Below are 114,998 nucleotides of genomic sequence, written 5' to 3'. Positions count from 1 at the left end.
AAGATCGCCATCATCGGTCGTCCGAACGTCGGCAAGTCGACCCTGGTCAACCGCATGCTCGGTGAAGACCGGGTGATCGTGTATGACCAGCCCGGTACTACCCGCGACAGTATCTACATCCCGTTTGAGCGTAACGATGAGAAGTACACGCTGATCGACACCGCTGGTGTGCGCAAGCGCGGCAAGATTCACGAAGAAGTCGAAAAGTTCTCCGTGGTCAAAACCCTGCAGGCGATCAAAGACGCCAACGTGGTGATCTTCGTGATGGACGCCCGCGAAGGCGTGGTGGATCACGACCTCAACCTGCTGGGCTTTGCCCTTGAAGCCGGTCGTGCGCTGGTGATCGCGATCAACAAGTGGGACGGCATGACGCCGAGCGAGCGCGACTTCGTGAAGGTCGAACTGCAACGTCGACTGTTCTTCGTCGACTTCGCCGACATCCACTTCATCTCGGCCCTGCACGGCACTGGCGTAGGTAATCTCTACGCGTCGGTACAGAACTCGTTCAAGTCCGCGGTCACCCGCTGGCCGACCAACCGCCTGACCCAGATTCTGGAAGATGCGGTCGGCGAGCACGCGCCTCCGATGGTCAACAACCGCCGGATCAAGCTGCGTTATGCCCACTTGGGTGGTGCGAACCCGCCGATCATCGTGATCCACGGTAACCAGATCGAGAAGGTGCCGAAGTCTTACGTCCGTTACCTGGAAAACACTTACCGTCGTGTGCTCAAGCTGGTCGGTACGCCGATCCGCATCGAGTTCAAGGGCGGCGAGAACCCGTACGAAGGCAACAAGAACTCGCTCACCGACCGTCAGGTCAACAAGAAGCGTCGTTTGATGTCGCACCACAAAAAGGCCGACAAGAAGCGCCGCGACAAGCGCTGATTCAAGGCCTCACTCTTTTTGTGAGGGCTTGTTGTGGCGAGGGAGCTTGCTCCCGCTGGACCGCGAAGCGGCCCCAGTATCTGCAACCGAGATCGTTAGTTGGAACGCATCGGTTGATTTGCGACTGCTGCGCAGCCGAGCGGGACGGTGCGGCGTTCCGACAAGCTCCCTCGCCACAAGTTATGCGGTGTACATTAGAAGAAGGGTGCCGGTTGGCGCCCTTTTTTTGTGGGCGTCGTTTGGGCTATCCTCGGGCTCTCCCGTGCCGCCGTTAGAGCCGGGTGTAGCCCAGGGAATCACCGATGATCACCAGTAAGCTGCCGAATGTCGGCATCACTATCTTCACGCAGATGTCTCAGCTCGCGACGCAGACCGGGGCGATCAACCTGTCCCAGGGTTTTCCCGATTTCGACGGCCCGCAGGCCCTGCGCGATGCGGTCGGTCGGCATATCGCCAGTGGCCACAACCAGTATTCGCCGATGACCGGCTTACCGGCGTTGCGTCAGCAGATCGCGGCGAAGATCGCTCGCAGCTACGGCGCGCATGTTGATGCCGACAGCGAAGTGACGGTCACCCCCGGCGCGACCCAGGCGATCTTCTGCGCGATTCAGGCGGTGATCCACAGCGGGGATGAAGTGATCGTGTTCGATCCGTGCTACGACAGCTACGAGCCCTCGGTCGAGCTGGCCGGTGGTCGCTGTGTGCATGTGCAACTCGGCCTGAAGGACTTCGCCATCGACTTCCAGAAGCTCGCCGAAGCCCTGAGCCCGCGCACGCGGATGATCATCCTCAATACCCCGCACAACCCAAGCGGTGCGCTGATCAGCCGTGCCGAGCTGGATCAGCTGGCGGCGTTGATCCGCGACCGCGACATCTATGTGATCAGCGACGAAGTCTATGAACACCTGGTGTTCGACGGTGTGTCTCACGCCAGCGTATTGGCCCATGAAGAGCTGTATCAGCGCGCTTTCGTGGTCAGTTCGTTCGGCAAGACGTACCACGTCACCGGTTGGAAAACCGGTTATGTCGTGGCGCCGCCGGCCCTTAGCGCGGAGCTGCGCAAGGTGCACCAGTACGTCAGTTTCTGTGGCGTGACGCCGTTGCAGTACGCGTTGGCCGATTACATGGCCGAGCACCCGGAACACGTCGAAGAGTTGCCGGGCTTCTATCAGGCCAAGCGCGATCTGTTCTGCGATCTGCTGACGCCGTCGCGCTTCAGTTTTACCCGCGTGGCCGGTACTTATTTCCAGTTGGTCGATTACTCGCAGATTCGCCCGGACCTCAATGACGTCGAGATGGCGCTGTGGATGACCCGAGAGCATGGCGTCGCGAGCATTCCGATCTCGGTGTTCTACCAGACTCCACCTGAAGGCCAGCGCCTGGTGCGTCTGTGCTTTGCCAAGCGCGAGGAGACCCTGCGTGAAGCAGCGGCAAAACTATGCCTGATCTGAGTACTCTGCCCAATCTGAATCTTGCGCTGATCCAGACCACCTTGGCCTGGCACGATCGTCAGGCCAATCTGGAGCATTTCGAGCCGTTGCTGGAACAGGCTCGCGGTGCGGACCTGATCATCCTGCCGGAGATGTTCACCACCGGTTTCTCCATGGAATCGGAAACCCTCGCCGAGCCGGAAAATGGCGCCACCAGTAAATGGATGCGGGCTCAGGCGGCGAAGCTGGGCGCGGTGGTGACCGGCAGCATCATCGTCCAGGCGGCTGACGGTAGCCATCGCAATCGTCTGTTGTGGGCACGGCCGGACGGGGAGGTGTGGCACTACGACAAGCGTCACCTGTTCCGCATGGCCGGGGAGAACAATCACTACACCCCGGGCGAGCGTCAGGTGCAGTTCGAATTGAAGGGTTGGCGAGTGCGGCCGCTGATTTGCTACGACCTGCGCTTCCCGGTCTGGAGTCGCGATCCGCAAGACACTGACTTGCTGCTGTACACCGCCAACTGGCCGGGCGCACGGCGTCAGCACTGGAACCGATTGCTGCCGGCACGGGCGATCGAAAACCTCTGCTATGTGGCGGCGGTGAACCGTATCGGTACCGATGGCAAAGGCTTTGCGTATACCGGTGACAGTCAGGTCCTGGATTTTCAGGGCGAGACGTTGCTCGGTGCAGGCGATGCCGATGGCGTATTCAAGGTCGTGCTCGACGCGGCGGAACTGGCGGCATATCGCAAACGGTTCCCGGCGAATCTGGATGCGGATACCTTCGAGTTCACCTGACCGATCGTTGAGCAACAAAAAAGGCCCCGAGGTTTTCACCCCGGGGCCTTTTGCATTTGCAGCGAAGCTTACGCCGCTTTCGCTTCCGGCTGGCTCAGGGAGCGGTTCAGTGCGCTGAACAGGGCCTTGAAGCTGGCAGTGGTGATGTTTTCATCGATGCCGACGCCATGTACCGCACGCTCACCATTCACCCGCAATTCAATGTAGGCCGCGGCCTTGGCATTGGTGCCCGCGCCGATGGCGTGTTCGTTGTAGTCCATGATTTCCACCGGGATCGGCAGGCCGGCCACCAGTGCTTCCAGGGCACCGTTGCCCTTGCCGCGCCAGTGCAGGTTGGTTTCGCCCTGACCTTTGCTGGAAACTTCGACTTCCACGGCGCTGTGTCCGTTTTCTTCCTGCAGGCGATGGCTGACCAGCGCATACGGGGTGTTGGCCTGCAAGTACTCGCTGTGCAGCAGCGCGTGGATCTGCTGGGCGGTCATCTCCAGGCCCAGGCGATCGGTTTCACGCTGCACGACCTGGCTGAACTCGATTTGCATGCGACGCGGCAAGCTGATGCCGTATTCCTGTTCCAGCAGGTAAGCGATACCGCCCTTGCCCGACTGGCTGTTGACGCGAATCACCGCCTCGTAGCTGCGGCCAATGTCGGCCGGGTCGATCGGCAGGTACGGCACTTCCCACAGGGCGTCCGGTTGCTGCTGGGCGAAGCCCTTGCGGATTGCATCCTGGTGCGAGCCGGAGAACGCGGTGTGAACCAGGTCGCCGACGTACGGGTGACGTGGGTGCACCGCAATCTGGTTGCACTCTTCGACGACTTTGCGCACGCCATCGATATCGGAGAAATCCAGCTCAGGGTTGACGCCCTGGGTGTAGAGGTTCAATGCCACGGTGACGAGATCGACGTTACCGGTACGTTCGCCGTTGCCGAATAGGCAGCCTTCGACACGGTCGGCGCCGGCCATCAGGCCCAGCTCGGTGGCGGCCACGCCGGTGCCACGGTCGTTGTGGGTGTGCAGGCTGATGATCACGCTGTCACGACGGTTGATGTGACGACCGAACCATTCGATCTGGTCGGCATAGATGTTCGGGGTGGCACATTCGACGGTGGCGGGCAGGTTGAGGATCACCTTGTGCTCAGGCGTCGGGTTCCACACCTCGATCACCGCGTCGCAGACTTCCTTGGCGAATTCCAGTTCGGTGGCGCTGAAGGTTTCTGGCGAGTATTCGAAGGTCCACTCGGTGTCCGGCTGCTGGGCGGCATATTTGACGAACAGCTTGGCGGCGTTCACGGCGATGGCCTTGATCCCGTCCTTGTCCTGGTTGAAGACAATGCGGCGGAAGGAAGGGGAGGTCGCGTTGTACAGGTGAACGATGGCCTTCTTGGCACCGCGCAGGGATTCAAACGTGCGCGCGATCAAGTCTTCACGGCCCTGGGTCAGCACCTGAATGGTGGTGTCGTCCGGGATGTGGCCGCCTTCGATCAGGGTACGCACGAAGTCGAAGTCGGTTTGCGAAGCAGCCGGGAACGAGGCTTCGATTTCTTTCACACCGACTTGCACCAGGGTCTTCCAGAAACGCAGCTTCTTGACCGCGTCCATTGGCTCGATCAACGACTGGTTGCCGTCACGAAGGTCCGAGCTGCACCAGATCGGCGCTGCAGTGATGGTCTTCGATGGCCAGGTGCGATCCGGCAGGTTGATGGTCGGGAACGCGCGGTATTTCGAAGACGGGTCTTTGAGCATGCTCATTGGAAAATCCTTATTGTGTGGGCCGAAAAAAGGCGGCCTGCCGGTGGATCAAATGTTCTGGTAAAGCATCAGACGAGGCACCGCGATTCAGCCTGGCAGTCGTGCACTGACGAGGCACAGGCTGCGGTGCTGGCGGAGCTGAATGAGGGTGTGAGAGGTTTTCATGCCTTCAACCCTAACCGCGGGGGGAAAGGATGGCAAGCAGTCGAAAAACTTTGAGAGGAATACTCGAAAATCGGGTTTTTGCGAGATTTTATTGCTCGTAAGAAGCAGGATCGTTTTGTCGCTTGCGCAGTGTCTCAGCCATGCGCAATCGATAGAAGAGGGGTTGAGTGGGTTGAGAGTGTTCGGTTTACCTGAGGGTTTCGGTGATGCTCAGGCCGTCTTCGCGGGCTCGCCCGCGAAGAGGCCATCTGCCTCAACCACTGCTTATGGCTGAAACGCACCAATGAAAATCGCCGGGTCCACCCGCGCATCGTTCAAGCTGACGTTCCAGTGCATATGCGGTCCGGTCGCGCGGCCAGTTGAGCCGACTTTCCCGACCACCTCACCACGCGCCAGTTGCTGGCCGACTTTCACGTCGATCTTCGACATGTGGCAGAACATGCTGATAAAGCCCTGGCCGTGGTCGACGAACACTGTATTGCCGTTGAAGAAGTAATTCCCGATCAGGATTACCTTGCCGGCGGCCGGGGTTTTGATCGGCGTGCCGGCGGGTACGGCAAAGTCGAGGCCCGCATGGGGATTACGCTCTTCGCCATTGAAAAAGCGGCGCACGCCGAACTTGCTCGACAGCGGCCCATCGACTGGTTTGTCCAGCAACAGGTTGCTCGGGGTATTCGGGCTGAAACTGCGGTAAGCCTGGATCTGCTCGGCCAACTCGCCCTCGATGCGCTTGAGATTCGCCGGGTTCGGATTGACCTGCTGCGTATTCTTCAGGGTGATGTGCTGTTCCGGGTATTTCTTGTTGCCGACGGTGAAGCTCAGGTTGCGACCACCGCTGCTCAGCGACTGGCTGCCCGGTTTGACCGTCAGCGGCACGCCGACGATGGCCAGCCAGTTGTTCTGCTCTTTGACCACCAATACGGGTTTGCCTTGATAACTGGCTTTCGGCGCCTGGGCGGAGCTGCCCAGATCAACCACTGCCACGCCGCCCGGCACCGGTTTGTTCAACAGGCGGGTGATGTAACTGTCGGCGTGGGCGTTGAAGGTCAGGCACAGCAACAGCAATGGAGCAAAAAAGCGCGGCATGGATCAATCCAGTAAAGAAAGGGTGACAGGCGTCAGGTGATTGTCTTCGACCCGCACTTGCAGTTCGCCGTCGCCGAGTTTGGCTTTCAGGCGCTGGCCGGTGTGGGTTTGCGCGGCGCTGCGGATCGCGTTGCCGCGCTCGTCCAGCAGAATGCTGTAGCCACGAGCGAGGGTCGCCAACGGGCTGACCACATGCAGCGTCTGCATCTGACTTTGCAGTTGCAGGCGACGGGATTTAAGCCCTTCGCGCATGGCCCGGGGCAGGCGCTCGGCGAGGCTGTCGAGGCGCTGGCGAAGCATCGCCAGTTGTCGCCCGGGATGTTGCCCGGCGAGGCGGGTTTCCAGGCGGATCAAGCGCTCGCGACGGGTGTTGAGGCTACGTTCGAAAGCGCGGCGCAGGCGCATGTCCAGATCATCCAGGCGTTGCGCTTGCTGACGCAGGCGTTCGCCGGGATGGCGCAAGCGCCGAGAGATGCCTTCCAGACGCAGCCGATCGCGCATCAAGCGGTCACGCATGCGCATCACCAGTCGTCGATGCAGGCTTTCGACTCGACGCACCAGATCGCTGGAGTCAGGCGCCAGCAGTTCGGCGGCGGCGGACGGCGTCGGCGCGCGAACGTCGGCGACAAAGTCACTGATCGATACGTCGGTTTCATGGCCGACGGCGCTGACGATCGGCGTCACGCAGGCATCCACGGCGCGGGCCACGGCTTCTTCGTTGAAACACCAGAGGTCTTCCAGCGAGCCGCCGCCACGGGCCAGGATCAACGCATCGAAACCACGGGCGTCCGCCAGTTTCAGCGCGCGGACAATTTGCGCAGTGGCTTCGCGACCTTGTACGGCGGTAGGGATCAGCGTCAGTTGCACCTGCGGCGCACGGCGGCGGAACACACTGATGATGTCGCGGATCACCGCGCCGGTGGGTGAACTGATGATGCCGATGCGTTGCGGGTGCGCCGGCAGCGGCACTTTGCGTTCGGCACTGAACAGGCCTTCGGCGCTGAGTTTTTCCTTCAAAGCATCGAAGGCCAGACGCAGGGCGCCGTCACCAGCCGGCTCCACGGTGTCGAGAATCAGTTGGTAGTCACCACGGCCTTCAAACAGCGAAACCTTGCCACGAACCTTGACCGCCAGGCCATCCTTCAGCGCCTGGCGAACCCGCGCGGCGTTCTGCCGGAACAGTGCGCAACGCACCTGGGCGCCGCTGTCCTTGAGGGTGAAGTACACATGGCCGGACGCCGGGCGGGCGAGGTTGGAGATTTCGCCTTCGACCCAGATGTTGCTGAACACGTCTTCGAGCAACACCCGCGCGCGGCCGTTGAGCTGGCTGACAGTCAGGACTTCCCGGTCCAGGCCGAGTCTTGCAAAGGGATCTTTAATCATGGGGCGCAGTTTAAAGGCATTCGGCGATCAATCTCCATGATCCGGCGAAAATCCCCTGTGGGAGCCCCCTCGCCACAGGTCGCTCCCCACAGGTTTGCTTACGGCAGCCGGGTGAAGTGTTCAACGAATTGCTGAACCAGCGCGGTGGGATCTTGCCGGCAGGCGAGGGCGACGGTGCTGTGGCAATCCGGATCGGCCAAGGGGAGAAAATGGATGTCCGGCGGCGCAATGTCCTGCATCGATTCCGGTAACAGCGCGATGCCGAACCCGGCCTGGATCAATTGCAGTTGCGTGGTTTTGCGTGACACCACCCGAGCCGCCCGGGGAAAGAACCCTTGGCGCATGCACAGCTCGGCAGATAGATAGCTCAGACCGCCGCGCTGTGGATGAGGGATGGAAATAAACGCTTCATCCTTCAACTGTGCCAGATCGATGCCGTGTGCGGACTTTTCCACAGCCAGCCGATGATTCGGCGGCACTGCCAACAACAGACGCTCGCTGTACAGCGGAACAATCTGCACCCCTTCACGCTGGCGCAGCACCGGCAGGCGCAACAGACCCACATCCAGGCGACCTTCGGCCAATTCTTCCAGTTGTGCTTCCGAGGACAGCTTGACGATGTCCATCGACACCCCGGCATGCAGATCCAGATAAACGCTGATGCCGCGCAGCAGTCGACCACTCATGGGCACGGTGCTGGAATGGCTCAGGCGCAAGACGCCCAGTTGACCGGTGCCCACTTGAGTGGCCATTTCGCTGGCCTTGGTCAGTTCGTTCAGCAGGTTTCTGGCCCGAGGCAAAAAGGCTTCACCCGCTGACGTCAGGCGGGGCTGGCGGGCGGTTCGTTCGAACAGTGGCGTTTGCAGGCGGGTTTCCATGTCCTTGATCTGCCGGCTCAAGGCTGACTGAGCAATAAACAGTCGTTCGGCCGCTGCGCTGAAGCTGCCGCTCTCGGCGATTTCCACGAAGTAACGCAATTGGCGGGTTGAAAGCACCAGGTATGCCTTTTTGAGATGGGTGATCGATTTTGAAGATATTAGTCGCAACGCCCGGCGCTGGCTAAAGTCATCACAGGAATAAAAGGAAGCCGTGTCGATGAATGTGCTGGAGTTATTGAGCCAATGGCCGTGGGGTGTGGTGGATTGGTTGGTGATCGGATTGGGTGTTGCCCTGGCCTACATCGTGTTCGGCATTGCCGGTTTTGGCACCGCGCTGGTGGCGGGGCCGATTCTGATTCTGTTCATGCCACTGTCGAAAATCGTGCCGCTGTTGGTGCTGCTGGATTTCGTCGCCGCGTTCGGCAATCTGCTGCCCTCGCGTCGAGATGTAGAGCGGTCCGAATTGCTGCGACTGCTGCCGTGCATGGCGGTGGGTTGCACGTTGGGGGTGATTTTTCTGCTGAACCTGAAATCCGATGTGTTGCTGCTGTTGATGGGGCTGTTTATCAGCGCCTATGCGATTTACAGCCTGTGGATCAAAACCCGTCCGACACGATTATCCGCCGGGTGGGCGGTGCCGATGGGCACGGTGGGCGGGATGTTCGGGGCGCTGTTTGGCAGTGGCGGCTTTCTATATGCGATCTATTTGAACAGTCGGTTACCCAAGGACGAGGCTCGGGCCACCCAGAGTGCGTTGATCAGTTGCAGCACCGTGGTGTGTTTGAGCCTGTTTGCCGTCGCCGGTGTGTATGCCGAGCTACCCTTGTTGGTATTGGCGCTGTGTTTGTTGCCGGCGATGGCGCTGGGGCTGTGGATCGGTCGGCGATTGATCATGAAGTTGTCCCGCGAGGCTTTCGTGCGGTTGGTGACCTGGCTGGTGCTGGCCAGCGGGATTGCCTTGATCGGGCGTTATTTGAGCACTTGACCAGATTTCGTCAGGGATTAAGCTGCCGGCCGCCCTGACAATCGGCGCACCGCAGCAACATCCCTTTGACGCAGTAGGCTTGCACCATGAATTCGCAAAGCATCATCGTCCCGAAAATCTCCACACTGCCGGTACACGAACCCCGGGCCCGGGCGGTCGTGCGGTGGCTGGTGCGCAAGAACATTATTAAAGAAGAGCTGACCACCTGTGGCCGCACCGGCAATCACATGGCCCACGCCATCGCCGACGGCGCTCGCGCCGTGGTCCTGCACCCTGAAGCGCTGCCATTCGGCGAGCCGATCAATGGGCTGGAGGTCATCACCAAGCGTTGCATCTATACACCGGCCAAGGGTTTTCTCGAAGAAGCCGGCTGCGCCGAGTGCCGCAAGGAGATCGGCGAAGCGCTGTTCGAAAGCCTGGAAGACTGGATGCCGGGGCGCACCGATAACTTCACCTGCCCTGAGTGCGGGCATGAGGACGACATCAACGGCTTTCTGTTTTTGCAGGAATGCGGCTTTTCCAACCTGGGGTTCATCTTCAACAATTGGCTCGAGGCCGGGTTCAAGCAGGACTTTATCGATGAGTTTGCCGATTGGCTGGATCAGCCCGTGAGTTGGGTCAAAGTCGAACTCTAAATGCCGGCGTTGGTCCCCTATGGGGGACAATGTTTCTCCGTATGTCAGTAATGCCAATAATAGACAGAGTTTTACATTGAACCCGAGGGGGTGTCTGACTATAATGGCGCGCTTCCATTTTCCCGCTCGGGAGCCCCCGCGATGCTGCGTATCAGCCAAGAAGCTCTGACATTCGACGACATTCTCCTAGTGCCCGGTTATTCCGAGGTGCTTCCTAACGAAGTCAGTCTCAAGACCCGCCTTACCCGTGGCATCGAGCTGAATATTCCACTGGTTTCCGCCGCTATGGACACCGTTACTGAAGCCCGTCTGGCAATCGCCATGGCTCAGGAAGGTGGCATCGGCATCATCCACAAGAACATGACCATCGAGCAGCAAGCTGCCGAAGTGCGCAAGGTCAAGCGTTACGAAGCCGGTGTGGTCAAGGACCCGATCACCATCGAGGCCGATGCCACGGTGCGTGAACTGTTCGAACTGACCCGCCTGCACAATATCTCCGGCGTTCCGGTACTACACGATGGCGACCTGGTCGGCATCGTCACTTCCCGTGACGTGCGTTTCGAAAACCGCATGGACGTCAGCGTCCGTGAAGTGATGACGCCTAAAGAGCGTCTGGTCACGGTCAAGGAAGGCGCCAACAAGAACGATGTGCGTGAATTGCTGCACAAGCACCGCATCGAGCGCGTGCTGATCGTCGACGACAAATTTGCCCTCAAAGGCATGATGACCGTCAACGACATCGAAAAAGCCAAGGCTTATCCGCTGGCCAGCAAGGACGATCAAGGTCGTCTGCGCGTTGGCGCCGCGGTCGGCACCGGTAAAGACACCGGTGACCGTGTAGCTGCCCTGGTCCATGCTGGTGTTGACGTGGTGGTGGTCGACACTGCCCACGGTCACTCCAAAGGTGTGATCGACCGCGTTCGCTGGGTCAAGCAGAACTTCCCTGAAGTGCAGGTCATCGGCGGCAACATCGCCACCGGCGCTGCCGCCAAGGCCCTGGCCGAAGCCGGCGCTGACGCAGTCAAGGTCGGTATCGGCCCAGGCTCGATCTGCACCACCCGTATCGTCGCCGGTGTCGGCGTCCCGCAAATCAGTGCCATCGCCAACGTCGCCGCTGCCCTTGAAGGCACCGGTGTTCCGTTGATCGCCGACGGCGGCATCCGTTTCTCCGGTGACCTGTCCAAGGCCATCGTGGCGGGCGCCTCCTGCGTGATGATGGGCTCGATGTTCGCCGGTACTGAAGAAGCGCCAGGCGAGATCGAACTGTTCCAGGGCCGTTCGTACAAGGCTTATCGCGGCATGGGTTCGCTGGGCGCCATGTCCCAGGCTCAAGGTTCCTCCGACCGTTACTTCCAGGACTCCTCCGCGGGTGCCGAGAAGCTGGTTCCGGAAGGTATCGAAGGGCGTGTTCCTTACAAGGGCACCCTGAGCGCCATCATCCATCAACTGATGGGCGGCCTGCGTTCCTCGATGGGTTACACCGGCAGCGCCGACATCGAAGAAATGCGCACCAAGCCTGAGTTCGTGCGGATCACCGGCGCTGGCATGGCCGAGTCCCACGTCCACGACGTACAGATCACCAAAGAAGCGCCAAACTACCGCGTAGGTTGAGGCTTCAAGCAAATCGTTAAGCAACCGGGGCTGTTCTATTCAGCCCCGAGTTGTTTCTGAATTACTTAGACGAGACTGAATCATGGCCCTCGACATTCACGCTCACCGCATCCTGATCCTCGACTTCGGTTCCCAGTACACCCAACTGATCGCCCGCCGCGTGCGTGAAATCGGTGTTTACTGCGAACTGCATCCGTTCGACATGGACGAGGAAGCCATTCGCGAATTCGCTCCAAAAGGTGTGATCCTCGCCGGCGGCCCCGAGTCCGTGCACGAAGCTGACAGCCCTCGCTGCCCGCAAGCGGTGTTTGACCTGGGCGTGCCAGTCTTCGGTATCTGCTATGGCATGCAGACCATGGCCGAGCAACTGGGCGGCAAGGTTGAAGGTTCCGACCTGCGTGAGTTCGGTTACGCCCGTGTCGACGTGGTCGGCAAGAGCCGCCTGCTCGACGGCATCGAAGACCATATCGACGCTGATGGCCTGTTCGGCCTCGACGTATGGATGAGCCACGGTGACAAGGTCACCAAGATGCCGGAAGACTTCCACATCCTGGCCAGCACCCCGAGCTGCCCGATTGCCGGCATGTTCAACGATGACCGTGCCTACTACGGCGTGCAGTTCCACCCGGAAGTGACCCACACCAAGCAGGGCGGTCGCATCCTGTCGCGCTTCATCCTCGACATCTGTGGCTGTGAAGCCCTGTGGACGCCGTCGAAGATTGCCGAAGACGCCATCGCCCAGGTCCGTGCCCAGGTTGGCACCGACAACGTACTGCTCGGTCTGTCCGGCGGCGTGGACTCCTCGGTGGTTGCCGCGCTGCTGCACAAGGCCATTGGCGATCAGCTGACCTGCGTATTCGTCGACAACGGCCTGCTGCGTCTGCACGAAGGCGAGCAAGTGATGGCCATGTTCGCCGAGAACATGGGCGTCAAAGTGATCCGCGCCAACGCCGAGGACCAGTTCCTCAACAACTTGGCTGGCGAGTCCGATCCAGAGAAGAAGCGCAAGATCATCGGCCGTACCTTCATCGACGTGTTCGATGCCGAATCCTGCAAGCTGGACAACATCAAGTACCTGGCCCAGGGCACCATCTACCCGGACGTGATCGAGTCGGCTGGCGCGAAAAGCGGCAAGGCGCACGTGATCAAGTCGCACCACAATGTGGGTGGCCTGCCGGAAGAAATGAACCTCAAGCTGGTTGAACCGCTGCGCGAGCTGTTCAAGGACGAAGTCCGTCGTTTGGGCCTGGAACTCGGCCTGCCGTACGACATGGTCTACCGTCACCCGTTCCCGGGTCCGGGCCTGGGCGTGCGGATCCTCGGTGAAGTGAAGAAGGAATACGCCGACCTGCTGCGTCGTGCCGACCACATCTTCATCGAAGAACTGCGCAAGGCCGACTGGTACCACAAGGTCAGCCAGGCGTTCGTAGTGTTCCAGCCGGTGAAATCGGTTGGCGTTGTCGGCGATGGCCGTCGTTACGCCTGGGTCGTTGCCCTGCGTGCCGTGGAAACCATCGACTTCATGACCGCGCGTTGGGCACACCTGCCTTACGAACTGCTGGAAACCGTCAGCGGTCGTATCATCAATGAAATCGAAGGCATCTCCCGCGTCACCTATGACGTGTCGAGCAAGCCGCCAGCGACGATTGAGTGGGAGTGATCCCGCTCTGACTGATCGTCGGTAACAACCGAAAGGCCCCGTGAATGTGAGTTCACGGGGCCTTTCGCGTTTCACGGTGCGGTGTTTCCCTACACTGGCAAGCGTCCTTCGAGTTTCATGCCCATGCCGGTGAGCGCATGGGAAAGGCTGATCAGGTTGGGGTAAGGTTTTTGATGGATGTCAGTCCAGGCGGGGCGATTGACCAGGTATTGCCCATCGGCCGTTCGTTCAACCAGAGTCTCTGTGATCAGGCCGGTTCTGCTGCGATGGACCAATGTCCAGGTTCCGTCAGATTCCTTGAAAGTGAACATTCCCTGGCGGAACAGCAGTTGAGCGATTTCGTCCGGGGTTCGTTGCAGCATGGGCATCGGTACTTGCAGGTTGATATCGGCATACAAGGTGTCGAAATCTCCATGAAAGTTAACGGGGGGCGGGCTGGCATTGCGGCCCACCTCTATGCCGTGGTCTATCTCTATATGCAGGCTGCGCTCGGGAAGTACTTCCTCGATACGCAAGCCGATACCGCCATTCATTTCACTGAGGCCGGCAATGCCTCTAAAGGTATTGGTGTTTTCCTGGCCCGTCAGCACGACCCATTTACCTGATCTGCCAAGCGCTTCATTGGCACGCATGATCGTGGTGGTGAGGTAGTTTTTAATGGATTGTTCCTGAACATCAATGAGGGACGATTCTGGATATCGGTAACTTGCCAGGCAATCGGTCGACTGGATCCGGATACCGTTCTCGCGAGCCACCTTGACGACCTCAAGAGGGGTGAACTGCCCGGCAGGATCGCTTTGTAACTGTTTCAAATACTTTTCGAGCATGCCGTCCATCTTTGCGCCTCTGCCGAAAATATTCAGGTCCATTTGATTGAAGTCATTGAGCAAGCGATGCATATAGATCGTCTTGACGCCTTGCCTGGCCAACGTCTGCATGTTCTCGATGAGGAACCGCATGCTGGCAATACGATCCTGGCTTTCTCCAATCACTAATCCCGGCGAAGCATCGAATATTTCCTGAATGAGTTCCGGGACAGTCATCGACGGCGTGATGACGGGTTGTACCGGGCGTGTCGGCAATGAGGCAAAAAAGTTTTCTTTGGAGAAGAAAGCACGAGCATCTCTCAATAGAGCTGTGCGATGTCCCGCGACGAACTCTTCATAGGGTGTCACCCCTTGTATGCGTCCGTTGGGAAGGTTGATTATTTTTATGTGCGTTTCTTTCTTACCTAGCCCCAGGAAGTTGAGCGACCGCCCATTGGAGGTGTCGTACTTCGTCGAGGGCACGCTAAATGATTCCGGTGGTCGGACATGGTCGGGAAACCGGGAAGGACCCGGAACAGCGGCGAGGTCGTCGTTGCCACCACCCTTCAAACCGGATTTGGGCGTCAACTCCCACTCGCCATCGGCGTTCAAACGCACGGGGATCGATCCTGAGGACGCGTGAGGGTTTGCCGGGTCGATGATGGCCCAGGTGCCGCCGCCGTTGATGTCGGTTTCGTAACGCACGTAATAGGCTGCGTCGTTCATCATGATGGCAGTCGAGGGGTTGGAGTTGAGCGAGTAGATGCCCTGGAACTTGCCGCTGGTGGCAAGTGGCGCCTCACTTTCCAGAATCTCGTTACTTTGCCAGTGCTCCGGTACTTCAAGGTTCTGTGCCGGCGCCGGTTTCAGGGGGATGAACTCTGGAAGTTGAGTGGTTGCGCGCCCTGAACCGTCGGACAACTCCTGTTCTTGCGTACCGATCGGTTCGGCAGGATTGTTGGCCTCCCGCAGCCTGGCCATTTCGGCGGCTTCGGCGGCCTCGGCCGAAGCGCCGACCTCTTCCAGAACATCGACCTCCTTGAGCAGCGGAAGGTTGAACAGAAGGTTGATGCCAGCCAGCACGGCGCCTTTTACGCCGGCCTTGCGCTCCGCTACCGTTTTGCCGTTCACGGCCTTGTCGATGTTCAAGCCCATTGAGGCGATGCTGGCGCCAATCACCGGCAGTGCAATCGGCCAGCCGAGCAGCGCCAGCGGCCCGAAGACGTGCAGGCCGGCGCTCAGGTAACCCAGCCACATGCCTTTACGCAGTTGTCCGTTGGTTACCAGAGACAGATCGGCCTCTTGCGACATTGCGCTCTGCACATTACGGCTCAACCAGGAGAACGCGTCACCACTGATGGTGATGTTTTTTTGATTGATCAGATGGTGATCGTATTTGCCCCACGTGCCCACCAACTGGTTCATCAGGGGCGTAATGTTGTCGTGGATCTCCTGACGCACCGACAGCGGGAAGTGAGTCATGAACTCGGTATAACGCGCGTCATCGTTCATTTGCAGCAGGATCCACCAGTGCATGTCCGTCAACGTCGGGTGCACGTGAAACGCTTCTGTGGCCCCCGGGACATAGGTGATTTGCCGTCCGCTACCGTCATCGATACGCAGAATATCCGTGGCGACATGCCCTGCGACGTCCAGGGCGCACACCCGCAGATCTGCTGGTGCAGAGGTTTGCGCACGCAAGGTCTCCAGGGAGATCGGCCAGCATTTGTCAGCGGCGACGGCTCGGATGACGATTTGGAACTCTTCCTCCTGCAGCGCACCGTTTTCCCGTGCCTGGACGGCTTTACTCAGATAGTTGCATTTCGCCAAGGTCCGGTAGTCATCGAAATGCGCGCTCCAGTAGGCGTTCAGCTTGTCCCGGTAACGGTCACTGAAGGTCTCGTGCCAGAAATCCTTGAGCACTGCGCTGGGGTACATCCGGACTTCGTTGGTTTCGTTGTAAATGCTGGCGGTTGCGTCGGCGGTGTAAAACCCGCCGTAACAGTCCAGCTGATCGAAATAGTCCTGATCAGTGACGTAGTACCGATGAATCACCAGCTGCGTCAGGGTCATTGACTGACTGGGTTTAGGGTAGTGCTCCCAACCCAGGAAGGTCTGGGTGCTGCTGGCCGTGACATTGCCAAAGCGATGCCACCAGACCTGATCCGGGTCCAGGCCGGTAATGCCGTGTTTTTTCAGGATTTCAGTGGCCATCACATGGGCTTCTTCGTGCAAATCGGGACAGGCAGTCACGATGACGGGTGCGATGGTCCGCAGGTGCTGTTTGTCTGCGGTATCGGGCAGCGTTTCACTTGTTTGATCGGTAGGCATGTTCTCGCTCCTTGAGAAATGGGCTGAGAGGATTGCCCATTTGCTCAAGGGAAGTGCACTACATAGTTATGTACAAACACGATTCTGGAACGTGTAGGGTCAGCGCCGTGCCACATCCGAAAAGTAGAACTTGTCGAGGGTATGCCGCGATTCGGTGTACTCGAACTGGCGGCCGTCCTGCAGGAACGTCTGGTTACTGACCACGATCACATGGCTCTGGCCGTCGAGGTCCAGGTGTTGCTGGTCATCCTTGCTCCGGGGCACCGCTTCGATGGTGCGTTGGGCGTAAGCGATTTGCAGTTGCAGGGTCTGTTCGATGAAGGCGTAGATCGACTGCTCGGCAATGTCGCGGGTCAGGCCGGGAATCACGTCGCTGACGAAATGGTTGATGTCGAGGATCACCCGTTTGCCGTCGATCCGCCGTACACGCTTGATCCGCGTGATCAAGCTGCCTTCAGCCGCCTTGATGTGTTCGAGCAGCGGGCCTTCGAGGGGAATCTGGGTGAATTCGACCACTTCGGTGCTGACGTCGTTGCCCAGTCGCGGGTAGGTTTCCTGGAAGCTGACGATGCCGCCGAGCTGAAACTCGATCGGGTTGGTGGACAGCACGAAGGTGCCTTTGCCGTGGACTTTCTGGGCGAAACCGCGCTCCTGCAATTGCTCGATGGCCTTGCGCACGGTGCCGCGACTGGCCTGGTAGCTGTCCATCAATTCGGTTTCGGAAGGCAATCGGGCGCCGCGTTCCAGACGTTCGGTGGTAATGCTGGCAAGCAGATCGCTGTAGATCTGGTTGTATTTACTCATGGGGATGGCTCTGTGCCGCGTTGTGCTCAAGGTTTTGAACCTTAAGGGCAGGGTAGGGGTTTGTCCATGCGGCTTTGGGTTTCTTTGACTTAGGGGGTAGGAAATATCGCCGCCTGTCGGGTTCAGGATAAACAAAATCAAACTCGTCTGTACGAGTTGTTGCTTTAACTCGTACAGACGAGTATTTTTCGCTTCGGCGTGCTGCCAATAACAAAAAACTACAGCGGAAGAACAAGCATGAGCCATGACTATCCGAACATCGTCACCGAGCTGCTGCACAGCCTCGGTGGCAGCGACAACCTCGAGCAGGCCGCGCACTGTGTCACACGGCTGCGCCTGGCCCTCAAGGACCCGAGCCTGGTCGACAGCGCCACGCTGAACCGGATCGATCTGGTCAAGGGTTCGTTCTATACCGGCGGCCTGTTCCAGGTGGTGATCGGCCCTGGCGAAGTGGAAAAGGTCTACGCCGAGCTGCGCCGACAGACCGGTCTCGCCGTCTCGACCATCGCCGACGTCAAACAGAAAAGCGCCGACAAGATCAACGCCATGCAGCGACTGGTGCGGGTGTTTTCCGACGTATTCATGCCGATTCTCCCGGCGCTGATCATTGCCGGCCTGCTGATGGGCATCAACAACCTGATCGGCGCCAAGGGCATGTTCATCGAGGGCAAGACCCTGCTGGACGCCTATCCGACGCTGGACGGGCTCTGGAGCCTGATCAACCTGATGGCCAACACGTCCTTCGTGTTCCTCCCGGCGCTGGTGGGCTGGTCGGCGGCCAAGCGCTTTGGCGGCAGCGAAATCCTCGGCATTGTGCTCGGCCTGATGCTGGTGCACCCGGATCTGCTCAACGCCTGGAACTACGGCAAGGCAGTCGCAGGTCTCGACGGCCAGAGCCTGCCGTACTTCGACATCCTCGGTTTGTTCCAGATCGAAAAGGTCGGCTATCAGGGGCAGATCCTGCCGATCCTGCTGGCGGCCTACGTGATGAGCGTCATCGAAAAATGGCTGCGGGCGCGGGTGCCGAACGCGGTGCAATTGCTGGTGGTGCCGATCACCACCATCGTGGTCACCGGCGTGCTGGCACTGGCCGTGATCGGCCCGGTGACCCGGCATCTGGGGATTCTCATCACCGAAGGCGTCGTCACTCTGTTCGACCTGGCGCCCATGGTCGGTGGCGCGATTTTCGGTCTGCTCTACGCACCGCTGGTGATCACCGGCATGCACCACATGTTTCTCGCGGTCGACTTGCAACTGATCTCCACCCAGGGCGGTACCTTCATCTGGCCGATGATCGTCATGTCCAACCTCGCCCAAGGCAGCGCGGCACTGGCGGTGTTCTACATGACCCGCAGTGTGCGGGACAAAAGCATGGCCTCGACCTCGGCGATTTCTGCCTACTTCGGCATCACCGAACCGGCCATGTTCGGGGTCAACCTGCGCTACAAGTTTCCGTTCTATGCCGCCCTGATCGGTTCGGCCCTGGGCTGCATCTTCCTGTCGCTGAACAAGGTCCAGGCTTCGGCAATCGGCGTCGGTGGCTTGCCTGGCTTCATCTCGATCATTCCGCAGTTCATTCCGATGTTCGTGGTCGGGATGGTGATTGCCATGGTCGTGCCGTTTGTTTTGACCTGCGGGTTGAGCATGAAGATTGTCCGGCCCGGGTATCGGGTCGCCTGATAGATCGCATTCGCCAGTACCTATTCAAAAAGGAATCCGCCATGCAAGACTGGCAACGTTCGGTGATCTACCAGATCTACCCGAAGAGTTTTCACAGCCACGCCGGCAACCCCACGGGGGATTTGCTCGGCGTCGTGGCCAAGCTCGATTACCTGCACTGGCTGGGTGTCGATTGCCTGTGGATTACGCCGTTCCTGCGTTCGCCCCAGCGTGACAACGGTTACGACATCAGCGATTACTACGCCATCGACCCGAGTTACGGGACCATGGCTGACTGCGAGTTGCTGATTGCCGAAGCCGCCAAGCGCGGGATCAAGCTGATGCTCGACATCGTGGTCAACCACACCTCGATCGAACACACCTGGTTCCAGCAGGCCCGCAGCAGCCTCGATAGCCCTTACCGCGACTTCTATATCTGGCGCGACCAGCCGAACAACTGGGAATCCAAGTTCGGCGGTTCGGCCTGGGAGTACGAAGCCCAGACCGGCCAGTATTACCTGCACTTGTTCGACCACACGCAGGCCGACCTGAACTGGGACAACCCCAGGGTGCGCGCTGAAGTCTTCAAGATGATGCGATTCTGGCGCGACAAAGGCGTGGGCGGTTTCCGTCTGGATGTGATCAACCTGATTTCCAAACCGGCGGATTTCCCTGAGGACAACACTGACGGTCGACGCTTTTACACCGATGGCCCGAACGTCCACGAGTACTTGCAGCAGATGCACCGCGAAGTGTTCGAAGGTCATGACCTGATCAACGTCGGCGAGATGTCGTCCACCAGTCTGGAACACTGCATTCGCTACTCGCGGCCGGAGTCGAAAGAGCTGTCGATGACCTTCAACTTTCATCACTTGAAGGTTGATTACCCGAACCTGCAAAAGTGGATTCGCGCCGATTTCGATTTCCTCGAACTCAAGCGCATCCTCTCCGACTGGCAGACCGGCATGCAGGCCGGCGGTGGCTGGAACGCGCTGTTCTGGTGTAACCACGACCAGCCACGGGTGGTTTCGCGGTTTGGTGATGACGGCGAGCATCGGGTGGTGTCGGCGAAGATGCTCGGCACCGCGCTGCATTTCCTCCAGGGCACGCCGTTTGTGTATCAAGGCGAAGAGCTGGGCATGACCAATCCGGGGTTCGATCACATCGATCAGTACCGCGATGTCGAGACTCTGAACATCTTCCGGCTCAAGCGCGAGGCCGGTGCCAGCGACGCCGACAACATGGCGGCGATCATGCAGAAGTCCCGGGACAACAGTCGCACGCCGATGCACTGGAGCGCCGAGCCGAACGCTGGTTTCAGCGCTGTCGAACCGTGGATCGGGGTGCCGGCCAATGCCGCGCAAATCAACGTCGCCCACCAACTCGACGACCCGGACTCGGTGCTGCATCACTACCGTCTGCTGATTGCCCTGCGCCGCAGTGAAGCGCTGATGTCCGATGGTGTGTACCGACAGTTGTTGCCTGAACACACGCAAATCTGGGCGTACGTGCGTGAAGGCAATGGTGAGCGTTTGCTGGTGCTGAATAACTTTTATGGCACACCGTGCGAAGTTGAACTGCCGCCGGAGGTGATCAGCGAAGCGATGGCACAACGTCTGGTGATCAGCAATTACCCGGACTGTCCGCCACAACATCGGCAGGTCTTTTTACGGCCCTATGAGTCGTTCGTTCTGCACCTGACCAACATTTAAAAACACTGTTTCGAACAACACGCAGAACACTGCGCGGGGGAGTTTTGCGCGCCGGTTTTGCTGCATCACACAATAAAAATAATGAGGTGGTTCTTGAAAACAACAATAAATCGCAGTCTTGTAGCGGCGGGCATGTGCCTGGCATTACCACTGTCAGCCCAGGCGCTGGAATTCGCCGGTTACTTGCGCAGCGGCGTCGGGACCTCGGTTAACAGCGGTAAACAGCAGTGTTTCCAGCTACCGGGAGCGCAGACCAAATACCGCTTGGGTAACGAGTGTGAGCAGTACGCTGAACTTGAATTGCGCCAGGATCTGTACACCCTGGACGATGGTTCGGTGCTCAGCGTCGACGGCATGGCATCGCTGTATAACCAGTACGACAAGGACCTGACGTTCAACGGTGACAACGGCTCGGTGCGCATGCCGCAGATGTACGCGCAATGGTCGAACATGCCCAGCCTCAATGGTGGTTCGCTGTGGGCCGGTCGGCGTTACTACAAACGGAATGACATCCATATTTCCGACTTTTACTACTGGAACCAGAGCGCCACCGGCGGCGGTATCGAGGACGTGCTGATCGGCGATCTGAAGTACAGCTACGCCTTCTCGCGCAAGGACAACCTGTACCAGAAGGACTACATCAACCGTCACGATTTCAACGTCGCCGGCTTCAACACCAACCCCGGCGGTGAGTTGGAGTTCGGCTTGAGCTACATCGACAAGCCCGACAGCCGCGACGCTCACCGTGGCTGGGCGATCACCACCCAGCATGTGCAGAAGGGCTTTCTGGGCGGCAAGAACAAACTGGCCTTTCAGTACGGCGAAGGCCCCGGCACGGGGTTGGGCTATACCGGTAACGTGAAGCTGGACGACAGCAGTAAAAGTTATCGCGTGGTGGAGTTCTTCGACTGGCAAGTGACGCCGCGCTTCGGCGGGCAGGTCGAGGCGGTTTATCAGAAGGACATTCGCCCCGACGGCGCTGACCAGAACTGGATTTCCCTCGGGATTCGCCCGGCCTATGCGATCACCGAGCAAATCAAACTGGTGACCGAACTGGGCCACGATCAGGTCGAGGCCACAGGCGGCACGCGCAAACTGAGCAAGTTCACCATCGCTCCGACCTGGTCACCCAAGGGCCCGGAATTCTGGGCGCGCCCCGAGGTGCGTCTGTATTACACCTATGCCAGCTGGAACGAGGCGGCCAAACGGGCGGCCAATGAACTGGCGGCAGGTTCGGCGTTATCCGACACCGGTGCCTTCGGCACGGCGCGGCATGGTTCGAACGTCGGATTGCAGGTCGAGTATTGGTGGAAATAAGCGATGCTGTCGGGGCCTCGCGCTCCATCGGCACTTCAAAGAACAAAACAGCAGGTGACGTCATGGCCACACCCCAACAATTGCAACTGCTGGCACCCTTGTCCGGCGTGCTGATGCCGCTGGACCAGGTGCCCGATCAGGTGTTTTCCAGTCGCGTGATCGGTGACGGTCTGTGCATCGACCCGACCTCGTCCACCTTGTGCGCACCGCTGGCTGGAGTGATCAGCAATGTGCAGGCCAGCGGGCATGCCGTCAGCATCACCGACGACAACGGCGTGCAGGTGTTGATGCACATTGGCCTCGACACTGTGAACCTGGCTGGCAAGGGCTTCACCCGGTTGGTGGAGGAAGGTCAGCGGGTTGAGGTGGGGCAGGCGCTGATCGAGTTCGATGCCGATTACATTGCCTTGAACGCCCGCAGTTTGTTGACCTTGATGCTGGTGGTCAGCGGCGAGCCGTTTACCTGGCTGGCCCCTGAAACGGGGGTGGTGCAAAACGGTCAGCCGTTGCTGAGCTTGAATCCGTCTGAAGTAGTGGCCGATGAGCCGGCGGAGGGCGAGGCACTGTTCTCAAAACCGCTGACGCTGCCCAATCTCAATGGCTTGCACGCCCGCCCTGCGGCGGTGTTTGCCCAGGCGGCGAAAGGTTTTTCGGCGAGTATTTGTTTGCATAAACAGCAGGACAGCGCGAACGCCAAATCCCTGGTGGCGATCATGGCGTTGCAGACCGCTCACGGCGACATCGTGCAAGTCAGCGCGGCGGGCGCGGATGCCGAAGTGGCGATCAAGACCCTGGTCGAGTTGTTGGCCGCCGGGTGCGGAGAAGCCGTGACGGTGATGGCAGAGGTTGAAACGGTTGCGGCTGATGCTTCATCGCTGAAGGTGCTGCGCGGCGTCTGTGCATCGGCGGGGTCGGCGTTTGGTCAGGTGGTGCAGATCGCGCAGCAGACCCTTGAAGTCATTGAATCCGGTCGGGGCGCGCAAGTTGAGCGCGAGCACCTGTCCCAGGCGTTGGCGACGGCGGTCCTGGACCTGCAGCAGTTGCGTGACCAGGCCACGGGGGACGCCCAGGCAGATATCTTCAAGGCGCATCAGGAACTGCTCGAAGACCCAAGCCTGCTGGATCAGGCCCTGGCACTGATCGACGCCGGCAAAAGCGCCGGTTTCGCCTGGCGGGCGGCCACAGAGTCGACGGCTACCTTGTTCAAAAAACTGGGCAATGCCTTGCTGGCCGAACGGGCAGCGGATTTGGCCGACGTTGGTCAACGGGTGCTCAAGTTGATTCTCGGCGTAGAGGATCAAGCGATGGAGTTGCCGGAAGGGGCGATTCTGATTGCCGAGCAACTGACGCCCTCCCAGACCGCTGGCCTGGACACGCGCAAGGTGCTGGGGTTCGCGACGGTCGGCGGTGGCGCCACCAGCCACGTGGCGATTCTCGCCCGGGCCTTCGGCTTGCCGGCGATCTGCGGTTTGCCGGTTCAGGTGCTGGCACTGGCCAATGGCACCCGGGTTTTGCTCGATGCCGACCAGGGCGAGTTGCAGCTGGATCCCGAGCTGGCCGCCATCGAGCAGTTGCAAGCCAATCGTCAGCGACAAAAGAAACGCCGGCAATATGAATTGGAAAATGCCGCGCTGGCTGCCTGTACCCGCGATGGTCATCACGTTGAAATCACCGCCAACATCGCTTCGCTGGCCGAAGCCGAACAGGCCATGACACTGGGCGGCGAAGGCGTCGGTCTGTTGCGTTCGGAGTTTCTTTATCTGGATCGCAACCATGCACCGAGCCATGACGAGCAAGCGTCCACCTACAGCGCTATCGCTCGAGCATTGGGGCCAGCGCGCAGTCTGGTGGTGCGGACCTTGGATGTCGGCGGCGATAAACCATTGGCCTACGTGCCGATGGACCGCGAAACCAACCCGTTCCTGGGCATGCGCGGCATTCGTTTGTGTCTGGAGCGTCCGCAGCTGTTGCGCGATCAGTTCAAGGCGATCCTGAGCAGTGCCGGGTTGGCTCGGCTGCACATCATGTTGCCGATGGTCACGCAATTGTCGGAGTTGCGGCTGGCCCGTCAGCTGCTTGAAGAGGAAGCGCTGGCAGCAGGGCTCACGGAACTGCCGAAACTGGGGATCATGATCGAAGTGCCGGCAGCGGCGCTGATGGCGGATCTGTTTGCGCCCGAGGTGGATTTCTTCTCCATTGGCACCAACGACCTGACCCAATACACCCTGGCCATGGACCGCGATCACCCGCGACTGGCCAGTCAGGCGGATAGCTTTCATCCATCGGTGCTGCGCTTGATCGCCGGTACAGTGAAAGCTGCCCATGCCCATGGCAAATGGGTCGGTGTGTGCGGTGCCTTGGCTTCGGAACATCTGGCGGTGCCGTTGTTGCTGGGGCTTGGCGTGGATGAGTTGTCGGTGAGCGTGCCGCTGATTCCGGCGATCAAGGCGGCGGTTCGCGAAGTGGACCTGCTGGACTGTCAGGCCATCGCCCAGCAAGTGCTGGGGCTGGAAAGTGCCGAGCAGGTACGCGAGGCATTGCGGCTGCACCACGAGGCGACGGTCGATACTTCACTGGTTCTGGAGAACTGAGCATGTTCGAGAAAATGCAGCGGGCGTTCTGGAAAGCGTTGACCCCGGATCTGGTGGTAGATGAGCCAAAACCGGTGGCTCAAGCCGTTTCCGGTCTGGCACCGAATGTCGTGGCCGCACTGGGCGGTGCGGATAACCTCAAGTCACATCAGCCCATGGCGCTGACCCGGATGCGGGTGGAGTTACGGGATGTGGCGCGGATGGATCGGCAGGCGTTGACGGCGGCTGGAGTGCCAGGCGTGATGATGCTGGACGGTGGAGTGGTGCATCTGCTCACCGGTTTGCAGTGATCGTTCCCACGCGTTGCCCTTACTGTTTCTCATCCGCAGGTGTATCGTATTCGCCTTTTGCAGGCACCGCGCCTGTGGCTGATACGTGAGGTAGTTGAGTTCATGTCCTTTACCCGTCGACAAATACTCGGTGGTCTGGCCGGTCTTGTGGTGGTTGGCGTGGGGGCCGGTGGCGCGTCGCGTTACTGGCTGGGCAAGATGGCCGACGCTGAGGCCGGCCACGACTATGAGCTGATCGCCGCCCCGCTGGACGTCGAACTGGTGGCCGGGCACAAGACCGAGGCCTGGGCGTTCGGCCCCTCGGCGCCGGGCACTGAGTTGCGCGTGCGTCAGGGCGAATGGCTGCGGGTGCGCTTCATCAACCACTTGCCAGTGGCGACCACCATTCACTGGCACGGCATCCGTCTGCCGCTGGAAATGGACGGCGTGCCCTACGTGTCGCAATTGCCGGTACTGCCGGGCGAATACTTCGACTACAAGTTCCGTGTGCCCGACGCCGGCAGCTATTGGTATCACCCGCACGTGAACAGCAGCGAAGAACTCGGTCGCGGGCTGGTCGGTCCGCTGATCATCGAAGAGCGCGAGCCCACCGGTTTCAAGTACGAAAAGACCTTGAGCCTCAAGAGCTGGCATGTCGATGAAGAAGGCGCTTTCGTGCCGTTCAGCATTCCTCGTGAAGCGGCCCGTGGCGGTACGGCTGGGCGCCTGTCGACCATCAATGGCATCTCGCAAGCAGTGATCGACTTGCCTGCCGGGCAGATCACCCGCGTACGCCTGCTCAACCTCGACAACACCCTGACTTATCGCCTCAACATCCCCGGCGTCGAGGCGCAGATCTATGCGCTGGATGGTAATCCCATCGAACCGCGCCCACTGGGCAAGGAATACTGGCTCGGCCCGGGCATGCGCATTTGCCTGGCAATCAAGGCTCCGCCGGCCGGCGAAGAACTGTCCCTGCGCAACGGTCCGGTACGCCTGGGCACCTTGCGCTCAGTGGCCAATACCGACGCGCCGACCGAGTGGCCGCCGGCACTGCCCGCCAACCCGGTGGCCGAGCCAGACCTGGCCAATGCCGAGAAACTCAACTTCAATTTTGAATGGGTGGGCTCGGTGTCGGTCAACGTCGACAATGGCAAGCCGCCCAGCCTGTGGCAGATCAACGGCAAGGCCTGGGATATCACCGACAAGACCTGCGCCGACCGACCGATTGCCAAGCTCGAAAAGGGCAAAAGCTATATTTTCGAATTGAAAAACATGACTCAGTATCAGCACCCGGTCCATTTGCACGGCATGAGCTTCAAGGTTATTTCTTCGAACCGGCACAAGGTTATCCCGTACTTCACCGACACTTACCTGTTGGGCAAGAACGAGCGCGCGCAAGTGGCGCTGGTGGCGGATAACCCGGGCGTCTGGATGTTCCACTGCCATGTGATCGACCACATGGAAACCGGCCTGATGGCCGCCATCGAGGTGGCGTGATGCGTCAGATACGCCCCGCGGCAATTATCGACCGCAGCCGTGATCGTGATTTCATGCGCGAAGCCCTGGCCCTCGCCGCCGAAGGCGCGGCGCTGGGTGAAGTGCCGGTGGGTGCTGTGCTGGTGCAGGACGGTGAAATCATCGGGCGCGGTTTCAATTGCCCGATCAGCGGCAATGACCCCAGCGCCCACGCCGAGATGGTCGCGATCCGCGCCGCCGCCCAGGCCGCCAGCAACTATCGCCTGCCGGGCAGTACGCTATACGTGACGCTGGAGCCGTGCAGCATGTGCGCCGGGCTGATCGTGCATTCGCGGATTGCGCGGGTGGTGTATGGCGCGCTGGAGCCCAAGGCCGGAATTGTGCAGAGCCAGGGGCAGTTTTTTACCCAGGGCTTTTTGAATCACCGGGTGCTGTACGAAGGCGGGGTGTTGGCCGAGGAGTGCGGGGCAGTGTTGAGCGAGTTCTTCAAGGCCCGAAGAGCAAAACCTTCAGACTAAACACTGATCCTGTGGGAGCGGGCTTGCCCGCTCCCACAGGTTTTTCTGATGCCTGGGCTATAGGGTTTTATTTGCGGGCAACAATCACCGCACGCATCGGCGCCGGCAGCCCTTCGATCGTTTTGCTATGGTCATCCGGATCAAGGAAATCGCTCAACGACTGATACTTCATCCACTCCGTCCCGCGTTGTTCCTCGACCGTGGTCATGCTCACGTCCACGCAACGCACATCGCTGAACCCGGCGCGACGCAGCCACAGCTCCAGCGCCGGCACCGACGGCAGGAACCAGACATTGCGCATCTGTGCGTAACGATCTTCCGGCACCAATACCTGTTGTTGATCGCCTTCGATCACCAGCGTCTCCAGCACCAGTTCACCGCCCTTGACCAGGCAATCCTTCAGCGCCAGCAAATGCTCAATCGGCGAGCGGCGGTGGTAAAACACGCCCATGGAAAACACGGTGTCGAACCCTTCCAGATTCGGCGGCAGGTCTTCGAAAGGGAAGGGCAGGTGCCAGGCATTGGGCTCGGACAGGTAACGCTGTACGGCCTGGAACTGGCAGAAGAACAGCCAGTTCGGATCGACACCAATTACGCTGTCGGCCCCGGCGCCGAGCATACGCCACATGTAATAGCCGTTGCCGCAGCCGACATCGAGGATGCGTTTGCCCTTCAGGTCCAGATGTGGAGACACCCGGGACCACTTCCAGTCCGAGCGCCATTCGGTGTCGACATGCACGCCGAACAGGTCAAACGGCCCTTTACGCCAAGGTGACAAGCCCATCAGCGCGGTGCGCATTTGCGCGCGGGTTTCATCGTCGCAATCGGTGTCCAGCTTAAGGCCGTTCAACAAGTCGACTTCGCTCGGCTGGATCTTCGGCAACGCATCCAGAGCGCTCTGCCAGCGCTCCAGATCGCCGTGACCTTTTTCCATTTTCTTGTCGAGTTGCACTTGCAGGGTGTTGGCCCATTCGGCCAGCGGAGTACCGGCCAGACGGCGGGCGAGGGGAGACAAATCAATCATGGCAAGGCAATCAACGAGGCAAAGTTAAGACACTGGAACCACGGCACGACTTTCGAGAAACCGGCGGCCAACAGGCGTTCGCGGTGTTCTTCGAGGCTGTCGGGCTTCATGACATTTTCGATGGCGCTGCGCTTCTGGGCGATTTCCAGTTCGCTGTAGCCGTTGGCGCGTTTGAAGGCCACGTGCAGGTCGGTGAGCAGCGCGTGTTCTTCGGGGTCATTGAAGCGCAGCTTTTCCGAAAGAATCAGCGCGCCACCGGGCAGCAACGATTGGCGGATACGCGCGAGCAGCGCGGTGCGCTGGTCCGGGGCGATGAATTGCAGGGTGAAGTTCAGCGCCACCACCGAGGCCGGCTGAAATTCCAAGGCAAGGATGTCGCCTTCGATCACTTCCACCGGCAGCAACTCCTGGAACATCGAGTCCTGGCCGTTGAGGTATTCGCGGCAACGCTCGACCATGGCCGCGGAGTTATCCACAGCGATGACGCGGCAGCCGTCGGTGCGCACGTGGCGGCGCAAGGCCTGGGTCACGGCACCCAGCGACGAGCCCAAATCGTAGAGCACGCTGTTTGGCTGAGCGAATTGCGCGGCGAGCACGCCGAGGTTTTCAACGATGGTCGGATAACCCGGCACCGAGCGCTTGATCATGTCCGGGAACACCCGCACCACGTCCTCGTTAAAGGCGAAGTCAGGCACCTGGGCCAAAGGCTGGGCGAAAAGGCGATCGGATTCTTTGCTCACGGCGGTTCCAGCGGTGTAGGTGGAAAAGGCCGGCATTTTAGCCAACTTGGCGCGGGGATGCGCGGGTTTGCTGATAAACCGCCGGACTAACCTCGGTTAACGCAGAGACATGCTGTTGTGGCGAGGGAGCTTGCTCGCGCTCGGCTGCGCAGCAGTCGTCATCCGGTAAGTGGGTTTTGTCTGGGAAGTTGGTGTCGCCTGGGTTGGGGCTGCTTCGCAGCCCAGCGGGAGCAAGCTCCCTCGCCACAGGATTCAGCGCGGTTCCTGGGTGAACGCCGACGCCGCAATCCCCCATTGCCCCAGCCAGTAACTCAGGATGATCACGTAAGGCGCGGCATGAAATGGCATCACAAACCGGTTAATGCCAATCACGCTGTCAGAACACACAAACGCCACCGCGCCCGCCGCAGCCAGCAGCGCCGAGCGTTTGGGCACATCGGTGCCGAGTCGGGCCAGGGCGCGCCAGAGCATGGCGCTGATGGCCAGGCCGTAGACGATCACCGGGACCAGCAGCGGCCCCAAGCCATTGGAAATCAGAACCCCCAGCAGCACGGCACCCACGCCGAAGGCGAGGATCAGCGGCAACACAGCCAGACGCCGGCAATCGCTCAAGTAAGCCTTCAGATACGCCAGATGCGCGAGCAAAAATGCTCCAAGTCCAAACACAAACAAGTCTTGCGGCCATGCCAGCAACACATCGCCGACCAAGGAGAAAATCAAACCCAGGCTGATCCAGCGCCGATACTCGCTGGGCGGTGCATCGTGCAACCAGCCGAGCAGGGCCAGCACAGGCATCGGTTTGACCAGCAGGCAGAGCAGCGCGGCATGCACGCTCAGGCCATACACAAAGGTCACCGCGCCCATCAGCGCCAGAATAAGCCAGCCCACGATCAGTTAACCGCGATGGCGCAGTCGAAGGTTTGCACCGCCGGTACTTCCGGTGCCCACGGTTGTGAGTAAGTCAGCCGCAGGCGGCCAGTGCCGGTGGCGAAGGCCTGGAAACGCCAGGTCGAGACGCCGGCACTGCCGACGATCCCGGCGTCTTCCGGGTTGCTGTAAACCTCGGGGCTGAGCGCGCGCAACACACCACCGGCTGAATCCTGGATCGCCCAGCGGTAACCCGTGGTCGGGTTGCTCGGCAGCGTCAGGATCAGGGTTTGCCCGTTGTGCAGTTTCGCCGGGCATTCGCTTTGTTTTTCCACGGTCAGGTTCTGTTTCGGTTGCGAGGCGCAAGCACTCAGCAGAGCAAGGGCGAGGGGGACAAACAGGCGAGTTGGGGACATAAGATCAGCGGCTCCGGCGTTCACGACGAACGGCGAGCATAACTGAAGATGAGACAAATTGTGACGGTGCCGGCGGTCTGGCTCTTTGTGTGCGAGCCTGCCCGCGATGCACGCAACGCGGTCGTTCAGATAGACCGCGTTGACCCCTTCGCAAGCAAGCCCGCTGCCAGTGGGTTTAGAGTGTGCCGAAAACTTTCTTCGCCAAACTGGTCGCCGCTGCCGCAGGGTTCTTGCGAATGGTTTCTTCCTGTTTGCCAATCATCTCGAACAACCCGTTCAACGCCTGCTCGGTGACGTAGCTTTCGATGTTGGCATTTTTCGCATCCAGCACACCCAGCGTCGCGGCTTGCCCGGCGAACGCGTTGTATTGTTGAGCCAAACCCACCTGGTCGGTGGCTTGCTTGACGATCGGCAAGAACTTGGTGCGGATCTGTTCGCGGCTGGTTTTGCTCAGGTACTGAGTGGCCGAATCCTGGCCGCCGCTGAGAATCCCCTTGGCATCTTCCACGGTCATCTTCTTCACCGCATCCACCAGAATCGGCTGAGCCTGCGTTACCGCCGCTTCAGCTGCCTTGTTCATGCTGGTTTCCAGTTGATCGACCTGATCGCCCATGCCGAACTGTTTCATTTTCTTGGCGACCTTGCCCAGTTTTCCCGGCAGTTCGATTTTCACGTCCGGGTTGTCGCTGAAGCCGCCGGGTGTGCCCAGTTGTTTGACAGCCAGCTGCGCGCCTTGGGTCAGGGCGTCCTTGAGCCCGCCGGTGGCGTCTTGTTGCGACAGGTCACTGAGTGACAGTGCCAGGGCGTTGGCGCAAATCATCAAGCCTGCGCACAGGCCGGCGAAGCGAAGGGTAGGGCGGAGCATGGTGGCTTCCTTGTTCGTAAATAAGGTTGGGAACGATGTTGAAATTTAGTCGGTTTGCGCCGCCGTCGCGACTTGGTCCGCCGCATCTTCACTGCGATGCAGTGCCACCTGACGGATCGACAAGCGAATCTCCGCTGGCAGCACCCGTTTGGCGGCGCCTTCGGCCAGTTCCCCCAGCAGTTCGTGGTAGCTCAGCTTGCCGGCTTCGTCGCGGCGCAGCACGTCGAGGTCCAGCATTGTCTGGATGAAATGACGGAACAGGCTCTTGTCGAAGAACTCCGGGGCGTTCAGGCCGTGGAGGATCGACAGGCGCTGGGCCATGACGGTGCACAGGTCTTCCAGTTCTTCGGCGCTGATGCTGTTCTGGCCGCTGTTGAGCAGCAGGGAAACGGTCATGTAGAAGCGCTGCAAGGTCTGGGCAATGCTTTTCGACAGCAGCGTCAGCAATACGAAATGCCGCGAACTTGGCGCCGGGCGCAGGTACACATCCTTCTCGAAACGCAGCAGGCCTTGCTCGACGAAGGCTTCAAGCCACTGATCGATCACGCCATCGAGTTCGTCCAGTGTCCAGCGAATGAACAGCTCCGATTGCAAGTACGGATACAGCGCACGGGTGTAGCGCAGGATCTGCTCGCGGCTCATGCGCGACGCGCTCTGGAAGAAACTCGCCAGCAGCGACGGCAACGCGAATATGTGCAACACGTTGTTGCGGTAGTAGGTCATCAGGACGGCGTTTTGTTCGTCCAGGTACAGAATCTTGCCCAGCGCATCGTTCTGCTCAGACAGCAGGTCCATGTCCTTCACATGTTCGATCAGCGCGCGGCCGTCACCGTCCGGCAGGGTGGTGTGCGGCGAGTAGGGAACCTTGCGCAACAGCGCCAGATACAAATCGAGCACCCGCGCCATGGCGCGATCGTCCAGGGCCAGGCGGCTGGTGGACAGCAGCGCCAGGGCTACCAGATTCACCGGGTTGATCGCCGCCGCTTCGTTCAGATGCTGCGCGACTTTCTCGCCGAGGCGGTTGGTGGTTTCGTTGAGCCAGGCCGGTTTGAATTGCGGGCCGTGCGCCTGTTGGCGCCAGTCTGGCTGTTCGCTGTCGAGGAACTCCGCCAGTTTGATCGGCTCACCGAAGTTCACCGCGACCTGACCGAAGCGCTGTTTGAGCGCGCCGATGACTTTGAAGATGTCGAAGATCGACTCTTTCTTCTTGCTCGCGCCACGCAATTCGCCGAGGTAGGTGCGGCCTTCCAGCACGCGCTCGTAACCGATGTACACCGGCACGAACACGATCGGCATGCGCGACGAACGCAGGAAGCTGCGCAGCGTGATCGCGAGCATCCCGGTTTTCGGTTGCAGCATGCGCCCGGTGCGGGAACGGCCGCCTTCGACGAAGTATTCGACCGGGAAGCCTTTGGTGAACAGAGTGTGCAGGTATTCGTTGAACACCGAGGTATAGAGCGGATTGCCCTTGAAGGTGCGGCGCATGAAGAACGCACCGCCGCGACGCAACAGACCGCCGATCCCCGGCATGTTGAGGTTGATCCCGGCGGCGATGTGCGGCGGGGTCAGGCCGTTGCGGAACAGCAGATAGGACAGCAGCAGGTAGTCGATGTGGCTACGGTGGCAGGGGACGTAGATCACTTCGTAACCCGGGGCGACCTTTTGCACGCCTTCGATGTTGTTGACCTTGATCCCGTCGTAGATCTTGTTCCAGAACCAGCTCAGCACCACTTCCATGAAGCGGATCGCGGTGTAGGTGTAGTCGGAGGCGATTTCGTTTCCGTAGCGCAAGGCCTGGGCCTTGGCTTTTTCCGGGGAGATGTTTTCGCGCTCGGCTTCGTCGAGGATCGCTTGCTTGACCAGCGGCTGGTTGAGCAGGCCTTTTACCAGGTTACGCCGGTGGGAAATGTCCGGGCCGATCACCGCGGCTTTCAGATTGCGGAAGTGTACCCGCAGAATCCGCTGGGCCATGCGTACCGTGCGCTCGTGGCCCTTGTTGTGTTCGATCAGTTCGCGCAGATGGATCGGCGCCGAGAACTGCACCCGGGTCTTGCGCCCCAGCACGATGATGCTCAGCAACCGGCGCAACCGCCCGGTGACCGCCCAGCTGTCGGCGAACAGCAGCTTCCATGGGCTCGACTCGCTGTCTGGCGACTGGCCCCAGAACACGCTGACCGGAATGATCTGCGCGTCTTCGGCGGCGTTTTGGCTCAGGGCGCTGACCAGACGGGTCAGGGTCGGCGGCGCACCGCGTTTGTCCTGACGGCCGAGCCAGTCGGGATCCGGTGTCAGGTAAAAGAACGCGGCGGGCTCCACCAGCGCACCCACCGCTACCGGCAATACCGGACGGGGCAGGCCGGCCTTGCTGCATTCGGTATCGACCACGGCAAGGTCGGTCAGCGAAGGATTTTGCAGGACGTAGAACACCGGCCGGCTGCGGTCGAGGTTAAGGGTGAACGACGACTGGTTGATCGTCTCTGAGCGAACCCAGAGGTACAGCAGTCGGCGCAGGGTGCCAAACACAAGACGGCGGAACGGGGAACGGGTCATACGGCTTCTGCGTGAGTGAATAAAACCGAGCGTTTGCTCGGGCGGTCGATAGTGTGCCGGATTCATCGAAAATCGGCAAAAAAGCGGCGAAGTAAACTCCTGTTGAGAGTTTTCGCACCTGTCATATACTCGGCGGTCTGTCGCCGAGGCCCTTCAATGGACGTCGGATGCAGGCTGACGTTCCTCAAGGCTTTCCTGCGAAAAGCCCATTCAATAATAAAAAGGGAGTATGAACAGATGGCAACACGCGAAACCGGCAACGTGAAGTGGTTCAACGACGCCAAGGGTTATGGCTTCATTCAGCGCCAGGACGGGGTGGACGTGTTCGTGCACTACCGCGCGATCCGTGGCGAAGGGCATCGCTCGCTGACTGAAGGTCAGCAGGTTGAATATGCGGTGGTGGAAGGGCAGAAGGGATTGCAGGCTGAGGATGTTGTAGGTCTGTAAAGCTTAAGATCAAAAGATCGCAGCCTTCGGCAGCTCCTGCAGAGGGACACAAAACTCTGTAGGGGCTGCCGAAGGCTGCGATCTTTTTCGTTTTACGCGGTTTTCCAGGTGATCTCTTCTTCACCATCGACGCTGATGCGAATCCAGCGATCTGCCGTTTCCTCACCTTCTTCCTCGACCCAGCTACCCGGCGCACAACGCACTTCGACGTTCAATGCGGCAAATGCAGCGCGGGCGCAAGCGATGTCGTCTTCCCATGGGGTCTGGTCGCTTTCCAGGTACAGGCTGTTCCATTTGCCTACGGCTTTGGGCAGCCAGGTCACTGGCACGCTACCAGCCTTGCACTTGTAGGTCTGGCCTTTCTGAACCCAGTCGGTGCACGGGCCTAGAGCCGCGCCGAGCCAGGCCGCGATGGCTTTGTGATCGACGTCGGCGTCTTTCAGGTAAATCTCGATGTCCGGTTGGCGCATGGATGTCCTCACTGCGGGTCTGAAAAATCCATTCGCGGATTTAGCCGGCCTTGAGCCTTTACTCAAGACCAAAAATTAAAGTTGTTCTCTAACTGCTACTGCAGAACGAAATAATCGTAGCGCATCGAAACGGTGACCTCGAACGGTTCCACTTGTTCAATGACTGCTGTCCGGCGTTCGGCACTGGCGCGCCAGCCGTGGGGTGTCATCGCCAAGAGGTTCGCGCGATCCTGACCATTGACCAGCGTCAGTTTGAATTCCAGGGTTTCGCTGTGTTGCAACGCCATGCCTTCCGGCACCAGCGCCAGGTGCTTGTCGTCGGTGTACTCGCGCACCTCGTCGTACAGCCGCTCACGCAATTCCATCAGATGGTCGCTGGTCGGCCCGACTTTCATCAAGCCGCCACCGGGGCTGAGCAGACGTTTGGCTTCTTCCCAGTCCAGCGGGCTGAACACGCTGGCCAGAAACTGGCAGCTGCCCGAGGCCAATGGCACCCGCGCCATGCTGGCGATCAACCAGGTCAGCGCAGGGTTGCGTTTGCAGGCGCGTTTGACCGCTTCCCGGGAAATGTCCAGGGCATAGCCATCGGCGTTGGGCAAGGCTTCGGCGATTTGCGCGGTGTAATACCCCTCGCCACAACCGATGTCCAGCCAGCGCTGCGGCGCATAACCGGCCGCCAGTTCCGCCAGACGCTTGGCCACCGGCGCGTAATGGCCGGCGTTCAGAAAGTCGCGACGGGCTTCGACCATCGCCTGGTTATCCCCAGGGTCTCGGCTGTTCTTGTGCTGCACCGGCAGCAGGTTCAGGTAACCCTGCCGTGCGCGGTCGAAACGATGCCCGGCGGGGCAGGCCACGCCGTTGTCCACCGCGTTCAGCGGTTCGCTGCAGATCGGACAGGCGAGCATCAGGCGAGCAACTTGATCAGGGTCTGGTAGTAGATTTCGGTCAGCACGTCGAGGTCGGCCGCCAGTACACGCTCGTTGACCTGGTGGATCGTCGCGTTGACCGGGCCCAGTTCAACCACTTGGGTGCCCATGGTCGCGATGAAGCGCCCATCTGAAGTGCCGCCGCTGGTGGAGGCTTTGGTGTCACGACCGGTGATGTCCTTGATGCTCGCCGACACCGCGTCGAGCAGCGCGCCCGGCTCAGTGAGGAACGGCAGGCCGGACAGCGCCCAGTCGATGTGCCAGTCCAGGCCATGCTTGTCGAGAATGTCGGCGACGCGCTTTTGCAGGCCTTCGACGGTGGACTCGGTGGAGAAGCGGAAGTTGAATACCGCCACCAGATCACCCGGAATCACGTTGGTCGCACCGGTGCCGGAATTGACGTTGGAGATCTGGAAACTGGTCGGCGGGAAGAAATCGTTGCCGTGGTCCCAGTGCTCGGCGGCAAGTTCGGCGAGCGCCGGGGCGGCGAGGTGGATCGGGTTCTTCGCCAGGTGCGGATACGCCACGTGGCCCTGCACACCGCGCACGGTCAATTTGGCGCCGAGGGAGCCGCGACGGCCGTTCTTGACCACGTCACCCACCAGGGTCGTGCTCGACGGCTCGCCGACGATGCACCAGTCCAGACGTTCCTTGCGGGCGGCAAGGCGCTCGACCACAGCCTTGGTGCCGTGATGGGCCGGGCCTTCTTCGTCGCTGGTGATCAGGAACGCGACCTTGCCCTTGTGATCCGGATAGTCGGCGACGAAACGCTCGGCCGCCACGGTCATGGACGCAAGGCTGCCTTTCATGTCTGCCGCGCCACGGCCACAGAGCATGCCGTGTTCGTCGATCACCGCGTTGAACGGATCGATCTGCCAGGCCGCCACCGGACCGGTCGGCACCACGTCGGTGTGACCGGCGAAGCACAGCACCGGACCGTCATGTTTGCCGTGGGTCGCCCAGAAGTTATCCACATCTTCGATGCGCATCGGCTCCAGCATAAAACCGGCATCGCCCAGGCGCTGCATCATCTGCTTCTGGCAATCGGCGTCGACCGGCGTCACGGATGGACGGCGGATCAGGTCGATGGCGAGTTGAAGTGTCGGCGAAAGGTCGGCGTGGGCCGTCATGTAAGAACTCCGAGGTGCGCACGGTAAACATGTAGGAGCTGCCGAAGCAGCTCCTACCGAGTTTGTTGGCATTGAAAAAGGCGATCATTCTAAAGCAAAACGGCGGCCCGAAGGCCGCCGTTTGACGTTATCTAATAACGGATTACGCCGGTACCGGCGCAGCTTCTACCGAAGGTTTGGGCAGCGACGACAGGAACGCCATGATCAGCGCCGCCAGGTACGGCAGCGACTGCACCAGCAACATGGTCACCCAGAAGCGCATGTCGTTGCTTGGTATACCCTGCACCAGGAAGATCCCCAGTGCCGCGCCCCACAGCAGCAGCATGATGAACAGCTCTTCGCGAGCCTCCGAAATCGCCACCCAGAAGCCGTGGTTATCGGCATTCTTCGGTGTGCGGAAGAACGGAATGCTGCTGGTGAAGAATCCGTACAGCACCGCTTTGGCGATGGTGTGCGACAACGCCAGCCCGGCCAGCGCGGCGCAGAAGGCGTCTTTCAGGTTGACCCCGACCGCGCGGCGGTACAGGAAGATGATCTTGCCCACCTTGAACACGAACAGCGCCAATGGCGGGATCGCGAAAATCAGCAGCGGTGGATCGACCCGTTGCGGCACGATGATCATCGCCGCCGACCACAACAGCGCGCCGACGGTGAAGAAGATGTTCATGCCGTCCGCCACCCACGGCAGCCAGCCTGCGAGGAAGTGGTAACGCTGGCCACGGGTCAGCTCGGTGTCCTTGCCGCGCAGCAGGCTGGCGGTGTGACGCTTGATGATCTGAATCGCGCCATAGGCCCAGCGGAAACGCTGTTTCTTGAAGTCGATAAAGGTATCGGGCATCAGGCCTTTGCCGTAGCTGGTGTGGTAGTACGCCGCCGACAGACCTTTTTCGAACACACGCAGGCCCAGTTCGGCGTCTTCACAGATACACCAGTCGGCCCAGCCCAGTTCCTCGAGCACCGAGCGCCGGGTCATGGTCATGGTGCCGTGCTGGATGATCGCGTCACGGTCGTTGCGGGTGACCATGCCGATGTGGAAGAAGCCTTTGTATTCCGCGTAGCAGAGCTTCTTGAAGGTGCTTTCGTTCTGGTCGCGGTAATCCTGTGGCGATTGCACCACGGCGATTTTCGGGTCGGCGAAGTGCGGCACCATGTGCTTGAGCCAGTTCGGGTCGACGCAGTAGTCCGAGTCGATCACCGCAATCACTTCGGCATCTTTGGCGGTATGTGGAATCAGGTAATTCAGTGCGCCACCCTTGAAGCCGGCCAACGGTGCGACGTGGAAGAACTTGAAGCGTGGGCCAAGAGTTTCGCAATAATCACGCACCGGTTCCCAGACCGCCGGGTCCTTGGTGTTGTTGTCGATGATCAGGACTTCGAAGTCCGGATAGTCGAGGTTGGCCAGCGCGTTGAGGGTCTGTTTGACCATCTCCGGCGGCTCGTTGTAGCAGGGCACGTGAATCGACACCTTCGGTCGGTAGTCTGATTCGCCCACCACGGGCAGGAATTCACGCCGGCGTTTGTGGGTCCAGACCGCTTCGGCCAGTTCATGGGCTTCCGTCAGCAGAACGATAAACACCCCGAGTGCACCGAGGGCGAGGAGGAAGCCTACCGTCAGGCTGAACCAGGTGCTGTATTGCTGGCTGTAGTCGTAACCGATCCATACCAGCACCGAACCGCAGAGGAACGCGATAAAGGTCAGGAAGGTACGACCACGTTGGCGCAGGGCCGAGCCGTCGATCATCAGCAAGGTCAGGGACAGCAGGGCCAACACGGCAGAGCCGATCGCCAGCACACGCCATTGCGGGATCGCGACCACCGGGCCTTCGAAGTTGAATTTCTGCTGGCGCGCGGCGTTGAACACGCCCCAGTACGCGCCTACCGAGCCTTCGTCAGTGGCCTTCCACGGTTGGTCAAACGCTTCGATCACGAAGTAGTTGAAACCCTGACGGTTGAGCTTGTTGACCAGTGTGCGCAAGTAAATGGCCTGGTCCGCCGGCGACGCATCGGCGCCACCGCGCATACGGCCGTTGCTCGGCCAGCCGACTTCGGAGAGCAGCAACGGTTTTTTCGGGAACATCTTTTTCAGGTCACGGGCGCGGTCGAGAACGAACTGGCCGGCCTTGTCCACAGGGATGAACTCCCAGTAGGGCAGAACGTGAGCTGCGATCAGGTCGACGTGCTTGGCCAGTTCCGGGTGTTCTTCCCAGACGTGCCACTGTTCGGAGGTGGTGACTGGAACCTTAACGGCTGCGCGCACGCGATCCAGGATCACGCTCAGCTCGGCAGCAGTGATTTCCTTGCGGAAGATCGCCTCGTTACCGACCACGACGCGAACCACGCTGCGGGAGGTGTTGGCCAGTTGGATGGCGCGCTGAATCTCGCGCTCGTTGCGCTCCTGATCCGGGCTGATCCAGATCCCCAGGGTCACCCGCAGGCCGAACTCTTCCGCCAGTTTGGGAATGTCCTCCAGCGTGCCGTCGACCGAGTAGGTCCGGATGTTGTCCGTCAGCTTGCTCATGATCTCCAGGTCGCGACGCATTTCATCGTCGGTCGGATACTGGTCTTTCTGCGGGTACTGGCCTTGTTGAAACGGCGAGTACGAGAAGCCGGAGATCTGTTCAGGCCAGTTGGGGGCGGAGACCGGGCGATTGACCAACGCCCAGAAACCGGTGAACAAGGCGGCGATTGCTAGAACCACTACCAGGTTGAGTCCAAATTTACGCGATGACATAGCTTTTTCGGGTTCCAAAGGCTGTGGAACGAAGGAACGGTTGGCGGCCGGCTGCCAGGTGGCAGGGGCGCGCATCCTACACTGGAGGTTCTCTGACCGTACAGCGAACAGGGAAACGCACGACATTGGGCAGTCCAGGTCGACTTAAGTTCTTTGACCAGAGCGTTGTAGTCCAATTCCGATCAATTTTTTGTCAATTAAAGCAGTCGACACCGCCGTTCAAAGTGCAAAGATGCTCTTGGCCGCCGACAGCCCTATAATGCGCGCCGGTTTTTGGGGTAATGGTCATGAGTACAGAAGATCCGCGGTTTGCTGGTATCGCCCGCTTGTATGGCATTGAAGGCATGGAGCGCTTGCGCGCGGCCCATGTGGCGATCGTCGGCGTCGGTGGTGTCGGTTCCTGGGCGGCGGAAGCGGTTGCCCGGTGTGGCGTGGGCGAGATATCGCTGTTCGACCTGGACGACGTCTGCGTCAGCAACGTCAACCGTCAGCTGCATGCGCTGGACAGCACCGTCGGCAAGCCCAAGGTCGAGGTGATGGCCGAGCGCCTGCGCGGGATCAACCCGGACTGCACGGTGCATGCGGTGGCGGACTTCGTCACCCGCGAAACCATGGCCGAATACATCACGCCGAACATCGACTGCGTGATCGACTGCATCGACAGTGTCAACGCCAAGGCGGCGCTGATTGCCTGGTGCAAGCGGCGCAAGATCCAGATCATCACCACCGGCGGCGCGGGAGGGCAGATCGACCCGACGCTGATCCAGGTCTGCGATCTGAATCGCACGTTCAACGATCCGCTGGCGTCGAAAGTGCGCTCTACATTGCGCCGCGACTATGGCTTCTCCCGTACCGTGACCCGCCACTACAGCGTGCCGTGCGTGTTTTCCACCGAGCAACTGCGCTACCCGAAACCCGATGGCAGCATTTGCCTGCAGAAGAGTTTTGTCGGGGACGGCGTGAAGCTCGACTGCGCCGGGGGCTTTGGCGCGGTGATGATGGTGACGGCGACGTTTGGCATGGTCGCGGCGACCAAGGCTGTGGATAAGATTGTGGCGGGCGTGCGGCGTCCGGCGGATCGGATCAAACCTCAGGTTTAATGGTTGTGGTTCGATCGTTCCCACGCAGAGCGTGGGAACGATCAGTGCGCTAGCTCACGCATCCGCTGCAACACCGCATTCAAGCCATTGCTACGGGACTGGGACAACTGGCGACCCAGCCCCAGCTGACTGAACCAATCCGCCAAATCCACCTGTTGCAACTCAACTGCGGACAACCCGTTGACCCGCGCCAGCAGCAACGCCACCAACCCGCGAATCAATCGCGCATCGCTGCTGGCGCTGAATTGCCAGTGCCCGTCCTGCAACGTGCCGACCAGCCAGACCTGGCTTTCACAACCATGCACGCGGTTGGCGTCGACTTTATCCACATCGCTCAACGCTGGCAGACGGTCGCCCCACTGCATCAACAGTCGCGCCCGCTGTTCCCAGCTCGCCGCCTGCTGAAACGTGTCCAGCGCTGTAACGGCATCGACGGGCAAGGTCATCGCAACAACTCCAGGGCCTGATCCAGTGCTTCGAAAAAGCGCTCAAGGTCTTCGGAATTGTTGTACAGCGCCAACGACACCCGAATCGCCCCGGCCAGTTCAAAGCTTTTGAGCAACGGCATGGCGCAATGATGGCCGGCGCGCACGGCGATGCCCTGTTCAGTCAGCAAATGCGCCAGATCAGAGTTATGCACACCCTCGACGATGAAACTGGCCAGCGCCAGTTGCGGTTTGCCCAGCAGGCGAATGCCGTTGCGCGCTTCCAGGCCTTTGAGCAGATAGTCATGCAGCGCCGCTTCGTGGGCGGACACGGCGTCCTGATCCAGCCCGGTCAGGTAGTCCAGCGTTGCGCCCAGACCGATCACACTGGCGATCGGCGGCGTACCGGCCTCGAACCCCAGCGGTGCGGACCGAAAGCGAGCATCTTGGTAGTTGGCGTCCAGCACCATTTCGCCGCCGAACTGCCAGGGGCGTAGCTGTTGCAGCGCTTCGTTGCACCCGAACAGCACGCCCAGGCCATCGGGGCCGTAGAGTTTGTGGCTGGAAAATACGTAGAAGTCGCAGCCCAGTGACTGCACATCGTGCCGACCATGAACCACGCCTTGAGCGCCATCGACCACGGTCAGCGCGTTGTGTGCCTTGGCCATCGCCAACAGCGCGGGCAACGGTTGCCAGGCGCCCAGCACGTTGGACAGCTGGCTGACCGCCAGCAAACGGGTTCGCGGACCGATCAACTGCGCGGCGACATCCAGGTCGATCAAACCATCGACATTCAGCGGCAGGATCACCAGCTTCAGGTCGCGACGGTGGGCCAGTTGCTGCCACGGCAACAGGTTGGCGTGATGCTCCAGAGCGCTGATGACAATTTCATCGCCTGGATTGAAAAGGTGTTCCAGGCCATAGGCCAGGAGGTTCAGCGCGGAAGTCGCACCGTGGGTAAAGATAATCTGTCCGCAATCGCCGGCATTGAGCCATTGTGCAACTTTGCGGCGGCTGTCCTCGAACGCCTGGGTGGCATGGGCGCCGGGCAAGTGTTGCGCCCGATGCACGTTGGCCGCGCCGTTGGCGTAGTAATGCGCCAGGGCATCCAGCAGGGCTTGAGGTTTTTGCGTGGTGGCGGCGTTGTCCAGATAGGTCTGGTCTTGCCGTTGCAGTGCGGCGATGGCCGGAAAATCGGCGCGCCAGGGAGAAGGAATCATCATGTTGTTCGGCCCTGGTGACATGGGCGGGTGTACGCCTGACCTTGCAGGAGCGAGCGATGCGGCGCTCCTACAAGGTGATCGTTTGACGCTCTGCTTAGTTGTGAGCGTGCAGCGCTTCGTTCAGTTCGATGGCCGACTTGTGGGTTTTGCACTCCACGGCACCGGTTTCCGAATTGCGACGGAACAACAGGTCAGGTTGACCGGCCAATTCACGGGCCTTGACCACTTTGACCAGCTGATTCTTTTCGTCCAGCAGCGCCACCTTGGTGCCGGCCGTCACGTACAGGCCCGACTCAACGGTGTTGCGATCGCCCAACGGGATGCCGATACCGGCATTGGCGCCGATCAGGCAGCCTTCGCCCACCTTGATCACGATGTTGCCGCCACCCGACAGGGTGCCCATGGTCGAGCAGCCGCCGCCCAGGTCCGAACCCTTGCCGACGAACACGCCAGCCGACACGCGGCCTTCGATCATGCCCGGGCCTTCGGTGCCAGCGTTGAAGTTAACGAAACCTTCGTGCATCACGGTGGTGCCTTCGCCCACGTAGGCGCCCAGACGAATACGTGCCGCGTCAGCGATACGCACGCCGGCCGGTACCACGTAGTCGGTCATTTTCGGGAACTTGTCCACCGAGAACACTTCCAGCAGCTCGCCGCGCAGGCGGGCTTCCAGTTGATGCTCGGCCAGTTCGGACAGGTCGATCGCACCCTGGCTGGTCCAGGCCACGTTCGGCAGCAGCGGGAAGATCCCGGCCAGGTTCAGGCCGTGCGGCTTGACCAGGCGGTGGGACAGCAGGTGCAGCTTGAGGTAAGCCTCAGGCGTGGAGCTCAGCTGTGCGTCTTCGGCCAGCAGCGTGGCGACCAGCGGCTTGTGGCTCTCGGCCAGACGGGTCAGCAGCGCAGCTTGTGCAGCGTCGACGCTTTTCAGCGCTTCAGCCAGTTGCGATGCCTGAGCAGTGCTGAAGGCGATGGCCTGATTGCCTTCGGTGTAGCCCAGAACCGGTGCAATGGCAGCGACCAGTTCGGCCGACGGATTGAGCAGTGGCTGCGCGTAAAACACTTCCAGCCATGCGCCTTGACGGTTTTGAGTGCCGACACCAAAGGCCAGGCTGAACAGGGTAGTGGACATGTTGATACCTCTAACAAAATGGAACGGGCTGCCTTACTTGAGTGCGGCCGCGTAGATATCTGGCTTGAAGCCAATCAGGGTTCTGTCACCGAGATCGAGCACCGGGCGCTTGATCATCGAGGGTTGTGCGAGCATCAGTTCGATGGCTTTCGGCTGGTCGAGATCGGCTTTGCGTTCGTCGTCGAGCTTGCGAAAGGTCGTGCCTGCACGGTTCAACACCACTTGCCAGCCGTGCTCCTCGCACCATTGGGTCAGGTGTTCACGGTCGATTCCGACCGCTTTGTAATCATGGAAGTCATAGCCGACAGCGTGTTCATCGAGCCAGGTGCGCGCCTTTTTCATGGTGTCGCAGGCTTTGATGCCGAAAAGGTGCAACGTTTTGCTTGAAACGGTCAAGGAATTGCCCCCTTTGCAGGTGCTGAAAATAAAAGGTGACGGATTATGCCATGACCGGACAGTTTCGCGTCGACTGTGGTCGGGTTTGTCTTTTTGTCTTGGCAATCGACTGTTCTATACGACATAGGTGCAACGATCGGCCTGCAGTCTAAGCCGCTAATATGGCACTTCAATGCTGTCGATTGCTCGTGAACCGCGCTTTATGCGCGATGTTGAGTGTACGGCCGTTTGCCCACAGCTTTGAGTAGCTGACGAGCGAGCGCTTGCGTCGAGACCTGATGGTTGAAGCAGCGTTGGCTGGGTTTTTATTGACGGTGTGGATGAAGTATAAGGCTCTATAATGTGTAGCTTTATATTGACTGTCAGAGGCAGCTTATCCACCCCTGACAGTGTTTGGGTTTATCTCCCGCTGTAAATTTCTGTCATCAGCTTTACGTCGTTTGCAGATAAGCGATTGTTACGCGCTATCGCTACACCGTCGAGAGTAAGTTCAGCCTGGATAGGGTAGTGCATGATTGAGGTGCGGTCATAAGGCGATGTTCGGGTTTTTGGTTTTTCCAATTTTTTTAACAGGTTGGAATAGATCTCCTCTCTTGACCATTTTTGTGTTCGGCTCATGAATTCGTAAACGGCAGTTTCGTTCCAGTTAATATTGGCATCTGGATGTTGATGTTCGTGTTTAAGCCCAAGAGCGTGACCAAACTCATGCAGCACGTTACCGAAGAAAACTTGATTTAGTCCTTGCCATTGCAAATTCATGGTCGGTTCATCTTTCGGTACAAGCAGTGCGTCAGTGCCAACAACGGACCAATTCCCTGAATGGAACTCGTCAGATATCCGGATATCACCCTCTGAACCTTCGACGAAAAGGATGCGAACGTCAAAGACGGCAGGTATCCATTGGTGGATTGCTCCTTGTGTGGCCTCGATGAACCAACGGTTTGTGCTCAGAAAAGCCACTTTTAGTGTCCGACCTTTTTTCCAGAATTTGGTGTGGTCGCCTACAGCGCGTTTTTGTCGGCCTCCTGGTATTGTCTGGGGCGCGTTCGCTAGGTCTTCATTGATTGCCGCATCATAAGAAGCCTGAATATCATCGGGCTCAATGCACTTGCATAAGTTCATACTCGTCATCCTTGTGAGTGTGTTGTTTGAGGTCTCCGTTATTGGAGATGCATTGGTTTGTTTGTCTATGTGATTTTGTTTTGGTCTAATGTTCAGGCGGGTTTTATAGTGTGTGTTGCTTGGTGTCGTCAATTGGCGAGCGAAAGGGATATGTAAGTTTGTTTTTGTGGGGGGGAGGGTGTTGTTGTGTGTGCTGGGTGTGGAGGTGTTATTAAATAAATGGCTTGGTTGATGATGCTCCGCACTACATTGCATAGTGCGGAGCTTATATGAGTTATTTATTGCGTGTAATAAACGCGCGAATTCGCTCTGCGGCTTCAATGCATTCTGCCAACGGTGCAACCAGCGCCATACGTACTCGGCCTGCTCCGGGGTTTGAGCCGTTCACTTCGCGAGACAGGTAAGACCCTGGTACGACCGTCACGTGTTCCTCGGCAAACAGATCCCGGCAGAACGCCGCGTCGTCGCCATTTACGTTTGGCCACAGATAGAAACCGCCATCCGGGCGCTGCACATCCATCACCGGGCTGAGGATTTCCAATACCGCATCGTATTTCTCACGGTACAGCGCACGGTTGGCCCGCACATGCACTTCGTCGTTCCACGCGGCAACGCTGGCCAGTTGCGTTTGAACCGGCATCGCACAGCCGTGGTAAGTGCGATACAGCAGGAACCCCTTGAGGATGTCTGCATCGCCGGCCACAAAGCCCGAACGCAGGCCTGGCAGGTTGGAACGCTTGGACAGGCTATGAAACACCACGCAACGCTTGAAATCTTTGCGGCCTAGTTCAACGCAGGCGCTGAGCAGGCCGGGTGGTGGGGTCTGTTCATCGAAGTACAGTTCGCTGTAGCACTCGTCAGCGGCGATCACGAAATCGTATTCGTCGGCCAGGGCGATCAGTTTTTTCAGGGTTTCAACCGGGATCAACGCGCCGGTCGGGTTGCCCGGCGAGCACAGGAACAGGATCTGGCAACGCTTCCAGATGTCTGGCGAAACAGAGTCGAAATCCGGGTTGAAGCCGTTTTCGTCAAGGCATGGCAGGTAATGCGGCTTGGCTCCGGCCAGGAACGCCGCGCCTTCGTAGATCTGATAGAACGGGTTCGGGCTGACCACCAGCGCGTCTTCACCACGGTTGACCACGGTCTGGGTGAATGCGAACAACGCTTCGCGGGTGCCGTTGACCGGCAGCACGTTGCGCGCGGGGTCGAGCCAGCCATTTGGAACGCTGAAACGGCGTTCGCACCATGCGGCGATCGCTTCACGCAGGGCCGGGATGCCGAGGGTGGTCGGGTATACGGCCATCTGATCCAGATTGCTTGCCAAGGCTTCGGCGACAAAGCTTGGCGAGCGATGCTTCGGTTCGCCGATGGACAACGCGATGGCGCGTTTGTCCGGGTTTGGCGTGACGCTGCCGAGCAGGGCGCGGAGCTTTTCGAACGGGTAGGGCTGCAACTGGTTCAGAGCGTTGTTCATGGGGGCCTCGTTCAATATGGGAGCGGGCCTGTGTGGCGAGGGAGCTTGCTCCCGTTGGACTGCGCAGCAGTCGCAAGCTTTTGGGGTCGCTTCGCGACCCAGCGGGAGCAAGCTCCCTCGCCACACAAGCCCGCTCCCACAGGGGGATTGGGTTGATTCAGATGCTGATGCGCGAATGTTTGATATCGGGTTCCTGGTTGACGCTCAGCTGTTTGACGATTGCATCCTGCAAGCGGCTGCACAGCAAGGGGTCGGACAGCGGCTGATTGTTGGCGTCGGTGATAAAGAACACGTCTTCCACGCGCTCGCCCAAGGTGGCGATCTTGGCGTTCTGCAGCGACAGGTCGAACTCGAGGAAGATCGTGCCGATCCGCGCCAGTAACCCAGGACGGTCGGGTGCGCTGAGTTCCAGCACGGTCACCGGACGCTGGGCATCGTTGTGGATTGTCACCTGTGGCGCAAAGGTAAAATGTTTGAGCTGACGCGGCACCCGACGCTGGATAATCGTTGGGTAGTTGTCCGGATTGCGCAGGGCTTCGGTCAGGCCTTCGCGGATCTGCTTGACCCGCGCCGGGTTGTCGCCGATCGAGTCGCCATCGGTGTCGAGCACGATATAGGTGTCGAGGGTGAACTGGCTGCTGGAGGTGATGACCCGGGCGTCGTGAATGTTCAGGTTGAGCTGGTCCATCGCCGCTACGGTCACGGCGAAGAAGTCGTGCTGGTCCGGCGCATAAATGAAGATCTGCGTACCGCCCTCGAACTCGCGCTGGGTGGTTTCCTTGATCAGCACCAGCGGGCCGCCGTCGGCCGGCTGCTGCAAGATTGCATCAGTGTGCCAGGCCACGTCGCCGGCGGTGTGACGCAGGAAGTAGTCATCGCCCAGTTGTGCCCACAACTGCTCGACGTCGTCCGGGTCGGTGCCGCCGCGTACCAGAATGTCCAGCGCTGCGCTTTGGGTCTGGCGGATCTGTTCTTCGCGATCCACCGGGTTTTCCAGGCCGCGACGCAAGGCGCGCTTGGTCTCGGTGTAGAGCTGGCGCAACAGGCTCGCGCGCCAGGAGTTCCATAGCGTCGGGTTGGTCGCGTTGATGTCGGCAACGGTCAGCACATACAGATAATCGAGGCGGGTTTCATCGCCGACAATCTGCGCGAAATCGTGGATCACATGCGGGTCGGACAAGTCCTTGCGCTGGGCGGTGGTCGACATTACGAGATGGTTTTGCACCAGCCAGACGATCAGGCGGCTGTCCCAGATCGGCAACTGATGGCGCTGGCAAAAGGCTTCGGCGTCCACTGCGCCGATTTCCGAGTGGTCGCCATGCCGGCCCTTGCCGATGTCGTGGTACAGGCCGGCCAGGTAAATCAACTCCGGCTTGGGCAGTTTGGCCATGAGCTTGCTGGCCAGCGGGAATTTTTCCGACACCTGGGTGTACTGCAACTTACGCAGGTGCTTGATCAGGTTCAGGGTGTGCGCGTCGACCGTATAGATGTGAAACAGGTCGTGCTGCATCTGCCCGACAATAAAGCCGAACTCCGGCAGATAACGCCCAAGGATCCCGTAACGGTTCATCCGCCGCAGGTTGCGGTGGACGCCGATCTTGCACTTGAACAATTCGATGAACAGGCTGGTATTGCGAATATCGTTGCGGAAGTCGTCGTCGATCAAATGACGGTTCTCGCGCAGCAGGCGGATGGTGTCGGCGCGTACGCCTTTGATCTCCGGCTGCTGGGCCATCAGCACGAAGATTTCGAGCATGGCGAACGGCGTGCGGCGGAACACATTGTTGTTGCGCGCCTCGATGTAGCCGTCGTGCAGCTGGAATCGCGAGTTGATCGGCTGGGGCGGTGCCTCGTCTTCGGGGGCCAGGATCACTTCTTCGAAGTGCTGGATGATCAAGTCGCTGAGCTGGGCAATGCTCATGACCACCCGGTAGTACTGCTGCATGAAGTTTTCGATGGCGTGCTTGGCGTCATTGCCGACGAAACCCAGCAGCCCGGCAATTGTGCGCTGGTGATCGAACAGCAGGCGGTCTTCGGCGCGGCCGGCGAGCATGTGCAGCGCATAACGCACTTTCCACAGGAATTCCTGGGACGAAGCCAGCAGGGCGTTCTCGCTCTCCACCAGGAAACCTTCGCCGGCCAGGGCCCGCAGATTGAGGGTGCCGTACTCACGACGGGCAACCCACAGAATCGTCTGGATATCCCGCAGGCCACCGGGCGAGCCCTTGACGTTGGGTTCCAGGTTGTACTCGGTGTCGTTGTACTTGTGGTGACGGGCTTTCTGTTCGGCGCGCTTGGCCAGGAAGAACTCCTTGCTGGGCCACATGTGTTCTGTGCTAGTCACGTCCAGCATGCGCTGGCGCAGGCGCTCGGGACCGGCAATGGTGCGGCTTTCCATCAGGTTGGTGATCACCGTCAGGTCGGCGCGGGCTTCCTCGGCGCATTCGTCAACCGAGCGAACGCTCTGGCCGACTTCCAGGCCGATGTCCCACAGCAACGTCAGAAAACGCTCGATTGAATCACGGAAAATTTCGTGGTCGGCGCCGCCCAGCAGGATCAGCAGGTCGATGTCAGAGTAGGGGTGCAACTCGCCACGACCGTAGCCGCCGACCGCGACCAGCGCGATGTCGGCTTCGAAGTTCCAGTTGAATTGCTCCCAGGCCTTTTGCAGGATGTTATCGACGAACCAGGCACGATCCTCGATCAGCCGGCGAATCTCCCGGCCGCTGCGAAACCGCTCGTCGAGCACTTCGCGGGCCTGACGGATCGCCTTCTTGAAAGCAGCGATAGGGCTTGCCTTCAGGGCCAGTTCAGCCTGGAACTGGCCGCGGTCGAAGAGTTCGGGATCCACCTGCGGCATCGATTGGCTTTCCTTTCTATAAGGCTGGGAACGGCGCGGGCGGGATCAGGCCGAAACGCGCGGGATGGTATCGTCGCTGCGCAGGGTGAAGATCTCGTAGCCGGTATCGGTCACCAGCAGAGTGTGTTCCCATTGCGCCGACAGCTTGCGGTCCTTGGTGATCGCGGTCCAGCCATCGCCCAGCACCTTGGTGTCGGCCTTGCCCTGGTTGATCATCGGCTCGATGGTGAAGGTCATGCCGGCTTTCAGTTCCATGCCGGTGCCGGCGCGGCCGTAGTGCAGGATCTGCGGTTCTTCGTGGAACACCTTGCCAATGCCGTGGCCGCAGAACTCGCGAACCACCGAGAAACCGTTCTTTTCCGCGTGCTTCTGGATCACTTCACCGATATCGCCCAGGCGGCAGCCGGGTTTCACCAGTTCGATGGCCTTGTACATGCATTCCTGTGTCACCTGGGACAGACGCTCGGCCCAGACTGGCACGGTGCCGACGTGGAACATGCGGCTGGTATCGCCGTGGTAGCCGTCCTTGATCACTGTGACGTCGATGTTCAGCGTGTCGCCATCCTTCAACGGCTTCTCGTTCGGGATGCCGTGGCAGACCACGTGGTTGATCGAGGTGCAGATCGACTTCGGAAAGCCCTTGTAGTTGAGCGGGGCAGGAATGGCTTTCTGCTCGTTGACGATGTAGTCGTGGCAGATGCGGTCCAGCTCTTCGGTGGTAACGCCCGGCTTGACATAATCGGCAATCATTTCCAGCACATCGGCGGCCAATTTGCCGGCGATCCGCATTTTTGCGATGTCCTCTGGGGTTTTGAGGGTGACGGTCATACAGGCTCTCTCTGCGCTCAATGGCGCCTTCTAAAACGAAATGGGCATTGCGCGAACGATCGTCGCGGCCCTGAAAAACGCAATTCTACCAGACGATCAGGGCAAATCTGAGCTTCTGTGCATCGCTTCTCTCTATAGGATGGCGCATTCTTGGGGGATTCCAAGGGCGGGATCAAAAGCATTCGCCAGGTTTTCAGAATGCGGGTTCCGTTTTTTCCGGCCTTGTGATATAAAATGCGCCGCTTTCCGGGGTACCCTGAAAAGCTTAAATCCACACACGTGTCGACACGATGACCTGGGTGCCTTCAGCTGATGCTGCTGGTTGGTCATTGGGATACGTGGAGGCCAAACCCGACTTATTAAGGAACTATCATGTCCCAAGTCAACATGCGCGATATGCTGAAGGCCGGTGTGCACTTCGGTCACCAAACCCGTTACTGGAATCCGAAAATGGGTAAGTACATTTTCGGCGCGCGTAACAAGATTCACATCATCAACCTTGAAAAAACCCTGCCAATGTTCAACGAAGCTCTGACTTTCGTAGAGCGTCTGGCCCAGGGCAAAAACAAGATTCTGTTCGTCGGCACCAAGCGTTCCGCTGGCAAGATCGTTGCTGAAGAAGCAGCACGTTGCGGTTCGCCGTACGTCGATCACCGCTGGTTGGGCGGCATGCTGACCAACTTCAAAACCATCCGTGCTTCCATCAAGCGTCTGCGTGACCTTGAAGTGCAAGCTGAAGACGGTACTTTCGCCAAGCTGACCAAGAAAGAAGCGCTGATGCGCACTCGCGATCTTGAGAAGCTGGATCGTTCCCTGGGTGGTATCAAGGACATGGGCGGTCTGCCAGACGCTCTGTTCGTTATCGACGTTGATCACGAGCGCATCGCGATCACCGAAGCCAACAAGCTGGGCATCCCGGTTATCGGCGTAGTCGATACCAACAGCAGCCCGGAAGGCGTTGACTACATCATCCCAGGCAACGATGACGCAATCCGCGCTATCCAGCTGTACATGGGTTCGATGGCTGACGCTGTTATCCGTGGTCGCAACAATGTTGCTGGCGGCACTGTAGAATTCGTAGCTGAAGAAACTCAGGCTGCAGCTGAGTAATTGACGCCCTGGCGTTGACTCAGTAAGCAAAAAGGGGGCTTGGCCCCCTTTTTGCCACCTCGAAAACCATTTGTCGGCGCCCACTGCTTTATCTGTAACGTGCGGCAGCTAACAAGGGTGGTTCGGGAAGAATTGATCGCCCGTTCGATCGGGTGGAATGGTTGAAAACCTATCCAAGAGGAATTTGAAAATGGCAGAGATTACTGCAGCGTTGGTCAAAGAACTGCGCGAGCGTACCGGCGAAGGCATGATGGACTGCAAAAAGGCCTTGACCAAGGCTGGCGGCGACATCGAAAAAGCCATTGATGACATGCGCGCTTCGGGCGCCATCAAGGCTGCCAAGAAAGCCGGCAACGTTGCCGCTGAAGGCGCAATCGCTCTCAAGGAAGACGGTAAATCCGCCGTTCTGCTGGAAGTGAACTCGCAGACCGACTTCCTGGCTCTGCAGGACGACTTCAAGGCATTTGTTGCTGCCAGCATTGAAAAAGCGTTCGCTGACAAACTGACCGATGCTGCTCCGCTGATCGAAGCGCGTGAAGCTGATCGTCTGGTTCTGGTTGGCAAGGTTGGCGAAAACGTCAACATTCGTCGCCTGGCTCGCGTTGAAGGCGATGTTGTTGGTGGCTACCTGCACGGCAACAAGATTGGTGTTGCGGTTGTTCTCAAGGGCGGCGACGTTGAGCTGGCCAAAGACATCGCTATGCACGTAGCGGCTACCAACCCTGAATTCCTGCTGCCGTCGGAAGTTTCCGCTGAAGCGATCGAGCGCGAGAAAGGCGTGTTCCTGACCCTCAACGCTGACAAGATTGCCGGCAAGCCAGAAAACATCGTTGAAAACATGGTCAAAGGCCGTATCAGCAAGTTCCTGGCTGAAGCGAGCCTGGTTGAGCAGGCGTTCGTCAAGAACCCTGAAATCAAGGTCGGCGACCTGGCCAAGAAAGCCGGTGCTGAAATCGTTTCTTTCACCTACTTCAAAGTAGGCGAAGGCATCGAGAAGCCAGTAGACAACTTCGCAGAAGAAGTTGCTGCCCAGCTGGCTGCCAGCAAGCAATAAGACGGTTTTTTAACTGTCGCCCTGAAGAGGCTGCCCGCTTACGCGCGCAGCCTCTTTTCAGATGGGGTTGCCAATTTTATTTGGTTTCCTTTTGGAACTGGCTTACAAAGCCATGTTCCGATGGCGCTGAAGCAGCGCCAAGCTAGAGTGAACGCCAGCTGTAAACAGCTCGCAAAGAATTTTTAAAATACGCCGCAGGAGAGATTCGCAATGGCTCAGCAGGGCAGTGGTTATCAGGCTCGCTATAAACGCATTCTACTCAAGCTTAGCGGCGAGGCCCTGATGGGCTCGGAAGAGTTCGGGATCGATCCGAAAGTTCTGGATCGCATGGCACTGGAAGTTGGCCAACTGGTTGGCATCGGTGTTCAGGTCGGTCTGGTGATCGGCGGGGGTAACCTGTTCCGTGGCGCAGCGCTCAGCGCCGCCGGCATGGATCGGGTCACTGGCGACCACATGGGCATGCTGGCCACTGTGATGAACGCCCTGGCGATGCGCGATGCGCTGGAACGTGCCAATATCTCGGCCATCGTGATGTCGGCCATTTCCATGGTTGGCGTGACCGATCACTATGATCGCCGCAAAGCCATGCGCCACCTGAACTCCAAGGAAGTCGTGATTTTCGCGGCCGGTACTGGCAATCCGTTCTTTACAACGGACTCGGCTGCCTGCCTGCGCGCAATCGAAATCGATGCCGATGTGGTGCTCAAGGCAACGAAGGTTGATGGCGTCTACACCGCTGACCCGTTCAAAGACCCGCATGCCGAGAAGTTCGATCATCTGACCTACGATGAAGTGCTGGATCGCAAGCTGGGTGTGATGGATCTGACGGCCATTTGCCTGTGCCGCGACCACAAGATGCCGCTGCGCGTGTTTAATATGAACAAACCCGGTGCCCTGTTGAATATCGTACATGGCGGCGCTGAAGGAACCCTGATCGAGGAAGTTCAACAATGATCAACGAAATCAAGAAAGACGCTAAAGAGCGCATGCAGAAATCCGTAGAATCGCTGGCGCACAACTTCGGGCGTATCCGTACCGGCCAGGCGCACCCAAGCATTCTGGAAGGCGTGATGGTTCCGTACTACGGCGCCGACACTCCGATCAAGCAAGTGGCGAACATCACCGTTAAAGACGCCCGTACCCTGCAAGTCGTTGCCTTCGAGCGCAACATGCTGGGCGCGGTCGACAAGGCTATCGGTAGCGCTGGCCTGAATCTCAACCCGACCAACCTGGGTGAGTTGCTGCTGATCTCCATGCCGGCCCTGACCGAAGAAACCCGCCGGGGCTTCACCAAGCAGGCTCGTGATGTCGCTGAGGATGCCCGTGTTGCCGTGCGCAACATCCGTCGCGATGCAAACAGCTCGCTGAAGGACCTGGTCAAGGAAAAGGAAATCAGCGAAGACGAAGAGCGTCGTGCCACTGGCGAGATCGACGATCTGACCAAGAAATTCGTGGCTGAAATCGACGCTAAGTTGGCGGAGAAAGAAAAAGACCTGATGGCCGTATAAGGGTCGAGTTTCAAATGGACAAGACCAAGCAGACTGCGCCGTCCGCGGTGCCGCGCCATGTCGCGATCATCATGGATGGTAATAATCGTTGGGCGAAAAAACGCTTTATGCCGGGTGTCGCCGGGCATAAAGCGGGTGTGGATGCTGTTCGTGCGGTCATCGAGGTGTGTGCGGAGTCCGGGGTTGAGGTATTGACCCTGTTTGCGTTCTCCAGTGAGAACTGGCAACGCCCGGCCGATGAGGTCAGTGCCTTGATGGATCTGTTCTTCAGGGCGCTGCGTCGCGAGGCCAAGCGCCTGAACGACAACAACATCAGTTTGCGCATCATCGGCGACCGTTCGCGTTTTCATCCGGAGCTTCAAGCTGCCATGCGTGAAGCCGAGGCTATGACTGCCGGCGTCAATCGCTTTATCCTGCAGATCGCCGCCAACTACGGTGGTCAGTGGGACATCGCGCAAGCTGCGCAACGTCTGGCGCGCGAAGTTCAGGCCGGGCATCTGCGCCCTGAAGACATCACTCCCGAGCTGTTGCAAACCTGTCTGGCGACCGGCGATCTGCCGTTGCCGGACTTGTGCATCCGTACCGGTGGCGAGCATCGCATCAGTAACTTCCTGCTGTGGCAACTGGCTTACGCCGAGTTGTACTTCTCCGACCTGTTCTGGCCGGACTTCAAACACGACGCCATGCGCAATGCGCTGGCTGATTTCGCTTCTCGCCAGCGTCGCTTCGGTAAAACGAGCGAGCAGGTCGAGTCTGGAGCCCGGGTTTAATGCTTAAACAACGAATCATCACGGCACTGATTCTGCTGCCGATTGCCCTGTGCGGGTTTTTCCTGCTTGAAGGGTCCGGTTTTGCACTGTTTATCGGGCTGGTGGTGACGCTGGGGGCATGGGAATGGGCGCGCCTGGCGGGTTTCGCCGGCCAGGCGATCCGTGTTGCTTTTGCAGCTGTGGTCGCGCTGATGCTGTTTGTCATGCACATCCTGCCGGGGCTCGCGCCTTGGGTGTTGGGTGCCTCGGTGCTCTGGTGGGGCGTGGCCACCTATCTGGTGCTGACTTATCCACGGTCCAGCGAACACTGGGCCAGCGCTGCCTGCAAGCTGGCGATCGGTTTGTTGATTCTGTTGCCGGCCTGGCAAGGTCTGATCCTGATCAAGCAGGAACCCTTGGGCAACTGGCTGATCATGGCCGTGATGGTGTTGGTCTGGGGCGCCGATATCGGTGCGTACTTTTCCGGTCGAGCCTTCGGCAAGCGCAAGCTGGCACCACAGGTCAGTCCTGGCAAGAGCTGGGAGGGCGTGTACGGCGGCTTGCTGCTGAGCCTGGTGATCACGGCAATCGTCGGTTTTGCGCGGGACTGGAGTTTCGCTCAGATGCTGATGGGCCTGTTCGGTGCTGCGATCATTGTGTTCATTTCGGTGGTGGGTGACCTCACCGAAAGCATGTTCAAGCGCCAGTCGGGGATCAAGGACAGCAGTAATCTGCTGCCAGGGCACGGCGGTGTGCTGGACCGCATCGACAGTCTGACAGCGGCGATTCCGGTGTTCGCCGTGCTGCTGTGGATGGCGGCATCGTGAGTCGCCCACAACAGATTACCGTGCTGGGGGCGACCGGCTCGATTGGTCTGAGCACTCTGGACGTCATCGCCCGTCACCCCGAACGCTATCAGGTATTCGCCTTGAGCGGTTTCACTCGTTTGAGTGAGCTGCTGGCGCTGTGCGTGCGTCATACGCCGCGTTTCGCGGTCGTGCCGGAATCTGGTGCTGCCCGAGGCTTGCAGGACGAATTGCATGCGGCTGGCCTGTCGACCCGTGTTCTGGTGGGAGAGGAGGGCTTGTGTCAGATCGCCTCGGATCCAGAAGTCGATGCGGTAATGGCGGCGATCGTCGGGGCGGCGGGTTTGCGTCCGACCCTGGCGGCGGTCGAGGCCGGCAAAAAGATTCTTTTGGCCAATAAAGAAGCGCTGGTGATGTCCGGTGCGCTGTTCATGCAGGCCGTGCGTAAAAGCGGTTCGGTGCTGCTGCCGATCGACAGCGAACACAACGCGATTTTCCAGTGCATGCCGCAGGACTTCTCTCGTGGTTTGGGCGCGGTCGGTGTACGCCGGATTCTACTGACAGCCTCTGGTGGCCCGTTCCGGCAGACGCCCCTGGCCGAACTGGCGCATGTTACCCCCGAGCAAGCGTGTGCTCACCCGAATTGGTCCATGGGGCGCAAGATTTCGGTGGATTCGGCCAGCATGATGAACAAAGGGCTCGAGCTGATCGAGGCCTGCTGGCTGTTCGACGCTACGCCCTCTCAGGTCGAAGTGGTGATTCACCCGCAAAGCGTGATTCATTCGCTGGTCGACTATGTCGATGGTTCGGTGCTGGCGCAGCTGGGTAATCCGGATATGCGCACACCAATTGCCAATGCCCTGGCGTGGCCGGAGCGGATCGACTCGGGCGTTGCGCCGTTGGATCTGTTCGCCATCGCTCGCCTGGATTTCCAGGCACCCGATGAAGAGCGTTTCCCTTGCCTGCGCCTTGCGCGTCAAGCCGCCGAGGCTGGTAACAGCGCGCCGGCCATGCTCAATGCCGCGAATGAAGTGGCTGTGGCGGCCTTTCTCGACGGACGGGTTCGCTATCTGGAAATCGCGAGTATTATCGAGGAAGTATTGAACCTCGAGCCTGTGGTTGCGGTTGATGATCTCGAGGCAGTGTTTACGGCCGATGCGAAAGCACGGGTACTGGCCGGGCAATGGTTGAGTCGTCACGGCCGATAAGTGCTGCAATACGTTGGCCCATGCAGCACCGATAGGATTGCGGAGAAAGTAGATGAGCGCGCTCTATATGATTGTCGGCACCCTGGTAGCGCTGGGCGTGCTGGTCACCTTCCACGAGTTCGGCCATTTCTGGGTCGCACGTCGCTGTGGGGTCAAAGTGCTGCGTTTCTCCGTGGGCTTCGGCATGCCGCTGCTGCGCTGGCACGACAGCAAAGGCACTGAATTCGTGGTTGCCGCCATCCCGCTGGGTGGCTACGTGAAAATGCTCGACGAGCGCGAAGGTGAGGTGCCGGCCGATCAGCTCGATCACGCCTTCAATCGCAAGTCCGTCCGTCAGCGCGTTGCTATCGTGGCAGCCGGTCCGATTGCCAACTTTCTATTGGCGATGGTGTTTTTCTGGGCATTGGCAATGCTGGGCAGCGAGCAGGTGCGCCCGGTTATCGGCGCGGTCGAATCCGGCAGTATCGCCTCCAGGGCAGGTTTGAGTCCGGGGCAGGAAATTATTGCCATCGATGGCGAGCCCACTTCCGGCTGGGCTGCGGTGAACCTGCAACTGGTCCGCCGCCTGGGCGAGAGCGGTTCCCTGCAAGTGCTGGTCCGCGAACAGGGCTCCACCGTGGATTCGCCTCGTGAGCTGGTGCTGGACAAGTGGCTCAAGGGGGCTAACGAGCCGGATCCTATTCACTCGCTGGGTATTCGCCCCTGGCGTCCGGCATTGCCGCCGGTGCTGGCCGAAATTGATCCGAAAGGGCCGGCGAAGGCTGCGGGTTTGAAGGCTGGAGACCGCCTGTTGACCTTTGATGGCAAGGCACTGGATGACTGGCAGCAAGTAGTCGACATCGTCCGTTTGCATCCGGATACCAAAATCATGCTGCGCGTTGAGCGCGACGGTGCTCAAATCGACGTCCCTGTGACGCTGGCCGCGCGCGGCGAGAGCAAGGCACCCACTGGCTATCTGGGCGCAGGGGTGAAAGCGGTCGATTGGCCACCAGAGATGATTCGCGAAGTCAGTTACGGTCCGGTGGCCGCGATTGGGGAGGGTGCCCGACGCACCTGGACCATGAGCGTACTGACCCTCGACTCGCTCAAGAAAATGTTGTTCGGCGAGCTCTCGGTAAAAAACTTGAGTGGACCGATAACCATTGCTAAAGTGGCGGGCGCTTCTGCCCAGTCGGGCATCGCTGATTTCCTGAATTTCCTTGCTTATCTGAGTATTAGCCTGGGTGTTCTGAATTTGCTGCCCATTCCTGTACTGGATGGGGGGCATTTGTTGTTTTATCTGATCGAGTGGGCGCGTGGTCGTCCCTTGTCGGATCGGGTGCAAGGTTGGGGGATACAGATCGGTATCAGTTTGGTGGTCGGGGTGATGTTGCTTGCTCTGGTCAATGATCTGGGTCGACTGTAACGCTTCGCTGAATTGCGAATCTGCCGCATTTTGCGGCAGTTTTTATTGCCAGTTGGAATAAGAAAGGACTTCATGAAACGTCTGCTGCTAACTGCGGTTCTCACCGTATTGATGATCGCCGAAGTTCACGCCGAGTCCTTCACTATCTCTGATATTCGCGTCAATGGCCTCCAGCGGGTCTCCGCGGGTAGTGTCTTTGGTGCCTTGCCGTTGAACGTCGGCGAGCAGGCGGATGATCGTCGCCTGGTGGAATCCACTCGTGCGCTGTTCAAAACCGGGTTCTTTCAAGATATCCAGCTGGGCCGTGAAGGCAACGTCCTGGTCATTACTGTAGTCGAGCGTCCGTCGGTCGCCAGTATCGAGATCGAAGGCAACAAGGCGATCTCCACTGAAGACCTGATGAAGGGCCTCAAACAGTCCGGTCTGGCCGAAGGCGAGATCTTCCAGCGCGCGACCCTCGAAGGTGTGCGTAACGAGCTGCAGCGTCAATACGTCGCTCAGGGCCGCTACTCGGCTACCGTCGACACCGAAGTGGTGCCGCAGCCGCGTAACCGCGTTGCCCTGAAGGTCAACATCAACGAAGGTACCGTAGCGGCGATCCAGCACATCAACGTGGTGGGCAACACTGTCTTTCCTGATGAAGACCTGATCGACCTGTTCGAACTCAAGACCAGCAACTGGCTGTCGTTCTTCAAGAACGATGACAAGTACGCTCGTGAAAAGCTCTCCGGTGACCTGGAGCGTCTGCGTTCCTATTACCTGGACCGTGGCTATATCAATATGGATATCGCTTCGACCCAGGTGTCCATCACCCCGGACAAGAAACACGTCTATATCACCGTCAACGTCAACGAAGGCGAGAAGTACACCGTTCGTGACGTGAAACTCAGCGGCGACCTGAAAGTGCCTGAAGACCAGGTCAAGTCCCTGCTGCTGGTTCAGAAAGGCCAGGTGTTCTCGCGCAAGCTGATGACCACCACCTCCGAACTGATTACCCGCCGCCTGGGTAACGAGGGTTACACCTTCGCTAACGTCAACGGCGTGCCTCAGCCTCACGATGAAGACCACACGGTCGATATCACATTCGCTGTCGATCCGGGCAAGCGTGCTTACGTGAACCGCATCAACTTCCGTGGCAACACCAAGTCCGAAGACGAAGTGCTGCGCCGTGAAATGCGTCAGATGGAGGGCGGCTGGGCTTCGACCTACCTGATCGACCAATCCAAGACCCGCCTGGAACGTCTGGGCTTCTTCAAGGAAGTCAACGTCGAGACGCCGGCCGTGCCGGGTGTCGATGATCAGGTTGACGTGAACTACAGCGTTGAAGAGCAGGCTTCCGGTTCGATTACCGCCAGCGTTGGTTTCGCCCAGAGCGCCGGTCTGATCCTTGGTGGTTCGATCACTCAGAACAACTTCCTGGGTACCGGTAACAAGGTCAGCATCGGCTTGACTCGCAGTCAGTATCAAAGCCGTTATAACTTCGGTTATGTCGACCCCTACTGGACAGCTGACGGTGTGAGCCTGGGTTACAACGCTTTCTATCGTACGACCGACTACAAAGACCTCGATGTCAACGTAGCCAGCTACGCCGTAGACAGCCTGGGCGCAGGTGTCAACGTTGGTTATCCGATCAGCGAGACTTCGCGTCTGACGTTTGGTTTGTCTGCACAACAAGACAAGATCAAGACGGGTCTTTACACCGTCGACGAAATCTTCGACTTCGTTAACAAGGAAGGTGATCAGTACCTCAACTTCAAGGCATCGGCCGGTTGGTCTGAATCCACCTTGAACAAAGGGGTACTGGCGACCCGTGGTCACTCCCAGAGCTTGACTGCGGAAGCCACGACACCGGGCAGCGACTTGTCGTTCTTCAAGCTCGATTATCGCGGTCAATTGTTCCAGCCGTTGTCTGAAAACTACACCATGCGCCTCCACACCGAGCTGGGCTATGGCGATGGTTATGGTTCGACCGACGGCTTGCCGTTCTATGAAAACTATTACGCCGGTGGTTTCAACTCGGTTCGTGGCTTCAAGGACAGCACCCTGGGGCCTCGTAGTACGCCGAGCCGGGGCGTGAACCCGGGCACCGCAACCGACCCGGACCAGGATCCACTGCCGTTTGGTGGTAACGTCCTGATTCAGGGTGGTGTAGAAGTTCTATTCCCTATGCCGTTCGTGAAAGATCAGCGTTCCTTGCGCACTTCGGTATTCTGGGACGTGGGTAATGTGTTCGATTCGACTTGCAAGCAGAGCACCAACGCCGATGGTTCCAAGTCCAACACTCAGTGTAACGACGTCAGCCTGAGCAACATGGCCAGTTCGGTGGGTGTCGGTGTGACATGGGTTACCGCCCTTGGTCCGTTGAGCTTCGCCTTGGCGATGCCAGTCAAAAAACCGGACAGCAATGCCGAGACTCAAGTGTTCCAATTCTCCCTCGGCCAGACGTTCTAAGCGTCTGACCCAAGATAATGACAATGGATTTTGTAGGAGTGCATCGTGCGTAAGTTGACTCAATTGGTTCTCCTGGCGACCGTGCTGGTTGCAGGTCCGGCTTTTGCCGACATGAAAATCGCCGTTCTGAACTATCAGATGGCACTGCTGGAATCCGATGCGGCGAAGAAATACGCCGTGGATGCCGAGAAAAAATTCGGCCCGCAACTGACCAAGCTCAAGAGCCTGGAAAGCAGCGCCAAGGGTATCCAGGACCGTCTGATGGCCGGTGGCGACAAGATGCAGCAAGGCGAGCGTGAACGTCTGGAGCTCGAGTTCAAGCAAAAGGCCCGTGATTTCCAGTTCCAGTCCAAGGAGCTGAACGAAGCCAAAGCCGTTGCCGACCGTGAAATGCTGAAGCAGCTCAAGCCGAAACTGGACAGCGCTGTGGAAGAAGTCATCAAGAAAGGTGCTTATGACCTGGTCTTCGAGCGTGGCGCAGTGATTGATGTCAAGCCTCAGTACGACATCACTCGCCAGGTTATCGAGCGCATGAATCAGCTGAAGTAACCCATGACAGCGACTATAAAGCTCGGCCAGTTGGCCGAGTTCCTCGGCGCCACCTTACGTGGCGACCCGGAGAAAGAAATTACTGGGCTGGCCACTTTGCAAGAGGCTGGCCCAGCTCAGTTGAGCTTTCTGGCAAATCCTCAATACCGTAAATACCTGGCTGACAGTCAGGCCGCAGCCGTGCTGCTGAAGGCCGCTGACGCTGAAGGTTTTGTCGGTGATGCGCTGGTGGTGGCTGATCCATATCTGTCTTATGCGCGCATTTCCCACCTGTTCGATCCCAAGCCCAAGGCGCCGGCCGGTATTCATCCGACAGCGGTAGTGGCAGCGGATGCGGTGGTCGATCCGGCGGCGAGCATCGGTGCCTTTGCGGTCATCGAAAGTGCAGCGCGCATTGGCGCCGGTGTGACCGTTGGTGCGCATTGCTTCATCGGTGCACGCTGCGAAATTGGCGAGGGCGGCTGGTTGGCCCCGCGCGTCACGCTGTATCACGACGTGCGCATCGGCAAACGGGTGGTGATTCAATCCGGTGCCGTGCTCGGTGGTGAAGGCTTCGGTTTTGCCAACGAGAAAGGTATCTGGCAGAAAATTGCCCAGATCGGCGGCGTCTCGATCGGAGACGACGTGGAAATAGGCGTAAATACCGCTATCGATCGTGGCGCGCTGGCCGATACCGTCATTGGTAATGGTGTGAAGCTCGACAATCAGATTCAGATTGCCCACAACGTCCAGGTTGGTGACCACACGGCCATGGCCGCGTGCGTGGGAATTTCCGGCAGCACCAAAATCGGCAAGCATTGCATGCTTGCCGGTGGCGTAGGGCTGGTGGGGCATATCGACATTTGCGACAACGTTTTCCTGACCGGGATGACCATGGTGACCCACTCGATTACCGAGCCGGGCTCCTATTCTTCCGGTACGGCGATGCAACCGGCAGCCGAATGGCGCAAAAGCGCGGCACGTATCCGTCAGCTCGATGACATCGCGCGACGTCTGCGACAGCTGGAAAAGCGTGTAGGGGACGTGACCCCTGACGGTAATGCTTCATCAGATGGCTGATACCATTTCCATATCAAGTGTGCACAGCCGCTAGACTGCCTCCCTTGATTTGCTAGAGGAGTGCGCGTCAGTCGCGCGCTCCCAATCTTTACATAGGCTTCCCCCCGAAATGATGGACATCAACGAGATTCGCGAATACCTGCCTCACCGTTACCCGTTCCTGCTGGTGGACCGGGTCGTGGATCTGGATGTGGAAGGCAAGCGCATTCGCGCCTACAAGAATGTCAGCATCAACGAACCGTTCTTCAATGGTCACTTCCCTGCGCATCCAATCATGCCGGGCGTACTGATCATCGAAGCGATGGCTCAGGCTGCCGGGATCCTTGGTTTCAAAATGCTCGACGTGAAACCGGCCGATGGCACGCTTTACTACTTCGTCGGCTCCGACAAACTGCGCTTCCGTCAGCCGGTGCTGCCGGGCGATCAATTGATCCTTGAAGCCAAGTTCATCAGCTGCAAGCGTCAGATCTGGAAGTTCGAATGCCAGGCTTCGGTCGATGGCAAGCCAGTCTGCTCCGCTGAAATCATCTGTGCGGAACGCAAACTATGAGTTTGATTGACCCTCGCGCAATCATCGATCCGACGGCCATCCTGGCCGACGACGTCGAAGTCGGCCCTTGGTCGATTGTCGGCGCAGGTGTGGAAATCGGCGAGGGGACAGTGATCGGGCCGCATGTGATTCTCAAGGGCCCGACCCGAATCGGTAAGCACAACCGCATCTACCAGTTTTCTTCGGTAGGTGAGGACACGCCCGATCTGAAATACAAGGGCGAGGAAACCCGTCTGGTCATCGGTGACCACAACGTCATCCGTGAAGGCGTGACGATTCACCGCGGGACCATTCAGGACCGTTCGGAAACGACCCTGGGCGATCACAACCTGATCATGGCCTATGCCCACATCGGTCACGACAGCGTTATCGGCAATCATTGCATCCTGGTCAACAACACCGCGTTGGCAGGGCATGTGCACGTTGAAGACTGGGCGATCCTGTCCGGCTTCACCCTGGTTCACCAGTATTGCCACATTGGCGCCCACAGCTTTTCCGGCATGGGCACTGCCATTGGCAAAGACGTTCCTGCGTACGTCACGGTATTCGGCAACCCCGCTGAAGCTCGCAGCATGAACTTCGAAGGCATGCGCCGTCGCGGCTTCAGCGAAGAGGCGATCCACGCGCTGCGTCGTGCCTACAAGGTGGTTTACCGCCAGGGCCTGACAGTCGAGCAAGCGCTCGCCGAGCTGGCCGAACCCTCGCTGCAGTTCCCGGAAGTCGCGGTGTTCCGTGATTCCATCCAGTCTTCGACCCGCGGCATCACCCGCTAATCATGGCCAATCTGCGTATTGCGCTGGTGGCGGGTGAGGCTTCCGGTGACATTCTGGGTGCGGGTCTCATGCGTGCGCTCAAGGCACAGCATCCGGCGGTCGAGTTCATTGGTGTCGGCGGTCCGCTGATGCAGGCCGAAGGCCTGACCTCGTATTTCCCGATGGAACGCCTTTCTGTCATGGGGCTGGTGGAAGTGCTGGGCCGTTTGCGCGAGCTGTTGGCCCGTCGCAAGAAACTGGTTGCGGACCTGATCGCCGCGAAGCCGGACGTGTTCATCGGTATCGATGCCCCGGACTTCAACCTCAATATCGAACTCAAGCTGCGTCAGGCCGGGATCAAGACCGTGCATTACGTCAGCCCGTCGGTCTGGGCCTGGCGACAGAAGCGGGTGCTGAAGATTCGCGAAGGTTGCGACCTGATGCTGACGCTGTTCCCGTTCGAAGCTAAATTTTATGAAGAGAAGGGCGTGCCGGTACGGTTTGTCGGGCATTCCCTGGCCGATGCGATCCCGCTTGAGGCCGATCGCACCGCCGCGCGGGCCGAACTCGGTTTCCCGGAAGGGCCGTTGGTTGCCCTGATGCCGGGTAGTCGTGGCGGTGAAGTCGGGCGCCTCGGTGCGTTGTTCCTCGACACCGCCCAGCGCCTGCGGGCCATGCGTCCGGGCGTGCGATTCGTCATGCCGTGCGCCAGTCCGGAGCGTCGGGCCCAGTTGGAAGAGTTGCTGGCTGGTCGCGATCTGCCGCTGACCTTGCTCGACGGCAAATCCCATCTGGCGCTGGCGGCGTGCGACGCGGTATTGATCGCTTCGGGCACCGCGACCCTGGAAGCATTGCTGTACAAGCGGCCGATGGTGGTCGCTTATCGCCTGGCACCGCTGACGTTCTGGATTCTCAAACGGATGGTGAAGAGTCCCTACGTCTCGTTGCCGAATTTGCTGGCCCAGCGCCTGCTGGTGCCAGAGTTGTTGCAGGACGATGCGACAGTCGAAGCCCTGGCCCAGACTCTGTCGCCGCTGATCGAAGGTGGCGAGGAGCAGACCCGAGGCTTTGACGAAATCCACCGAACCCTGCGACTGGACGCCTCCAATCAGGCAGCGGACGCGGTACTGAACCTGATTGGCAGAGCATAATGAGCAAAGCAAGCAAGCAGCTGGGCCTGGATTTTATGCTGGTCGATGAAGTTGAAGATCTGGTGGCAGGTGTCGATGAAGTCGGTCGCGGCCCGCTGTGCGGTGCCGTGGTGACCGCCGCGGTGATCCTTGATCCGAGCCGGCCGATTCTCGGCCTCAACGATTCGAAGAAACTCACCGAAGCCCGCCGCGAAAAACTCTACGACGAAATCTGCGAAAAAGCCCTGAGCTGGTGCATTGCTCGCGCCGAAGTCGAAGAAATTGACGAGTTGAACATCCTTCATGCCACCATGCTGGCCATGCAGCGCGCGGTCGAGGGCCTGCACATTCAGCCGAAGCTGGCGATGATCGACGGCAACCGTTGCCCGAAACTCTCGATGCGCGCCGAAGCGGTGGTGCAAGGCGACAGCAAAGTGCCGGCCATCGCTGCGGCGTCAATTCTGGCCAAGGTCAGCCGTGATCGTGAAATGGCGGCGTTCGAACTGATTTACCCGGGTTACGGCATCGGTGGCCACAAAGGCTACCCGACGCCCGTTCATCTGGAGGCGCTGACGCGTCTGGGGCCGACACCGATTCACCGCCGCTCGTTCGCCCCGGTACGCCTGGCGTATGAAGCGCGGGAAAACCTGATCGAGGGTTAGTCGCAGGCTGATGTTTTACTCAAGGCCCGGTACAATCCGGGCCTTGTTGTCTTCACGTTTCTAGTTTCTAGACAGGATCACTATGCCGGCTTCATTCGTTCATCTACGCCTGCACACTGAATATTCCCTGGTCGACGGTCTGGTGCGGATCAAACCGCTGGTCAAGACCCTGGTCGGCATGAACATGCCTGCCGTGGCGGTCACTGACCAGAACAACATGTGTTCCCTGGTCAAATTCTATAAAGCCGCCATGGGCGCCGGGATCAAGCCGATTTGTGGCGCCGACCTGTGGCTGTCGAACAAGGATCCGGACAACCCCTTGAGCCGGATCAGCCTGCTGGCGATGAACGCCACAGGTTATCGCAACCTCACCGAACTGATCTCCCGTGGTTTCATCGACGGCCAGCGCAATGGTTCGATCATCATAGAGCGCGAGTGGGTGGCCGAAGCCAGCGAAGGCTTGATCATGCTGTCGGCGGCGAAAGAGGGCGAAATCGGCCTGGCGATGCTCGGCGGCAACCCGGACGAAGCCGAAACCCTGGCTCGCGAGTGGATGGCGGTGTTCCCGGATCGTTTCTATCTGGAAGTCCAGCGCACCAACCGCCCCAACGACGAAGAACAACTGCACGGCGCCGTGGCCCTGGCCGAGAAAATCGGCGCGCCGCTGGTGGCGACCAACGACGTGCGCTTCATCAAGCAGGAAGACTTCGAAGCCCACGAAACCCGCGTTTGCATCGGTGAAGGCCGCGCCCTCGACGATCCGCGGCGTTCGAAGAATTACAGCGATCAGCAATACCTCAAAAGCGCCGAGGAAATGGCCGAGCTGTTCAGCGACCTGCCTGAGGCGCTGGAGAACACAGTCGAGATCGCCAAGCGCTGCAACATCGAAGTGAAGCTGGGCAAGCACTTCCTGCCCAACTTCCCTATTCCCGATGGCATGACCATCGACGAGTACTTCCGCAAGGTTTCCTTCGACGGTCTGGAAGAACGCCTCAGCGTTCTGCTGCCCAAGGACACCACCGAAGACTACGAAGCCAAGCGCCAAGTCTATGTCGACCGGCTGAATTTCGAGCTGGATATCATCATCCAGATGGGCTTCCCCGGTTACTTCCTGATCGTGATGGACTTTATCCAGTGGGCCAAGAACAACGGCGTACCGGTGGGGCCTGGCCGTGGGTCGGGTGCCGGGTCGCTGGTGGCCTATGTGCAGAAGATCACTGACCTTGACCCGCTGGAATATGACCTGCTGTTCGAACGTTTCCTTAACCCGGAACGGGTTTCCATGCCCGACTTCGACGTCGACTTCTGCATGGACGGTCGCGACCGCGTGATCGATTACGTGGCCGAGAAATACGGCCGTAACGCGGTAAGCCAGATCATCACCTTCGGTTCCATGGCGGCCAAGGCTGTGGTCCGTGACGTGGCGCGGGTGCAGGGCAAGTCCTACGGCCTGGCGGATCGTCTGTCGAAGATGATTCCGTTCGAAGTCGGCATGACCCTGGAAAAAGCCTACGAACAGGAAGAAATCCTGCGCGACTTCATCAAGGTCGATGAAGAAGCCGCGGAAATCTGGGAAATGGCGCGCAAGCTCGAAGGCGTTGTGCGTAACGTCGGTAAACACGCCGGTGGTGTGGTGATTGCGCCGACCAAGCTGACCGACTTCTCGCCGATCTATTGCGACGAAGCGGGCGACGGTCTGGTAACTCAGTTCGACAAGGATGACGTTGAGGCTGCCGGTCTGGTGAAGTTCGACTTCCTGGGACTTCGGACCCTGACGATCATCGACTGGGCGCTGAAAACCATCAACCGCGACCGCGCCAAGGTCAACGAACCGCCGCTGGACATCGCGTTCATCCCGCTGGACGACAAACCGACTTACACGCTGCTGCAAAAAGCCGAAACCACCGCGGTGTTCCAGCTCGAGTCACGCGGCATGAAAGAGCTGATCAAAAAGCTCAAGCCCGACTGCCTGGAAGACTTGATCGCACTGGTGGCCCTGTTCCGTCCGGGCCCGCTGCAATCGGGCATGGTGGACGACTTCATCAACCGTAAGCACGGTCGCGCCGAACTCGCGTACCCGCACTCGGACTACCAGTACGACGGCCTCAAGCCGGTATTGGCGCCGACTTACGGCATCATCCTGTATCAGGAACAGGTGATGCAGATTGCCCAGGTCATGGCCGGTTACACCCTCGGCGGCGCGGACATGCTGCGTCGAGCCATGGGTAAGAAAAAACCCGAAGAAATGGCCAAGCAGCGCGGCGGTTTCATTGAAGGTTGCGCCACCAACAATATCGACGCTGACCTTGCCGGTAACATTTTCGACCTGGTAGAAAAATTCGCCGGTTACGGTTTCAACAAATCCCACTCCGCTGCCTACGGCCTGGTGTCGTACCAGACCGCGTGGCTGAAAGCCCACTATCCGGCGCCGTTCATGGCCGCGGTACTGTCGGCGGATATGCACAACACCGACAAGGTCGTGACCTTGATCGAAGAAGTGCGGACCATGAAGCTGCGCCTCGACGCGCCAGACGTGAACACCTCGGAGTTCAAGTTCACGGTGAACGACGAAGGCCGCATCATTTACGGTTTGGGCGCGATCAAGGGCGTGGGCGAAGGCCCGGTCGAAGCGATTACCGAGGCGCGGCAAGACGGGCCGTTCAAGGACCTGTTCGATTTTTGCGCGCGGGTCGACCTCAAGCGTATTAACAAACGCACCCTCGACGGCTTGATCCGCAGTGGTGCCCTGGACCGCCTAGGCCCGTATTTCCACGATGAGCAGAAAGCCTATCAGGCCAACATCGACCGCAACCGCGCGGTGTTGTTGACGGCCATGGAAGAGGCGATCAAGGCGGCCGAACAAACCGCTCGTACCCACGACAGTGGGCATGCCGATCTGTTTGGCGGTCTGTTCGTTGAAGAAGATGCCGACGTCTACGCCAATCACCGCAAGGCCAAGGAGCTGACCCTCAAGGAACGCCTGAAAGGCGAGAAAGATACCTTGGGCCTGTACCTCACCGGCCACCCGATCGACGAATACGAAGGCGAGATCCGTCGCTTCGCCCGTCAGCGCATCATCGACCTGAAGCCGGCTCGCGACACGCAAACGGTCGCGGGCATGATCATCGCCCTGCGAGTGATGAAGAACAAAAAGGGCGACAAGATGGGCTTCATCACCCTCGACGACCGCTCCGGGCGGATCGAAGCCTCGTTGTTCGCCGATGCGTTCCATTCCGCACAGTCGTTGTTGCAGACCGATGCGATGGTGGTGGTCGAAGGCGAAGTCAGCAACGACGACTTCTCCGGTGGCCTGCGGTTGCGGGTCAAGCGGGTGATGAGCATGGAAGATGCGCGCACCAACCTGGCCGAAAGCCTGCGCCTGAAGTTGCATGCAAAGGATCTCAAGGGCGATCAGCTACGCTGGTTGGGCGAGTTGTTGAAGCGTCATCGCGGTGCGTGCCCGATCACCATGGACTACACCAGCCCCGATGCGAAGGCCTTGTTGCAGTTTGGCGAGACCTGGCGGATCGACCCGGCGGATGCCTTGATTCAAGCCCTGCGTGACCAGTTCGGGCGAGACAACGTCTTCCTCCAATACCGTTGACGGTCAGGCGCCATTCCTTACCATGGGAACGCGCCTGATCCCGACCCGAATTTTTAATCTCGACCTGAACGCGCCTGTCCCTTAAGGTAGGGCGCGAATAGACAACCGGCCGGCCCAAGCTCTCTTGGACGCGACCCTAGACGGACGCCTATGAACCCGAATTTTCTAGATTTCGAACAGCCGATCGCCGACCTGCAAGCCAAGATCGAAGAGTTGCGCTTGGTCGGTAATGACAATTCGCTGAATATCGGCGATGAGATCTCCCGCCTACAGGACAAGAGCAGCACGCTGACCGAAGACATCTTCGGCAAGCTGACCAGCTGGCAGATCGCGCGTCTGGCGCGTCACCCGAAACGTCCGTACACCCTGGACTACATCGAACACATCTTCACCGAGTTCGATGAGTTGCACGGCGACCGTCACTTCTCCGACGACGCTGCCATCGTTGGCGGTGTTGCCCGTCTGGACGACCAACCGGTGATGGTTATCGGTCACCAGAAAGGTCGCGAAGTGCGCGAGAAGGTTCGCCGCAACTTCGGCATGCCGCGCCCTGAGGGCTACCGCAAGGCGTGCCGCCTGATGGAAATGGCCGAGCGTTTCAAAATGCCGATCCTGACCTTCATCGACACCCCGGGCGCTTACCCTGGCATCGACGCCGAAGAGCGCAACCAGAGCGAAGCGATTGCCTGGAACCTGCGCGTCATGGCTCGCCTGAAAACCCCAATCATCGCCACCGTGATCGGTGAGGGTGGTTCTGGTGGTGCGCTGGCGATTGGCGTCTGCGATCAGCTGAACATGCTGCAATATTCGACCTACGCGGTGATTTCGCCGGAAGGTTGCGCCTCGATTCTGTGGAAAACTTCCGAGAAAGCCCCGGATGCCGCTGAAGCGATGGGCATCACTGCCGAGCGTCTGAAGGGCCTGGGCATCGTCGATAAAGTGATCGGCGAGCCGTTGGGCGGCGCTCATCGTGATCCGGCCGCTGCCGCTGCCTCGATCCGCGCCGAGCTGAGCTCGCAACTGGCGATGTTGAAGAAGTTCGACAACGACGCGCTGCTGGCCCGTCGTTACGAGCGTCTGATGAGCTACGGTCTCTGATCTGATCGCGCTATAGCCTTGTGGGAAGAGCCGGGCGACGTTCGTCTGCTCGCGATTGCGGTATAACAATCAACAAATATGTTGAATGTTAAGCAGCCTTCGCGAGCAGGCTCGCTCCCACAATGGGTCTATGTGAAGCGACTGACGTCTATGAGCCCTAAGAAGATTGATCTGCCAGCCAGGCTTCTCCATGGGCTGGTTCCGTGGCGTAACGCCACAACCTGGCGAATCGCCTTCTCCGGTGGTCTCGATTCCACCGTCCTGCTGCACCTTCTCGCACACCTCGCAAAAACCGAATCCTTGCCGGCGTTGACCGCCATTCACGTCCACCACGGCCTGCAGGCTGCGGCTGATGCGTGGCCGGAACATTGTCAGTCGGTCTGTGATGCGTTGGGTGTACCGCTGGAGGTTGTGCGTGTTCAGGTTGAGCGCGGCGCGAGCCTCGAGCGTGCGGCGCGGGATGCGCGTTACGGCGCCTTCATCGCGGCGACTCACGCCGGTGAAGTACTGCTCACAGGTCAGCACCGTGACGATCAAGCGGAAACCCTATTGTTTCGGCTGATGCGCGGGGCAGGGGTGAGAGGTTTGTCGGGGATGCCGAGTGAGCGTCCTTTGGGGCGTGGGCATCTGCTGCGACCACTGCTTGATGTCACTCGCGCCGAGCTTGAGGCCTACGCCACTGAATATCAGCTGAACTGGATCGAAGATCCGTCGAATCAGGACCGGCAGTTCTCGCGCAATTACCTGCGTCATCAGGTGTTCCCCGTGTTGACCGCGCGCTGGCCGCAAGCAGTGGCGATCATGGCTCGCAGCGCTGCGCATCTGAGTGAGGCGCAGGGGTTGCTCGACGATCTGGCGCAAATTGATCTGGCCCAGGCCGGCACCGACAGTGATTTCGATTGGCTGGGGTTGCCGTCGCTGGAGCTGGCGCCCCTGGAAAAGCTATCTGATGCACGCCAGCGCAATGCGCTGAGTCATTGGCTCAAACCGCTGACGTCTTTGCCGGACAGTGACCATTGGTCGGGTTGGCAGGATTTGCGCGATGCGACTGGCGACGCACGTCCGGTCTGGCGATTGGCGGCGGGCGAACTGCATCGCGCTGGTGGGCGTCTCTGGTGGTTGTCAGGTGGATGGTTGCGCACTCCGCCATCCCCGGTGTCCTGGGCTGACCCCGCGGTATTGCTGGCGTTACCGGATAATGGCGTGCTCACACTCACCGGCCAGATCCCCGATGGCCCGTTGCAGATCCGCTATCGTGAGGGCGGCGAAGTCATGAGTTTGCCCGATCGCGGTCACCGTGACTTGAAGCGTTTGCTTAACGAAAGCGGTGTGCCGGGCTTCGCCCGTGGCAGATTGCCGCTGGTCTACAGGGGCCAGCAATTGCTGGCGGTGGCGAACCTGCGGGGGCTGAATGGCAGTGAGCGCAGTGGCTGGTATTTGCATTGGCAGCCGCCGATCGAAGATCAAGGTTTGAGCTGAAAGGGGCTTTCCGGTAGACTACGCTCCCTTCTTGATACAACTTCTGTGGATTCGCCTGAATCGCAGGAGTTGCCGATTACCAAGCAGTCTTTGCTGGGCGATTCCAAAAAATGTGTAGCGAGCAACCTACCGGTGTTTCATCTTCCGGTCTGTCCCAACGCGGCGGTTTTTTTGAAAGGTGCACTGTGATTAATGCAGGTGATCGGGGGCTTCGGCCTTCCTTCGCTTTCCCCGGCGGCTCGGACCGCTTTAACGCAGACTTCTAGGGTTTTTCATGACGCGCTACATATTCGTCACGGGCGGTGTTGTTTCTTCATTGGGGAAAGGCATTGCCTCGGCTTCATTGGCGGCCATCCTGGAGGCGCGGGGACTTAAGGTCACCATGCTGAAGCTGGACCCGTACATCAACGTTGACCCGGGCACCATGAGCCCGTTCCAGCACGGTGAAGTGTTCGTCACCCACGACGGCGCCGAGACCGACCTGGACCTGGGCCACTACGAGCGGTTCATCCGCACGACCATGACCCAGAACAACAACTTCACCACTGGCCGTGTCTACGAACACGTCCTGCGCAAAGAGCGCCGTGGTGATTACCTGGGCGCAACCATTCAGGTGATCCCGCACATCACCGACGAAATCAAGCGCCGGATCATCAAGGGCGCTGGCGATGCCGACGTGGCCATGGTCGAGATCGGTGGCACCGTGGGTGACATCGAGTCGCAACCGTTCCTCGAGGCGATCCGTCAATTGCGTTTCGAAGTCGGCGCCAAGCGCGCGATGCTGATGCACCTGACACTGGTGCCGTACATCGCCACTGCCGGCGAAACCAAAACCAAGCCAACCCAGCACTCGGTCAAGGAACTGCGTTCCATTGGCCTGCAGCCTGACGTGCTGGTGTGCCGCTCCGATCACCCGATCGACATTTCTTCGCGTCGCAAGATCGCGCAGTTCACCAACGTTGAAGAGCGTGCGGTGATTGCGCTGGAAGACGCCGACACCATCTACAAGATCCCGGGCATTCTGCACTCCCAGGGCCTGGATGATTTCGTCGTCGAGCGTTTCGGCCTGCAATGCGACAGCGCCGATCTGTCCGAGTGGGAAGCGGTGGTTGATGCCAAGCTGAACCCGGAGCACGAAGTCACCATCGCCATGGTCGGCAAGTACATGGAACTGCTGGACGCCTACAAGTCGCTGATCGAGGCGATGAGTCACGCCGGCATCAGCAACCGCACCAAGGTCAACCTGCGCTACATCGATTCCGAAGACATCGAAAACCAGGGCACCGCGCTGCTGGAAGGCGTCGACGCGATTCTGGTACCGGGCGGCTTCGGTCTGCGTGGTGTTGAAGGCAAGATCACTGCTGTTCAATACGCTCGCGAAAACAAGGTTCCATACCTGGGTATCTGCCTGGGCATGCAAGTGGCCGTTATCGAGTTCGCTCGTAACGTCATGGGCTGGAAAGATGCCAACTCCACTGAGTTCGATCGCACCAGCGGTCACCCGGTGGTCGGTCTGATCACCGAGTGGGAAGATGCCACCGGCGCCGTCGAAATCCGTACCGAATCGTCCGATCTGGGTGGCACCATGCGCCTTGGCGCTCAGGACTGCCTGCTTGAGCCAGGTTCCCTGGTGCACGATTGCTACGCCAAGGATGTGATCGTCGAGCGTCACCGTCATCGCTACGAAGTGAACAACAACCTGCTGCCGCAAATCATCGAGGCCGGCCTGAAAATCTCCGGTCGTTCCGGTGATGGCGCGCTGGTTGAAGTGGTTGAAGCACCGGATCACCCATGGTTCGTCGCTTGCCAGTTCCACCCAGAGTTCACCTCGACGCCACGCGACGGTCACCCGTTGTTCAGCGGTTTCGTTAAAGCCGCTTTGGCTCAACACCAGAAGAAGGCGTAATCCTGATGGCGCAGAAGATCATCCGCGTAGGCGATATCGAGATTGCCAACGACAAGCCAATGGTGCTGTTCGGTGGCATGAACGTGCTGGAAAGCCGTGACATGGCGATGCAGGTCTGCGAAGAGTACGTAAAGGTCACCGAAAAACTCGGTATCCCTTACGTGTTCAAGGCCAGTTTCGACAAGGCGAACCGTTCTTCTGTGACCTCTTATCGTGGCCCCGGGCTGGAAGAGGGCATGCGGATTTTCCAGGACATCAAGCAAGCCTTTGGCGTACCGATCATCACCGACGTCCACGAGCCTGATCAGGCCGCGGTCGTCGCTGAAGTCTGCGACATCATCCAGTTGCCGGCCTTCCTGTCGCGCCAGACCGATCTCGTGGTCGCGATGGCCAAGACCGGCGCGGTGATCAACATCAAGAAAGCCCAGTTCCTCGCGCCCCAGGAAATGAAACACATCCTGAACAAATGCGTGGAAGCCGGTAACGATCAGTTGATTCTCTGCGAGCGTGGTTCGAGCTTCGGCTACAACAATCTCGTGGTCGACATGCTCGGCTTCGGCATCATGAAGCAGTTCGAATACCCGGTGTTCTTCGACGTGACCCACGCGCTGCAAATGCCCGGCGGTCGCTCCGATTCCGCCGGTGGTCGTCGTGCCCAGGTCACTGACCTGGCCAAGGCCGGCATGAGCCAGTCGCTGGCCGGGCTGTTCCTCGAAGCCCACCCGGACCCGGACAACGCCAAATGCGACGGCCCTTGCGCCCTGCGTCTGGACAAACTGGAGCCATTCCTGGCCCAGCTCAAAGCACTGGACGAACTGGTGAAGAGTTTTCCGACGGTAGAAACCGCGTAAACCTCAATTCTCCGGTAAAGTACCGCACGGTTTAAATGCTCAGGCCCTCGGGCTTGAGCCTTATCGTCCGCAAGCCTGCCCGCTGTCTGTCACTTGCCGACGATAAAAGATTTCCTTCAGCTGCGTCGTTTTCGTCAACTTTGGAGTGTTTACAACAATGGCAAAAATCGTCGACATCAAAGGTCGTGAAGTTCTCGACTCCCGTGGCAATCCCACTGTGGAAGCAGACGTGCTTCTCGATAACGGCATCATCGGCAGCGCATGCGCGCCATCCGGTGCTTCCACTGGCTCGCGTGAAGCGCTCGAGCTGCGTGATGGCGACAAGAGCCGTTATCTGGGTAAAGGCGTGCTCAAGGCCGTAGCCAACATCAACGGTCCGATCCGCGACCTGTTGCTGGGCAAAGACCCAAGCGACCAGAAAGCGCTGGATCACGCGATGATCAAGCTCGATGGCACTGAGAACAAAGCGACCCTGGGCGCCAACGCGATCCTCGCCGTTTCCCTGGCCGCGGCCAAGGCAGCAGCACAGGACCAGGACCTGCCGCTGTACGCTCACATTGCCAACCTGAACGGTACCCCGGGTGTTTACTCGATGCCGGTTCCGATGATGAACATCATCAACGGTGGCGAGCACGCCGATAACAACGTCGACATCCAGGAATTCATGGTTCAGCCGGTTGGCGCCAAGTCTTTCTCGGAAGGTCTGCGCATGGGCACCGAGATTTTCCATCACCTCAAAGCCGTTCTGAAGGCCCGTGGCCTGAGCACTGCCGTTGGTGACGAAGGTGGTTTCGCGCCGAACCTGGCCTCCAACGAAGACGCTTTGAAAGTGATCTCCGAAGCCGTGGCCAACGCCGGTTACAAGCTGGGCACCGACGTGACCCTGGCCCTGGACTGCGCGGCCAGCGAATTCTATGAAGATGGCAAGTACAACCTGTCCGGCGAAGGCCAGGTGTTCACTGCTGAAGGTTTCGCCGACTACCTGAAAGGTCTGACCGAGCGTTACCCGATCATCTCCATCGAAGACGGTCTGGACGAGTCCGACTGGGCTGGCTGGAAAATCCTCACCGACAAGATCGGCGAGAAGACTCAGCTGGTAGGCGACGACCTGTTCGTGACCAACACCAAGATCCTGAAAGAAGGCATCGATAAAAAGATCGCCAACTCGATCCTGATCAAGTTCAACCAGATCGGCACCCTGACCGAAACCCTGGAAGCCATCCAGATGGCCAAGGCCGCTGGTTACACCGCCGTGATCTCGCACCGCTCCGGCGAAACCGAAGATTCGACCATTGCCGACCTGGCCGTGGGCACCTCGGCTGGCCAGATCAAGACCGGTTCGCTGTGCCGTTCCGACCGCGTTTCCAAGTACAACCAACTGCTGCGTATCGAAGAGCAGTTGAATGGCAAAGCCAAGTACAACGGCCGTAGCGAATTCCGCGGCTGAGTGGTAAACGATAAAAAGACACCGGATTGTGTCGGAAAAATCGCGACAGCGACGGATTTGCCACTAATCTGATGCCTTAAGAGCACAAGCCTGGTTCTTCCAGGCTTCGTGCTATCAGACGCTTCAAAGTTTGGCATGGCTGTCTTTTTTCACTGGATACCTGATATTCGATGCGCAGTCCCAATTGGTTGTTCCTCGTCTTGCTCTTGCTGCTGGCCGGCCTGCAGTATCGCCTGTGGGTGGGTAATGGCAGTCTGGCGCAAGTGGCCGAGCTGAAGCAGCAGATTGCGGATCAACACGCCGAGAACGAGGCGTTGCTGGAGCGCAATCGGGTGATGGACGCCGAAGTCAGTGAGTTGAAAAAGGGCATGGAGACCGTTGAAGAACGGGCTCGCCATGAGTTGGGCATGGTCAAGGATGGTGAAACCCTTTACCAGTTGGCCCAATGATTGAGTCGTTACCGGCCTTCTGGGCCGTGATTCCTGCCGCGGGCGTCGGTGCCCGTATGGCCGCGGACCGTCCCAAGCAATACTTGCAACTGGGCGGGCGCACTATTCTCGAACACAGCCTTGGCTGTTTCCTCGATCATCCTGCCCTGAAGGGGTTGGTGGTCAGTCTTGCCATCGACGATCCTTACTGGCCGAACCTGGCCTGTGCTGCCGATCCGCGTATTCAGCGGGTTGAAGGTGGCGCCGAGCGTTCCGGATCAGTGCTCAACGCCTTGCTGCATCTGCATGCCCAGGGCGCTGACGATGAGGATTGGGTGTTGGTTCACGATGCCGCGCGACCGAATCTGGCGCGTGATGATCTTGATAAATTGCTCAGTGAACTGGCTGACGACCCGGTGGGCGGCCTATTGGCGGTGCCTGCGCGCGACACCCTCAAACGGGTCGACAAGCACGGGCGTGTGCTGGAAACAGTGGATCGCAGTGTGATCTGGCAGGCTTATACACCGCAGATGTTTCGCCTTGGAGCATTGCATCGGGCGTTGGCGGACAGCCTGGTGGCGGATGCTGTCATCACCGATGAAGCCTCGGCGATGGAGTGGGCAGGTATGGCACCCCGTTTGATCGAAGGTCGATCCGACAACATCAAAGTCACTCGCCCCGAAGACCTTGAGTGGTTGCGCCAGCGCTGGGCGAACCGCCGTTAAAAGATCGCAGCCTATGCCGGCTGCGATTTTTTTCTCTTAAACCCGATATTCCGGCCGTTCGGCCAACCCTTCCTTCAAATAATCCACTAACTTGCGTACTTTCGGTGACAGATGCCGCTGCTGTGGATAAAGCGCCCAAACCGCTGTGTTCGGCGGTTGGTGGGCTTCCAGCAGCGAGATCAATTCGCCGTTTTTCAGGTGCTCCAGCACGTAGTAATCCGGCAGCTGACACAATCCAACCCCTTGTAGCGCGGCATCCAGCACCGCCTGCCCACTGTTGCAGCGCCAGTTTCCCTGTACTCGCTGGGAAAATTCCCGCCCGTTCTGTTCCAGTTGCCAGATATCTGAGCTGCCGATGAGGCAGTTGTGGCGACTCAGTTCCGACAAACTGTGTGGGCGACCATACCGTTCCAGGTAGGACGGCGAGGCGCACAGGTACATGCGCCGTGGTGCCAAACGAGTCGCGACCAATCTTGAATCCTGCAGGCGGCCGAGGCGGATGGCCAGGTCCAGCCCTTCGTGCACCAGATCGAGCGGGCGGTTGCTCAGTTCGATGTCGACACGCAGTTGCGGATACAGCCCCATGAAACGAGTCACCAGCGGCACAATGAATCGTTCGCCGTAGGCCACGGCACAGGTCATGCGCAGCATGCCCTTGGGTTCGCTGGTCAGGTCGCCGACAGCGCGCAACGCTTCTTCGCGGCCGTCCTGCAAACGTTGGCAATGTTGCAGAAAGGTTTGCCCGGCTTCGGTCAGCGTGACCCGGCGGGTGCTGCGATAGAGCAAGCGGGTTTGCAGTCGCTCTTCCAGTCTTACGATTTGGCGACTGATGTGGGAGGAAGACACCCCAAGGCGTTCAGCCGCGGCGGTGAATTGGCTGCACTCTGCGACGGCGACGAACTCGTCGATGCCTTCCCAGCGGTTTTCGGACATCAGGATTATCCCTGCATGGCAATAATGTTTTGCTTTTGTCCCGATTATTCATCGTATGCGGCTGTATTACACTCCCTGTCTCGTTTTTATTCACTGGAGAGTCAGCATGATCAAGTCGCGCGCCGCCGTTGCCTTCGAGGCCAAGAAGCCCCTCGAGATCGTTGAAGTCGATGTCGCCATGCCCAAGGCGGGCGAAGTCCTGCTGCGCGTCGTCGCTTCCGGTGTCTGCCATACCGATGCCTACACCCTCTCGGGCGCGGACCCGGAAGGTATCTTCCCGTCGATCCTGGGCCACGAAGGTGGCGCGGTGGTCGAAGCGATCGGCGAGGGCGTGACCTCGGTTGCGGTGGGCGATCATGTGATCCCGCTGTACACCCCGGAATGTGGCAAGTGCAAATTCTGTCTGTCGGGCAAAACCAACCTTTGCCAGGCGATTCGTGCAACCCAGGGTAAAGGCCTGATGCCGGACGGCACTTCGCGCTTTTCCTACAAGGGCGAAACGATTTTCCACTACATGGGCACCTCGACGTTTTCCGAGTACACCGTGCTGCCGGAAATCTCCGTCGCCAAAATTCCTAAAGAAGCACCGCTGGAAAAAGTCTGCCTGCTGGGCTGTGGCGTCACCACCGGCATCGGCGCGGTGATCAACACTGCCAAGGTCAAGCCGGGTGATACCGTCGCTATCTTCGGTCTGGGCGGCATCGGATTGTCTGCCGTGATCGGCGCGGTCAAAGCCAAGGCTGGCCGGATTATCGCCATCGACATTAATCCGGCCAAGTTCGAAATCGCCAGGCAATTGGGCGCCACCGACTGCGTGAACCCGAAAGACTTCGATCGTCCGATTCAGGAAGTGATTGTCGACATGACCGATGGCGGCGTCGACTTCTCGTTCGAATGCATCGGCAACGTGCAGTTGATGCGTGCCGCACTTGAGTGCTGCCACAAAGGTTGGGGGGAGTCGGTCATCATCGGTGTGGCCGGCGCAGGCCAGGAAATCTCCACCCGTCCATTCCAGTTGGTCACCGGTCGCGTCTGGCGCGGTTCGGCGTTCGGTGGCGTGCGTGGCCGTACCGAGTTGCCAAGCTATGTCGAAATGGCCCAGACCGGCGAGATCCCGTTGGATACCTTCATCACCCACACCATGGGCCTGGAAGATATCAACAAGGCGTTTGACCTGATGCATGAAGGCAAAAGCATCCGTAGCGTCATTCATTTCTGAGGTCGCTTATGAGCCTGGAAAATATCTCCTGCCAGAAAAGCTTCGGCGGCTGGCACAAGCGTTACCGGCACCGCTCCGACGTGCTCGGTTGCGACATGGTGTTTGCCGTGTACCTGCCGCCGCAAGCGGAGCAGGGCGGTAAACTACCAGTGTTGTACTGGTTGTCTGGCCTGACCTGTACCGACGAGAACTTCATGCAGAAGGCCGGTGCCATGCGCATGGCCGCTGAGCTGGGGCTGATTATCGTCGCACCGGACACCAGCCCACGCGGTCCCGAAGTGCCGGGCGATCCGGATGGTGCCTGGGACTTCGGTCTCGGTGCCGGTTTTTATCTGAATGCCACGCAGGAACCGTGGTCGCGGCACTATCGGATGCATGACTATGTCGTGCAGGAATTGCCGGCATTGGTTGAGGCGCATTTCCCGGCATCGGAAAAGCGTGGCATCAGCGGCCACTCCATGGGTGGTCATGGTGCGCTGGTCTGCGCCTTGCGCAATCCGGGGCGTTACCAGTCGGTGTCGGCGTTCTCGCCGATCAACAATCCGATCGATTGCCCATGGGGGCAGAAAGCCTTTTCCCGCTACTTGGGGGAAGACCGGTCGAAATGGCGCGAGTGGGATGCCTGTGCATTGATCGCCGAAGCCGACGAGAAACTGCCGCTGCTGGTGGATCAGGGTGATCGCGACGATTTCCTCGCCACCCAGCTCAAGCCAGAAGCCCTGCAACAGGCGGCGAAACTTGCCGGTCATCCGCTGACGTTGCGTTTGCAACCCGGCTACGACCACAGTTATTTCTTCATCGCCAGTTTCATCGACGACCACTTGCAGCATCACGCGCGCGCTCTAAGCGCCTAATGTCTGACAAAGCAGGTAGAATCACGCCCTGACAAAAATCGGGGCGTTTTTTTATGCGTATTGGCCACGGCTATGATGTGCACCGTTTCGGTGAAGGCGATTTCATCACGTTGGGCGGTGTGCGGATTGCACACAGCTTCGGGCTGCTTGCCCATTCCGACGGTGATGTCCTGCTGCACGCCTTGAGCGATGCGTTACTCGGCGCTGCCGCGCTGGGTGATATCGGCAAGCATTTTCCGGACACCGATCCGCAATTCAAGGGCGCCGACAGCCGCGCGCTGTTGCGTCATGTCGTCGCACTGATCCACGCCAAGGGCTGGAAAGTCGGCAACGTCGATAACACCATCGTCGCCCAGGCCCCGAAAATGGCCCCGCATATCGAATCGATGCGCGCGCTGATTGCCGCGGATCTTCAAGTTGAGTTGGATCAAGTGAACGTGAAAGCTACCACCACCGAAAAGCTTGGCTTTGTCGGTCGCGAAGAAGGTATTGCCGTGCACTCCGTTGCCTTGTTGCTGCGCGCATGAACGAGGCGCAATTGCTCGGCCCACGGGCCTACGGTGACGCTCTCGGCAGCGCGGTGCTGAAAGCCACGGCGGAAGATTTCCAGGTTGATGAAGTCCTCGATATTCCCCTGAGTGGCGATGGCGAACACCTATGGATCTGGGTGGAAAAGCGCGGTCTGAATACCGAAGAAGCGGCACGGCGGATTGCCAAGGCTGCGGGCGTGCCATTGCGTACCGTCAGCTACGCGGGCCTCAAGGACCGTCAGGCGTTGACTCGCCAGTGGTTCAGCGTGCAACTGCCCGGCAAGGCTGATCCAGATCTGTCGGCAGCGGAAAACGACACGCTGAAGATTCTCAAGACCGGTCGGCACAGACGCAAGCTGCAACGCGGTGCCCATTCGGCCAACGGCTTCACGTTGCGCCTGACTCAATTCGCTGGCGACAAGGCCGCGATCGAAGAGCGTCTGCAACTGATCGCCAGGCAAGGTATTCCCAATTATTTCGGCGCCCAGCGTTTCGGGCATGACGGCGGCAACGTCGTCGACGCCCGTGCCTGGGCTGCGCGCAAGGCCCTGCCGGAACAACGCAATGTGCGTTCGCGCCTGCTCTCCACTGCGCGTAGTTTTCTGTTTAATCAGGTGCTGGCGGCACGCGTCGCCGATGGTACTTGGCAGCGTGCTCAGGTCGGCGATCTGCTGGCGTTCACTGACAGCCGCAGTTTCTTCCCGGCAGGTGAAGCCGAGTGCAGTGACCCGCGTCTGGCGATTCTCGACTTGCACCCGACCGGCCCACAGTGGGGCGAAGGTGACTCGCCGGCGTCGGGGGCTGTCCATGAACTGGAGCAGGCAATCGCCGCGCGCGAAGCGGATCTGCGCGATTGGTTGATTAACGCCGGTATGAGCCACGAACGTCGCATCCTGCGGCTGCCCATTGGCGGGTTGACGTGGCATTATCCCGAGCCTGACATTCTGCAACTGGAATTCGTCCTCCCGGCCGGATGCTTCGCCACCGTATTGGTGCGTGAACTCGTCGATCTGGTGCCGGTGGGGCAGACGGACAGCCCATGCGTATTCTGATTTCTAACGACGATGGGGTAACCGCACCCGGTCTCGCCGCGCTTTATGCTGCGCTGGCGGATTACACCGAATGCGTGGTTATCGCCCCGGACCAGGACAAAAGCGGCGCCAGCAGCTCGCTGACGCTCGACCGTCCGTTGCACCCGCATACCTTGGCCAATGGCTTTATCAGCCTCAACGGAACGCCTACCGATTGCGTGCACCTGGGCCTTAACGGCTTGCTGGAGTTTGAACCGGACATGGTGGTTTCCGGTATTAACCTGGGTGCGAACCTGGGGGACGACGTGCTGTATTCCGGTACTGTGGCGGCGGCCCTTGAGGGACGTTTCCTGGAGCGTCCTTCGTTTGCCTTTTCGTTTGTCTCACGGCAAGTGGAGAACCTTCCCACGGCGGCCTATTTTGCGCGCAAACTGGTAGAGGCCCACGCGGACCTCGATCTGCCACCGCGCACGGTACTGAACGTGAACATTCCCAACTTGCCGCTGGAGCATATCCGCGGTATCCAGCTGACCCGCCTGGGCCATCGCGCCCGCGCCGCTGCGCCGATAAAAGTGGTCGATCCGCGTGGTAAATCCGGTTACTGGATCGCTGCGGCGGGTGACGCCGAAGATGGCGGCCCGGGCACTGATTTCCATGCGGTGATGCAAGGCTATGTTTCAATCACGCCACTGCAACTGGATCGCACCTTTAATGATGCCTTCAGAAGTCTCGATGGCTGGCTGGAGGGGCTGCGCTAATGGCTCGTGAACAAGACGATATTCTGCACCGCGGCATCGGGATGACCTCCCAGCGGACCCGTGAGCGTCTGATTCAGCGCCTCTATGAAGAAGGGGTGTCCAACGCCAAGGTGCTGGAAGTCATCCGCCGCACACCGCGTCACCTGTTCGTCGATGAGGCGCTGGCCCACCGCGCTTATGAAGATACGGCGCTACCGATTGGCCATAACCAGACCATCTCCCAGCCTTATATGGTGGCGCGCATGAGCGAGCTGCTGCTGGAAGCCGGCCCGTTGGACAAGGTGCTGGAAATCGGTACTGGTTCGGGTTACCAGACAGCGGTGCTGTCGCAACTGGTCGAGCGGGTTTTTTCCGTCGAGCGCATCAAGGTTCTGCAAGATCGAGCCAAGGAGCGCCTGGTGGAGCTGAACCTGCGCAATGTGGTATTTCGCTGGGGCGATGGCTGGGAAGGCTGGCCGGCGCTGGCGCCGTACAACGGTATCATTGTGACCGCCGTGGCCACCGACGTGCCTCAGGCGCTGCTCGATCAATTGGCACCGGGCGGGCGATTGGTGATTCCGGTCGGCTCTGGTGAAGTTCAACAATTGATGCTGATCATCCGTGAAGAACAGGGCTTTTCCAGGCGTGTTCTGGGGGCAGTGCGCTTTGTGCCACTACTCAACGGGCCGCTGGCCTGAGCATTTGTTTCAACGTGCTGAATTCTCTTCGATTGCCCGGGTCTTACAGCGGCATCGATGGGTTAAACAGAATTCATCATCAGGCAGCAAACGTGTGCGTGAAGCGAATCCGCTTCATTAAAGGTAAAGCCTGTTCGGCCCGTTATACTTGCGACATTTCGTGCCGAAACACGGCAATTCATATTTTCAGCCACCACAAAGGGAGCGGCGGGTGAGTCTCACAGTCGTTGCGCAGCGAATGGGTATAACGAGCTTTCAGCGTCTGGTGACTGGTCTTGTCTTGAGTACCTTGCTGGTCGGTTGCTCCAGCACCAAATCGAGTAGCGCGGGAGTTGTCGATCGCAACAACGCGGTCGCCCAGCGTCCGGCCGTAACCACCGGCCAGTACATTGTTCGACCCAAGGACACGTTGTTTTCCATCGCCTTTCGCTACGGCTGGGACTACAAAGCCCTCGCGGCAAGGAACAACATTCCTACGCCTTACACGATCCATCCGGGTCAGACGATTCGCTTCGACGGTCGCAACGATTCAACGCCGGCAGCGGTGGTGAGTTCGTCCAGTTCCTCGCCTTCGTCGTCGAGCAAAACCACGGTAATTCGGCGTCAGGCAAATGGCACAACGACCAGTACAACGGTGCTCGCACCGTCCGTCGCCAGCAAACCGGCACCCGCTCCACTGCCTCCTGCCGGTCCGGCCCCGACGGGCTGGGGGTGGCCTTCTAATGGCATTCTGATTGGAAAATTCTCTTCAAACGGTAGTTTGAATAAAGGAATTGATATCGCCGGAGATTTGGGACAGCCTGTTTTAGCTGCGTCTGATGGGACGGTGGTATACGCCGGGAGTGGCTTAAGGGGCTACGGCGAATTAGTCATCATCAAACACAGCGATACCTACGTCAGTGCCTACGGTCACAACCGCAGGCTGTTGGTTCGGGAGGGGCAGCAGGTCAAAGTCGGACAGACAATTGCCGAAATGGGGTCAACGGGTACAGACCGGGTGAAACTGCATTTTGAGATTCGCCGACAAGGTAAACCTGTAGATCCGCTGCAGTTCCTGCCACGTCGTTGATTTGTTAGCCAAGCCTGTTCCGTCACGTAGAGGGAACAGGCTCCAGCGTTGCCAGGGATCAAGGCGCCGCTTGAGCTTGAGGTCGAACTCACCAAAGGACTATAACAATGGCTCTCAGTAAAGAAGTGCCGGAGTTTGACATCGACGATGAGGTTCTCCTTATGGAGACCGGCATCGCAATGGATTCGATGTCGAATGATGAAGGGGATGCACCACCTTCCGTTCGTGCCAAATCCAGACACTCCGCTTCGTTAAAGCAACACAAGTACATCGACTACACCCGGGCACTCGATGCCACGCAGCTGTACCTCAATGAAATCGGCTTTTCCCCATTGCTCTCCCCGGAAGAAGAAGTTCATTTTGCACGCCTGTCGCAAAGTGGTGATCCGGCCGGACGCAAGCGCATGATTGAAAGCAACCTGCGGCTGGTGGTGAAAATCGCCCGGCGTTACGTCAATCGTGGGCTGTCGCTGCTGGACCTGATCGAAGAGGGTAACCTCGGCCTGATCCGGGCAGTGGAAAAGTTCGATCCAGAACGCGGCTTCCGCTTTTCGACCTACGCCACCTGGTGGATTCGTCAGACCATCGAACGCGCGATCATGAATCAGACCCGGACCATCCGGCTACCTATTCATGTGGTCAAAGAGCTCAACGTGTACTTGCGGGCTGCACGGGAGCTGACTCAAAAGCTCGACCATGAACCCTCACCCGAAGAAATTGCCAACCTGCTGGAGAAACCGGTAGGCGAGGTCAAGCGCATGCTTGGCCTGAACGAGCGGGTTTCTTCGGTCGACGTCTCGCTGGGTCCGGATTCGGATAAAACCCTGCTGGACACCCTGACCGACGACCGCCCGACCGATCCATGTGAACTGTTGCAGGATGACGACCTGTCGCAGAGCATCGATCAATGGCTTTCGGAGCTGACCGACAAGCAACGCGAGGTGGTCGTACGCCGCTTCGGCTTGCGAGGTCACGAGAGCAGTACGCTTGAAGATGTCGGCCTGGAAATCGGCCTTACCCGGGAGCGGGTCAGGCAAATCCAGGTTGAAGGCCTCAAGCGTCTTCGGGAGATTCTCGAGAAAAACGGCCTGTCGAGTGAGTCGCTGTTCCAATAAGCCATTCGCTCAACCGTCAACCAAAAGCCCCGACTGGTTCGGGGCTTTTTGTTGTCGGCAAGATGAGAGAGGCGCGTTGGTATTGGCGCCACCTCAGGTTTGTAGTCTCGTGGTGTAAGTCTTTGCTTACTCTTTCGTAAGTGTTCATTATTTTTACACCCTGGTAGTTGTCTATTCGAAGGATGCTGTATTTATAAGTTATTGATTTATATGATTATTTTATTGAGTTAACAGCATATTACAGATGATTTCAGTCATGGAGGCCGATTGCTCTTGGTGGGGAATCCTCTAGTATTTGAACTGTGTCGACGGATAGACACGCCCTTCAAGGAAGAGGGGAACGGACATCGCAGGATGCGATTCATCAGGACGATGAAAAGGAATACATGGAATAGGGAAAAAATGTGGGCGGGTCAAACCGCCCCTTTTTTTTGCCTGCAGAAAAGTAAAAAGGCCCGCAAGGGGCCTTTTCGGGAACGCGAGGGAAATCAGCGTTCGAGGTGTTCGATCTTGCCTGGCTTGCCATCCCATTCAGCGGAATCGGGCAATGGATCTTTCCGTTCAGTGATGTTTGGCCATACCTCGGCCAATTCCATGTTCAGCTGAATGAAGTTTTCCATGCCGGCGGGAACTTCATCTTCAGAGAAGATGGCCACGGCAGGGCATTCTGGTTCGCACAGGGCGCAGTCGATGCACTCATCCGGGTGAATCACCAGGAAGTTCGGGCCTTCGTAAAAGCAGTCCACCGGACAGACTTCTACGCAGTCGGTGTACTTGCACTTGATGCAGTTGTCGGTGACGACGAAGGTCATTTCTAATTTTCTCCTCAGGCGGCGGCAGCGGAGCCCCTTCAGGACGGGGTCGCCAGGTTCGGGAGCGATAGTCTGCAGGCCAGGCTATGAGCCTGCAGCATCCCAAACCGCGCGAGATTCTAACAGCTTGCAGGCAAGTGCGTTAGATCCGTGTCTTTAATGTATAGAGCATTTCCAAAGCCCTGCGTGGTGTCAGGTCATCCAGATCAAGTTTGGCCAGTTCATCCAGCACCGGATGCGGCAGGCTGGCGAACATGTCGCTCTGTTGCGGCGCAACGGATTTGCCTTTGGCCGGCGTCGGCACTTCATGGGGCAGCGCCGTGGATTCCAGTCGGCTCAGATGCTCACGGGCACGCACGATCACTTCGCTCGGCACCCCGGCCAATTGTGCAACCGCCAGGCCATAGCTCTGGCTGGCAGGCCCAGGCAGCACATGGTGCAGGAACACGATGCGCTCGTTGTGCTCGGTGGCATTGAGGTGCACGTTGGCTACTAGCGGTTGGGCTTCCGGCAGCACCGTCAGCTCGAAATAGTGAGTGGCGAACAGTGTATAGGCCCGCAGTTGCGCCAGACGCTCGGCCGCGGCCCACGCCAGGGACAAGCCGTCGAAGGTGCTGGTGCCGCGCCCGACTTCGTCCATCAGCACCAGGCTGCGCTCGGTGGCGTTGTGCAGGATGTTCGCGGTTTCGCTCATTTCGACCATGAAGGTCGAACGCCCGCCCGCCAGGTCGTCGCTGGAACCGATCCGGGTGAAGATCCGGTCGACCAAGGACAATTCGCAACTGGCCGCCGGCACGAAGCTACCGATGTGCGCCAGCAGCACGATCAACGCGGTCTGGCGCATGTAGGTGGATTTACCGCCCATGTTCGGACCGGTGATCACCAGCATGCGGGTGCTGTCATCGAGGCTCAGGTCGTTGGCCACGAACGGTGTGGTGAGTACTTGCTCGACCACCGGGTGACGACCCTGGCTGATGCGCATGCAGGGCTCGCTGACGAAGCGCGGGCAGTTCAGGTCCAGATTCAGTGCACGCTCGGCGAGGTTGCTCAGTACGTCCAGTTCGGCCAGTGCGGCAGCGGTGTCCTGCAAGGGCGGCAATTGAGCGATCAGGTCTTCGAGCAGTGCTTCGTAGAGCATCTTCTCGCGCGCCAGGGCACGGCTCTTGGCCGACAGCGCCTTGTCTTCGAACGCTTTCAGTTCCGGGGTGATGAAGCGCTCGGCACCCTTGAGGGTCTGGCGACGGATATAGTCCGCCGGAGCCGACTCGGCCTGCTTGCTCGGCAACTCGATGAAGTAGCCGTGAATGCGGTTGTAACCGACTTTCAGGTTGGCCAGGCCGGTGCGGGCCTTCTCCCGGGCTTCCAGATCGATCAGGAACTGCCCGGCGTTTTCGCTGAGCGATTGCAGCTCGTCGAGTTCGCTGTCGTAACCGGTTTTCAACACGCCGCCGTCACGGATCACCGCTGGCGGGTTGTCGATGATGGCTTTTTCCAGCAGCGCCGCGAGTTCTGGATAGGTGCTGGTGGTCGTCGCCAATTGCATGATGTGCGGAGCTTCAAGCTCGGCCATCGCCACCTGCAACTCTGGCAGTGCGCCGAGGGCATCGCGCAGACGCGCCAAGTCACGAGGGCGGGCATTGCGCAGGCCGATCCGCGCCAGAATCCGCTCGATGTCACCGATTTCCTTGAGCTGCGGCTGCAGTTTCTCGAAACGATAACGGTCCAGCAGGCAGGTGATCGACGTCTGGCGTGCCAGTAGTACCGTCAAATCCCGCAGCGGACGGTTCAGCCAGCGGGTCAGCAAACGGCTGCCCATGGCGGTCTGGCAGCGGTCGACCACCGATTGCAACGTGTTGTCGCGACCACCGGCCAGGTTGGTATCCAGTTCCAGGTTGCGCCGGCTGGCGCCGTCCAGCACCACGGTGTCGTCCAGGCGTTCATGACGCAGGCTGCGCAAGTGCGGCAGGGCGGTGCGCTGGGTTTCCTTGGCGTAGCTGAGCAGGCAGCCAGCAGCGCCGATGGCCAAGGTCAGGTTCTCGCAGCCGAAGCCTTTCAGGTCTTGAGTGGAAAACTGCTGGCAAAGACTTTTCAACGCCGAGTCACGCTCGAAATCCCACGGCGCACGGCGACGAACCCCACGGCGTTTTTCCGCCGGCAAATCCTTCGGCCAGTCATCCGGGATCATCAGCTCCACCGGGTTGACCCGCTCCAGTTCCGCCAGCAGGTTTTCCCAGCCTTTGATCTCCAGCACCGTGAAGTTGCCGCTGGTGATATCGAGCACAGCCAGGCCGAACAGACGCTCGTCACCCAGCACCGCCGCGATCAGGTTGTCCCGGCGCTCATCCAGCAGGGCTTCATCGCTGACCGTGCCGGGCGTGATGATCCGCACCACCTGACGATCCACCGGCCCTTTGCTGGTGGCCGGGTCGCCGACCTGCTCACAAATCACCACCGATTCGCCAAGCTTCACCAGTTTCGCCAGGTAACCTTCCGCAGCGTGGTAAGGAATCCCACACATCGGAATCGCCTGACCCGCCGATTGCCCACGAGCCGTCAGGGTGATGTCCAGCAACTTGGCGGCCTTCTTCGCGTCTTCATAGAAGATCTCGTAGAAGTCGCCCATGCGATAGAACATCAGCTGGTCGGGGTGCTGGTTCTTCAGGCGCCAGTATTGCTGCATCATTGGCGTGTGGGAGGACAGATCGGAGACGGCTTTATTCATCGGATTGTCAGGAAACTCGTTCAAAGGTGTGAGGCAAAAGCGCGGCATTGGCCGGGCTTTTCCGCGATGGGCGCAAGGTTACCATGGGCGGTCTGCCAGACGCAGGCATCACGATTGGGTGAATTTAAATAGTGAAATAGGTCGGTCTACACACCTAAACCCATAAGCAGTTGGTCAAGGCCGCAGTTGGCACCAGTCAAAGCATCGAACATACGAGCAGCGGCTGTCGGCTTGTGTATAACTGGCCAGCGACTGATCGCACGGGCGTCGCATCAGGTGCACAGACAAAGTAAAAGCCCGGCGCTTGGCCGGGCTTTCTGGGATTCTAGAGCGTTCTATCAGGCTTGCTTTGCCTCGGCCTGCATCATCACAAGGTTCTGTTGCTTGGTCGCTTCGGTCAAAACTTCACTATAGACGCGCTTTTTCTGATCAGACTTCGCGTTACGAATAAAGTCGGCAAATGGGCTTTTAGCACCCTTGGCAGAGCCTGGCTTAATCGAAATCATGGATGCGCTCCTATGGGTAACCCGAGCGTGGCCTCTAGATCAGCCCGCGTGTATTGCTCAGGTATATGGTAGTCAATTTTATCGACACCAGCTTTGTAAAGACGCCCCGAATTGTCGATATGCTTGAGCAGTAGATCTACGTGGACATCGCTGCCGAACTCTAGCTTAAGTGAGTTCACTACGTCACGCGCAGCAAAATACTGATCGATGAAATGCTCCTTGCGAATCCTTCTTCCCTCAGCCTCTTCTCGAGCTTTGACAAAGTCCCAAGCAAGGAAAGGATTCTGATAGACGTACAAGATTTGTACAAACCTACCTTTTTTCAAGGACCTCTCGACATTTCTCCGGGCCACGTCAATGTTTGAAAACGTCCCGTCCAGCAGAAATGACTGTCTTTGATCAATCGCGAAGTCGAGAACTTTCTCAACCAAAATCGAAACGCCTCCTTGAAAAAGCCAAGAATTCCCGCCTGAGTACTCAGAGAACTCGTTTCGAAGCTCATCCGGATCAATCCTTAAGATCTTCGTATCGGCGAAAAGGTTAACAAGGGCGATAGAGGCTTCCGTTTTACCTGCTCCAGGGGAACCAGCCATAAACACTGACACGGGAGCTTCTTCCAACGGATAAATGGTTTTGTCCGTACGTCGTCTCGCGATGGCTTTCTTGTTCGAGCGAGCAAAGCTTATCGCTTGGTTCGAAATTTCCTGCTCTGCCGGCGTCATTGCTTGCCCTGTAGAAACTCTTGCATCCTCCATAAGCAAATCCCTCCTTGTCGGTTCCATGCCATCTATGCACGAGACGCAACAGTTTTGGTCTGAAAAACCCTTAAAGGCCCGGTCAGGTGGCTTTTCCGCGATGGGCGCAAGGTTACCATGGGCAGTCCGCCCGACGCAGGCATGAAAGCCTCAAGGCTATTTTTCGTGGGTCTATGCACAAATTATGCAATTTGGCATTTGTCTTCCGAAAAAAGATCAAGCACTATTCGCGTTATGCAAAAACGCAATGTTTCTACCGTCTTAAGAGCACTGCTCGATCAGCACGGGATCTCCCCCACGGAGCTTCACCGTCGCACCGGCGTGCCTCAATCCACTCTCTCGCGCATCCTCAGCGGGAAAATCGTCGATCCTTCGGATAAACATATCTCGAAGATTGCCGAATACTTTGCTGTGAGCACCGATCAGTTGCGGGGCCGCGCGGATGTCGCGCCGGCTGCCGGCGCCGGGCGTGATGAATTGCATTCGGAACTCAAGGACATAAGCCTGTGGGACGACGACACGCCTGTCGATGACGACGAGGTGTCGGTCCCCTTTCTTCGCGAGGTTGAATTGGCTGCTGGATCAGGAAGATTCGTCATCGAAGAGAGTGAGCGCTCTAGCCTGCGCTTCGGCAAGCGCAGCTTGCGCCACAACGGTGTGCAGTTCGACCAGGCCAAATGCGTGACCGTGCGTGGCAACAGCATGTTGCCGGTACTGCGCGACGGCGCCACGGTGGGGGTGAATGCCGGTAAATGCGGGATTGGCGACATCATCGACGGCGACCTGTACGCCATCAACCACAATGGCCAGTTGCGGGTGAAACAGCTTTATCGCCTGCCGACCGGGATTCGCCTGCGCAGCTTCAATCGCGATGAGCATCCGGACGAGGACTACAGCTTCCAGGAAATCCAGGAAGAGCAAATCGTCATCCTTGGTCACGTCTTCTGGTGGGGCATGTACGCCCGCTAACCTCACCACTGTCAGATAAAACCCGTCGCCGACGGGTTTTTTTTCGCCTGGCAAAAACCGCCAACGCCTTTGTCTGTGGGGCTTTCATGCGTCTGTGCATTTTCAGTGCATAAATAAATGCATTTATGCATTGACTGTATATGCATCCATGCATATTCTTTGTCTCAAGCCGCTCAACAAAGCGGCTCGAAACGAAGCTCTTTAGTTCCATCACAAAGGCAGCGATGAACCGGCCTCAACGGTTCAGAGGGTTGGCAACTGACCCGGGTGTGCAGCGTAAAGCACCAGAAGCAGTTATCCGGCGGGCAGGGACCGCGGTCGGAAAAACAATTTGAATGGACTCGTACCGCGCCAGTAGCGCCGAAAAGTCAGCTTCCTTTTTGACACAGGATTAAAGGAAGGCGAAGGAGCGCATTACTGAAAAGCCCGGAATGCTCCGGGCTTTTTGGAATGCCTACCTCAAGAGACATCGATTGAATCCAACACACATCACTCATCAATTACCCCAGGAGGCGTGACATGACAAACGAGCAACAAGCGTTGCTGGACATGCCGATCTGGCTCGTCATCCTCCTCGCGGTAGTGGGTGGGGTGTCCGGCGAAATGTGGCGCGCCGACAAGGAGGGCGCCCGTGGCTGGTCACTGCTGCGGCGCCTGGCCCTGCGGTCCGGGGCCTGCATGATCTGCGGCGTCTCGGCGATCATGCTGTTGTACGCAGCGGGCCTGTCGATCTGGGCCGCCGGCGCCTTTGGCTGCCTGACGGCGATGGCCGGGGCGGACGTGGCCATCGGACTTTACGAACGTTGGGCCGCCAAGCGGATTGGCGTTTGTGAAGTGCCACCGCGCGATTCTCACCCCGATCAACAGTGAACCGGCGTCGCTGATCTTCGTATTGCCATAGGAATAGGAGGCCATTGATGCCCGCTGTCATCGAAAAACCGTCGCAGCTGTTTTCTGCCATTGCCGAGACGTTGCGTATCGCCGTTCCTGGCTTGAAGGTCGGGAGTCATCAAGACTTTGATGGCACTGTCGATTTGCCCTGGGTGTTGATCGCCGTCGAACGCGATGCGCCGGGCATCCGTGCCAACGACGGACGTATCGCTCATGTCCTGACGGTTTCCTTGCAAGCCGTGTTGCCCGGCGCAGGGTTGGCGGCGTGCGATCTGGCCAGTGAGTTGAAAAGTCTGGTCGTCGATAACCGCTGGAAACTGCCGGGCGAGCAATGCGATCTGCCGATGAACATTGATGGCATCCCGTCCACGTTCATTAGCGATGCACGGGAGTACACCGCCTGGACCGTTTCATTTACCCAAACCCTGTACCTCGGCCCGACGCTGCTCGAAGACCCGTTGGGCATCCCGAAATTTGCCCGTACCTGGGAGGTGTCGAACATCGACGACCCGGATCAATACACCGCACTCGAGGGCTGACCCATGTTTGATGCGCTGTTACGTATGCAACTGGGGCCGATCATCGAGCGTTTGGCCGAGATGGAAACCGAGCTCGAAGACTTGCACCGGCGTGCTGACAGTTTCTGTCGCATCGGCGTGTGTCAGGAAGTCGATGCGGCCAGCAATACCTGCAAGGTCCGTCATGGGGAACTGCTCACCCCGGCGATCCGGTTTTTCAACCCAAGCGCCGGGGCACAGAGCGAGTCGCGGATTCCTTCCGTGGGTGAGCAGTGTTTGCTGCTGAACCACGGCGGTGGCGAGGGCGGCGGGCAGTCGGTGGCGTTGTTCGGTCTCAACGGCGGTCAGTTCCCGCCCGTCTCGACACAGGCATCGCTGACGCGCCGCCTTTATCAGGACGGCACGGAAAACGGTTACGACCACGCCAGTCATGTCCTGCACTGGAAGAACGGCCCGGCGGCGTTCACCGGTTCCCGTGAATCCCTCGAGTTGAACATCGGCCCGGCGAGGCTGGCGATGAGGCCTGAGGCCATCGAATTGCAACTGGGTGTCGTCGGCCTGCGGCTTGACGCTTCCGGTGTGCATCTGAGCGGCCCGTTGGTGGATCACCAGGGTCGCGTCATCAGTACCGCATAAAGAGCTTCCCATGATCGGAATCGATAGAAACACCGGCGCAACGGTCGACGACTGGCTGCAGTTTGTGCAGCGCGCCACCCGGGCGCTGACCACGCCGTTGGGCACGCGTCAGAAGCGCCCTTTGTATGGTTGCGCACTCACTGAGTTGCTGGGGCAGAACCTTGGCGACGACCTGCTGATTCTCGCCCAGAGCCATGCCGCCCAAGCGTTTTACAACAAGTACAACGGCATCGACGATTTCGAGCCGCAGGTCATTGTGGCCAGCCGCTACGGTGCCGGGTTGTTGTTGCGCTTTGCCGGCACCTGGAAAAACCGCCAACAGACCTTCGAGGTGGTGGCATGAGTATGTTGATACCTGGCCAGAACCAGTTGGCCGAACCGGCAATCGTCACGGTCGAAGCGTTCGAGGATCTGCTCGCGGAGTTCAAGACCTTCGTTGTCGAGTACGTCGGCGCCCGTTCCCCCGAGAGCGCGGCCAAGCTTGCAGTCAGCCTGGAAAACGAAAGCGAGTTGCTGACCCTGGCCCTTGAGGCGTTTTGTGTGCGGCTGCAAACCCACGAACGTAAATACAACGCTCGCATCAAGCAGATGCTGGCGTGGTGGGCCACCGGCACCAACCTCGACGCGCGCCTCGCGGACATGGGGCTTGAGCGCCAGTTGCTGGACCCGGGCGATCCGGCGGCATTCCCGCCGATCGATCCGGTCTACGAGAGCGATGACGACGCCCGGTTGCGTTATTACCTGGCGCCCCATGCACCGGCGGCGGGCTCGCGGATGCAGTATCGGCGTGAGATCTTCACCCTTGGCGAACGGCCTGCCGTGAAGGTGGAAACCACCGCGGCGGGAGTGGTGACGGTCACTTACACCTTCGACCCGGGCGGCTATGTCGCGCAGGTCAAGGACGGCAACGGGCGCCGGACCGCACCCGGCGAAGTCACGGTCACGGTGCTTTCCCGAGAGGGCGATGGCACGCCATCCCAAGCGCTGCTCGACGATGTTCGCCAGCATTTCGCCCGGCCTGATGTCCGGCCCGAAACGGACCTGGTCACTGTGCAGGGCGCGCAAATCAAGAACTACAAAATCCGGGTGATCGCGAAGATCAACCCGGGCCCCGATTCCGGGCTGACCAAGGTTGCCGCGCAACAGCAGCTGCAGGCGTATGCCGATGCCTGTCATCGCCTGGAAGGGCGAGTGGACCCGAGCTGGATCGACTACACGCTGCACAGCGCCGGCGCGGTTCAACTGCAAATTCTTGAGCCAGTGGCACCGATTGTGACGAGCGCTTTTCAAGCGCCGTATTGCACGGGCGTCGAGGTCGAGGTGGATACGTTATGAGTGATGACACACCTCGCCCGAGCCTGTTGCCGGCCAACAGCTCACCGCTGGAAAAGGCACTTGATCTCGGTTTCGCTCGGTTGCTCGAGCGCATCGATCCACCGTTCCCCGACCTGATGAATCCTGCCGAAACACCCCTGGCATTCCTGCCGTACCTGGGCGCGGATCGCGGGGTCAGCGAATGGAGCACCGAGGCGACCGAGGCGGAAAAACGCCTGACGGTGGAACTGGCCTGGCCCACCGCACGGCAGGCCGGGACGCGAAAAGCACTGGAAAACGCGGCCAAGGGATTGCAATTGATGCCTGAGGTGCGCGCCTGGTACGAACAAACACCACCCGGCCCGCCTTACAGCTTTTCCGTCAGGGCCTTCACCGAACAGCCCTACAGCGAAGAAATCGACACCCGTCTCGACCGACGCCTGGCCGATGCCAAAAGCGAACGCGACACCTTGAAGGTTTCCGTCGGCTTGAGCGCATTCGGCAGTCACGTCATCGGCGCCGCCACCGTCTGCGGCGAGCTGACCACGGTGTATCCGATCGTCATCGAAGGGCTTGAAGCCTCGGGTCAGGCCTTCATGGCCGCCGGGCTCTACACCGTCGAAACCTCCACTATTTATCCTCAGGGGTCCTAAATGGCCGACTATTACACCCTGCTCACCAATGCGGGGATCGCCTACGAAACCGCCTGCAAGGCAGCGGGCACACCGATCAAACTGTCGCAGATTTCCGTCGGCGACGGCGGCGGCGCGGTTTACAACCCGGCCGCAACCGCCACGGCACTGAAACGCGAAGTGTGGCGCGGGCCACTCAATGCACTGTTCCAGGATGAGAAAAATCCGAGCTGGCTGCTGGCTGAAGTGACTATCCCGCCTGAAGTGGGCGGCTGGTATGTGCGTGAGGCCGGGATCTGGACTGATACCGGGATCCTGTATGCGATCGTCAAGTATCCGGAGTCGTTCAAGCCGGTGTTGGCGACTTCGGGCTCGGGGAAAGAGTTTTACATTCGTTCGATTTTCGAGACCAGTAATGCGGCGCTGGTGACGTTGTTGATTGACGACACGGTGGTCAAGGCGACGCGTGCGTGGGTGATGAGTTACCTCGCTGAAGAACTTGGCAAACTTGATGGCAAGCAATCGGTGCGGGTTGCCGCCACTGCTAACGTGGTGTTGAGCGGGGCTCAGCAGATTGACGGTGTCGCATTGGTCGCGGGTGATCGTGTGCTATTGCCCTATCAGACGTTGGCCAAAGATAGCGGCATCTGGGTTGTATCCAATAACGGTTGGTCTCGGGCCTTTGATGCCAATACCAGCGCCAAGGTATCGCCCGGCCTGACGGTTATGGTCGAAGAAGGGGTCGCGAATGGCGACTCTTTGTGGCACCTGACAACCAACGGCCCCATCACTCTGGGTACTACCGCGCTGACCTTCGAAATGCTTGCGGGCAGGACAGGCATTCAGCCTGGTAGCTATCGGGGGTTGACCGTTGATAAGTACGGTCGGGCCATTGCGGGGGACAACCCGACCACGGTGGCGGGTTACGGACTGACAGATGTTTACACCAAGGTGCAGGTCGAGGCATTTGCACTTGGCGTGGCGGGTGATCGTGTAGGGGAGGTCACGCACTTCGCCATGGCAACGCCGCCGGCTGGCTTTTTGAAACGCAATGGAGCAGCCGTATCACGAACGACCTATGCCGCGCTGTTCGCCAGGATCGGCACACTGTATGGGGCGGGGGATGGTTCTACGACGTTCAACCTGCCGGACTCTCGTGCTCATTTCGATCGTGGGCTCGATGACGGGCGAAACGTCGATTCGGGTCGTGTTCTCGGCAGCGCCCAGACGAGCCAGAACGCCGCTCACGTGCATACAGGCAGCGCGGCCGTAGCCGGGAGCCATACACACTCGATCTGGATAAACCTGGATCGTGGGCCGGGCACTGACGGCAATGCGGTGTGGGGTGACGAGCCCTACTACGGGTCTGCGGGGGCGCCGACCAGTGCCGCCGGTGATCACACTCACGCGATCACCATTGCCAGTTCCGGTGGCACTGAAGCCAGGCCACTCAACACGGCTTTTCTCGCCTGTATCAAATATTAATCAGAACCACATTGGAGTTTTTGAGAATGTCAGACGAACGCATGGCCGTTAAAGGCGAGGTGTCCTGGTGGCTCGCTGATGAGGTCACACCACCGACCATCTGTAATGTGCACCCCGTTACCGGTGAGTTCATTGGCGCTGGAGTCGCGGACCCCAGTCCTCTGGAACCTTTTACCTGGTTGATCCCCGCGCATGCTTATCAGTGTGAGCCGCCAACGCTGGAGCCTGGTCATACAGCGGTCAAGGTTTCAGGCGACGGGTGGAAAATTGTTGCGGACTACCGTGGAACGACGGTCTACAGCACCGAGACCGGTGAGGCGCAAGTCTGGGAGACGTTGGGTGACTTGCCCGAAGGTTATACACGTGAAGCTCCAGCGACCCAGTTCGATAAGTGGCAGGACGATCAATGGGTCGTCGATGAGGTCGCAACTACAGACGCCCTGAAAAAGAAAGCCGCCAGGAAGAAAGCGCTCCTGACGCAGTTCAGCACAAACATGATTGCCACATTGCAAAACGCAGTGGATTTGGATATTGCCACTGAAACCGAGATCGCGGATCTGCGCTCCTGGAAAATCTACGGCGTTGAACTCAATCGTGTCGATATCGTTGGAGGGGCACCCCAAGACAGTGAATGGCCGACCAGCCCGAACGATGCTTTGGCGGCTGCCTGGCTGGTAGCTCAGGGTTTCGACGACCCACCCATGGAGACCTTCAGCCTTTCCGAGTAACGCCCCGAACCACCGGGGCGTTTTCTTTTCCGCCCAACACCCAACAACACCCAACAACACCCGACAGCCCCTTCCTCAAAAGGGGCTTTTTCGTTTCTGGAGAACCTCAAATGGCACTACGCCAAACCTACACCGTGCTCGTCCCATTCCCCACCGGAGGTGGTCACTGGTCGAGCGTCGGTCAAGAACTCGACCTGCTCGATGTGGAGGCCAGTGCGTTGCGCAGCGCTGGTCGTCTGGAGCTGAAAAAAACCGAGGCCGTCGAGTCGGCCTCTACATCCACCCCGGCCAAAAAGGCCGCTGCCAAGAAGGCTGAATAACCATGGCTGAGGTTTTGAACTTCGAGCACAACGGCATTACCGTCAATGCCACTGAATCCCCCGAGGCCATGGGTGGCCTGGGTGACAACGTCATCGGTCTGGTCGGCACTGCGCCGAAAGCGGATCTGCTGATTCCGCGTAACGCCCCGTTCCGCATCAACAGTTTCACCACCCAGGCGCTGCTGGACCCGACCGGTACCGAGTCGGGCACGCTGTTTCACGCGGTGTTCCAGATCCTGAAAGTGGTCAAGGTGCCGGTCTACGTGGTCATCGTCGAAGAGGGCGCGACCCCGGCCGACACCGTGAACAACGTGATCGGCGGCATCGAGCCAGTGACCGGTCGCAAACTGGGCCTGGCCGCGCTTGGCGGTGTACCGGAAGACCTGACGATTATCGGTGCACCGGGTTTCACCGGCACCAAAGCAGTGGCCAGTGAGTTCGCCTCGTTCGGCAAACGCATCAAGGCTCGCGTGGTACTCGACGGCAAGGATGCCGCAGTCGCCGATCAAGTGACTTACAGCCAGGAGCTGGGCGGCGCGGACCTCGGTTTCGACCGCTGCCTGCTGGTGCACAACATGCCGTCGGTGTACTCCAAGGCCGCGAAGAAAAACGTGTTCCTGGCACCGTCGAGCCTGGCCATCGCCGCGCTGGCCAAAGTCAAGCAATGGGAGAGCCCGGGCAACCAGGTGACCTACGCCGAAGACGTTTCGCGCGTCGTGGAATACAACATCCTCGACACCTCCACCGAAGGCGATCTGCTCAACCGTTACGGTATCAGCTACTACGCCCGGACCATCCTCGGCGGCTTCTCGCTGCTGGGTAACCGCTCCGTCACCGGCAAGTTCATCAGCTACGTGGGCCTTGAAGATGCGATCAGCCGCAAGCTGGTGAAGGCCGGTCAGAAGGCCATGGCCAAGAACCTGACCAAGTCGTTCATGGATCAGGAGGTCAAGCGCATCAACGACTGGCTGCAAACCCTGGTCGCCGACGAGACCATCCCGGGCGGCAGCGTGTACCTGCACCCGGAATTGAACAGCGTCGAGAAGTACAAGAACGGTACCTGGTACGTGGTCATCGACTACGGCCGCTACGCGCCGAACGAACACATGATTTATCAACTCAACGCCCGCGATGAAATCATCGAGCAGTTCCTGGAGGACGTTCTCTAATGTTTACCAACCGCGTAAGACAGGCCATCGCGGCCACCCTGCAAGGCCTGCCGTTGTCGGCGACCGTGGAAGAGTTCACCCCGCCGAAGATCGAGTTCGACATGGAAAACATGGGCGGCGGCCGCTTCATCGTCGAGGAGATGGCCAAGAGCGCCAAGGCCCTGGGCGCCAAGTTGATCCTGCAGGGCGCCGGTCCCGAAGTGATGCTGGCGCTGGGCGTGAAGCTGGGCGACGACATTCTGCTGAACGTGCGTGAAGCCGGTCAGGATCAGGACGGTAACACCTGGTTCACCTACCACACCGTCGGCGGCAAGCTGAAGGTCCTCGAAGAAGCCATCGTGAAAATGGGTGAAAAGCCCAAGACCACCCTCGAGCTGTCCTGCCGCACCTACAACCGCCTGGAAAACGGCGTTCCGGTGATCGATGTCGACGTGCGCACCCAGAAGTTCGTGCTCAACGGCGTCGACATTCTCGGTGATGCCCGCCGCGCCGTGTTGCTGCCGTAACACCAAGGCCAGCCAAGACGCACAACCTGTGGGAGCGGGCAAGCTCGCTCCCACAAGGATTGTGGCGAACAGTTTCCTGTGCAGCCCCTTTCATGAATCACCAAGGAATTACTTACATGTCCTGGATGCCTCCCAAGCATGTCCTGTTGTCGCCGATCACCGGTGATGACGGATCCGAGATCGAGCAGATCCAACTCAAACCGTTGTACTACGCCGCGCAGAAAGAGGCCCTGGCCCGTGCCGGCGATGATGAGGACGATCAGTTCTTCGAGCTGGCCAAGTTGGCCACGGGGTTGTCGGTCAAGGAACTGGACCAGCTCAAACGCCCGGACTACGTGAGCATCGCGCAGTACGTGCATGAGATGTCGACTCGCCCTGCTTCGTACTTTCTGGAACAGCAAGCGCAGGGCGAACAATCGGTAGACCCCGATCAAGTGCAACTGCTGCAACCACTCAACGTGGCGGGCCGCAGCATGACCTCGCTGACCCTGGAAATGCCGGTGCTGCGCGCGACCAAAGCGATGAAGAAACTGAAAACGGCCAAAGAACGCGCCGAGTTCATCACCGCCCATTGCACCGGGCTGATGCTGCCCGATCTGGACCTGCTGACCGTGCCCGACTGGACACAGCTTCAGGTACGCATCGACGATTTTTTAAACAAACCGGCGGACTACTTTCGGAGCGCGACATCGAAGTAATCCTCGATGTGGTGCCGCTCATTTACTCGGTAAGTGAGGCGGAGATTCTGGAGTGGGACGCCGGCAAGGCCTTGCGCCGCTACGACATTGCGATCACTCGCCTTGGCGTGAAACAGGAGTAGAGCAGGATGGCAGGCAGTAAGTATTCGCTGTCCGGTGCGGCAAGCATCGAATTGCCGCAACTGGGCAGCGCCTCTGAAACGTCGGGCCTGAACCTGGCCCTGACCACGGCCAGCCTCGACATCCGTCTGCTGGTGTCGGAACAGGTAAAACTTCGCGAAGCACTGGCGTTGCTGAACATTGCCCTGTCGTCGCAGCAGTCGCTGCTCAAGGCGACTGCTTCGGTGCCTGCGGCAAGCAGTGAGCCAAAGTCCAAGTTAAAGGCTGAGGTTGATCAGCGCACGCCACCGGATTTGCTCAAGTCGGCGATGGCGACCGAGTTGGCGATGGTTGAGCTCAACCAGGTGCTGAAACTGGACAACGTCCAGTTGCAGAAACTGTCGCAGGCTAATCTGAAAATGGCCGCTGACAAGCAGGTTGCTCCGAGCGGGGCAACGGCGGTTCAACTGACCCAGGTCGAGTTGGCGGCGGCGAAGGCAGGTATCGGGGACGGGCTCGACCCGGCTAAAAAGCAGGACGAACTGCTGAACTTCACCCGAGATAGCGCGGTGACGGCGTCGGCGTTCAATCTCGACGTCAAGGCCGCCAGCGAGATGCTGTTGGGCTGGCGCACCTCAATGAAGCTGGATCGCGGACAAAGCCTGAGTCTGGCGGATGCAACCAACCATCTCGGCAACAGCGGTCTGAATGTCAAAGCGGCAGACATCGGTTCTGTCGTGCAACGCAGTGGCGAGGCGGGCATCGCCGCGGGAATGACGCCGGAACAGATGGCGGCGCTCGCGGCGGCGTTCTTGAACAGCGGCGCGGACAAGTCCGGTGCCGGTGAGGCTTTGAAAGGCTTCACCACGGTTTTGGCCAAGGGGGGCGCGGCTTCACCGGAACAGCGCAAGGCCTGGTCTGATCTGGACGGCAAACTCAATCCCGGGATGTTGGCTGATGGCCTGCGCAAGGACGCACCGGGAACGATCAACCTGGTGCTTGAAGCGCTGAAGAAAAAACCAGCAGAAGAACAGCAGTCACTGACCAAGACATTGTTCGGTGATAACGCGGCGATTCTTGAACTGCTGAAAAAACCGGAAGACGTTCAAAAGGCGTTTTTACTGGTGTCCGAGCGAACATCCGACGGGACGTTGCCGAAATTCAACGGCTCCGTAGCGAAATCCGCCGAGGCGCTGGGTGAAACCTCGCAAGGGCGCTGGAATGCGCTGGATGCGAGTAAGAACCGGATGTTTGCGGCGGGCGGCAATGCCCTGGCGCCGTTGACTGATGGTTTGATGGTGTCGCTCGGTGCATTGGCCGATGGCTTGAGCGGGGTTGCTGAAGCACAACCGAAAGCTACTGCAGGATTACTGGTGCTCGCGGGAGCCATTGCGTTGGCGCGTGGTGCTGAAATCAAGGTTGCGATGGCCTCGGCCATCACCGCCGCGGCGACAAAACTTCTGGTTCTGGCAGGTGCGCGACCGATTCCCGAAACGGGGGATCTGACAGCCGATGCCAAGGCACGCGGTGGTAAGGGCAAAAAGCAATCCCGAGGCGCAAGGGCCGGAAAAAGCGCAGCTCCTGGAAAAGCCGCGACCAAGCCCATCCCAAAAAGCGCTACCAAACTGCCACGTATGTCGACCGGGAGTCGCTTGCTGGGTGCCGCCAGAATGGGCTCGGCAGTCACCAGACGGGTCGCGCCGCTGATGCTGCTCAGTGCTGGTTACGATGCCGTCAAAGGCTTGCAGGCGGGTGATACCAAAGCGGTCGGCGGGGCGCTGGGCTCAGCCGGTGGTGGGCTCGCCGGCACTTATGCCGGTGCTGCTGCCGGCGCCATGATTGGCAGTGTAGTGCCTGTTCTGGGCACGGCGGTCGGTGGCGTAATCGGTGGTTTGTTGGGGGGGATGGCGGGCAGTTGGGGAGGGGAATGGCTGGGTGAGAAACTCGCTACACCCGCCGACAAGCTCGCCGCTCCAGATCAGGTCAGCAAAGACCTGACCAACGCCCAGACGAGTAATCAGCAGAACACGGTTAACGCGAACATCTATATCAATGGCCAGGATCAGGCCAGCGCCAGTCAATTGGCGAACCTGGTTGTGCAACAGATCACGGGCCAATTCGGACTCATGACCATGCCCAACTCACTCGCCATGCGAAGTGATGCGGCCCTGACTGACGGAGGTACGTGATGCGTCAGCAAATGGCACTCGGCAGTTTCATTTTCGGCCTGTCCAGAAACTTCGCTTACCACACCCTGCTGCACACCTCGGACGGCGGCTGGAAAAGCATCGACATCCTCACCAGCAAACCCAAATCCAGTCAGGTCGGACAAGGCCTGCAAGGGCTGACGATAACAGGCAAGTCGATGTACGCGACCGCCATGGATCGGCTCGATGAGCTGCGTGCTTTGCAGGCGCTGCGCATCCCTTTGCCCTTGGTTGACGGCATCGGCCGCAACTGGGGCCTGTGGCAGATCAACAAGGTGTCGGAAACCCAAAACAACATCCTTGATGACGGCACCGCGATGGTGGTCGATTGGATTATCGAGTTGACGGAGTTCGCCAATGCGTAGGGTTCGAAGTATCGCCGGTGATTCGGTGAATCTGTTGCTGTACCGCGAGCTTGAGCGTTGTGACGATGCCACCGAGGAAGTGCTTTGGCGTCTTAATCCGGAGCTTGCCGAATGGGGGCCGATATTGCCGGCGGGTGTGTGGGTTGTGCTGCCGGAAGTGGATTCGAAACCCGTCGCACCCACACCGGTTTCGGCCTGGGATTAAGGAGGCAGCATGTCACTGGGTTTCACACCTGCGGTAGAAATTTACGGCGCAAACGCTGCGCTGCTCAACGAACGATTGCTCAGTTGGACGCACATCGACGCAGCGGGGATCGAGTCCGATCAACTGACGCTCGTGATCAGTCTGGATGGGCTTGAAGGGTTGCCCAGCCTGGGCGGGAAAATCGGTCTGCGGGTCGGTTATCTGGAGTCGGGGCTGGTGGATAAAGGCGAGTTCGTCATTACCCGACGCACGCCGACGCTGTTCCCTCTGCGTCTGACGCTGGTGGCCACGGCGGCGCCGTTCAGTGCGGCGGATCAGACCGGGTTCAAACAGCGCCGATCGGTCAGCCATGGTCCGACGACCTTGGGTGCGCTGTTTCGTCAGTTGACGTCCAGGCACGGGTTTTCCCCTCGTGTGGCCCCGGACCTGTCACTGATAAAAATCGCGCACATCGACCAGTCCAACGAAACCGACATGGGTTTTCTGACGCGATTGGCCTACCTGCATGACGCCGTCGCCAAACCGGTCAACGAGCTGTATGTGCTGGCACGGCGCGGTCAGGCGAAATCGTTATCGGGCAAAGTTCTGCCGACCATAAAGCTGTCGGTGACGAGCAACAATCGCCCAGGGGATCACGCCTTTATCTCCGCCGTTCTGGATGAAACCGCCCGGGCGAAATACCAGGGCTGCAAGACCAGTTGGTGGGACGCGGCGGCCGGCAAAGTGCGTGTCGAGGAGAGTGGCATCGCACCGTTCAAGACCCTCCGCCAGCGTTTTCAGAGCGCAGACGATGCCCGGGCCGCCGCCGAAGGCGAGACCCGCCGGATGATGCGCGAAGCACTCAAGGTGACGATCGAATGCCCTGGCAATCCGGGGTTGTCCGCTGAAGGGGTCGTGCTGCTGGACCCCACCTGGCCGGATTTCATGCGTGGTCGATGGTCGATCGACAAGGTCACCGCCACCGGCGACCGGGAAAAAAGCTATCGCTGCAAGATTGACGCGACCTGCCTGGACGCCAAGGCATAGCACAGTCCGAAATCACCCCGACCCGTAGCAGCTGGCGAAGCCTGCGTTCGGCAGCTGCTACAAAAACTGCGTCGCTGCTCACTCATTTCATTCGATCCTGGAGCGCCCTCATGAAGATCACGCCGATCCTCACGCAGCTGCGTGCGCAATGCCCGACCCTGGCCAATCGTGTGGCCGTGGGCATCGACCTCAGCACCCTGCAAGCCAGCAACCCGCTTGCCACGCCTTGCGCCTACGTCGTCCCCATCGCCGATGTGGCGAGCAAAAGCGTGGCGCAAAACCTGATGCTGCAACCGATCCGCGACCGCTTCGAAGTCACCCTGGTGCTCGACACCACGGACGCCGTTGCAGCGCTGGATCAACTGCACGACCTGCGCGCCGAACTGTGGCGCGCACTGGTGGGTTTCAAGCCTGGTAACGACTACAGCGCCATCGCCTACGACGGCGGCGAAGTGGTTTCCATCAACAGCAGCCGTGTGCTCTATCGCCTGCGCTTTTTCACCGAATTCCAGCTCGGCCGCAATCTGCCGGGGCAACAGATCGCCCCTCGAGGGCCGTGAAGTGCCGGACAACGCCTGGTGGCGTCGACGTCTGGCCGATGGCGATATCACTACCAAAGCCGTGAACGCGGCGAAACCACAGGGAATGTCCCCAACAAATATCATTGGCGAGAACCCTGGCGCGTCTGTGTTCGGTGCAGGGTCGAATGGCTGGTAGTTGGCAAGTTGATATATTGAAGTCACACAGGCATGAACTAAAAAGCGACATGTTGGGTGTTCCCTCAGGTGCCGGATCAGTCGCTCCCGATGCTCTATTCAATCAAGTTCCGAGCTGTCTTGGTTTTACCGAAGTTACCCAAGTTACCGTAGTTACCGGAGGTATAGAAGCGCGTTCACGAAATGTCGCCTACCCAGGCGGAATAAAATTCATCTGAAATTAACGCTCGTCTGCGTTTTTAATGGATGCTCAAGATTTTTCAATAGAGGTGTTTATGGTTTATTACTATGTTTCTGAAACAACGAAGGAACTCGTCGGTCCGGTGGAGTTGCCGGTGATCCCCGGTGTGGGCGTTGTCCTGCCAGGCAATGCCATAGAGTTGCCGGAAGCATTACCGGCCGCCGAAACTGGCTATGTCTGGGTTTGGCGTAACGGTGCCGCGTCGCAACTGATCGATTTGCGCAACCGCGAGGCGTATCGCAAAGACACAGGTGGCGTTGAAATCTGGTTCGAGTTGGGCCCGTTGCCTGACTATCTGACCCTCAAGCCTCGTCCCGGCGAATATTATTTTTGGTTGAATGATGACTGGGTGCTGGACTTGGCTGCCGAACTAACAGGCAAAACCGCTCAAGCCAACGCCCAGCGAGACAGTCGTCTGTTTCAGATTGTTATTCGCGTCGCGCCGCTGCAATACGCTTATGAACTAGGTGAGGCCACCAGTGTTCAACTGGCCACTCTGCAAGAGTGGAAACGCTATGCGCTCAAGTTGATGGACATTGAACAGCAACCGGACTTCCCGATGATCATTGACTGGCCGGCTTCACCTGTCAGTGGCGTAACCGTATAAACCCTGAAACTTATTGATAACTGGAAGCGCAGTCGTGTGTTATCAGCACACGGCTGCCTGCAAAATACCAACGGAAGGACATACCGTGGACTATCCCAATAGTGTCCCCAGCGCCAGTTTGGTGGACGTCAAGTTTGTCGATGGAAACCCGATCACGGGGACTCCGGGTTCTTTGATCCCTGCCAGCTGCGGCAACGGTGTCACTCTGGAGTTGTTGAAAGTCATCGAGGCTGCCGGTATCAAACCGTCAGAGGCGAGTAACGATCAACTGCTGACGGCGTTGCGCAGTAACAAGCTGTTTGTGACCGCGCCACAGTTCGAGACAAGTACGCTTCGTCCTTCTCCGGCGTCTATGGCAACGTCGGTTACCAGAAGTATCCCAGTGGAAGCATTGAACAATGGGGCGTCGGCACCACGGATGCCAATGGCGATGTCTACATCACCTTCCCGATCTCGTTTCCGACGGCTTTTTCTTCGCTCGTGGCCACCCATGTGGGCGGCGATGGTGCGATGGTCATCCTGGTCGGGGGACCGGTACCAAACAGGGCTGCCGGCTGAAAGCCCGGAATTTTTTCGATCAGGTACAGGCGGGATTGGCCGCAAGGGTCGTTCTTTCCTGTCAGCGAGCAATGACCCAGTACGCCACTTTGGCTGGCTGGATATCTTTGACACGAACCAGACACGCGTCAGGGCCTAGGGCTATATGACAGTTACGCAGCAACAACTACAGATCGTTATGCCCAACGCCCGCTCCCAAGCGGGCGTTTTCATTTCCGCCCTCAACACCGCCATGTCCCACCGCAACATCAACACCCCGAAACGCATCGCTGCCTTCCTCGCGCAAGTCGGTCACGAATCGGGGCAGCTGCAGTACGTGCGTGAACTGGGGAGCACTCAATACCTGAGCAAATACGACACTGGCACCCTGGCCGCCCGTTTGGGCAACACTCCGGAACCCGACGGCGACGGTCAAAAGTACCGTGGCCGAGGCTTGATTCAGATCACCGGGCGTAACAACTACTGTCAATGCAGCATCGGCCTGTTTGGCGATGAACGTTTGTTGGCGTTACCTGAATTGCTGGAGCAGCCTCAGTGGGCAGCCGAGTCAGCGGCATGGTTTTGGGAACAAAACGGCCTGAATGAATTGGCCGATCGCGACCAGTTCAACAGCATCACTCGCCGTATCAACGGCGGGCTGAACGGGTTGCAGGATCGCCTGGAAATCTGGGCGCGGGCGAGGGCGGTGCTATGCCAGTCTTCGGTCTGAACGGCTGGCGATTGATCGGTCTGCTGGTGCTGGCCGGTTGTTCGGCGGCGCTGGCCTGGCAGTTTCAGGATTGGCGCTACGGCCGGCAACTGGCGGAACAGGCCAGGGTGCACGCCGAGAGCCTTAATCAACTGACTCTGGCGACCGCCACCGAGCAACAGGCCGAACAAAACAGGCGTCTGGCCCTGGAGCAGCGACTGTCGGCCAGTGAACAAACCCATTATCGAGCGCTTAGCGATGCCGAACGTGATCAAGGTCGCCTGCGCGATCGTCTTGCCACTGCTGATGTGCGCCTGTCAGTCCTCCTCGATGCCCATGACGCTGCCTCAACCTGTGCAGTGCCAGCTGCCTCCGGCACCTGCGGCGTGGATCATGGCGCCGCGAGAGCCCGACTTGACCCGGCGCATGCTCAACGAATTATCGCCATCACCGACGCCGGTGACAGCGGATTGATTGCCTTGCAGGCCTGTCAGGCCTATGTCAGGGCTCTGGCTCACTAACATTTTGATCGATCCTGAACCTTGCAAGTGCGATTCGCTCGTGTACGGTAGGCCTCATTCCGCTCGATCAGGAGAGAGCCGTGAAAGAGATCACTCATCTGGCCGATCTACTCGGCAGACGCTTGCAGCTTCTCAATGCCCACGTCACTGCCGCCGAGTCCTGCACCGGCGGTGGGATCAGCGAGGCGATCACCCGCATTCCGGGGAGCTCGGCGTGGTTCGAGGCCGGTTATGTCACCTACTCAAACCGTCAGAAAACCCAGCAATTGAATGTCCCGGCCGAGTTGTTTTCAACCGTCGGGGCGGTCAGTCGCGAGGTGGTCGAGGCCATGGTCCGAGGCGCACAGGAAAAAAGCCGGGCGCGTTTTGCCGTGGCGGTCAGCGGTGTGGCGGGGCCGGATGGCGGTTCGCCGAACAAGCCCGTGGGCACGGTGTGGCTGGCCTGGGGCGTCGGTGAGCAGGTATTCAGCGAGGTCCAGCACTTTGCCGGTAACCGCGACGAGGTCCGCCGACAAACGGTGAAGGCCGCGCTAGAGGGGCTGCTGCGGCATACCGCTGGAGAAATCTCAAATCAGGGGTAGGCGATCCTGAAACGCTGTGGAATAATACTGGCTACTTATACAGGTGTTGGCCGTCAGGCCTTATTGATTACGTGAGGACTTTAATGGACGACAACAAGAAGAAAGCCTTGGCTGCGGCCCTGGGTCAGATCGAACGTCAATTCGGCAAGGGTGCCGTAATGCGTATGGGCGATCAGGACCGTCAGGCGATCCCGGCCATTTCCACTGGCTCTCTGGGTCTGGACATCGCGCTCGGCATTGGCGGCCTGCCAAAAGGCCGTATCGTTGAAATCTACGGTCCTGAATCCTCCGGTAAAACCACCCTGACATTGTCGGTGATCGCCCAGGCTCAAAAAGCCGGCGCAACCTGCGCATTCGTCGACGCCGAACACGCTCTCGACCCTGAGTACGCCGGCAAACTGGGCGTCAACGTCGACGACCTGCTGGTTTCCCAGCCGGACACCGGCGAGCAGGCCCTGGAAATCACCGACATGCTGGTGCGTTCCAACGCCGTTGACGTGATCATCGTCGACTCCGTGGCCGCTCTGGTGCCAAAGGCTGAAATCGAAGGCGAAATGGGCGACATGCACGTGGGCCTGCAAGCCCGTCTGATGTCCCAGGCGCTGCGTAAAATCACCGGTAACATCAAGAACGCCAACTGCCTGGTGATCTTCATCAACCAGATCCGCATGAAAATCGGCGTGATGTTCGGCAGCCCGGAAACCACCACCGGTGGTAACGCGCTGAAGTTCTACGCATCGGTTCGTCTGGACATCCGTCGTACTGGCGCGGTGAAAGAAGGTGATGAAGTCGTCGGTAGTGAAACCCGCGTCAAAGTCGTGAAGAACAAGGTGGCTTCGCCGTTCCGTCAGGCCGAGTTCCAGATTCTTTACGGCAAGGGCATCTACCTCAACGGTGAGATGATCGACCTGGGTGTGCTGCACGGTTTCGTCGAGAAGTCCGGTGCCTGGTATGCCTACAACGGCACCAAGATCGGTCAGGGCAAGGCCAACTCGGCCAAGTTCCTGGCAGACAATCCGGAAATCGCCGCGACTCTCGAGAAGCAGCTGCGCGACAAGCTGCTGACCCCGGCACCGGACGTCAAGGCTTCGGCCGTCAGAGAGACCGAAGACGACCTGGCTGACGCTGATATCTGATCGATCCGATGACCGCCGTACTCGATACACTCGTCGCGGTGCGGCGAACCGCAATGGACCTGCTCGCGCGACGCGAGCACGGTCGAGTCGAGCTGACGCGTAAACTGCGTCAGCGCGGCGCCCCCCCTGAAATGATCGACACAGCACTCGACCGCTTGACGGAAGAGGGCTTGTTGTCCGAATCCCGTTACCTCGAAAGCTTTGTTTCCTACCGTGCCCGTTCCGGTTATGGCCCTTTGCGCATTCGCGAAGAGCTGAGCCAGCGTGGCCTGCAACGTACCGACATTGAGCTCGCTTTGCGCGAGAGTGGTATCGATTGGCAGGAGCAACTGGAAGACACCTGGCGGCGCAAGTTTTCCGGGCATTTACCGATAGACGCCCGAGAACGTGCCAAACAGGGCAGGTTCCTGAGTTATCGGGGATATTCCATGGAAATGATCAGCCGCTTGTTCAGCGGCCGAGGGATGGACGATTGACTGAAACGGCTCGCTATTTCGATAGCGGGCCGTTTTTTTGCATCACGTTACCTTGGACGGTTCCCGTGTGCGTTGCTGCGCCTGGGGTCTGGACTGGGCCCAGTTTTCCGGCAGGTTGATGTAATCCACCAATTCTCGCAGACGGCCATGATCACGAGCGTTGAAGGTAAAGGACAAGCGCACCAGATGGCTGAACTGCGCTTCGTCGTGCTCCTCGCCACTGTAGGCATGCTGATGGAAATGATCGCTCAGGCACAGGTCGGCGAATGCCTCCTGCATGTGTTCAAGTGCCCGGTCGCTGAGCTTGTGGTTCATGCGAATCACGAACTGATGCTTGAGCCAGCGGCTGGAGTGGAAGTTGCTGTAGAACTGGTTGATCTGCTCCACGGCCTCTTCGGCGCTATAGACCAGGCTCAACAGCTTCATGTCGGTCGGCAGGATATAGCGATTTTCCTCCAGTTGATGGTGAATGAAGTCCAGCGCGCCTTGCCAGAATGTGCCGCCTGGCGCATCCAGTAGCACCACGGGCACCAGCGGGCTTTTGCCGGTCTGGATCAGGGTCAGCACCTCCAGTGCTTCATCCAGCGTACCGAAACCGCCTGGGCACAGGACCAGCGCATCGGCTTCCTTGACGAAGAACAACTTGCGGGTAAAGAAAAAGTGGAAGGGCAGCAGGTTGTCGGTGCCATTGACCGTGGGATTGGCATGTTGCTCGAAGGGCAGGGTGATATTGAATCCCAGGCTGTGTTCCAGGCCGGCACCTTCATGGGCCGCCGCCATGATGCCGCCACCGGCACCGGTGATGACCATCAGGTCCGAGCGCGCCAGGGCGGCGCCCAGTTCTCGGGCCAGGCCATATAGCGGGTGTTCTATCGGCGTGCGGGCCGAGCCGAAAACGGTAACTTTACGCCGTCCCTTGAACTGCTCCAGCACACGGAAAGCGTGCTCGAGTTCGCGCAGGGTTTGCAGGGTGATCTTGGCATTCCAGCGGTTGTGATCTTCCTGGGCCATGCGCAGCACGGTCAGGATCATGTCGCGGTAAATCGGGATGTTGGGGCTGTTGGGTGAAACCAGGTTGAGTTGTTCTTCGACCTTGCTGGTGAGGTCGTGGCCGCTTTCTTGAAAATGACGGCTCAGTAGGTCATTCGGTTGGTAAGGCATTCAACTTCTCCTTCTGCACAGAACCCTCGGCCCCGACAAAACAATTGTCGGCGCCGCGACACCCCTTGTGTCGCTGTCTGCCCAAGCCCATGCCTGGGCGCTCTACTTGACTCGGTTGCAATCGAGCCATCCATACGGGCTCTGCTTATCCCTTGAATGAAAGAAACGTTCGCACAATAAGACACCGTAATGGGCAGCCCCTTTTCTGCCCTTAAAAAAACAACATGAACACTTTGAATTTAGACCCTCGCAACGATTTTCGCTGGCTTGATCATTGCGCCGCAAAGTCTTTCCTGGCAACCGCTTATTGACGATTTGCAAGGTGCTTTCACCGCTCGTCTGAACGCAAGCCGCATGTCTCGCGCTCTGATTTACTAAGTTACAGGCGTGACACGACAACTTTGCGTCAACGGCAGGACGCAACATTCAAGCAATTCAGGGATTTATCGCGTGATCAACGGCGATCAATGCATGCAGGGAGGCGGGAAACCATGCCCAGAGTGACTCTGGAGATCGATGCGCAACTGTATCGATTGCTGAAAGCATCGGCCGAGACCCATCATTTGAGTCTCGAAGAAGAGTGCTGTCGACGTCTGGAGGGTGGGGAGCGACGTTCGCGTTACTTGCAGGCGCTGTTGGCAGAGCTGCGCGCCGAGGATGAACAGCGGCGCGCCAATGCCAGGTAATTATTTCTTCTTCGCGGGAGTCTCTTTCGGGCAGTCCGAGTCCTGGAAGCTTGCGGAGCCGACCGGACGGTTGGTCTTCACCTCGGTGAAGTCGTAACGCATGATCGCGCCCTTGGCCATCAGCTTGCGGAACCCTGGGTTTCTGCATACGGAGGCGCCAAGCTGGAAGTACACCGCTTTGGGATCGGCGCGCATTTTTTCGGCGTGGCTGCTTTGCACGCTCAAGTGGTTGATCAGCACTTTTCCTTCGGCGGTGTAGCCCTGATCAAGAATGTCTTCGTTGATCGCCCTTGGAGTGCCAACGCTGCTTTGTACGGCGACGTTTCGCAGCTCTCTGTTGAGATTCTGCTCACTCAAGGATGCAGCCTGAGCGCTAAAGGACGACGCCAGCAAAATGGCAGCGGTGGGAACGATAAGGCGCAGCATGAAACTCTCCTGGTTCAGTGACTGGTGGTTCGACCAGGCACATGACTGTGCGTTCAGTGGCGGCGAATTATAGGGGAGGAGGTCTGAGCGGTACAGGCTTGCACCGGCTGCTCTGATAAACTGCCGCGACTTTTTGCCCTTGCGAGTGTTTTTCGTGTCGATTTTCCATCCACTACGGTGCTGCCTGCGATGAACCCTGTCACCCCGCGCTTTGCCGCAAACGCCGTCGCCCGCTTGCGCGATCAGCGAGAGGAGGAGGGCATCAAGCCGATTCAGGCCCGTGGCTGGAGAGCGCCGCGATGCCGTGATTGCCGCGTGATTGAAAGTCATTGCCTGTGTGCCTGGCGCCCGTCGGTCGAGGCCCGCTCGGGCGTGTGCCTGATCATGACCAACAAAGAAGTATTCAAGCCAAGTAACACCGGTTGGCTGATCGCTGATGTGGTGCGCGACAATCATGCATTCATCTGGTCGCGTACCGAGACTGATGAGCAACTGCTGGCGCTGTTGGCCGATCCGCAATGGCAACCGTACCTGGTGTTTCCGGGCGAATACGTCGAACCCGAGCGAGTTACCCACAGTGTCGCGGTCGATAGCACCAAGCGCCCGCTGTTCATTCTGCTGGACGCCACCTGGACCGAAGCCCGTAAGATCTTTCGCAAGAGCCCGTATTTTGATCGCTTGCCGATCTTGAGCCTGCTGCCCGAAAAACTGTCACGTTATCGACTGCGCCGCTCCACCCGTAGCGAACATTTATGCACCGCTGAAGTGGCTGCACTGTGTCTCGATCTGGCCGGTGATACCGAGGCTGCGTCAGCGCTGGACGCTTATTTTGACGTGTTCAGTCAGCATTATCTGGACGCGAAAAAACAGCTGGACATGAACCTCGCCACACCGGCCCACGCCGAGCTGATGCGGTTTGTTCATAACGACGTCCCCGCCATGTTCTGATTGTCGCCCATACTGCAAAGAACTGTACCGGTTATGTATCTTGACCACCCCGGTTTCGCTGGGCATGCTTGGCGCCGATTGGGGCGCGGCCATCGTTTGATACGCCGTATTTTTACGTGAATAGCCATGTGATTGGCGTTGAACGTGCCCTGTTGGTGCATCTGCGTGGCTGCACCTGAAGTTGTTTGAAAAACAGGATCATTTGAAAAATGGCCACATACGAAATCCTGATTGCCGATGACCACCCTCTTTTTCGTAGTGCCTTGCATCAAGCATTGACCCTGGGCCTGGGCCCGGATGTCCGGCTGGTGGAAGTGGCGAGCATTGCCGAGCTGGAAAGCCGTCTGACCGAAAAGGCCGATTGGGACCTGGTGTTGCTGGACCTGAACATGCCAGGGGCCTACGGTTTTTCCGGGCTGGTGCTGTTGCGCGGTCAGTACCCGCAGATTCCAGTGGTGATGGTGTCGGCGCAGGAAGAAGCGTCGATCATGGTGAAGTCCCGTGAATTCGGCGCCAGTGGTTTCATTCCCAAGTCCAGTGACTTGGGTGTTATTCAAAAAGCCGTGCGCGCGGTGCTCGATGGTGACGTTTTCTGGCCGCCCCAGGCCTTCGACGCCGTCAGCGTTTCCGACGAAGCCAAGGCTGCCAGTGAAGGCCTGGCCAGCCTGACGCCCCAGCAGTTCCGGGTGTTGACCATGGTCTGTGAAGGTTTGCTGAACAAGCAGATTGCTTACGAATTGAGCGTTTCCGAAGCGACGATCAAGGCCCACGTCACCGCGATTTTCCGTAAGCTGAATGTACGGACCCGGACTCAGGCGGCGCTGCTCTTGCAACAACTTGAGTCAATTTCGAGCCACTAAGGTGTTATGTATTCACGCTTTTTTGACTTTGCTTGCTCTAGCTTTCCCACTCCTTTTTGGTCAGTTGCTTACTCTATGTCACCTTTCAAAGGCCAGACCGGCCTAAAACGCATCCTCAACGCCTCCGGCTATTCCTTTGACGGCCTGCGCGCGGCCTTCACTGGCGAGGCGGCCTTCCGGCAACTGGTGTTGCTCAATGCCATCCTGATTCCGCTGTCGTTCTTCCTGAATGTCAGCCGTGTCGAGCAGGCGCTGCTGATTGCAGTCTGCCTGTTGGCGCTGATCGTCGAATTGCTCAACTCGGCGGTCGAAGCGGCCATCGACCGCATTTCCCTGGAGCGGCACCCACTGTCCAAGAACGCCAAGGACATGGGCAGCGCCGCTCAACTCGTAGCGTTGAGCATGATCGCGCTGGTGTGGGCGGTGATCCTGCTTTAAGCGATGGCAGGCAGAACGATCTCGTCGCTGCGCTGAACCCCGGCGGTGAAGGCGCGGCACAGTTCGAGGAACTCGCGCATCGCCGAGGTCTGGTATTTCTGTTTGTGCCAGATGAAATAGAACTGCCGCGCCAGGTCCAGATCCGGTGTTTCTACCGGCACCAAGCTGCCACGACGGAACGCATCGCGCAGCGCCAGGCGCGAAATGCAGCCAATCCCCAAACCCGATTCCACCGCGCGCTTGATCGCTTCGGTGTGTTCCAGTTCCAGGCGAATGTTCAGCGCGCTGCGGTGGTGACGCATGGCCTGGTCAAAGGTCAGCCGCGTGCCCGAGCCTTGTTCTCGGAGAATCCACGCCTCATGACTCAGCTCCTCCATGGTGGCAATACCGCGTTGAGCCAGCGGATGCTGGGGCGCGCAGAACACCACCAGTTCATCTTCGACCCAGCTCTGCACTTCGATGTCCGGATGGCTGCAGTCGCCTTCGATTAGACCCAGATCAATTTCATAGTGAGCCACCTGTTGCACGATGTTGGCGGTGTTCTGCACATGCAGCTTCACCTGGCTTTCCGGATGGCGCTGCATGAAGCTGCCGATCAGCAGGGTGGCCAGGTAATTGCCGATGGTCAGGGTCGCGCCGACCGCCAGGGAGCCGAAACCGGACTTGCCGTTGAGCAAGTCTTCGATTTCCTTGGCCTGATCGAGCAGGGCCACCGCTTGCGGCAACAGCTGTTTGCCGAGGGCGTTGAGGCTCAGCCGTTTGCCGGCGCGATCGAACAGCTGACAGCTGCACTGGCGCTCCAGCTCGGTGATCGAGGTGCTCGCCGCCGATTGCGAGAGGTTGAGCAGGCCCGCGGCACGGGATACGCTTTCCTGCTGGGCGACGGCGACGAATACTTGAAGTTGACGGAGAGTAAATCGCATATCGATATAACCGATAACCCTTATCTTAATAATCCATTTAACAGATATTGTCGCTGCCATTAGAATGCGATGCAATTGTGCACATCATTGGCGCAGGCAAAATCTCCAGGAGTCCCACGTACATGAGCAACATGAACCACGAGCGTGTCCTCAGTGTTCATCACTGGAACGACACTCTGTTCAGCTTCAAGTGCACCCGCGATCCGGGCCTGCGCTTCGAGAACGGTCAGTTCGTGATGATCGGCCTGCAACAGCCCAACGGCCGGCCGCTCATGCGCGCTTACTCGATTGCCAGCCCGAACTGGGAAGAGCATCTCGAGTTCTTCAGCATCAAAGTGCCTGATGGCCCGCTGACTTCCCAGTTGCAGCATCTGAAGGAAGGCGACGAGATCATCATCAGCAAGAAGCCTACCGGCACCCTGGTGCTGGATGACTTGAAGCCTGGCAAGCATTTGTACCTGCTCAGCACCGGTACCGGTCTGGCGCCGTTCATGAGCGTCATCCAGGACCCGGAAACCTACGAGCGTTTCGAAAAGGTGATCCTGTGCCACGGCGTGCGTTACGTCAACGAAGTCGCTTACCGCGAATTCATCACCGAGCACCTGCCGCAGAACGAGTTCTTCGGTGAGGCCCTGCGTGACAAGTTGATCTACTACCCGACCGTGACCCGCGAGCCGTTCGAAAACGAAGGCCGCCTGACCGACCTGATGCGCAGCGGCAAGCTGTTCAGCGACATCGGCCTGCCGCCGATCAACCCGCAGGACGACCGCGCCATGCTGTGCGGCAGCCCGAGCATGCTCGACGAGACCAGCGAAGTGTTGAACAGCTTCGGCCTGACTGTTTCGCCGCGGATGCGCGAGCCGGGTGATTACCTGATCGAGCGTGCGTTCGTCGAGAAGTGACCGAAGGTCACTTGTAGGAGCCGGCTTGCTGGCGATGGCAAACTTCAAAGCGCTATCGCCAGCAAGCCGGCTCCTACATTCAATGGCGTAGTGTCTAGTCCTGAAATAGGTTTACACCTGTTTCACCCTCAAAACGCCCGATGCACCGCATCGGGCGTTTTGCATTTCAACGATAGGTGCGGACGTTTGCTGTTGTAGATGCTTATCGACTCGTCGACCATTCGAATCGCCTCGGCCAGATCTCTAGGTCGGTGAAGCAGAAACTCTGTCTTCAAGATCCCGTTCACACGCTCTGCCAAAGCGTTCTGATAACAGTCATACCCGTCGGTCATCGAGCACCTGATTCCATGTTTGGCGTGCAACTTCTGGTAGAGA

General features: G+C 59.0%; 107 protein-coding genes and 3 pseudogenes (1 of these 110 running past the window's edge). 77 read left to right on the top strand and 33 right to left on the bottom strand.

Features of this window, described 5'->3' with window-relative positions; translation table 11 throughout:
• The 3 genes from der to F475_RS16280 form a co-directional block, all read left to right on the top strand.
• Positions 1 to 885 carry the 3' portion of a ribosome biogenesis GTPase Der gene (gene der / locus F475_RS16290; protein ID WP_018927059.1) on the top strand. The gene continues 588 nt to the left of window position 1, outside the view, so only the last 885 of its 1,473 coding nucleotides appear in the window; its start codon lies beyond the left edge, outside the window; the stop codon is at positions 883 to 885.
• 302 nt (positions 886 to 1,187) lie between these two features.
• Positions 1,188 to 2,336, top strand: coding sequence for a pyridoxal phosphate-dependent aminotransferase (locus F475_RS16285; protein ID WP_018927058.1), 1,149 nt, complete (start codon positions 1,188 to 1,190; stop codon positions 2,334 to 2,336).
• A complete protein-coding gene (locus tag F475_RS16280) occupies positions 2,324 to 3,115 on the top strand; it encodes an amidohydrolase (RefSeq protein WP_111454299.1) in 792 nt (263 codons plus the stop codon). The genes F475_RS16285 and F475_RS16280 overlap by 13 nt, the downstream gene beginning before the upstream one ends.
• A gap of 68 nt (positions 3,116 to 3,183) precedes the next feature.
• Here F475_RS16280 and leuA read toward each other — a convergent pair whose 3' ends face one another.
• The 4 genes from leuA to F475_RS16250 form a co-directional block, all read right to left on the bottom strand.
• A complete protein-coding gene (leuA, locus tag F475_RS16275; protein ID WP_018927056.1) occupies positions 3,184 to 4,863 on the bottom strand; it encodes a 2-isopropylmalate synthase in 1,680 nt (559 codons plus the stop codon).
• A gap of 429 nt (positions 4,864 to 5,292) precedes the next feature.
• A complete protein-coding gene (locus F475_RS16260) occupies positions 5,293 to 6,114 on the bottom strand; it encodes a peptidoglycan DD-metalloendopeptidase family protein (protein ID WP_064620122.1) in 822 nt (273 codons plus the stop codon).
• Between the two features lie 3 nt (positions 6,115 to 6,117).
• On the bottom strand, positions 6,118 to 7,497 hold the full coding sequence (gene xseA / locus F475_RS16255) for an exodeoxyribonuclease VII large subunit (protein WP_018927054.1): 1,380 nt from the start codon (positions 7,495 to 7,497) through the stop codon (positions 6,118 to 6,120).
• Positions 7,498 to 7,595: 98 nt separating this feature from the next.
• Positions 7,596 to 8,492, bottom strand: coding sequence for a LysR family transcriptional regulator (locus tag F475_RS16250; protein WP_111454297.1), 897 nt, complete (start codon positions 8,490 to 8,492; stop codon positions 7,596 to 7,598).
• Between the two features lie 100 nt (positions 8,493 to 8,592).
• On the opposite strand from F475_RS16250, the gene F475_RS16245 reads away from it, so the two are divergent.
• From F475_RS16245 to guaA, 4 genes are all read left to right on the top strand, one after another.
• Positions 8,593 to 9,360, top strand: coding sequence for a sulfite exporter TauE/SafE family protein (locus F475_RS16245; protein ID WP_111454296.1), 768 nt, complete (start codon positions 8,593 to 8,595; stop codon positions 9,358 to 9,360).
• An 86-nt stretch (positions 9,361 to 9,446) separates the two neighbouring features.
• The gene (locus tag F475_RS16240; RefSeq protein WP_111454295.1) at positions 9,447 to 9,995 is read left to right on the top strand and encodes a sugar ABC transporter ATPase; all 549 of its coding nucleotides are present in this window, start codon (positions 9,447 to 9,449) and stop codon (positions 9,993 to 9,995) included.
• 141 nt (positions 9,996 to 10,136) lie between these two features.
• Positions 10,137 to 11,606 (top strand): IMP dehydrogenase, encoded by a 1,470-nt coding sequence (gene guaB, locus F475_RS16235; protein ID WP_018927050.1) that lies wholly within the window; start codon positions 10,137 to 10,139, stop codon positions 11,604 to 11,606.
• A gap of 82 nt (positions 11,607 to 11,688) precedes the next feature.
• A complete protein-coding gene (gene guaA / locus F475_RS16230) occupies positions 11,689 to 13,266 on the top strand; it encodes a glutamine-hydrolyzing GMP synthase (RefSeq protein WP_018927049.1) in 1,578 nt (525 codons plus the stop codon).
• A gap of 89 nt (positions 13,267 to 13,355) precedes the next feature.
• Here the strand turns inward: guaA and F475_RS16225 are convergent, their stop codons facing one another.
• Positions 13,356 to 16,403, bottom strand: a complete 3,048-nt coding sequence (locus F475_RS16225) for a membrane-targeted effector domain-containing toxin (protein WP_111454294.1) — start codon at positions 16,401 to 16,403, stop codon at positions 13,356 to 13,358.
• Between the two features lie 99 nt (positions 16,404 to 16,502).
• Positions 16,503 to 17,207: a trehalose operon repressor gene (treR, locus tag F475_RS16220; protein WP_111454293.1), complete on the bottom strand. Its 705-nt coding sequence runs from the start codon at positions 17,205 to 17,207 to the stop codon at positions 16,503 to 16,505.
• Between the two features lie 237 nt (positions 17,208 to 17,444).
• Between treR and treP the strand changes: the two genes are divergently transcribed.
• From treP to tadA, 7 genes are all read left to right on the top strand, one after another.
• The gene (gene treP, locus F475_RS16215; protein ID WP_111454292.1) at positions 17,445 to 18,887 is read left to right on the top strand and encodes a PTS system trehalose-specific EIIBC component; all 1,443 of its coding nucleotides are present in this window, start codon (positions 17,445 to 17,447) and stop codon (positions 18,885 to 18,887) included.
• A 41-nt stretch (positions 18,888 to 18,928) separates the two neighbouring features.
• On the top strand, positions 18,929 to 20,578 hold the full coding sequence (gene treC, locus F475_RS16210; RefSeq protein WP_111454291.1) for an alpha,alpha-phosphotrehalase: 1,650 nt from the start codon (positions 18,929 to 18,931) through the stop codon (positions 20,576 to 20,578).
• Between the two features lie 93 nt (positions 20,579 to 20,671).
• A complete protein-coding gene (locus F475_RS16205) occupies positions 20,672 to 21,895 on the top strand; it encodes a carbohydrate porin (protein WP_111454290.1) in 1,224 nt (407 codons plus the stop codon).
• 62 nt (positions 21,896 to 21,957) lie between these two features.
• Positions 21,958 to 24,486 (top strand): phosphoenolpyruvate--protein phosphotransferase, encoded by a 2,529-nt coding sequence (gene ptsP / locus F475_RS16200; protein ID WP_111454289.1) that lies wholly within the window; start codon positions 21,958 to 21,960, stop codon positions 24,484 to 24,486.
• 2 nt (positions 24,487 to 24,488) lie between these two features.
• Positions 24,489 to 24,776 (top strand): PTS transporter subunit EIIB, encoded by a 288-nt coding sequence (locus tag F475_RS16195; protein WP_111454288.1) that lies wholly within the window; start codon positions 24,489 to 24,491, stop codon positions 24,774 to 24,776.
• A 102-nt stretch (positions 24,777 to 24,878) separates the two neighbouring features.
• Positions 24,879 to 26,255, top strand: coding sequence for a multicopper oxidase family protein (locus F475_RS16190; RefSeq protein WP_064620084.1), 1,377 nt, complete (start codon positions 24,879 to 24,881; stop codon positions 26,253 to 26,255).
• Entirely contained in the window at positions 26,255 to 26,752 is a 498-nt protein-coding gene (gene tadA / locus F475_RS16185; RefSeq protein WP_111454287.1) for a tRNA adenosine(34) deaminase TadA, read from the top strand. Before F475_RS16190 ends, tadA begins: the two co-directional genes overlap by 1 nt.
• Positions 26,753 to 26,819: 67 nt before the next feature.
• Here tadA and cmoB read toward each other — a convergent pair whose 3' ends face one another.
• The 6 genes from cmoB to plsB all read right to left on the bottom strand — a co-directional run bounded on the left by cmoB (position 26,820) and on the right by plsB (position 33,214).
• Positions 26,820 to 27,776, bottom strand: coding sequence for a tRNA 5-methoxyuridine(34)/uridine 5-oxyacetic acid(34) synthase CmoB (gene cmoB / locus F475_RS16180; RefSeq protein ID WP_018927039.1), 957 nt, complete (start codon positions 27,774 to 27,776; stop codon positions 26,820 to 26,822).
• A complete protein-coding gene (gene cmoA / locus F475_RS16175; protein ID WP_018927038.1) occupies positions 27,773 to 28,552 on the bottom strand; it encodes a carboxy-S-adenosyl-L-methionine synthase CmoA in 780 nt (259 codons plus the stop codon). Before cmoA ends, cmoB begins: the two co-directional genes overlap by 4 nt.
• Before the next feature lie 216 nt (positions 28,553 to 28,768).
• The gene (locus tag F475_RS16170; protein ID WP_111454286.1) at positions 28,769 to 29,404 is read right to left on the bottom strand and encodes a lysoplasmalogenase; all 636 of its coding nucleotides are present in this window, start codon (positions 29,402 to 29,404) and stop codon (positions 28,769 to 28,771) included.
• Positions 29,405 to 29,406: 2 nt separating this feature from the next.
• Positions 29,407 to 29,799, bottom strand: coding sequence for a protease inhibitor I42 family protein (locus tag F475_RS16165; protein ID WP_018927036.1), 393 nt, complete (start codon positions 29,797 to 29,799; stop codon positions 29,407 to 29,409).
• Positions 29,800 to 29,974: 175 nt separating this feature from the next.
• Positions 29,975 to 30,664 (bottom strand): DUF4197 domain-containing protein, encoded by a 690-nt coding sequence (locus F475_RS16160; protein WP_111454285.1) that lies wholly within the window; start codon positions 30,662 to 30,664, stop codon positions 29,975 to 29,977.
• A gap of 45 nt (positions 30,665 to 30,709) precedes the next feature.
• Positions 30,710 to 33,214: a glycerol-3-phosphate 1-O-acyltransferase PlsB gene (plsB, locus tag F475_RS16155; RefSeq protein ID WP_111454284.1), complete on the bottom strand. Its 2,505-nt coding sequence runs from the start codon at positions 33,212 to 33,214 to the stop codon at positions 30,710 to 30,712.
• 237 nt (positions 33,215 to 33,451) lie between these two features.
• Here plsB and F475_RS16150 point away from each other — a divergent pair, with 237 nt between their 5' ends.
• A complete protein-coding gene (locus F475_RS16150) occupies positions 33,452 to 33,661 on the top strand; it encodes a cold shock domain-containing protein (protein ID WP_007940478.1) in 210 nt (69 codons plus the stop codon).
• A 92-nt stretch (positions 33,662 to 33,753) separates the two neighbouring features.
• Here the strand turns inward: F475_RS16150 and F475_RS16145 are convergent, their stop codons facing one another.
• From F475_RS16145 to F475_RS16130, 4 genes are all read right to left on the bottom strand, one after another.
• Positions 33,754 to 34,131 (bottom strand): hypothetical protein, encoded by a 378-nt coding sequence (locus F475_RS16145; RefSeq protein WP_018927031.1) that lies wholly within the window; start codon positions 34,129 to 34,131, stop codon positions 33,754 to 33,756.
• A 95-nt stretch (positions 34,132 to 34,226) separates the two neighbouring features.
• Positions 34,227 to 35,036: a putative RNA methyltransferase gene (locus F475_RS16140; protein WP_111454283.1), complete on the bottom strand. Its 810-nt coding sequence runs from the start codon at positions 35,034 to 35,036 to the stop codon at positions 34,227 to 34,229.
• On the bottom strand, positions 35,036 to 36,187 hold the full coding sequence (gene dapE / locus F475_RS16135) for a succinyl-diaminopimelate desuccinylase (protein WP_028939204.1): 1,152 nt from the start codon (positions 36,185 to 36,187) through the stop codon (positions 35,036 to 35,038). The genes F475_RS16140 and dapE overlap by 1 nt, the downstream gene beginning before the upstream one ends.
• Before the next feature lie 142 nt (positions 36,188 to 36,329).
• A complete protein-coding gene (locus F475_RS16130; RefSeq protein WP_064621348.1) occupies positions 36,330 to 38,918 on the bottom strand; it encodes a glycosyltransferase in 2,589 nt (862 codons plus the stop codon).
• 287 nt (positions 38,919 to 39,205) lie between these two features.
• On the opposite strand from F475_RS16130, the gene tcdA reads away from it, so the two are divergent.
• Positions 39,206 to 40,018 carry a tRNA cyclic N6-threonylcarbamoyladenosine(37) synthase TcdA gene (gene tcdA, locus F475_RS16125; RefSeq protein ID WP_370741112.1) on the top strand — a complete coding sequence of 271 codons (813 nt, stop codon included), beginning with the start codon at positions 39,206 to 39,208 and terminating at the stop codon, positions 40,016 to 40,018.
• Positions 40,019 to 40,059: 41 nt separating this feature from the next.
• On the opposite strand, the gene F475_RS16120 is transcribed toward tcdA, so the two are convergent.
• The 8 genes from F475_RS16120 to map all read right to left on the bottom strand — a co-directional run bounded on the left by F475_RS16120 (position 40,060) and on the right by map (position 49,475).
• Entirely contained in the window at positions 40,060 to 40,464 is a 405-nt protein-coding gene (locus F475_RS16120) for a SufE family protein (protein WP_111454282.1), read from the bottom strand.
• The gene (locus tag F475_RS16115; protein WP_111454351.1) at positions 40,461 to 41,666 is read right to left on the bottom strand and encodes an aminotransferase class V-fold PLP-dependent enzyme; all 1,206 of its coding nucleotides are present in this window, start codon (positions 41,664 to 41,666) and stop codon (positions 40,461 to 40,463) included. The genes F475_RS16120 and F475_RS16115 overlap by 4 nt, the downstream gene beginning before the upstream one ends.
• Before the next feature lie 94 nt (positions 41,667 to 41,760).
• On the bottom strand, positions 41,761 to 42,795 hold the full coding sequence (gene dapD, locus F475_RS16110) for a 2,3,4,5-tetrahydropyridine-2,6-dicarboxylate N-succinyltransferase (RefSeq protein WP_064620069.1): 1,035 nt from the start codon (positions 42,793 to 42,795) through the stop codon (positions 41,761 to 41,763).
• Positions 42,796 to 42,828: 33 nt separating this feature from the next.
• On the bottom strand, positions 42,829 to 43,191 hold the full coding sequence (locus F475_RS16105) for an ArsC family reductase (protein ID WP_064620065.1): 363 nt from the start codon (positions 43,189 to 43,191) through the stop codon (positions 42,829 to 42,831).
• A gap of 399 nt (positions 43,192 to 43,590) precedes the next feature.
• On the bottom strand, positions 43,591 to 44,313 hold the full coding sequence (locus F475_RS16095) for a M12 family metallopeptidase (protein ID WP_158538464.1): 723 nt from the start codon (positions 44,311 to 44,313) through the stop codon (positions 43,591 to 43,593).
• Positions 44,314 to 44,587: 274 nt separating this feature from the next.
• The gene (gene dapC, locus F475_RS16090) at positions 44,588 to 45,787 is read right to left on the bottom strand and encodes a succinyldiaminopimelate transaminase (RefSeq protein WP_111454280.1); all 1,200 of its coding nucleotides are present in this window, start codon (positions 45,785 to 45,787) and stop codon (positions 44,588 to 44,590) included.
• 157 nt (positions 45,788 to 45,944) lie between these two features.
• Positions 45,945 to 48,647, bottom strand: coding sequence for a [protein-PII] uridylyltransferase (locus tag F475_RS16085; RefSeq protein WP_064620056.1), 2,703 nt, complete (start codon positions 48,645 to 48,647; stop codon positions 45,945 to 45,947).
• A 45-nt stretch (positions 48,648 to 48,692) separates the two neighbouring features.
• Positions 48,693 to 49,475 (bottom strand): type I methionyl aminopeptidase, encoded by a 783-nt coding sequence (gene map / locus F475_RS16080; protein ID WP_018927020.1) that lies wholly within the window; start codon positions 49,473 to 49,475, stop codon positions 48,693 to 48,695.
• Between the two features lie 372 nt (positions 49,476 to 49,847).
• Here map and rpsB point away from each other — a divergent pair, with 372 nt between their 5' ends.
• The 23 genes from rpsB to ispD all read left to right on the top strand — a co-directional run bounded on the left by rpsB (position 49,848) and on the right by ispD (position 76,006).
• A complete protein-coding gene (rpsB, locus tag F475_RS16075) occupies positions 49,848 to 50,585 on the top strand; it encodes a 30S ribosomal protein S2 (protein WP_018927019.1) in 738 nt (245 codons plus the stop codon).
• Between the two features lie 190 nt (positions 50,586 to 50,775).
• Positions 50,776 to 51,639: a translation elongation factor Ts gene (gene tsf, locus F475_RS16070; protein ID WP_018927018.1), complete on the top strand. Its 864-nt coding sequence runs from the start codon at positions 50,776 to 50,778 to the stop codon at positions 51,637 to 51,639.
• 210 nt (positions 51,640 to 51,849) lie between these two features.
• Complete coding sequence (pyrH, locus tag F475_RS16065) at positions 51,850 to 52,593, top strand: UMP kinase (RefSeq protein WP_003198235.1); 744 nt, start codon at positions 51,850 to 51,852, stop codon at positions 52,591 to 52,593.
• A complete protein-coding gene (gene frr / locus F475_RS16060) occupies positions 52,590 to 53,147 on the top strand; it encodes a ribosome recycling factor (protein WP_007940501.1) in 558 nt (185 codons plus the stop codon). The genes pyrH and frr overlap by 4 nt, the downstream gene beginning before the upstream one ends.
• 14 nt (positions 53,148 to 53,161) lie before the next feature.
• On the top strand, positions 53,162 to 53,917 hold the full coding sequence (gene uppS, locus F475_RS16055) for a polyprenyl diphosphate synthase (RefSeq protein WP_018927017.1): 756 nt from the start codon (positions 53,162 to 53,164) through the stop codon (positions 53,915 to 53,917).
• On the top strand, positions 53,917 to 54,723 hold the full coding sequence (locus tag F475_RS16050) for a phosphatidate cytidylyltransferase (protein WP_018927016.1): 807 nt from the start codon (positions 53,917 to 53,919) through the stop codon (positions 54,721 to 54,723). Before uppS ends, F475_RS16050 begins: the two co-directional genes overlap by 1 nt.
• A complete protein-coding gene (ispC, locus tag F475_RS16045) occupies positions 54,720 to 55,910 on the top strand; it encodes a 1-deoxy-D-xylulose-5-phosphate reductoisomerase (RefSeq protein WP_018927015.1) in 1,191 nt (396 codons plus the stop codon). The genes F475_RS16050 and ispC overlap by 4 nt, the downstream gene beginning before the upstream one ends.
• Positions 55,911 to 55,962: 52 nt before the next feature.
• Positions 55,963 to 57,315, top strand: a complete 1,353-nt coding sequence (gene rseP, locus F475_RS16040) for a sigma E protease regulator RseP (RefSeq protein ID WP_064620049.1) — start codon at positions 55,963 to 55,965, stop codon at positions 57,313 to 57,315.
• Between the two features lie 72 nt (positions 57,316 to 57,387).
• Positions 57,388 to 59,766, top strand: coding sequence for an outer membrane protein assembly factor BamA (gene bamA / locus F475_RS16035; RefSeq protein WP_018927013.1), 2,379 nt, complete (start codon positions 57,388 to 57,390; stop codon positions 59,764 to 59,766).
• Between the two features lie 45 nt (positions 59,767 to 59,811).
• Positions 59,812 to 60,315 (top strand): OmpH family outer membrane protein, encoded by a 504-nt coding sequence (locus tag F475_RS16030; RefSeq protein WP_007940508.1) that lies wholly within the window; start codon positions 59,812 to 59,814, stop codon positions 60,313 to 60,315.
• 3 nt (positions 60,316 to 60,318) lie between these two features.
• Entirely contained in the window at positions 60,319 to 61,374 is a 1,056-nt protein-coding gene (lpxD, locus tag F475_RS16025) for a UDP-3-O-(3-hydroxymyristoyl)glucosamine N-acyltransferase (protein WP_018927012.1), read from the top strand.
• Positions 61,375 to 61,483: 109 nt separating this feature from the next.
• Entirely contained in the window at positions 61,484 to 61,924 is a 441-nt protein-coding gene (gene fabZ, locus F475_RS16020) for a 3-hydroxyacyl-ACP dehydratase FabZ (protein WP_007940511.1), read from the top strand.
• The gene (gene lpxA, locus F475_RS16015; protein WP_018927011.1) at positions 61,921 to 62,697 is read left to right on the top strand and encodes an acyl-ACP--UDP-N-acetylglucosamine O-acyltransferase; all 777 of its coding nucleotides are present in this window, start codon (positions 61,921 to 61,923) and stop codon (positions 62,695 to 62,697) included. Before fabZ ends, lpxA begins: the two co-directional genes overlap by 4 nt.
• Positions 62,698 to 62,699: 2 nt before the next feature.
• Positions 62,700 to 63,827 (top strand): lipid-A-disaccharide synthase, encoded by a 1,128-nt coding sequence (gene lpxB, locus F475_RS16010; RefSeq protein ID WP_111454279.1) that lies wholly within the window; start codon positions 62,700 to 62,702, stop codon positions 63,825 to 63,827.
• Positions 63,827 to 64,468 carry a ribonuclease HII gene (gene rnhB / locus F475_RS16005; RefSeq protein ID WP_018927009.1) on the top strand — a complete coding sequence of 214 codons (642 nt, stop codon included), beginning with the start codon at positions 63,827 to 63,829 and terminating at the stop codon, positions 64,466 to 64,468. The genes lpxB and rnhB overlap by 1 nt, the downstream gene beginning before the upstream one ends.
• A gap of 82 nt (positions 64,469 to 64,550) precedes the next feature.
• On the top strand, positions 64,551 to 68,072 hold the full coding sequence (dnaE, locus tag F475_RS16000; protein WP_018927008.1) for a DNA polymerase III subunit alpha: 3,522 nt from the start codon (positions 64,551 to 64,553) through the stop codon (positions 68,070 to 68,072).
• Positions 68,073 to 68,222: 150 nt separating this feature from the next.
• Positions 68,223 to 69,170 (top strand): acetyl-CoA carboxylase carboxyltransferase subunit alpha, encoded by a 948-nt coding sequence (locus F475_RS15995; RefSeq protein WP_018927007.1) that lies wholly within the window; start codon positions 68,223 to 68,225, stop codon positions 69,168 to 69,170.
• A 150-nt stretch (positions 69,171 to 69,320) separates the two neighbouring features.
• Positions 69,321 to 70,649, top strand: a complete 1,329-nt coding sequence (gene tilS, locus F475_RS15990) for a tRNA lysidine(34) synthetase TilS (protein WP_111454278.1) — start codon at positions 69,321 to 69,323, stop codon at positions 70,647 to 70,649.
• Between the two features lie 274 nt (positions 70,650 to 70,923).
• Entirely contained in the window at positions 70,924 to 72,555 is a 1,632-nt protein-coding gene (locus F475_RS15985; RefSeq protein ID WP_026286489.1) for a CTP synthase, read from the top strand.
• A 5-nt stretch (positions 72,556 to 72,560) separates the two neighbouring features.
• Positions 72,561 to 73,406, top strand: a complete 846-nt coding sequence (kdsA, locus tag F475_RS15980; RefSeq protein WP_015093773.1) for a 3-deoxy-8-phosphooctulonate synthase — start codon at positions 72,561 to 72,563, stop codon at positions 73,404 to 73,406.
• Between the two features lie 157 nt (positions 73,407 to 73,563).
• Positions 73,564 to 74,853: a phosphopyruvate hydratase gene (eno, locus tag F475_RS15975; RefSeq protein WP_007940523.1), complete on the top strand. Its 1,290-nt coding sequence runs from the start codon at positions 73,564 to 73,566 to the stop codon at positions 74,851 to 74,853.
• Between the two features lie 170 nt (positions 74,854 to 75,023).
• Positions 75,024 to 75,302 carry a cell division protein FtsB gene (gene ftsB, locus F475_RS15970; protein WP_007907178.1) on the top strand — a complete coding sequence of 93 codons (279 nt, stop codon included), beginning with the start codon at positions 75,024 to 75,026 and terminating at the stop codon, positions 75,300 to 75,302.
• Positions 75,299 to 76,006 carry a 2-C-methyl-D-erythritol 4-phosphate cytidylyltransferase gene (gene ispD, locus F475_RS15965; protein ID WP_019581012.1) on the top strand — a complete coding sequence of 236 codons (708 nt, stop codon included), beginning with the start codon at positions 75,299 to 75,301 and terminating at the stop codon, positions 76,004 to 76,006. Before ftsB ends, ispD begins: the two co-directional genes overlap by 4 nt.
• 36 nt (positions 76,007 to 76,042) lie before the next feature.
• On the opposite strand, the gene F475_RS15960 is transcribed toward ispD, so the two are convergent.
• The gene (locus F475_RS15960; protein ID WP_007907183.1) at positions 76,043 to 76,939 is read right to left on the bottom strand and encodes a LysR substrate-binding domain-containing protein; all 897 of its coding nucleotides are present in this window, start codon (positions 76,937 to 76,939) and stop codon (positions 76,043 to 76,045) included.
• Between the two features lie 106 nt (positions 76,940 to 77,045).
• Between F475_RS15960 and F475_RS15955 the strand changes: the two genes are divergently transcribed.
• From F475_RS15955 to rpoS, 8 genes are all read left to right on the top strand, one after another.
• Positions 77,046 to 78,158, top strand: a complete 1,113-nt coding sequence (locus F475_RS15955; RefSeq protein ID WP_018927002.1) for an S-(hydroxymethyl)glutathione dehydrogenase/class III alcohol dehydrogenase — start codon at positions 77,046 to 77,048, stop codon at positions 78,156 to 78,158.
• A gap of 8 nt (positions 78,159 to 78,166) precedes the next feature.
• A complete protein-coding gene (gene fghA / locus F475_RS15950) occupies positions 78,167 to 79,012 on the top strand; it encodes an S-formylglutathione hydrolase (RefSeq protein ID WP_064620040.1) in 846 nt (281 codons plus the stop codon).
• Positions 79,013 to 79,065: 53 nt separating this feature from the next.
• Positions 79,066 to 79,539, top strand: a complete 474-nt coding sequence (ispF, locus tag F475_RS15945) for a 2-C-methyl-D-erythritol 2,4-cyclodiphosphate synthase (protein ID WP_018927000.1) — start codon at positions 79,066 to 79,068, stop codon at positions 79,537 to 79,539.
• Positions 79,536 to 80,594 carry a tRNA pseudouridine(13) synthase TruD gene (gene truD, locus F475_RS15940; protein ID WP_018926999.1) on the top strand — a complete coding sequence of 353 codons (1,059 nt, stop codon included), beginning with the start codon at positions 79,536 to 79,538 and terminating at the stop codon, positions 80,592 to 80,594. Before ispF ends, truD begins: the two co-directional genes overlap by 4 nt.
• Positions 80,582 to 81,331, top strand: a complete 750-nt coding sequence (gene surE, locus F475_RS15935; RefSeq protein WP_018926998.1) for a 5'/3'-nucleotidase SurE — start codon at positions 80,582 to 80,584, stop codon at positions 81,329 to 81,331. The genes truD and surE overlap by 13 nt, the downstream gene beginning before the upstream one ends.
• 41 nt (positions 81,332 to 81,372) lie before the next feature.
• Complete coding sequence (locus F475_RS15930) at positions 81,373 to 82,008, top strand: protein-L-isoaspartate(D-aspartate) O-methyltransferase (protein WP_173861137.1); 636 nt, start codon at positions 81,373 to 81,375, stop codon at positions 82,006 to 82,008.
• 211 nt (positions 82,009 to 82,219) lie between these two features.
• Positions 82,220 to 83,077 (top strand): peptidoglycan DD-metalloendopeptidase family protein, encoded by an 858-nt coding sequence (locus F475_RS15925; RefSeq protein WP_026286488.1) that lies wholly within the window; start codon positions 82,220 to 82,222, stop codon positions 83,075 to 83,077.
• A 107-nt stretch (positions 83,078 to 83,184) separates the two neighbouring features.
• Positions 83,185 to 84,192 carry an RNA polymerase sigma factor RpoS gene (rpoS, locus tag F475_RS15920; RefSeq protein WP_007940534.1) on the top strand — a complete coding sequence of 336 codons (1,008 nt, stop codon included), beginning with the start codon at positions 83,185 to 83,187 and terminating at the stop codon, positions 84,190 to 84,192.
• A gap of 488 nt (positions 84,193 to 84,680) precedes the next feature.
• On the opposite strand, the gene fdxA is transcribed toward rpoS, so the two are convergent.
• The 4 genes from fdxA to F475_RS15905 all read right to left on the bottom strand — a co-directional run bounded on the left by fdxA (position 84,681) and on the right by F475_RS15905 (position 88,954).
• Positions 84,681 to 85,004, bottom strand: coding sequence for a ferredoxin FdxA (fdxA, locus tag F475_RS15915; RefSeq protein ID WP_007940535.1), 324 nt, complete (start codon positions 85,002 to 85,004; stop codon positions 84,681 to 84,683).
• Between the two features lie 142 nt (positions 85,005 to 85,146).
• Entirely contained in the window at positions 85,147 to 87,726 is a 2,580-nt protein-coding gene (gene mutS, locus F475_RS15910; RefSeq protein ID WP_026286487.1) for a DNA mismatch repair protein MutS, read from the bottom strand.
• A 338-nt stretch (positions 87,727 to 88,064) separates the two neighbouring features.
• Entirely contained in the window at positions 88,065 to 88,232 is a 168-nt protein-coding gene (locus F475_RS30475) for a hypothetical protein (protein ID WP_177431112.1), read from the bottom strand.
• The gene (locus F475_RS15905) at positions 88,229 to 88,954 is read right to left on the bottom strand and encodes a zeta toxin family protein (RefSeq protein WP_111454350.1); all 726 of its coding nucleotides are present in this window, start codon (positions 88,952 to 88,954) and stop codon (positions 88,229 to 88,231) included. Before F475_RS15905 ends, F475_RS30475 begins: the two co-directional genes overlap by 4 nt.
• A 267-nt stretch (positions 88,955 to 89,221) precedes the next feature.
• Here F475_RS15905 and F475_RS15900 point away from each other — a divergent pair, with 267 nt between their 5' ends.
• From F475_RS15900 to recX, 25 genes and pseudogenes are all read left to right on the top strand, one after another.
• Positions 89,222 to 89,956 (top strand): XRE family transcriptional regulator, encoded by a 735-nt coding sequence (locus tag F475_RS15900; RefSeq protein ID WP_026286486.1) that lies wholly within the window; start codon positions 89,222 to 89,224, stop codon positions 89,954 to 89,956.
• Between the two features lie 519 nt (positions 89,957 to 90,475).
• Positions 90,476 to 90,826: a phage holin family protein gene (locus F475_RS15895; protein ID WP_111454277.1), complete on the top strand. Its 351-nt coding sequence runs from the start codon at positions 90,476 to 90,478 to the stop codon at positions 90,824 to 90,826.
• A 47-nt stretch (positions 90,827 to 90,873) separates the two neighbouring features.
• Complete coding sequence (locus F475_RS15890) at positions 90,874 to 91,386, top strand: hypothetical protein (protein ID WP_111454276.1); 513 nt, start codon at positions 90,874 to 90,876, stop codon at positions 91,384 to 91,386.
• Between the two features lie 3 nt (positions 91,387 to 91,389).
• Complete coding sequence (locus F475_RS15885; protein WP_111454275.1) at positions 91,390 to 92,001, top strand: phage baseplate assembly protein V; 612 nt, start codon at positions 91,390 to 91,392, stop codon at positions 91,999 to 92,001.
• A gap of 10 nt (positions 92,002 to 92,011) precedes the next feature.
• Entirely contained in the window at positions 92,012 to 92,344 is a 333-nt protein-coding gene (locus F475_RS15880) for a phage baseplate protein (RefSeq protein ID WP_018926989.1), read from the top strand.
• Positions 92,341 to 93,336, top strand: a complete 996-nt coding sequence (locus tag F475_RS15875) for a baseplate J/gp47 family protein (RefSeq protein WP_111454274.1) — start codon at positions 92,341 to 92,343, stop codon at positions 93,334 to 93,336. The genes F475_RS15880 and F475_RS15875 overlap by 4 nt, the downstream gene beginning before the upstream one ends.
• Positions 93,333 to 93,968 (top strand): phage tail protein I, encoded by a 636-nt coding sequence (locus tag F475_RS15870; protein WP_111454273.1) that lies wholly within the window; start codon positions 93,333 to 93,335, stop codon positions 93,966 to 93,968. The genes F475_RS15875 and F475_RS15870 overlap by 4 nt, the downstream gene beginning before the upstream one ends.
• Positions 93,969 to 95,180: pseudogene (locus tag F475_RS15865) on the top strand (phage tail protein); the annotation flags it as partial.
• Positions 95,181 to 95,458: 278 nt separating this feature from the next.
• Complete coding sequence (locus F475_RS15860) at positions 95,459 to 96,160, top strand: tail fiber assembly protein (protein ID WP_111454271.1); 702 nt, start codon at positions 95,459 to 95,461, stop codon at positions 96,158 to 96,160.
• 110 nt (positions 96,161 to 96,270) lie between these two features.
• Complete coding sequence (locus F475_RS15855; RefSeq protein WP_018926984.1) at positions 96,271 to 96,480, top strand: hypothetical protein; 210 nt, start codon at positions 96,271 to 96,273, stop codon at positions 96,478 to 96,480.
• Positions 96,481 to 96,482: 2 nt separating this feature from the next.
• Complete coding sequence (locus tag F475_RS15850; protein WP_111454270.1) at positions 96,483 to 97,649, top strand: phage tail protein; 1,167 nt, start codon at positions 96,483 to 96,485, stop codon at positions 97,647 to 97,649.
• On the top strand, positions 97,649 to 98,155 hold the full coding sequence (locus F475_RS15845; protein WP_111454269.1) for a phage major tail tube protein: 507 nt from the start codon (positions 97,649 to 97,651) through the stop codon (positions 98,153 to 98,155). Before F475_RS15850 ends, F475_RS15845 begins: the two co-directional genes overlap by 1 nt.
• 116 nt (positions 98,156 to 98,271) lie before the next feature.
• Complete coding sequence (locus F475_RS15840; RefSeq protein WP_111454268.1) at positions 98,272 to 98,853, top strand: phage tail assembly protein; 582 nt, start codon at positions 98,272 to 98,274, stop codon at positions 98,851 to 98,853.
• 128 nt (positions 98,854 to 98,981) lie between these two features.
• Complete coding sequence (locus tag F475_RS15835; RefSeq protein ID WP_111454267.1) at positions 98,982 to 101,141, top strand: phage tail tape measure protein; 2,160 nt, start codon at positions 98,982 to 98,984, stop codon at positions 101,139 to 101,141.
• Positions 101,141 to 101,524: a phage tail protein gene (locus F475_RS15830; RefSeq protein ID WP_086944772.1), complete on the top strand. Its 384-nt coding sequence runs from the start codon at positions 101,141 to 101,143 to the stop codon at positions 101,522 to 101,524. Before F475_RS15835 ends, F475_RS15830 begins: the two co-directional genes overlap by 1 nt.
• Positions 101,517 to 101,729: a tail protein X gene (locus F475_RS15825; protein WP_111454266.1), complete on the top strand. Its 213-nt coding sequence runs from the start codon at positions 101,517 to 101,519 to the stop codon at positions 101,727 to 101,729. Before F475_RS15830 ends, F475_RS15825 begins: the two co-directional genes overlap by 8 nt.
• A 9-nt stretch (positions 101,730 to 101,738) precedes the next feature.
• Positions 101,739 to 102,755 (top strand): contractile injection system protein, VgrG/Pvc8 family, encoded by a 1,017-nt coding sequence (locus F475_RS15820; RefSeq protein WP_086944774.1) that lies wholly within the window; start codon positions 101,739 to 101,741, stop codon positions 102,753 to 102,755.
• 110 nt (positions 102,756 to 102,865) lie between these two features.
• Positions 102,866 to 103,291: pseudogene (locus F475_RS15815) on the top strand (hypothetical protein); the annotation flags it as partial.
• Positions 103,287 to 103,400 (top strand): annotated as a pseudogene (locus F475_RS31110) (DUF2635 domain-containing protein); the annotation flags it as partial. The pseudogenes F475_RS15815 and F475_RS31110, both read left to right, overlap by 5 nt.
• Positions 103,401 to 103,713: 313 nt before the next feature.
• Positions 103,714 to 104,319 carry a tail fiber assembly protein gene (locus tag F475_RS15805; protein WP_225602968.1) on the top strand — a complete coding sequence of 202 codons (606 nt, stop codon included), beginning with the start codon at positions 103,714 to 103,716 and terminating at the stop codon, positions 104,317 to 104,319.
• Between the two features lie 703 nt (positions 104,320 to 105,022).
• The gene (locus F475_RS15795; RefSeq protein ID WP_086944777.1) at positions 105,023 to 105,586 is read left to right on the top strand and encodes a glycoside hydrolase family 19 protein; all 564 of its coding nucleotides are present in this window, start codon (positions 105,023 to 105,025) and stop codon (positions 105,584 to 105,586) included.
• Entirely contained in the window at positions 105,568 to 106,086 is a 519-nt protein-coding gene (locus tag F475_RS15790) for a lysis system i-spanin subunit Rz (RefSeq protein WP_111454264.1), read from the top strand. Before F475_RS15795 ends, F475_RS15790 begins: the two co-directional genes overlap by 19 nt.
• A gap of 80 nt (positions 106,087 to 106,166) precedes the next feature.
• Complete coding sequence (locus tag F475_RS15785) at positions 106,167 to 106,667, top strand: CinA family protein (protein WP_019647843.1); 501 nt, start codon at positions 106,167 to 106,169, stop codon at positions 106,665 to 106,667.
• A gap of 83 nt (positions 106,668 to 106,750) precedes the next feature.
• Positions 106,751 to 107,803 (top strand): recombinase RecA, encoded by a 1,053-nt coding sequence (recA, locus tag F475_RS15780; protein WP_007940559.1) that lies wholly within the window; start codon positions 106,751 to 106,753, stop codon positions 107,801 to 107,803.
• A gap of 8 nt (positions 107,804 to 107,811) precedes the next feature.
• Positions 107,812 to 108,279, top strand: a complete 468-nt coding sequence (gene recX, locus F475_RS15775) for a recombination regulator RecX (protein ID WP_026286484.1) — start codon at positions 107,812 to 107,814, stop codon at positions 108,277 to 108,279.
• A gap of 42 nt (positions 108,280 to 108,321) precedes the next feature.
• Here recX and F475_RS15770 read toward each other — a convergent pair whose 3' ends face one another.
• Complete coding sequence (locus tag F475_RS15770; protein ID WP_111454263.1) at positions 108,322 to 109,440, bottom strand: TIGR00730 family Rossman fold protein; 1,119 nt, start codon at positions 109,438 to 109,440, stop codon at positions 108,322 to 108,324.
• Positions 109,441 to 109,931: 491 nt separating this feature from the next.
• Here F475_RS15770 and F475_RS15765 point away from each other — a divergent pair, with 491 nt between their 5' ends.
• Positions 109,932 to 110,126 (top strand): hypothetical protein, encoded by a 195-nt coding sequence (locus tag F475_RS15765; protein ID WP_018926957.1) that lies wholly within the window; start codon positions 109,932 to 109,934, stop codon positions 110,124 to 110,126.
• Here the strand turns inward: F475_RS15765 and F475_RS15760 are convergent, their stop codons facing one another.
• Positions 110,127 to 110,552: a PA3611 family quorum-sensing-regulated virulence factor gene (locus tag F475_RS15760; RefSeq protein ID WP_018926956.1), complete on the bottom strand. Its 426-nt coding sequence runs from the start codon at positions 110,550 to 110,552 to the stop codon at positions 110,127 to 110,129. It lies immediately after the preceding gene.
• A gap of 189 nt (positions 110,553 to 110,741) precedes the next feature.
• On the opposite strand from F475_RS15760, the gene F475_RS15755 reads away from it, so the two are divergent.
• The 3 genes from F475_RS15755 (at position 110,742) to F475_RS15745 (ending at position 112,798) form a co-directional block, all read left to right on the top strand.
• Positions 110,742 to 111,500 (top strand): tRNA-uridine aminocarboxypropyltransferase, encoded by a 759-nt coding sequence (locus F475_RS15755; RefSeq protein ID WP_018926955.1) that lies wholly within the window; start codon positions 110,742 to 110,744, stop codon positions 111,498 to 111,500.
• Between the two features lie 209 nt (positions 111,501 to 111,709).
• The gene (erdR, locus tag F475_RS15750) at positions 111,710 to 112,360 is read left to right on the top strand and encodes a response regulator transcription factor ErdR (protein ID WP_111454262.1); all 651 of its coding nucleotides are present in this window, start codon (positions 111,710 to 111,712) and stop codon (positions 112,358 to 112,360) included.
• Positions 112,361 to 112,435: 75 nt separating this feature from the next.
• Positions 112,436 to 112,798, top strand: a complete 363-nt coding sequence (locus F475_RS15745) for a diacylglycerol kinase (protein ID WP_018926953.1) — start codon at positions 112,436 to 112,438, stop codon at positions 112,796 to 112,798.
• Here F475_RS15745 and F475_RS15740 read toward each other — a convergent pair.
• Positions 112,795 to 113,721, bottom strand: a complete 927-nt coding sequence (locus F475_RS15740) for a LysR family transcriptional regulator (RefSeq protein WP_018926952.1) — start codon at positions 113,719 to 113,721, stop codon at positions 112,795 to 112,797. The two genes, F475_RS15745 and F475_RS15740, sit on opposite strands and share 4 nt — an antisense overlap.
• 122 nt (positions 113,722 to 113,843) lie before the next feature.
• Here F475_RS15740 and fpr point away from each other — a divergent pair, with 122 nt between their 5' ends.
• Positions 113,844 to 114,623, top strand: coding sequence for a ferredoxin-NADP reductase (fpr, locus tag F475_RS15735; RefSeq protein ID WP_002554680.1), 780 nt, complete (start codon positions 113,844 to 113,846; stop codon positions 114,621 to 114,623).
• A 128-nt stretch (positions 114,624 to 114,751) separates the two neighbouring features.
• On the opposite strand, the gene F475_RS15730 is transcribed toward fpr, so the two are convergent.
• Positions 114,752 to 114,998, bottom strand: a 247-nt coding sequence (locus F475_RS15730) for an integrase core domain-containing protein (protein ID WP_146602936.1), incomplete at its 5' end; no start/stop codon positions are given.

Source organism: Pseudomonas sp. URMO17WK12:I6 (genome assembly GCF_003253625.1).
In the GTDB taxonomy this organism is placed as follows: domain Bacteria; phylum Pseudomonadota; class Gammaproteobacteria; order Pseudomonadales; family Pseudomonadaceae; genus Aquipseudomonas.
This window is presented reverse-complemented; position numbering and strand designations above follow the sequence as displayed.

Bases quoted from the DNA above. Each gene is read 5' to 3' on its own strand.
- F475_RS15835 (WP_111454267.1), top strand. From the start codon at position 98,982: ATGGCAGGCAGTAAGTATTCGCTGTCCGGTGCGGCAAGCATCGAATTG.
- dapC (WP_111454280.1), bottom strand. From the start codon at position 45,787: ATGAACAACGCTCTGAACCAGTTGCAGCCCTACCCGTTCGAAAAGCTC.
- erdR (WP_111454262.1), top strand. From the start codon at position 111,710: ATGGCCACATACGAAATCCTGATTGCCGATGACCACCCTCTTTTTCGT.
- treR (WP_111454293.1), bottom strand. From the start codon at position 17,207: ATGAGTAAATACAACCAGATCTACAGCGATCTGCTTGCCAGCATTACC.
- rseP (WP_064620049.1), top strand. From the start codon at position 55,963: ATGAGCGCGCTCTATATGATTGTCGGCACCCTGGTAGCGCTGGGCGTG.
- fabZ (WP_007940511.1), top strand. From the start codon at position 61,484: ATGATGGACATCAACGAGATTCGCGAATACCTGCCTCACCGTTACCCG.
- F475_RS15895 (WP_111454277.1), top strand. From the start codon at position 90,476: ATGACAAACGAGCAACAAGCGTTGCTGGACATGCCGATCTGGCTCGTC.
- F475_RS16280 (WP_111454299.1), top strand. From the start codon at position 2,324: ATGCCTGATCTGAGTACTCTGCCCAATCTGAATCTTGCGCTGATCCAG.
- F475_RS16165 (WP_018927036.1), bottom strand. From the start codon at position 29,799: ATGTCCCCAACTCGCCTGTTTGTCCCCCTCGCCCTTGCTCTGCTGAGT.
- F475_RS16285 (WP_018927058.1), top strand. From the start codon at position 1,188: ATGATCACCAGTAAGCTGCCGAATGTCGGCATCACTATCTTCACGCAG.
- tcdA (WP_370741112.1), top strand. From the start codon at position 39,206: ATGAGTACAGAAGATCCGCGGTTTGCTGGTATCGCCCGCTTGTATGGC.
- dapE (WP_028939204.1), bottom strand. From the start codon at position 36,187: ATGACGGCCCACGCCGACCTTTCGCCGACACTTCAACTCGCCATCGAC.
- kdsA (WP_015093773.1), top strand. From the start codon at position 72,561: ATGGCGCAGAAGATCATCCGCGTAGGCGATATCGAGATTGCCAACGAC.
- dnaE (WP_018927008.1), top strand. From the start codon at position 64,551: ATGCCGGCTTCATTCGTTCATCTACGCCTGCACACTGAATATTCCCTG.
- F475_RS16115 (WP_111454351.1), bottom strand. From the start codon at position 41,666: ATGATGATTCCTTCTCCCTGGCGCGCCGATTTTCCGGCCATCGCCGCA.
- uppS (WP_018927017.1), top strand. From the start codon at position 53,162: ATGGACAAGACCAAGCAGACTGCGCCGTCCGCGGTGCCGCGCCATGTC.
- rnhB (WP_018927009.1), top strand. From the start codon at position 63,827: ATGAGCAAAGCAAGCAAGCAGCTGGGCCTGGATTTTATGCTGGTCGAT.
- F475_RS15805 (WP_225602968.1), top strand. From the start codon at position 103,714: ATGGATGCTCAAGATTTTTCAATAGAGGTGTTTATGGTTTATTACTAT.
- frr (WP_007940501.1), top strand. From the start codon at position 52,590: ATGATCAACGAAATCAAGAAAGACGCTAAAGAGCGCATGCAGAAATCC.
- F475_RS15850 (WP_111454270.1), top strand. From the start codon at position 96,483: ATGGCTGAGGTTTTGAACTTCGAGCACAACGGCATTACCGTCAATGCC.
- F475_RS16145 (WP_018927031.1), bottom strand. From the start codon at position 34,131: ATGCGCCAACCGGACATCGAGATTTACCTGAAAGACGCCGACGTCGAT.
- F475_RS15740 (WP_018926952.1), bottom strand. From the start codon at position 113,721: ATGCGATTTACTCTCCGTCAACTTCAAGTATTCGTCGCCGTCGCCCAG.
- F475_RS15745 (WP_018926953.1), top strand. From the start codon at position 112,436: ATGTCACCTTTCAAAGGCCAGACCGGCCTAAAACGCATCCTCAACGCC.
- treP (WP_111454292.1), top strand. From the start codon at position 17,445: ATGAGCCATGACTATCCGAACATCGTCACCGAGCTGCTGCACAGCCTC.
- xseA (WP_018927054.1), bottom strand. From the start codon at position 7,497: ATGATTAAAGATCCCTTTGCAAGACTCGGCCTGGACCGGGAAGTCCTG.
- treC (WP_111454291.1), top strand. From the start codon at position 18,929: ATGCAAGACTGGCAACGTTCGGTGATCTACCAGATCTACCCGAAGAGT.
- F475_RS15770 (WP_111454263.1), bottom strand. From the start codon at position 109,440: ATGCCTTACCAACCGAATGACCTACTGAGCCGTCATTTTCAAGAAAGC.
- F475_RS15875 (WP_111454274.1), top strand. From the start codon at position 92,341: ATGAGTATGTTGATACCTGGCCAGAACCAGTTGGCCGAACCGGCAATC.
- guaA (WP_018927049.1), top strand. From the start codon at position 11,689: ATGGCCCTCGACATTCACGCTCACCGCATCCTGATCCTCGACTTCGGT.
- F475_RS16195 (WP_111454288.1), top strand. From the start codon at position 24,489: ATGTTCGAGAAAATGCAGCGGGCGTTCTGGAAAGCGTTGACCCCGGAT.
- F475_RS30475 (WP_177431112.1), bottom strand. From the start codon at position 88,232: ATGATTTCGATTAAGCCAGGCTCTGCCAAGGGTGCTAAAAGCCCATTT.
- leuA (WP_018927056.1), bottom strand. From the start codon at position 4,863: ATGAGCATGCTCAAAGACCCGTCTTCGAAATACCGCGCGTTCCCGACC.
- ftsB (WP_007907178.1), top strand. From the start codon at position 75,024: ATGCGCAGTCCCAATTGGTTGTTCCTCGTCTTGCTCTTGCTGCTGGCC.
- F475_RS15890 (WP_111454276.1), top strand. From the start codon at position 90,874: ATGCCCGCTGTCATCGAAAAACCGTCGCAGCTGTTTTCTGCCATTGCC.
- F475_RS15855 (WP_018926984.1), top strand. From the start codon at position 96,271: ATGGCACTACGCCAAACCTACACCGTGCTCGTCCCATTCCCCACCGGA.
- ispF (WP_018927000.1), top strand. From the start codon at position 79,066: ATGCGTATTGGCCACGGCTATGATGTGCACCGTTTCGGTGAAGGCGAT.
- F475_RS15795 (WP_086944777.1), top strand. From the start codon at position 105,023: ATGACAGTTACGCAGCAACAACTACAGATCGTTATGCCCAACGCCCGC.
- F475_RS16160 (WP_111454285.1), bottom strand. From the start codon at position 30,664: ATGCTCCGCCCTACCCTTCGCTTCGCCGGCCTGTGCGCAGGCTTGATG.
- F475_RS15870 (WP_111454273.1), top strand. From the start codon at position 93,333: ATGAGTGATGACACACCTCGCCCGAGCCTGTTGCCGGCCAACAGCTCA.
- rpsB (WP_018927019.1), top strand. From the start codon at position 49,848: ATGTCCCAAGTCAACATGCGCGATATGCTGAAGGCCGGTGTGCACTTC.
- F475_RS15900 (WP_026286486.1), top strand. From the start codon at position 89,222: ATGCAAAAACGCAATGTTTCTACCGTCTTAAGAGCACTGCTCGATCAG.
- ptsP (WP_111454289.1), top strand. From the start codon at position 21,958: ATGGCCACACCCCAACAATTGCAACTGCTGGCACCCTTGTCCGGCGTG.
- guaB (WP_018927050.1), top strand. From the start codon at position 10,137: ATGCTGCGTATCAGCCAAGAAGCTCTGACATTCGACGACATTCTCCTA.
- recX (WP_026286484.1), top strand. From the start codon at position 107,812: ATGACCGCCGTACTCGATACACTCGTCGCGGTGCGGCGAACCGCAATG.
- F475_RS16225 (WP_111454294.1), bottom strand. From the start codon at position 16,403: ATGCCTACCGATCAAACAAGTGAAACGCTGCCCGATACCGCAGACAAA.
- F475_RS15765 (WP_018926957.1), top strand. From the start codon at position 109,932: ATGCCCAGAGTGACTCTGGAGATCGATGCGCAACTGTATCGATTGCTG.
- F475_RS16140 (WP_111454283.1), bottom strand. From the start codon at position 35,036: ATGCTCGCCTGTCCGATCTGCAGCGAACCGCTGAACGCGGTGGACAAC.
- mutS (WP_026286487.1), bottom strand. From the start codon at position 87,726: ATGAATAAAGCCGTCTCCGATCTGTCCTCCCACACGCCAATGATGCAG.
- lpxB (WP_111454279.1), top strand. From the start codon at position 62,700: ATGGCCAATCTGCGTATTGCGCTGGTGGCGGGTGAGGCTTCCGGTGAC.
- plsB (WP_111454284.1), bottom strand. From the start codon at position 33,214: ATGACCCGTTCCCCGTTCCGCCGTCTTGTGTTTGGCACCCTGCGCCGA.
- fpr (WP_002554680.1), top strand. From the start codon at position 113,844: ATGAGCAACATGAACCACGAGCGTGTCCTCAGTGTTCATCACTGGAAC.
- tilS (WP_111454278.1), top strand. From the start codon at position 69,321: ATGAGCCCTAAGAAGATTGATCTGCCAGCCAGGCTTCTCCATGGGCTG.
- F475_RS16190 (WP_064620084.1), top strand. From the start codon at position 24,879: ATGTCCTTTACCCGTCGACAAATACTCGGTGGTCTGGCCGGTCTTGTG.
- F475_RS15860 (WP_111454271.1), top strand. From the start codon at position 95,459: ATGTCAGACGAACGCATGGCCGTTAAAGGCGAGGTGTCCTGGTGGCTC.
- tadA (WP_111454287.1), top strand. From the start codon at position 26,255: ATGCGTCAGATACGCCCCGCGGCAATTATCGACCGCAGCCGTGATCGT.
- F475_RS15905 (WP_111454350.1), bottom strand. From the start codon at position 88,954: ATGACGCCGGCAGAGCAGGAAATTTCGAACCAAGCGATAAGCTTTGCT.
- lpxA (WP_018927011.1), top strand. From the start codon at position 61,921: ATGAGTTTGATTGACCCTCGCGCAATCATCGATCCGACGGCCATCCTG.
- F475_RS16240 (WP_111454295.1), top strand. From the start codon at position 9,447: ATGAATTCGCAAAGCATCATCGTCCCGAAAATCTCCACACTGCCGGTA.
- eno (WP_007940523.1), top strand. From the start codon at position 73,564: ATGGCAAAAATCGTCGACATCAAAGGTCGTGAAGTTCTCGACTCCCGT.
- F475_RS15880 (WP_018926989.1), top strand. From the start codon at position 92,012: ATGATCGGAATCGATAGAAACACCGGCGCAACGGTCGACGACTGGCTG.
- truD (WP_018926999.1), top strand. From the start codon at position 79,536: ATGAACGAGGCGCAATTGCTCGGCCCACGGGCCTACGGTGACGCTCTC.
- F475_RS15995 (WP_018927007.1), top strand. From the start codon at position 68,223: ATGAACCCGAATTTTCTAGATTTCGAACAGCCGATCGCCGACCTGCAA.
- F475_RS15755 (WP_018926955.1), top strand. From the start codon at position 110,742: ATGAACCCTGTCACCCCGCGCTTTGCCGCAAACGCCGTCGCCCGCTTG.
- F475_RS15930 (WP_173861137.1), top strand. From the start codon at position 81,373: ATGACCTCCCAGCGGACCCGTGAGCGTCTGATTCAGCGCCTCTATGAA.
- F475_RS15885 (WP_111454275.1), top strand. From the start codon at position 91,390: ATGTTTGATGCGCTGTTACGTATGCAACTGGGGCCGATCATCGAGCGT.
- cmoB (WP_018927039.1), bottom strand. From the start codon at position 27,776: ATGATTGATTTGTCTCCCCTCGCCCGCCGTCTGGCCGGTACTCCGCTG.
- fghA (WP_064620040.1), top strand. From the start codon at position 78,167: ATGAGCCTGGAAAATATCTCCTGCCAGAAAAGCTTCGGCGGCTGGCAC.
- tsf (WP_018927018.1), top strand. From the start codon at position 50,776: ATGGCAGAGATTACTGCAGCGTTGGTCAAAGAACTGCGCGAGCGTACC.
- F475_RS15830 (WP_086944772.1), top strand. From the start codon at position 101,141: ATGCGTCAGCAAATGGCACTCGGCAGTTTCATTTTCGGCCTGTCCAGA.
- recA (WP_007940559.1), top strand. From the start codon at position 106,751: ATGGACGACAACAAGAAGAAAGCCTTGGCTGCGGCCCTGGGTCAGATC.
- F475_RS15790 (WP_111454264.1), top strand. From the start codon at position 105,568: ATGCCAGTCTTCGGTCTGAACGGCTGGCGATTGATCGGTCTGCTGGTG.
- lpxD (WP_018927012.1), top strand. From the start codon at position 60,319: ATGACAGCGACTATAAAGCTCGGCCAGTTGGCCGAGTTCCTCGGCGCC.
- F475_RS16050 (WP_018927016.1), top strand. From the start codon at position 53,917: ATGCTTAAACAACGAATCATCACGGCACTGATTCTGCTGCCGATTGCC.
- cmoA (WP_018927038.1), bottom strand. From the start codon at position 28,552: ATGCCGGCCTTTTCCACCTACACCGCTGGAACCGCCGTGAGCAAAGAA.
- F475_RS16150 (WP_007940478.1), top strand. From the start codon at position 33,452: ATGGCAACACGCGAAACCGGCAACGTGAAGTGGTTCAACGACGCCAAG.
- surE (WP_018926998.1), top strand. From the start codon at position 80,582: ATGCGTATTCTGATTTCTAACGACGATGGGGTAACCGCACCCGGTCTC.
- F475_RS15960 (WP_007907183.1), bottom strand. From the start codon at position 76,939: ATGTCCGAAAACCGCTGGGAAGGCATCGACGAGTTCGTCGCCGTCGCA.
- F475_RS15760 (WP_018926956.1), bottom strand. From the start codon at position 110,552: ATGCTGCGCCTTATCGTTCCCACCGCTGCCATTTTGCTGGCGTCGTCC.
- F475_RS15840 (WP_111454268.1), top strand. From the start codon at position 98,272: ATGTCCTGGATGCCTCCCAAGCATGTCCTGTTGTCGCCGATCACCGGT.
- bamA (WP_018927013.1), top strand. From the start codon at position 57,388: ATGAAACGTCTGCTGCTAACTGCGGTTCTCACCGTATTGATGATCGCC.
- F475_RS15985 (WP_026286489.1), top strand. From the start codon at position 70,924: ATGACGCGCTACATATTCGTCACGGGCGGTGTTGTTTCTTCATTGGGG.
- rpoS (WP_007940534.1), top strand. From the start codon at position 83,185: ATGGCTCTCAGTAAAGAAGTGCCGGAGTTTGACATCGACGATGAGGTT.
- F475_RS16085 (WP_064620056.1), bottom strand. From the start codon at position 48,647: ATGCCGCAGGTGGATCCCGAACTCTTCGACCGCGGCCAGTTCCAGGCT.
- F475_RS16130 (WP_064621348.1), bottom strand. From the start codon at position 38,918: ATGTCATCGCGTAAATTTGGACTCAACCTGGTAGTGGTTCTAGCAATC.
- F475_RS16095 (WP_158538464.1), bottom strand. From the start codon at position 44,313: ATGAACTTATGCAAGTGCATTGAGCCCGATGATATTCAGGCTTCTTAT.
- F475_RS16120 (WP_111454282.1), bottom strand. From the start codon at position 40,464: ATGACCTTGCCCGTCGATGCCGTTACAGCGCTGGACACGTTTCAGCAG.
- dapD (WP_064620069.1), bottom strand. From the start codon at position 42,795: ATGTCCACTACCCTGTTCAGCCTGGCCTTTGGTGTCGGCACTCAAAAC.
- ispD (WP_019581012.1), top strand. From the start codon at position 75,299: ATGATTGAGTCGTTACCGGCCTTCTGGGCCGTGATTCCTGCCGCGGGC.
- fdxA (WP_007940535.1), bottom strand. From the start codon at position 85,004: ATGACCTTCGTCGTCACCGACAACTGCATCAAGTGCAAGTACACCGAC.
- F475_RS15825 (WP_111454266.1), top strand. From the start codon at position 101,517: ATGCGTAGGGTTCGAAGTATCGCCGGTGATTCGGTGAATCTGTTGCTG.
- map (WP_018927020.1), bottom strand. From the start codon at position 49,475: ATGACCGTCACCCTCAAAACCCCAGAGGACATCGCAAAAATGCGGATC.
- pyrH (WP_003198235.1), top strand. From the start codon at position 51,850: ATGGCTCAGCAGGGCAGTGGTTATCAGGCTCGCTATAAACGCATTCTA.
- F475_RS16260 (WP_064620122.1), bottom strand. From the start codon at position 6,114: ATGCCGCGCTTTTTTGCTCCATTGCTGTTGCTGTGCCTGACCTTCAAC.
- F475_RS15845 (WP_111454269.1), top strand. From the start codon at position 97,649: ATGTTTACCAACCGCGTAAGACAGGCCATCGCGGCCACCCTGCAAGGC.
- F475_RS16245 (WP_111454296.1), top strand. From the start codon at position 8,593: ATGAATGTGCTGGAGTTATTGAGCCAATGGCCGTGGGGTGTGGTGGAT.
- F475_RS15820 (WP_086944774.1), top strand. From the start codon at position 101,739: ATGTCACTGGGTTTCACACCTGCGGTAGAAATTTACGGCGCAAACGCT.
- F475_RS15955 (WP_018927002.1), top strand. From the start codon at position 77,046: ATGATCAAGTCGCGCGCCGCCGTTGCCTTCGAGGCCAAGAAGCCCCTC.